This window comes from Microbacterium petrolearium (assembly GCF_054782875.1).
The window spans coordinates 222,971-336,276 of record NZ_BAAGRQ010000001.1 but is presented as its reverse complement, the minus strand read 5'-3'; the positions used below and the strand labels follow the sequence as shown (position 1 = coordinate 336,276).

At 72.6% G+C, this 113,306-nt stretch carries 103 protein-coding genes and 3 tRNA genes (1 of these 106 cut by a window edge); 27 read left to right on the top strand and 79 right to left on the bottom strand.

Annotated features, from left to right (window positions below):
* Positions 1–10: 10 nt before the first annotated feature.
* The 5 genes from ACYVJ0_RS01620 to ACYVJ0_RS01600 all read left to right on the top strand — a co-directional run bounded on the left by ACYVJ0_RS01620 (position 11) and on the right by ACYVJ0_RS01600 (position 4,915).
* Positions 11–775: an SDR family oxidoreductase gene (locus ACYVJ0_RS01620; RefSeq protein ID WP_460815552.1), complete on the top strand. Its 765-nt coding sequence runs from the start codon at positions 11–13 to the stop codon at positions 773–775.
* Between the two features lie 59 nt (positions 776–834).
* Entirely contained in the window at positions 835–2,043 is a 1,209-nt protein-coding gene (locus tag ACYVJ0_RS01615) for a sensor histidine kinase (RefSeq protein WP_460815550.1), read from the top strand.
* A complete protein-coding gene (locus ACYVJ0_RS01610; RefSeq protein WP_460815548.1) occupies positions 2,040–2,714 on the top strand; it encodes a response regulator in 675 nt (224 codons plus the stop codon). Before ACYVJ0_RS01615 ends, ACYVJ0_RS01610 begins: the two co-directional genes overlap by 4 nt.
* Before the next feature lie 110 nt (positions 2,715–2,824).
* Positions 2,825–4,216, top strand: coding sequence for an acyltransferase family protein (locus tag ACYVJ0_RS01605; protein ID WP_460815546.1), 1,392 nt, complete (start codon positions 2,825–2,827; stop codon positions 4,214–4,216).
* A 51-nt stretch (positions 4,217–4,267) separates the two neighbouring features.
* The gene (locus ACYVJ0_RS01600; RefSeq protein ID WP_460815545.1) at positions 4,268–4,915 is read left to right on the top strand and encodes a DedA family protein; all 648 of its coding nucleotides are present in this window, start codon (positions 4,268–4,270) and stop codon (positions 4,913–4,915) included.
* A 4-nt stretch (positions 4,916–4,919) separates the two neighbouring features.
* On the opposite strand, the gene ACYVJ0_RS01595 is transcribed toward ACYVJ0_RS01600, so the two are convergent.
* Positions 4,920–5,840, bottom strand: a complete 921-nt coding sequence (locus ACYVJ0_RS01595) for an AEC family transporter (RefSeq protein ID WP_460815543.1) — start codon at positions 5,838–5,840, stop codon at positions 4,920–4,922.
* Between the two features lie 107 nt (positions 5,841–5,947).
* Between ACYVJ0_RS01595 and ACYVJ0_RS01590 the strand changes: the two genes are divergently transcribed.
* From ACYVJ0_RS01590 to ACYVJ0_RS01570, 5 genes are all read left to right on the top strand, one after another.
* Entirely contained in the window at positions 5,948–6,553 is a 606-nt protein-coding gene (locus tag ACYVJ0_RS01590) for an LOG family protein (RefSeq protein ID WP_449854956.1), read from the top strand.
* A gap of 58 nt (positions 6,554–6,611) precedes the next feature.
* Positions 6,612–8,264, top strand: coding sequence for an ATP-binding cassette domain-containing protein (locus ACYVJ0_RS01585; RefSeq protein ID WP_460815541.1), 1,653 nt, complete (start codon positions 6,612–6,614; stop codon positions 8,262–8,264).
* 28 nt (positions 8,265–8,292) lie between these two features.
* Positions 8,293–8,559, top strand: coding sequence for a type II toxin-antitoxin system Phd/YefM family antitoxin (locus ACYVJ0_RS01580; protein WP_460815540.1), 267 nt, complete (start codon positions 8,293–8,295; stop codon positions 8,557–8,559).
* Entirely contained in the window at positions 8,556–8,936 is a 381-nt protein-coding gene (locus ACYVJ0_RS01575) for a type II toxin-antitoxin system VapC family toxin (RefSeq protein WP_460815538.1), read from the top strand. The genes ACYVJ0_RS01580 and ACYVJ0_RS01575 overlap by 4 nt, the downstream gene beginning before the upstream one ends.
* A 194-nt stretch (positions 8,937–9,130) precedes the next feature.
* Positions 9,131–9,457 (top strand): hypothetical protein, encoded by a 327-nt coding sequence (locus tag ACYVJ0_RS01570; protein WP_460815536.1) that lies wholly within the window; start codon positions 9,131–9,133, stop codon positions 9,455–9,457.
* 287 nt (positions 9,458–9,744) lie between these two features.
* Here ACYVJ0_RS01570 and ACYVJ0_RS01565 read toward each other — a convergent pair whose 3' ends face one another.
* On the bottom strand, positions 9,745–10,146 hold the full coding sequence (locus ACYVJ0_RS01565) for a hypothetical protein (protein WP_460815633.1): 402 nt from the start codon (positions 10,144–10,146) through the stop codon (positions 9,745–9,747).
* On the opposite strand from ACYVJ0_RS01565, the gene ACYVJ0_RS01560 reads away from it, so the two are divergent.
* On the top strand, positions 10,048–10,413 hold the full coding sequence (locus ACYVJ0_RS01560; RefSeq protein ID WP_460815534.1) for a GNAT family N-acetyltransferase: 366 nt from the start codon (positions 10,048–10,050) through the stop codon (positions 10,411–10,413). The two genes, ACYVJ0_RS01565 and ACYVJ0_RS01560, sit on opposite strands and share 99 nt — an antisense overlap.
* 20 nt (positions 10,414–10,433) lie before the next feature.
* Here the strand turns inward: ACYVJ0_RS01560 and ACYVJ0_RS01555 are convergent, their stop codons facing one another.
* Both ACYVJ0_RS01555 and ACYVJ0_RS01550 read right to left on the bottom strand, forming a co-directional pair.
* Positions 10,434–11,513, bottom strand: a complete 1,080-nt coding sequence (locus ACYVJ0_RS01555) for a DNA polymerase IV (RefSeq protein ID WP_460815533.1) — start codon at positions 11,511–11,513, stop codon at positions 10,434–10,436.
* Positions 11,514–11,609: 96 nt separating this feature from the next.
* Entirely contained in the window at positions 11,610–12,269 is a 660-nt protein-coding gene (locus tag ACYVJ0_RS01550; protein WP_460815532.1) for a transglycosylase family protein, read from the bottom strand.
* Positions 12,270–12,496: 227 nt separating this feature from the next.
* Between ACYVJ0_RS01550 and hrpB the strand changes: the two genes are divergently transcribed.
* Positions 12,497–15,043: an ATP-dependent helicase HrpB gene (gene hrpB, locus ACYVJ0_RS01545; RefSeq protein ID WP_460815530.1), complete on the top strand. Its 2,547-nt coding sequence runs from the start codon at positions 12,497–12,499 to the stop codon at positions 15,041–15,043.
* A 62-nt stretch (positions 15,044–15,105) separates the two neighbouring features.
* Here the strand turns inward: hrpB and ACYVJ0_RS01540 are convergent, their stop codons facing one another.
* The 4 genes from ACYVJ0_RS01540 to map all read right to left on the bottom strand — a co-directional run bounded on the left by ACYVJ0_RS01540 (position 15,106) and on the right by map (position 17,815).
* Positions 15,106–15,849: a formylglycine-generating enzyme family protein gene (locus ACYVJ0_RS01540; protein WP_460815529.1), complete on the bottom strand. Its 744-nt coding sequence runs from the start codon at positions 15,847–15,849 to the stop codon at positions 15,106–15,108.
* A 35-nt stretch (positions 15,850–15,884) separates the two neighbouring features.
* Complete coding sequence (locus ACYVJ0_RS01535) at positions 15,885–16,298, bottom strand: iron chaperone (RefSeq protein ID WP_449853314.1); 414 nt, start codon at positions 16,296–16,298, stop codon at positions 15,885–15,887.
* Between the two features lie 99 nt (positions 16,299–16,397).
* Complete coding sequence (locus ACYVJ0_RS01530) at positions 16,398–16,871, bottom strand: hypothetical protein (protein ID WP_449853315.1); 474 nt, start codon at positions 16,869–16,871, stop codon at positions 16,398–16,400.
* Positions 16,872–17,035: 164 nt separating this feature from the next.
* Positions 17,036–17,815 carry a type I methionyl aminopeptidase gene (map, locus tag ACYVJ0_RS01525; protein WP_449853316.1) on the bottom strand — a complete coding sequence of 260 codons (780 nt, stop codon included), beginning with the start codon at positions 17,813–17,815 and terminating at the stop codon, positions 17,036–17,038.
* A gap of 45 nt (positions 17,816–17,860) precedes the next feature.
* Between map and ACYVJ0_RS01520 the strand changes: the two genes are divergently transcribed.
* Both ACYVJ0_RS01520 and ACYVJ0_RS01515 read left to right on the top strand, forming a co-directional pair.
* The gene (locus tag ACYVJ0_RS01520; RefSeq protein WP_449853451.1) at positions 17,861–18,127 is read left to right on the top strand and encodes a helix-turn-helix domain-containing protein; all 267 of its coding nucleotides are present in this window, start codon (positions 17,861–17,863) and stop codon (positions 18,125–18,127) included.
* A gap of 69 nt (positions 18,128–18,196) precedes the next feature.
* Positions 18,197–18,889 (top strand): esterase/lipase family protein, encoded by a 693-nt coding sequence (locus tag ACYVJ0_RS01515; RefSeq protein ID WP_449853317.1) that lies wholly within the window; start codon positions 18,197–18,199, stop codon positions 18,887–18,889.
* Positions 18,890–18,913: 24 nt separating this feature from the next.
* Here ACYVJ0_RS01515 and ACYVJ0_RS01510 read toward each other — a convergent pair whose 3' ends face one another.
* Complete coding sequence (locus ACYVJ0_RS01510) at positions 18,914–20,398, bottom strand: HNH endonuclease signature motif containing protein (protein WP_460815527.1); 1,485 nt, start codon at positions 20,396–20,398, stop codon at positions 18,914–18,916.
* A gap of 119 nt (positions 20,399–20,517) precedes the next feature.
* Here ACYVJ0_RS01510 and ACYVJ0_RS01505 point away from each other — a divergent pair, with 119 nt between their 5' ends.
* Both ACYVJ0_RS01505 and ACYVJ0_RS01500 read left to right on the top strand, forming a co-directional pair.
* Entirely contained in the window at positions 20,518–21,363 is an 846-nt protein-coding gene (locus ACYVJ0_RS01505) for a DUF4440 domain-containing protein (RefSeq protein ID WP_449853135.1), read from the top strand.
* Between the two features lie 70 nt (positions 21,364–21,433).
* Entirely contained in the window at positions 21,434–22,957 is a 1,524-nt protein-coding gene (locus tag ACYVJ0_RS01500) for a deoxyguanosinetriphosphate triphosphohydrolase family protein (protein WP_449853136.1), read from the top strand.
* 35 nt (positions 22,958–22,992) lie between these two features.
* Here ACYVJ0_RS01500 and ACYVJ0_RS01495 read toward each other — a convergent pair whose 3' ends face one another.
* The 6 genes from ACYVJ0_RS01495 to polA all read right to left on the bottom strand — a co-directional run bounded on the left by ACYVJ0_RS01495 (position 22,993) and on the right by polA (position 33,294).
* Positions 22,993–24,039, bottom strand: a complete 1,047-nt coding sequence (locus tag ACYVJ0_RS01495; RefSeq protein WP_460815525.1) for an LLM class flavin-dependent oxidoreductase — start codon at positions 24,037–24,039, stop codon at positions 22,993–22,995.
* Between the two features lie 42 nt (positions 24,040–24,081).
* Positions 24,082–26,649: a helix-turn-helix transcriptional regulator gene (locus ACYVJ0_RS01490; protein WP_460815524.1), complete on the bottom strand. Its 2,568-nt coding sequence runs from the start codon at positions 26,647–26,649 to the stop codon at positions 24,082–24,084.
* Between the two features lie 48 nt (positions 26,650–26,697).
* A complete protein-coding gene (locus tag ACYVJ0_RS01485; protein ID WP_460815522.1) occupies positions 26,698–27,483 on the bottom strand; it encodes an SGNH/GDSL hydrolase family protein in 786 nt (261 codons plus the stop codon).
* Positions 27,484–27,492: 9 nt separating this feature from the next.
* Complete coding sequence (locus ACYVJ0_RS01480; protein ID WP_460815521.1) at positions 27,493–28,842, bottom strand: MFS transporter; 1,350 nt, start codon at positions 28,840–28,842, stop codon at positions 27,493–27,495.
* A 126-nt stretch (positions 28,843–28,968) separates the two neighbouring features.
* A complete protein-coding gene (locus ACYVJ0_RS01475) occupies positions 28,969–30,636 on the bottom strand; it encodes a DUF885 domain-containing protein (RefSeq protein WP_460815519.1) in 1,668 nt (555 codons plus the stop codon).
* Between the two features lie 27 nt (positions 30,637–30,663).
* Positions 30,664–33,294, bottom strand: coding sequence for a DNA polymerase I (gene polA / locus ACYVJ0_RS01470; protein WP_460815518.1), 2,631 nt, complete (start codon positions 33,292–33,294; stop codon positions 30,664–30,666).
* 47 nt (positions 33,295–33,341) lie between these two features.
* Between polA and ACYVJ0_RS01465 the strand changes: the two genes are divergently transcribed.
* Positions 33,342–33,755: a hotdog fold thioesterase gene (locus ACYVJ0_RS01465; RefSeq protein WP_449853143.1), complete on the top strand. Its 414-nt coding sequence runs from the start codon at positions 33,342–33,344 to the stop codon at positions 33,753–33,755.
* A gap of 30 nt (positions 33,756–33,785) precedes the next feature.
* On the opposite strand, the gene ACYVJ0_RS01460 is transcribed toward ACYVJ0_RS01465, so the two are convergent.
* The 6 genes from ACYVJ0_RS01460 to lgt form a co-directional block, all read right to left on the bottom strand.
* The gene (locus tag ACYVJ0_RS01460) at positions 33,786–34,397 is read right to left on the bottom strand and encodes an ANTAR domain-containing response regulator (RefSeq protein WP_460815516.1); all 612 of its coding nucleotides are present in this window, start codon (positions 34,395–34,397) and stop codon (positions 33,786–33,788) included.
* A 66-nt stretch (positions 34,398–34,463) separates the two neighbouring features.
* A tRNA-Leu gene (locus ACYVJ0_RS01455) sits at positions 34,464–34,549 on the bottom strand.
* A gap of 65 nt (positions 34,550–34,614) precedes the next feature.
* Entirely contained in the window at positions 34,615–36,063 is a 1,449-nt protein-coding gene (gene pyk, locus ACYVJ0_RS01450) for a pyruvate kinase (RefSeq protein WP_460815514.1), read from the bottom strand.
* A gap of 92 nt (positions 36,064–36,155) precedes the next feature.
* Positions 36,156–37,613 carry a glutamate synthase subunit beta gene (locus ACYVJ0_RS01445; RefSeq protein WP_460815513.1) on the bottom strand — a complete coding sequence of 486 codons (1,458 nt, stop codon included), beginning with the start codon at positions 37,611–37,613 and terminating at the stop codon, positions 36,156–36,158.
* Positions 37,606–42,186: a glutamate synthase large subunit gene (gene gltB / locus ACYVJ0_RS01440; protein ID WP_460815511.1), complete on the bottom strand. Its 4,581-nt coding sequence runs from the start codon at positions 42,184–42,186 to the stop codon at positions 37,606–37,608. Before gltB ends, ACYVJ0_RS01445 begins: the two co-directional genes overlap by 8 nt.
* A gap of 128 nt (positions 42,187–42,314) precedes the next feature.
* Positions 42,315–43,337: a prolipoprotein diacylglyceryl transferase gene (lgt, locus tag ACYVJ0_RS01435; protein WP_460815510.1), complete on the bottom strand. Its 1,023-nt coding sequence runs from the start codon at positions 43,335–43,337 to the stop codon at positions 42,315–42,317.
* 111 nt (positions 43,338–43,448) lie between these two features.
* On the opposite strand from lgt, the gene ACYVJ0_RS01430 reads away from it, so the two are divergent.
* Positions 43,449–44,135, top strand: coding sequence for an SGNH/GDSL hydrolase family protein (locus ACYVJ0_RS01430; RefSeq protein WP_460815508.1), 687 nt, complete (start codon positions 43,449–43,451; stop codon positions 44,133–44,135).
* A 13-nt stretch (positions 44,136–44,148) separates the two neighbouring features.
* On the opposite strand, the gene trpA is transcribed toward ACYVJ0_RS01430, so the two are convergent.
* The 11 genes from trpA to ACYVJ0_RS01375 all read right to left on the bottom strand — a co-directional run bounded on the left by trpA (position 44,149) and on the right by ACYVJ0_RS01375 (position 52,002).
* The gene (trpA, locus tag ACYVJ0_RS01425) at positions 44,149–44,934 is read right to left on the bottom strand and encodes a tryptophan synthase subunit alpha (protein WP_460815506.1); all 786 of its coding nucleotides are present in this window, start codon (positions 44,932–44,934) and stop codon (positions 44,149–44,151) included.
* Positions 44,931–46,139, bottom strand: a complete 1,209-nt coding sequence (gene trpB, locus ACYVJ0_RS01420; protein WP_460815504.1) for a tryptophan synthase subunit beta — start codon at positions 46,137–46,139, stop codon at positions 44,931–44,933. The genes trpA and trpB overlap by 4 nt, the downstream gene beginning before the upstream one ends.
* Complete coding sequence (trpC, locus tag ACYVJ0_RS01415) at positions 46,136–46,915, bottom strand: indole-3-glycerol phosphate synthase TrpC (RefSeq protein ID WP_449853152.1); 780 nt, start codon at positions 46,913–46,915, stop codon at positions 46,136–46,138. Before trpC ends, trpB begins: the two co-directional genes overlap by 4 nt.
* Positions 46,915–47,145, bottom strand: coding sequence for a DUF6704 family protein (locus ACYVJ0_RS01410; protein WP_460815628.1), 231 nt, complete (start codon positions 47,143–47,145; stop codon positions 46,915–46,917). Before ACYVJ0_RS01410 ends, trpC begins: the two co-directional genes overlap by 1 nt.
* A 79-nt stretch (positions 47,146–47,224) precedes the next feature.
* Complete coding sequence (locus tag ACYVJ0_RS01405) at positions 47,225–47,830, bottom strand: Trp biosynthesis-associated membrane protein (RefSeq protein WP_449853154.1); 606 nt, start codon at positions 47,828–47,830, stop codon at positions 47,225–47,227.
* Positions 47,830–48,192, bottom strand: a complete 363-nt coding sequence (hisI, locus tag ACYVJ0_RS01400; RefSeq protein WP_460815503.1) for a phosphoribosyl-AMP cyclohydrolase — start codon at positions 48,190–48,192, stop codon at positions 47,830–47,832. The genes ACYVJ0_RS01405 and hisI overlap by 1 nt, the downstream gene beginning before the upstream one ends.
* Entirely contained in the window at positions 48,189–48,950 is a 762-nt protein-coding gene (hisF, locus tag ACYVJ0_RS01395; RefSeq protein WP_460815501.1) for an imidazole glycerol phosphate synthase subunit HisF, read from the bottom strand. The genes hisI and hisF overlap by 4 nt, the downstream gene beginning before the upstream one ends.
* Entirely contained in the window at positions 48,950–49,789 is an 840-nt protein-coding gene (hisG, locus tag ACYVJ0_RS01390; RefSeq protein WP_449853157.1) for an ATP phosphoribosyltransferase, read from the bottom strand. Before hisG ends, hisF begins: the two co-directional genes overlap by 1 nt.
* Positions 49,790–49,828: 39 nt before the next feature.
* On the bottom strand, positions 49,829–50,092 hold the full coding sequence (locus ACYVJ0_RS01385) for a phosphoribosyl-ATP diphosphatase (protein ID WP_449853158.1): 264 nt from the start codon (positions 50,090–50,092) through the stop codon (positions 49,829–49,831).
* A 43-nt stretch (positions 50,093–50,135) separates the two neighbouring features.
* A complete protein-coding gene (gene rpe, locus ACYVJ0_RS01380) occupies positions 50,136–50,810 on the bottom strand; it encodes a ribulose-phosphate 3-epimerase (RefSeq protein WP_460815499.1) in 675 nt (224 codons plus the stop codon).
* 7 nt (positions 50,811–50,817) lie between these two features.
* On the bottom strand, positions 50,818–52,002 hold the full coding sequence (locus ACYVJ0_RS01375; RefSeq protein WP_460815498.1) for an MFS transporter: 1,185 nt from the start codon (positions 52,000–52,002) through the stop codon (positions 50,818–50,820).
* 72 nt (positions 52,003–52,074) lie between these two features.
* Here ACYVJ0_RS01375 and ACYVJ0_RS01370 point away from each other — a divergent pair, with 72 nt between their 5' ends.
* Positions 52,075–53,235 carry a hypothetical protein gene (locus ACYVJ0_RS01370; RefSeq protein ID WP_460815496.1) on the top strand — a complete coding sequence of 387 codons (1,161 nt, stop codon included), beginning with the start codon at positions 52,075–52,077 and terminating at the stop codon, positions 53,233–53,235.
* A 12-nt stretch (positions 53,236–53,247) separates the two neighbouring features.
* Here ACYVJ0_RS01370 and ACYVJ0_RS01365 read toward each other — a convergent pair whose 3' ends face one another.
* From ACYVJ0_RS01365 to ACYVJ0_RS01230, 28 genes are all read right to left on the bottom strand, one after another.
* Positions 53,248–54,603 (bottom strand): RsmB/NOP family class I SAM-dependent RNA methyltransferase, encoded by a 1,356-nt coding sequence (locus ACYVJ0_RS01365; RefSeq protein WP_460815626.1) that lies wholly within the window; start codon positions 54,601–54,603, stop codon positions 53,248–53,250.
* Between the two features lie 104 nt (positions 54,604–54,707).
* Positions 54,708–55,643 carry a methionyl-tRNA formyltransferase gene (fmt, locus tag ACYVJ0_RS01360; protein WP_460815494.1) on the bottom strand — a complete coding sequence of 312 codons (936 nt, stop codon included), beginning with the start codon at positions 55,641–55,643 and terminating at the stop codon, positions 54,708–54,710.
* A gap of 65 nt (positions 55,644–55,708) precedes the next feature.
* The gene (locus ACYVJ0_RS01355) at positions 55,709–57,685 is read right to left on the bottom strand and encodes a primosomal protein N' family DNA-binding protein (protein WP_460815625.1); all 1,977 of its coding nucleotides are present in this window, start codon (positions 57,683–57,685) and stop codon (positions 55,709–55,711) included.
* 112 nt (positions 57,686–57,797) lie between these two features.
* A complete protein-coding gene (gene metK / locus ACYVJ0_RS01350; protein ID WP_449853300.1) occupies positions 57,798–58,991 on the bottom strand; it encodes a methionine adenosyltransferase in 1,194 nt (397 codons plus the stop codon).
* Between the two features lie 105 nt (positions 58,992–59,096).
* A complete protein-coding gene (gene rpoZ / locus ACYVJ0_RS01345) occupies positions 59,097–59,351 on the bottom strand; it encodes a DNA-directed RNA polymerase subunit omega (RefSeq protein ID WP_449853163.1) in 255 nt (84 codons plus the stop codon).
* Positions 59,341–60,315 carry a guanylate kinase gene (gene gmk, locus ACYVJ0_RS01340; RefSeq protein WP_449853164.1) on the bottom strand — a complete coding sequence of 325 codons (975 nt, stop codon included), beginning with the start codon at positions 60,313–60,315 and terminating at the stop codon, positions 59,341–59,343. Before gmk ends, rpoZ begins: the two co-directional genes overlap by 11 nt.
* On the bottom strand, positions 60,312–61,169 hold the full coding sequence (gene pyrF, locus ACYVJ0_RS01335) for an orotidine-5'-phosphate decarboxylase (RefSeq protein WP_460815492.1): 858 nt from the start codon (positions 61,167–61,169) through the stop codon (positions 60,312–60,314). The genes gmk and pyrF overlap by 4 nt, the downstream gene beginning before the upstream one ends.
* Positions 61,169–64,462 carry a carbamoyl-phosphate synthase large subunit gene (gene carB / locus ACYVJ0_RS01330; RefSeq protein ID WP_449853166.1) on the bottom strand — a complete coding sequence of 1,098 codons (3,294 nt, stop codon included), beginning with the start codon at positions 64,460–64,462 and terminating at the stop codon, positions 61,169–61,171. The genes pyrF and carB overlap by 1 nt, the downstream gene beginning before the upstream one ends.
* Positions 64,455–65,615, bottom strand: coding sequence for a glutamine-hydrolyzing carbamoyl-phosphate synthase small subunit (gene carA, locus ACYVJ0_RS01325; RefSeq protein WP_460815624.1), 1,161 nt, complete (start codon positions 65,613–65,615; stop codon positions 64,455–64,457). Before carA ends, carB begins: the two co-directional genes overlap by 8 nt.
* 14 nt (positions 65,616–65,629) lie before the next feature.
* Positions 65,630–66,142: a PH-like domain-containing protein gene (locus tag ACYVJ0_RS01320; RefSeq protein WP_449853167.1), complete on the bottom strand. Its 513-nt coding sequence runs from the start codon at positions 66,140–66,142 to the stop codon at positions 65,630–65,632.
* Complete coding sequence (locus tag ACYVJ0_RS01315; RefSeq protein ID WP_460815490.1) at positions 66,142–67,443, bottom strand: dihydroorotase; 1,302 nt, start codon at positions 67,441–67,443, stop codon at positions 66,142–66,144. Before ACYVJ0_RS01315 ends, ACYVJ0_RS01320 begins: the two co-directional genes overlap by 1 nt.
* The gene (locus ACYVJ0_RS01310) at positions 67,440–68,399 is read right to left on the bottom strand and encodes an aspartate carbamoyltransferase catalytic subunit (RefSeq protein ID WP_449853169.1); all 960 of its coding nucleotides are present in this window, start codon (positions 68,397–68,399) and stop codon (positions 67,440–67,442) included. Before ACYVJ0_RS01310 ends, ACYVJ0_RS01315 begins: the two co-directional genes overlap by 4 nt.
* Positions 68,396–68,932 carry a bifunctional pyr operon transcriptional regulator/uracil phosphoribosyltransferase PyrR gene (pyrR, locus tag ACYVJ0_RS01305; RefSeq protein WP_460815488.1) on the bottom strand — a complete coding sequence of 179 codons (537 nt, stop codon included), beginning with the start codon at positions 68,930–68,932 and terminating at the stop codon, positions 68,396–68,398. The genes ACYVJ0_RS01310 and pyrR overlap by 4 nt, the downstream gene beginning before the upstream one ends.
* A 107-nt stretch (positions 68,933–69,039) precedes the next feature.
* Positions 69,040–69,447: a transcription antitermination factor NusB gene (gene nusB / locus ACYVJ0_RS01300; RefSeq protein ID WP_449853171.1), complete on the bottom strand. Its 408-nt coding sequence runs from the start codon at positions 69,445–69,447 to the stop codon at positions 69,040–69,042.
* Position 69,448: 1 nt separating this feature from the next.
* Entirely contained in the window at positions 69,449–70,012 is a 564-nt protein-coding gene (gene efp, locus ACYVJ0_RS01295; RefSeq protein WP_449853172.1) for an elongation factor P, read from the bottom strand.
* 107 nt (positions 70,013–70,119) lie between these two features.
* Positions 70,120–71,238 (bottom strand): 3-dehydroquinate synthase, encoded by a 1,119-nt coding sequence (aroB, locus tag ACYVJ0_RS01290; protein ID WP_460815485.1) that lies wholly within the window; start codon positions 71,236–71,238, stop codon positions 70,120–70,122.
* 1 nt (position 71,239) lies between these two features.
* The gene (locus ACYVJ0_RS01285) at positions 71,240–71,770 is read right to left on the bottom strand and encodes a shikimate kinase (protein WP_460815483.1); all 531 of its coding nucleotides are present in this window, start codon (positions 71,768–71,770) and stop codon (positions 71,240–71,242) included.
* A 10-nt stretch (positions 71,771–71,780) separates the two neighbouring features.
* Positions 71,781–73,034, bottom strand: coding sequence for a chorismate synthase (gene aroC, locus ACYVJ0_RS01280; protein WP_460815481.1), 1,254 nt, complete (start codon positions 73,032–73,034; stop codon positions 71,781–71,783).
* A gap of 5 nt (positions 73,035–73,039) precedes the next feature.
* Positions 73,040–73,861 (bottom strand): shikimate dehydrogenase family protein, encoded by an 822-nt coding sequence (locus ACYVJ0_RS01275; RefSeq protein WP_460815479.1) that lies wholly within the window; start codon positions 73,859–73,861, stop codon positions 73,040–73,042.
* Positions 73,855–75,351, bottom strand: coding sequence for an endolytic transglycosylase MltG (mltG, locus tag ACYVJ0_RS01270; RefSeq protein ID WP_460815477.1), 1,497 nt, complete (start codon positions 75,349–75,351; stop codon positions 73,855–73,857). The genes ACYVJ0_RS01275 and mltG overlap by 7 nt, the downstream gene beginning before the upstream one ends.
* 6 nt (positions 75,352–75,357) lie before the next feature.
* Complete coding sequence (gene ruvX / locus ACYVJ0_RS01265) at positions 75,358–75,825, bottom strand: Holliday junction resolvase RuvX (RefSeq protein WP_460815475.1); 468 nt, start codon at positions 75,823–75,825, stop codon at positions 75,358–75,360.
* 2 nt (positions 75,826–75,827) lie between these two features.
* Positions 75,828–78,488 (bottom strand): alanine--tRNA ligase, encoded by a 2,661-nt coding sequence (alaS, locus tag ACYVJ0_RS01260; RefSeq protein WP_460815473.1) that lies wholly within the window; start codon positions 78,486–78,488, stop codon positions 75,828–75,830.
* A 74-nt stretch (positions 78,489–78,562) separates the two neighbouring features.
* Positions 78,563–78,751, bottom strand: coding sequence for a hypothetical protein (locus tag ACYVJ0_RS01255; protein WP_449853180.1), 189 nt, complete (start codon positions 78,749–78,751; stop codon positions 78,563–78,565).
* Positions 78,752–78,839: 88 nt separating this feature from the next.
* On the bottom strand, positions 78,840–79,469 hold the full coding sequence (rpsD, locus tag ACYVJ0_RS01250; protein WP_449853181.1) for a 30S ribosomal protein S4: 630 nt from the start codon (positions 79,467–79,469) through the stop codon (positions 78,840–78,842).
* A 161-nt stretch (positions 79,470–79,630) separates the two neighbouring features.
* The gene (locus tag ACYVJ0_RS01245) at positions 79,631–80,884 is read right to left on the bottom strand and encodes an ABC transporter permease (RefSeq protein ID WP_460815470.1); all 1,254 of its coding nucleotides are present in this window, start codon (positions 80,882–80,884) and stop codon (positions 79,631–79,633) included.
* Entirely contained in the window at positions 80,881–81,612 is a 732-nt protein-coding gene (locus tag ACYVJ0_RS01240) for an ABC transporter ATP-binding protein (protein WP_460815468.1), read from the bottom strand. The genes ACYVJ0_RS01245 and ACYVJ0_RS01240 overlap by 4 nt, the downstream gene beginning before the upstream one ends.
* A gap of 1 nt (position 81,613) precedes the next feature.
* Positions 81,614–82,561 (bottom strand): hypothetical protein, encoded by a 948-nt coding sequence (locus tag ACYVJ0_RS01235; RefSeq protein ID WP_460815466.1) that lies wholly within the window; start codon positions 82,559–82,561, stop codon positions 81,614–81,616.
* A 182-nt stretch (positions 82,562–82,743) separates the two neighbouring features.
* Entirely contained in the window at positions 82,744–84,051 is a 1,308-nt protein-coding gene (locus ACYVJ0_RS01230) for a replication-associated recombination protein A (protein WP_460815622.1), read from the bottom strand.
* Positions 84,052–84,152: 101 nt separating this feature from the next.
* On the opposite strand from ACYVJ0_RS01230, the gene ACYVJ0_RS01225 reads away from it, so the two are divergent.
* The 3 genes from ACYVJ0_RS01225 to ACYVJ0_RS01215 all read left to right on the top strand — a co-directional run bounded on the left by ACYVJ0_RS01225 (position 84,153) and on the right by ACYVJ0_RS01215 (position 86,767).
* A complete protein-coding gene (locus ACYVJ0_RS01225) occupies positions 84,153–84,431 on the top strand; it encodes a dioxygenase (RefSeq protein ID WP_449853185.1) in 279 nt (92 codons plus the stop codon).
* Between the two features lie 78 nt (positions 84,432–84,509).
* Positions 84,510–86,114, top strand: coding sequence for a DUF349 domain-containing protein (locus tag ACYVJ0_RS01220; RefSeq protein WP_460815464.1), 1,605 nt, complete (start codon positions 84,510–84,512; stop codon positions 86,112–86,114).
* Positions 86,115–86,212: 98 nt separating this feature from the next.
* Positions 86,213–86,767 (top strand): type IV toxin-antitoxin system AbiEi family antitoxin, encoded by a 555-nt coding sequence (locus ACYVJ0_RS01215; RefSeq protein ID WP_460815462.1) that lies wholly within the window; start codon positions 86,213–86,215, stop codon positions 86,765–86,767.
* Here ACYVJ0_RS01215 and ACYVJ0_RS01210 read toward each other — a convergent pair.
* From ACYVJ0_RS01210 to ACYVJ0_RS01155, 12 genes are all read right to left on the bottom strand, one after another.
* Positions 86,746–88,995, bottom strand: coding sequence for a RelA/SpoT family protein (locus tag ACYVJ0_RS01210; protein WP_460815459.1), 2,250 nt, complete (start codon positions 88,993–88,995; stop codon positions 86,746–86,748). The two genes, ACYVJ0_RS01215 and ACYVJ0_RS01210, sit on opposite strands and share 22 nt — an antisense overlap.
* 55 nt (positions 88,996–89,050) lie before the next feature.
* On the bottom strand, positions 89,051–90,040 hold the full coding sequence (gene secF / locus ACYVJ0_RS01205; protein WP_460815457.1) for a protein translocase subunit SecF: 990 nt from the start codon (positions 90,038–90,040) through the stop codon (positions 89,051–89,053).
* Complete coding sequence (secD, locus tag ACYVJ0_RS01200) at positions 90,040–91,755, bottom strand: protein translocase subunit SecD (RefSeq protein ID WP_460815455.1); 1,716 nt, start codon at positions 91,753–91,755, stop codon at positions 90,040–90,042. The genes secF and secD overlap by 1 nt, the downstream gene beginning before the upstream one ends.
* A 21-nt stretch (positions 91,756–91,776) precedes the next feature.
* On the bottom strand, positions 91,777–92,187 hold the full coding sequence (locus ACYVJ0_RS01195) for a preprotein translocase subunit YajC (RefSeq protein ID WP_449853191.1): 411 nt from the start codon (positions 92,185–92,187) through the stop codon (positions 91,777–91,779).
* A gap of 97 nt (positions 92,188–92,284) precedes the next feature.
* A complete protein-coding gene (gene ruvB / locus ACYVJ0_RS01190) occupies positions 92,285–93,325 on the bottom strand; it encodes a Holliday junction branch migration DNA helicase RuvB (protein ID WP_460815453.1) in 1,041 nt (346 codons plus the stop codon).
* Positions 93,318–93,935, bottom strand: a complete 618-nt coding sequence (ruvA, locus tag ACYVJ0_RS01185; RefSeq protein WP_460815451.1) for a Holliday junction branch migration protein RuvA — start codon at positions 93,933–93,935, stop codon at positions 93,318–93,320. The genes ruvB and ruvA overlap by 8 nt, the downstream gene beginning before the upstream one ends.
* A gap of 136 nt (positions 93,936–94,071) precedes the next feature.
* The gene (ruvC, locus tag ACYVJ0_RS01180; RefSeq protein ID WP_460815621.1) at positions 94,072–94,626 is read right to left on the bottom strand and encodes a crossover junction endodeoxyribonuclease RuvC; all 555 of its coding nucleotides are present in this window, start codon (positions 94,624–94,626) and stop codon (positions 94,072–94,074) included.
* A 185-nt stretch (positions 94,627–94,811) separates the two neighbouring features.
* Positions 94,812–95,225, bottom strand: a complete 414-nt coding sequence (gene ndk, locus ACYVJ0_RS01175; protein WP_460815449.1) for a nucleoside-diphosphate kinase — start codon at positions 95,223–95,225, stop codon at positions 94,812–94,814.
* A gap of 41 nt (positions 95,226–95,266) precedes the next feature.
* Positions 95,267–95,647, bottom strand: coding sequence for a DUF4233 domain-containing protein (locus ACYVJ0_RS01170; protein ID WP_460815447.1), 381 nt, complete (start codon positions 95,645–95,647; stop codon positions 95,267–95,269).
* On the bottom strand, positions 95,644–96,996 hold the full coding sequence (locus ACYVJ0_RS01165; RefSeq protein ID WP_460815445.1) for a bifunctional folylpolyglutamate synthase/dihydrofolate synthase: 1,353 nt from the start codon (positions 96,994–96,996) through the stop codon (positions 95,644–95,646). Before ACYVJ0_RS01165 ends, ACYVJ0_RS01170 begins: the two co-directional genes overlap by 4 nt.
* Complete coding sequence (gene ileS, locus ACYVJ0_RS01160) at positions 96,993–100,331, bottom strand: isoleucine--tRNA ligase (protein ID WP_460815443.1); 3,339 nt, start codon at positions 100,329–100,331, stop codon at positions 96,993–96,995. The genes ACYVJ0_RS01165 and ileS overlap by 4 nt, the downstream gene beginning before the upstream one ends.
* A 370-nt stretch (positions 100,332–100,701) precedes the next feature.
* Positions 100,702–101,538, bottom strand: coding sequence for a DUF559 domain-containing protein (locus ACYVJ0_RS01155; RefSeq protein ID WP_449853198.1), 837 nt, complete (start codon positions 101,536–101,538; stop codon positions 100,702–100,704).
* A 234-nt stretch (positions 101,539–101,772) separates the two neighbouring features.
* Between ACYVJ0_RS01155 and ACYVJ0_RS01150 the strand changes: the two genes are divergently transcribed.
* From ACYVJ0_RS01150 to ACYVJ0_RS01135, 4 genes are all read left to right on the top strand, one after another.
* Complete coding sequence (locus ACYVJ0_RS01150) at positions 101,773–102,429, top strand: pentapeptide repeat-containing protein (protein WP_460815441.1); 657 nt, start codon at positions 101,773–101,775, stop codon at positions 102,427–102,429.
* 90 nt (positions 102,430–102,519) lie between these two features.
* Entirely contained in the window at positions 102,520–105,087 is a 2,568-nt protein-coding gene (gene valS / locus ACYVJ0_RS01145) for a valine--tRNA ligase (RefSeq protein WP_460815439.1), read from the top strand.
* Positions 105,084–105,320: a hypothetical protein gene (locus ACYVJ0_RS01140; RefSeq protein ID WP_460815437.1), complete on the top strand. Its 237-nt coding sequence runs from the start codon at positions 105,084–105,086 to the stop codon at positions 105,318–105,320. Before valS ends, ACYVJ0_RS01140 begins: the two co-directional genes overlap by 4 nt.
* Before the next feature lie 62 nt (positions 105,321–105,382).
* The gene (locus ACYVJ0_RS01135) at positions 105,383–107,425 is read left to right on the top strand and encodes a M3 family metallopeptidase (RefSeq protein WP_460815435.1); all 2,043 of its coding nucleotides are present in this window, start codon (positions 105,383–105,385) and stop codon (positions 107,423–107,425) included.
* Between the two features lie 57 nt (positions 107,426–107,482).
* Here the strand turns inward: ACYVJ0_RS01135 and clpX are convergent, their stop codons facing one another.
* The 3 genes from clpX to ACYVJ0_RS01120 all read right to left on the bottom strand — a co-directional run bounded on the left by clpX (position 107,483) and on the right by ACYVJ0_RS01120 (position 110,162).
* Positions 107,483–108,754, bottom strand: a complete 1,272-nt coding sequence (gene clpX / locus ACYVJ0_RS01130; protein WP_460815433.1) for an ATP-dependent Clp protease ATP-binding subunit ClpX — start codon at positions 108,752–108,754, stop codon at positions 107,483–107,485.
* Between the two features lie 139 nt (positions 108,755–108,893).
* The gene (locus ACYVJ0_RS01125) at positions 108,894–109,553 is read right to left on the bottom strand and encodes an ATP-dependent Clp protease proteolytic subunit (RefSeq protein ID WP_449853204.1); all 660 of its coding nucleotides are present in this window, start codon (positions 109,551–109,553) and stop codon (positions 108,894–108,896) included.
* A 21-nt stretch (positions 109,554–109,574) separates the two neighbouring features.
* On the bottom strand, positions 109,575–110,162 hold the full coding sequence (locus ACYVJ0_RS01120; protein ID WP_449853205.1) for an ATP-dependent Clp protease proteolytic subunit: 588 nt from the start codon (positions 110,160–110,162) through the stop codon (positions 109,575–109,577).
* 215 nt (positions 110,163–110,377) lie between these two features.
* Here ACYVJ0_RS01120 and ACYVJ0_RS01115 point away from each other — a divergent pair, with 215 nt between their 5' ends.
* The gene (locus ACYVJ0_RS01115) at positions 110,378–111,349 is read left to right on the top strand and encodes a TIGR03557 family F420-dependent LLM class oxidoreductase (RefSeq protein ID WP_460815431.1); all 972 of its coding nucleotides are present in this window, start codon (positions 110,378–110,380) and stop codon (positions 111,347–111,349) included.
* A gap of 61 nt (positions 111,350–111,410) precedes the next feature.
* Here the strand turns inward: ACYVJ0_RS01115 and tig are convergent, their stop codons facing one another.
* From tig to ACYVJ0_RS01095, 4 genes are all read right to left on the bottom strand, one after another.
* Positions 111,411–112,742, bottom strand: a complete 1,332-nt coding sequence (gene tig / locus ACYVJ0_RS01110; protein ID WP_460815429.1) for a trigger factor — start codon at positions 112,740–112,742, stop codon at positions 111,411–111,413.
* Positions 112,743–112,811: 69 nt separating this feature from the next.
* Positions 112,812–112,885 (bottom strand) — tRNA-Pro (locus ACYVJ0_RS01105).
* A 128-nt stretch (positions 112,886–113,013) separates the two neighbouring features.
* A tRNA-Gly gene (locus ACYVJ0_RS01100) sits at positions 113,014–113,087 on the bottom strand.
* Positions 113,088–113,150: 63 nt separating this feature from the next.
* Positions 113,151–113,306, bottom strand: partial view of a gamma carbonic anhydrase family protein gene (locus ACYVJ0_RS01095; protein WP_460815427.1) — the end only. The gene runs 384 nt beyond the window's last position; only the last 156 of its 540 coding nucleotides appear in the window; its start codon lies beyond the right edge, outside the window; the stop codon is at positions 113,151–113,153.

The following is a 113,306-nucleotide window of genomic DNA, read 5'->3' as shown; positions in this document are numbered from 1 at the left end:
GAGTTCACCCGTGTCGCAGCCCCTCGCCCCCGGATCCCTCGCCGGCAAGACCGCCATCGTCACCGGGTCTTCCCGTGGCATCGGCGCCGACACGATCCGGTACTTCGCCCAGGCGGGGGCGAACGTCGTCATCAACTTCCGCAACAAGGCACCCCGTGCCGAGAAGCTGGCCGCCGAGGTGCGCGAGCTCGGCGTGAAGGCGCTCGTGGTCGGCGCCGACCTCACGGACCCGACCTCGGTGGCCGCCATGTTCGACGCCGTGCGCGCGGAGTTCGGCGCGCTCGACATCCTCGTGCTCAATGCCTCGGGTGGCATGGAGTCGGGCATGGGGGAGGACTACGCGCTCCGCCTCAACCGCGACGCGCAGGTCGGCGCGCTCGAGGCGGCGCTGCCGCTCATGGGCGAGGGCGGGCGCGTCGTGTTCGTCACGAGCCACCAGGCCCACTTCATCCGCACGACGCCGACCATGCCCGAGTACGAGCAGGTCGCGCTGTCGAAGCGCGCGGGCGAGGACGCGCTGCGCGAGCGGATCCCCGCGCTCGAGGAGGCCGGCATCGGCTTCGTGGTGGTCTCGGGCGACATGATCGAGGGCACGATCACGGCGACGCTGCTGGAGCGCGCGAACCCGGGCGCGATCGCGTCGCGCCGCGAGGACGCCGGCAAGCTCTACAACGTCTCGGAGTTCGCCGCCGAGGTGGCCAAGGCGGCCGTCGCGCCCGTTCCCGAGCGGAACGAGCTCCTGCTCGGCGACACCTCGAGCTTCGTCGCGGAGTGACCACCCGGATCCCTCCGCGGAGGGATCCCCGCCGGAATCGTGCGTGACAGGATTGCCGGATGACCTCCCCGCAGTCCCTGTCGCGGCCGCGCACCGCTGAGGCGGCACCGCGCTGGACGCCGCGCTCGCGCCTGGTCTGGTACGCGTGCGTCGCGGCGGTGGCCGTGGTGCTCGTCTCGGTCGCGGCGCCCGTCGAGGCCACGTTCTACGCGGTGCCCGTGCCGTGGGCGCTGCTGCTGGCGGCGGTCCAGGGCGCCGCCCTCGTCGGGGCGGCGCGCTGGCCGGCGTGGTCGATCGCGGCCTTCGCCGGCTCGGGGCTCGCGCTGCGGCTGGCGCCGGCCCCGCCCGCGGCGCCCTGGCCGTGGGCGGTCACGGCGATCATCGCGTTCGCGCTGCTCGTCGGCATCGTCGCGACCGTGCACGGGTGGCGCCTGGGCACGGCCGCCTACGCCGTGCCGGCCGTCGCGGTGTCGGCGCCCGCCTTCTTCGACGACGCGCCGCAGACGCTCGCGAGCACGATCGTGGCGCTGTCGCTCGGGGCCGGCGGCCTGGCGGTGGGCTCGCTGCTCCACGAGCGCATCCGGGTCGCCGGACAGTTGGCCCGCGAGCGCGAGGTGAGCGCCACGGAGCACGAGCGTCGGCTCGTGGCCGAGGAGCGTCAGCGCATCGCGCGCGAGCTGCACGACGTCGTCGCGCACGGACTCTCGCTCATCCAGGTGCAGGCGACATCGGCGCGCTACCGGCTGCCGGGCCTGCCGGAGGCGGCCGCCGCCGAGTTCGACGATATCGCCCGCTCCGCGCGCACGTCACTGGGGGAGATGCGGCACCTGCTCGGCGCGCTGCGCGGCGAGGACGCGGCCGAGCTCGCGCCGCAGCCCACGCTCGACGACATCCCGGCGCTCGTCGCCGAGACCGAGCGGGCGGGCGCGGAGGTGCGCCTGCAGCTAAGCGTGGCCGATCCGGTCTCGCGCGGCACCGGCATCGCGGCGTACCGGATCGTGCAGGAGGCCATCAGCAACGCGGTGCGGCACGCGCCGGGCGCGGCCATCGACGTCGCCGTCTCGGGACACGACGGCGCCGTGCTCATCGAGGTGGCCAACGCGCGCGCGGACGGCGAGGCGGCCTCCCGCTCGGGCGACGGGCACGGTCTCGTCGGCATGCGCGAGCGCGCGGCGCTGCTCGGGGGCTCGCTGCACGCGGGCCCGACGGCGGCCGGCGGGTTCCGCGTGGCGGCCGCCCTTCCGATCACGCCGCAGGAGGCCTCGTGACCGACCGCATCACGGTGCTCGTCGCCGACGATCAGGCCATGGTGAGGGCCGGCTTCGCCGCGCTCCTCGACGCGCAGGACGGCATCCGCGTGATCGGGCAGGCAGGCGACGGCATCGAGGCCGAGCGCCTCGCGCGCGAGCTGCGCCCCGATGTGATCCTCATGGACGTGCGCATGCCCGAGCGCGACGGGATCGAGGCGACCAGGCGCATCCTGCAGCCGGCGCACCCGCTGCCGCACGTGCCGCGGATCCTCATGCTCACCACCTTCGACGTGGACGAGTACGTCTTCGACGCGCTGCGGGCCGGCGCCAGCGGCTTCCTGCTCAAGGACGCCCTGCCGGACGAGCTCGCGAACGCCGTGCGCGTCGTGGCGGCGGGCGAGGCGCTGCTCGCACCGAGCGTGACGCGCCGTTTCATCGAGCGCTTCGCCGCGCAGCCGGCCGCGCCCACGCGGTCCGCGCTGCGCCTGAACGGGCTCACCGAGCGCGAGCGCGAGGTGCTCGTGCTGATCGGGCGCGGGCTGTCGAACGGCGAGATCGCCGCCGAGCTCTACATCGGCGAGCAGACGGTCAAGACGCACGTGGGCAAGCTGCTGCAGAAGCTCGCGGCACGCGACCGCGTGCAGCTCGTGATCACCGCGTACGACGCGGGCCTCGTGCAGCCCGGCTGACGGCCTCACCCCGTGGTGGGGGAGCGGGCCGCGCGGATTCACCCCGCGGGGTGATCCGCGGCCCGCCGACCGGTTCGTACGTTCTCCCGGTACCCATCCGAGGAGGACCGATGACCGTCGTCGCACCCGCACCCGCACCCGCATCCGCACCGCTGCGCGCCGCGGGCATCGCCGCCACCGCGCCGGACGGGCGCGACCGCAGCCTCGACCTGCTGCGCGCGGGCTGCACCGTGCTCGTCGTGCTGCTGCACGCCATGATGGTCGGCGTCACCGTCGTGGACGGCGCGCCGGTGTTCGCCAACGCCCTCGAGACCGCCTGGTTCGCGCCCGTGAGCTGGTTCGTCCAGATGATGCCGCTGTTCTTCCTCGCGGGCGGCGCGACGGGCCTCGGCGCCTGGCGCCGCGCGAGGGCCAGGGGCACGAGCGCGGGCGCGTTCGCCGCGGGGCGGGTGCAGCGGCTGATCGGCCCCGCCCTCACGGTCATGCTCGTCATGGGCGCCGGCCTGCTGGCGCTGACGATCGCCGGCGTGCCGGCCGACATCGTCGCGACCGCGGGCTTCCGCATGTCGCAGCCGCTGTGGTTCCTCGGCGTCTTCGTGCTCGTGCAGGCGCTCGTGCCCGCCATGGCCGCCCTGCACGAGCGGCGCCCGGTCTGGGGCGTCGCCGGCCCGCTCGTCGCGGTGATCGCGATCGACGTCGCGCGCCTGGCCACAGGCATCGAGGGGATCGGGTTCCTGGGGCTCGCGGCGGTGTGGCTGCTCGTGCAGCAGCTCGGCTTCCTGCTGGCCGACGGCCGACTCGAGGCGCTCTCGCGCGATGCGCGGCTGGGGATCGCGACGGGGGTGCTCGCCCTGCTCCTGCTGCTGACCACGGTCGGGCCGTACTCGCCCGACATGTACGTGAACCTGAACCCGCCCACGCTCGCGCTGGTGCTGCTCGGCACGGTGCAGCTCGCGCTGTTCTCGCTCGCCCAGCCCGCGCTGCGCCGCATCGCGCGGGTGCGCCCGATCGCCGCGATCGCCGACGCGATCGGCGAGCGGTCGATGACGATCTACCTGTGGCACATGCCCGTGCTCATCGGCCTCGCCGGCGTCGGCGTCGCGCTGAGCCTGGCGGGCGCCCTGCCGCTGCCCGAGCTCGGCTCGCCCGAATGGTGGGCGACGCGGCCGGCGTGGCTCGTCATCGCCGGCGTGGCTGTCGCGGCCGTCGTGGCGGGGGCCGGCCGGCTCCCGCACGCGAAGACGCGCCCGGTCGCCGGCGGCGCGCGCGGCGCAGTGGCCGCCGTCTTGGGCGTGGCCGCGGTCGCGGCCGTCTTCGTCCTCGGACTGAGCTGGGTCGTCGCCGGCCTCAGCGCCGCCCTGATGGCGCTCGCGCTGCGATTCGCCGCGGCACCGGGGGAGAACCCCCGCCGCGGGCGGGGCGCAGGCCTCATTACGCATCGGCCGGCCACGCCGCACGCTGGGATCATCCCCGCGGCGGACGCGGATCCGACCAGGGGCTGACGCGCGAGCGCCGTGCCCGTCCGTAGCGTCGAACGCAAGTGAAGGAGCCCCGTGGACCTCATCCTGCAAGCCCTGCTCGACACGATCGCCTCGCCATGGATCTATGCCGTGGCATTCGCGATGGCGGCGATCGACGGCTTCTTCCCGCCCATGCCGAGCGAGACGATCGTCGTCGGCGCCGCGGCCGTGGCGGCGGCGACCGGCGAGCCGAACCTCCTGCTGCTCGGGGCGAGCGCCGCTCTCGGCGCGTTCGCGGGTGACAACGCGACGTACTGGCTGGGCCGGGCGATCGGCACCGAGCGGTTCCGCTGGATGCGCGGTCCGCGCGCGCAGCGCACGATCGGCTGGGCGCGCCGGGGGCTGAGCCGCCGCGGCGCCGCGCTCATCCTCGTCGCCCGCTACATCCCGGTCGGCCGCGTCGCCGTGAACCTCACCGCGGGCGCCACGCGGTACCCCGTGCCGCGCTTCGTCGGGCTCGCGGGGCTGGCGGCGGCGAGCTGGGCCGCCTACTCCGTGGCGATCGGCGCCGTGGCGGGCAGCTGGTTCGAGGACGACCCGCTGATCGGCGCCGCCATTGGCATCGTGTTCGCGATCGTGATGGGCCTCGTCGTGGACCGCGTCCTCGAGTGGCGCCGCGCGCGGCGCGAGCGGCGCGCGGCGGCGCAGGCCGAGCCGGAGCCCGAGCTCGTCGCGTGCTGACGCGTCAGCCGAGCAGCAGGACTACCCCGAGGATGACGGGGATGCAGCCGATCGTGGTCAGGAGCACGGTGTCGCGGGCGATCGTCTCGCCCACGTCGTACCGCTGGGCGTAGTTGAAGACGTTCTGCGCGCTCGGCAGCGCCGCCATGAGCACCACGGCGAGAAGATCGTGCCCGTCCATGCCGAATGCGAAGCGCGCCAGGACCCATGCCGCGATCGGCATGAGAAGGAGCTTCATGCCGGTCGCGACGAGCACGTCCGCGCGGGTGCCTCGGGTGGTGAGCACCCTGCTGCCGTGCAGCGACATCCCGAAGCTGATGAGCAGCACGGGGATGCCGGCACCGGCGATGAGCCGCGCCGGATCCATCACCATGGGTGGCAGCTCCACGGCCGTGAACGCGACGAGCGTGCCCAGGAGTGCGCCGAGGATCATCGGGTTGCGCGCGGTCCGGCGCAGGATGAGGCGGACCTCCGTCGTGCCCGACGAGATCGCATCGAGGATCGCGAGCACCACCGGCGTGAACAGCAGCAGCTGGACGAGGATGATCGGTGCGGAGTACGCGCCGCTGCCGAGCAGGTACGTCGCGATCGGCAGGCCGATGTTGTTGCCGTTCACGTACCCGGCGCCGAGCGATCCGATCACGGTCGCACCGAGCGATCGGCGCAGCACGAACCGGGCGACGAGCGCGTAGAGCAGGAACATCGACAGCGCGGTCAGCAGCGAGACGGGCAGCAGCGACGAGAACAGGACCGCCACGTCGGACTCCGCCAGCACGACGAAGAGCAGGAAGGGGCTCAGCACGAAGAAGGTGAGCCGGCTGAGCACATACCGGCCATGCGTGCCGAGAATGCCGAGCCGCCCGACGACGTAGCCGATGAGGATCGCGAACCCGACGACGGCGTAGCCGGTGAGAACGGCCGTCATGCTGCTGCCGGCATACTGCGATCCGCTCCCGTGCTCACCCGCTCCACGATACGCGGGGGACCAGCCGCGCCCGTTCCGCACCCGTTCGGAGAACGTAGGCTGGGCGGGTGCCCCACACGCTCGAGCGCATCACCGTCTTCACCGGATCGTCACCCGGCAGGGGAGAGGCGTACCTCGCGGCGGCGCGCGCCGTCGGGACGCGGATCGCGGAGCGCGGCCTCGGCGTCGTGTACGGCGGCGGCAACGTCGGCCTCATGGGCGCGGTGGCCTCCGCGGCCCGCGACGCCGGCGGCGAGGTCATCGGCGTCATGCCGGAGGCGCTGCTGAACAAGGAGGTCGCGCATCGCGACCTCACGGAGTTCGAGGTCGTGCCCGACATGCACGCGCGCAAGATGCGGATGGCCGATCTCGCCGACGGCTTCGTCGCCCTGCCCGGCGGCATCGGCACGCTCGAGGAGTTCTTCGAGGCGTGGACGTGGCTGCAGCTGGGCATCCACGCGAAGCCGATCGCGCTGTACGACGTGGCGGGGTTCTGGCAGCCGGCGCTCGCGCTCGTCGACCGCCTCGTGGAGGAGGGCTTCGTGGCCGACGGCTTCCGCGACCGCCTCATCGTGGCGACGGATCCCGACGAGCTGATCGACCGATTCCTCGACTGGACGCCGCCGCCGCCGAAGTGGCCGGAGGCGTCGAGCCCGACCGCCGCGCTGCGCTGAGCCCGGCCGACGCGGACTCCTGCAGCGCGTGTCTGCGGCCTCCGCTACCGTTGCGACCATGACGGTCCACCCCGCCGATTCCCACGACCTCATCCGCGTGCGCGGCGCGCGCGAGAACAACCTCAAGGGCGTCGATCTCGACCTGCCCAAGCGACGCCTCACGGTGTTCACGGGCGTGTCGGGATCGGGCAAGAGCTCGCTGGCCTTCGAGACGATCGCCGCCGAGTCGCAGCGGATGATCAACGAGACCTACAGCGCGTTCGTGCAGGGCTTCATGCCGCAGCTGGCGCGCCCCGACGTCGATTCGCTCGACGGCCTCACGACCGCGATCGTCGTGGATCAGGAGCGACTGGGCGCCAACATCCGCTCCACGGTCGGCACCGCGAGCGATGCGAATGCGATGCTGCGGGTGCTGTTCAGCCGGCTGGGCGATCCGCAGATCGGCCCGCCCAACGCGTACTCGTTCAACACGCCCTCGGTGAAGGCGTCGGGCGCGATCCTCGTCGAGCGCACGGGCGGCGCGAAGCGCGAGCGGGCCGACTTCACGATGCTCGGCGGCATGTGCGCCGGCTGCGAGGGAACCGGCCGCGTCTCGGACCTCGACGTGACGCGCATCTACGACCCGTCGCTGTCGCTCGACGACGGCGCGATCCTCGTGCCGGGCTACAAGCCGGGCGGCTGGATGGTGCGGCAGTACAGCGAGTCGGGGTTCTTCCCCGGCGACGTGCCGGTGGGGGACTTCACCCCCGAGCAGCTGCACGACTTCCTCCACCGCGAGGAGACCAAGGTCAAGCTCAACGGCATCAACATCACCTATCTGGGGCTCGTGCCGCGCATCCGGCAGTCGATGCTGTCGAAGGATCGCGACGCCATGCAGCCGCACATCACGGGCGTGGCCGGCAGCGGCAAGAGTTCCCTTGTGAACGCGCAGCTCGCGGGGCGCGAGGGCGTCGTGTTCGTCGACCAGAGCGCCATCAAGGGCTCGAGCCGCAGCAACCCCGCCACGTACACCGGCCTGCTCGAGCCGATCCGCAAGGCGTTCGCGAAGGCGAACGGCGTCAAGCCGGCGCTGTTCAGCTCGAACAGCGAGGGCGCGTGCCCCACGTGCAAGGGCAACGGCGCGATCACGACGGAGTTCGGGTTCATGCAGGGCGTCACCACGCCCTGCGAGGACTGCGGCGGCCGCCGGTTCATGGCTTCGGTGCTGGAGTACACCCTGGGCGGCAAGAGCATCGCCGACGTGCTGGACCTGCCGATCGGCGAGGCCCTTGACTTCTTCTCGACCGGAGAGGCGCGGATCCCGGCGGCCGCGAAGATCCTGCAGCGGCTGAGCGACGTCGGTCTGAGTTATGTCAGCCTGGGGCAGTCGCTCTCGACGCTGTCGGGAGGGGAGCGGCAGCGGCTGAAGCTGGCCGTGCAGATGGGCGAGGGCGCGGAGGTGTACGTGCTCGACGAGCCGACGACCGGCCTGCACCTCGCCGACGTGTCCAAGATGCTCGAGATGCTGGACCGGCTCGTCGACGGCGGCACGTCGGTGATCGTGATCGAGCATCACCAGGCCGTCATGGCGCACGCCGACTGGATCATCGACATGGGCCCGGGCGCCGGCCACGACGGCGGCCGCGTCGTCTTCGAGGGCACGCCCGCCCAGCTCGTCGCCGACCGCTCGACGCTCACGGGCCAGCACCTCGCGGAGTATGTGGGCGCCTGATCGTCGCACGCGTGCTACGGTGTCGCACATGGAGACGATCAGCCATCGGGAGATGCGCAACAACAGCGCGGAGATCCTGCGGCGGGTCGAGGCGGGCGAGGAGTTCCAGGTGACCAACAACGGTCATCCCGCCGCCTACATCACGCCCGTGCGGCGATCGACCCTCGACGAGCTGGATGCGTCGGGCGGGGCGCGTCCGCCGACTCTCCCGGCCGCCGAAGTCCTGTCGATCGTGCCCGTGACGGCGGATGTCACCACGAGCGAGATCATCGAGGACGCGCGGGGCCGCTGGTGACGATCTCGTACCTCGACACCTCGGCCGCGATGAAGCTGATCGTGCAGGAGGACGGCACCGAGTTCATGCGCCGGTGGCGGCCGACGGCGCGCGCGGTTTCCTCGTGGCTGCTTCACGCGGAGCTGCACTGCGCGGCCGGGCGCAGGCCCGGCGTCGTCTCGCTGGACGCCGTGAACATCGTGCTCGGCACGACGCACCTGATCGACGTCACGCGGGGCGATCTGCTCGCGGCGGGCACGCACGCGCCGTTGCGCTCGAACGACGCCGTGCACCTGGCGACCGCGTTGCGCGTGGGCGCCGACGAGATGGTCACCTATGACGCCGAGCTCGCGCGCGCCGCGCAGTCGGCGGGCCTGCGCGTGCTCGGCATCGGCTGACAGGCGCCTCGCTCGCCGGAACGCCTCTTAGCCGATAATGCACATTATGTCAGTTCGCGTGACGAGATCCGTCGGCACATCACCTCGGCCGCTGCAGCGATCTCGCACGCGCTCGAAGCACGACGCGCTTCCCCGCCTGCGGGAATCGCGGGTCGACGAGACAGAATGAGCGCATGCGGAGCGCTGGGAGCATCTTGATCGTCACGGTGGCGACGCTGCTCGGTCTGTATGGCGCCTTGCTGCTCGGCCTCTCCGGCTTCAGCCTGGTCGGCCCGGGACCGATCGTGATCGAGTACTCCGACGCCGACGACACGGAGAGGTCTCTCGGTATCGCAATGGGCTTCGCCGCGCTGCTGACGTGGTTGGTCGCCCTCCCGCTGGGCGGAGTCGTCGGGCTCGGTGGTGATGATCGGTCGCATGCGCGGCGAGTCAGGACCTGGATCCTCCTCGGTGCGAGTGCGCTCCTCGTCCTCGCGCTCACGATTGCTGTGCTTTCCATCTCGCCGCCCGCGGTCGTGTGACGGCGCTGTCGTGCGAATGACGTCCCGCCAGCCACTATCGACACCTCCGGCCCGGCGGTGTTGCCGCGGGCTTATCGCCCCCGGCTCGGCTGCTGCGAGTTGCGGCGGGCACGCTGACGGCGTCGACGACCCGGCAGAGCAACGCGAAGAGCATGACGGCGGACAGCGCGGCGAAGCAGGCGGCTGTGGGTGCGATGCGTCAGTGCTCCACGCTGGTCGTCATCATGACGACCAGCGTCGCACTGTGATGCTCGTCCGCAACCCCTTCTCCCCCGCTGGGCGCGGCACTACGCCGTGCGGCACGCCGCGGCGTGTTCACTCACGGCCCTCGCGATGGCATCGATGAGCTCGGGCAGTGGCTCTGCGGATGTGTCTGCCTCGGCGTCGACAAGCCCGAGTCCCCCGAGCCGGTTCACAAGCGCGCGCTTCGCGTCCTCGCGAGCGCATTCGGCGGGCAGCGCGAACGCCAGCACGTCGAAGTCGCGTTCCTCGAATCCTGGGACGGTCGCCCTCACGCGACCGAGCGACGGATCCCCACTCGTCAGGTGCATGTGCGCCCGCAGCTCGGGATCGTAGCCGGTGCCGCCGACGTGAGCGACGCTGCCGTCTGCCGTGTCCATCCACACGTACAGCCACGAGCCGGTCGGCTGGATCCGGCCCCGGCGAACGGGGATGATGCGCGGCTGCATGGATCGACCACGCTCGAGGCCGAGGGTGCCACTCCCCCACGCGACCGGCAGCTGTACGCGATCTACGTGCGTGCCGCCCACCACGGCACGGGCGCCGGCCAGGCGCTGCTCGACGCGACCCTCGGTGACGCCCTCACGATGCTCTGGGTCGCGAAGGCGAACCCGCGGGCGATCGCCTTCTACACCCGAAACGGGTTCGTCTTCGACGGCGCCGAGCAGAGCGACTCTCGCACGCCGGGACTGGCCTCCCTGCGCATGATCCGCTGACCATCCCTGGCCGGCTAGCGTCACAGGCGCCCGCGCACCGGGGTGCGCTCGGCGGGGTCGCCGCCGTCGGGCATGGCCATCTCGGCGCGGACGCCGAGCAGTCGGATCTCGCGGTCCTCGAGTCGGTCGCACAGGGCGACCGCCGCCGACACCACGTTCTCCGCACGCGTCGTCGGCGCCGGCAGCTTCCGCCCGATGGTGCGGGTCTCGAAGGGCGCGTACCGCACCTTGAGGTGCACGCGGATCACCGGGCGCCCCTCCTCGGCGCAGTCGGCTGCGGCCTGCTCGGCCAGTCGGCGCACCGCCTCGCGCACCTCCCCCGGCGTGGTGAGGTTGCGCTGGTACGTCGTCTCGCGGCTGTGGCCCCGCGCGATCCAGGGTGAGTCGTCGACGACACTCGGGCCGATGCCCCGCCCGAGCTCGTGGTACCAGACGCCCATCTTGGGCCCGAACTCCGCCACGAGCTGCGGGGGGTCCGCGTCGGCGAGCTCGCGCACGGTGCCGATCCCGAGCGCCGCGAGGCGCTTCTCTACGCGCGAGCCCACGCCCCACAGCGCGCGGGTGGGCCGCTCCCCCATCACCTCGAACCAGTTCTCGGCGGTGAGGCGGAAGACGCCGCGCGGCTTGCCGAACTCCGTCGCGATCTTCGCGCGCACCTTGTTGTCGCCGATCCCGACTGTGCAGTGCAGGCGCGTGGCCTCCCACACGGCCGCCTGGGCGCTGCGGGCCACGCCCTCGGGATCGGCGGTGCGCACGCCCAGGAAGCACTCGTCCCAGCCGAGCACCTCGAGCACCACGCCCGGCAGCGCGCGCAACGCCGCCATGACCTCGTGCGAGGCGGCGTCGTACGCCTCCCGGTCGACGGGAAGGAACACGGCATCCTCGGGCGCCTTGCGTGCCGCGATCTTCAGCGGCATGCCCGATCCGATGCCGTGGACGCGGGCCTCGTACGAGGCGGTGGAGACGACGGCGCGCTCGGTGGGATCGCCCCGGCCGCCGACGATGACCGGGCGCCCGGCGAGCTCCGGGCGGCGGAGCACCTCCACTGCCGCGATGAACTGGTCCATGTCGACGTGCAGGACCCAGGCGTCGTCGCGCATGCCACGAGTGTGGCGCGTCGCCGATCGCGATGCCAGGGGCAGAGAAACGCCCCGCGGGCGCCGCCGGTGGGGCGGGCACCCACGGGGCGCGGGGCGTCAGGACGTCGGGAGGACGAGCTCCTGGCCGACGGTGATGACGTCGGGGTTGTCGATCGTGTCCTGGTTGACGGCGAAGACGCCGAGCCAGCCGCTGTCGAGCTCGTGCTCCTGCGCGATCTCGAACAGCGTGTCGCCCGCCTCGACCGTGTAGGTCTCGTCGGACGGCTCGACGTCGGGCAGCGTGTAGGCCGGCTCGGGCGCGGCCTGCTGTGCGGGCTGCTCGGCGGGCGTCGCGGCCGGAGCCTCGGCGGGCGCCGGAGCGGGCGCGGCCTGGCTCCGCTCCGCAGAGCCCGAGGCGCCGATCTGCGCCGAGCACGACGGCCACGCACCCCAGCCCTGGGTCGCGAGCACGTTCTCCGCGACGCGGATCTGCTCCTCGCGGGAGGCGTCGGCGGGGTTGCCGCTGCCGCCGTTGGCCTGCCAGGTCGACATCGAGAACTGCAGGCCGCCGTAGTAGCCGTTGCCGGTGTTGATCGACCAGTTGCCGCCGGACTCGCACTGGGCGAGGGCGTCCCACGTGGCGCCGTCGGCCGCGTTGGCGGCCGTCGGCATCAGCACGGCGCCGGCGAACGCGGCGCCCGCGACGGCGAGGCCGCCGGTGGCGACACGCGCGGCGCGCGACAGGGACGGGCGGTTGGTGTTCTTCTTCGGGTTCACGCACACCTCCGTGGCCCCGTCTTCCCGCGTCGGACGCGGGCTCCGCCCGGCCGGAGCTGACTCGAGGTCCTGGATGCGAGGGCTCTCGGGCGGATACGACGGCGGCCCTCGCGATGGGTCCGGCCACGATACGCACGGTTACGAAGAGGTAACGAACCGATCCAGCGTCTTGTCAGGGACCTGCCCCGCGATGCTCAGGTGCATCGGCGGCCTGAGAGGATGGCGCGGTGGCACCCCGCACGCACGTCTTCGACCTCGACGCGATCGGCGCGGGCCTTCCCGTGGCCGCCGCCCGCGCGGAGATCGAGGCCGCGCTCGCCGCCGGGGCCGCGGTGATCACGGCACCGCCGGGCACGGGCAAGACGACCTTCGTGCCGCCGCTCGTCGCCGATCGCGTCGCCGGCCGGGTGCTCGTGACGCAGCCGCGTCGCGTGGCCGTCCGCGCCGCGGCACGGCGGATCGCCGAACTGGACGGCACCGCGCTGGGCGGCTCGGTGGGCTTCACCGTTCGCGGCGACCGCGCGGTCTCCGACGCGACGCGCATCGAGGTGGTCACCCCCGGCGTGCTGCTGCGGCGGCTGCTCGACGACCCGGCGCTGGACGGCGTGGGCTCCGTGATCCTCGACGAGGTGCACGAGCGCTCCCTCGACGGCGACCTGCTGCTCGGCATCCTCGCGGAGGTGCGCGCCCTGCGCGACGACCTGCTGCTCGTCGCCATGTCGGCCACCGTCGACGCCGACGCGATCGGGCGACTGCTGGGCTCCGGCTCCCCCGCTCCCGTGGCGGACGTGCCGTCCGCGCTGCACCCGCTCACGGTGGAGTATGCGCCGGGCGACGCCCCGCGCCTCGGGCCGCGGGGCGTCACGCGCGAGTTCCGCGAGCACGTCGCCGCGACGGCGGTGCGCGCGCAGGCAGAGGCCGGCCACGACGCGCTCGTCTTCGTGCCCGGCGCGCGCGAGGTGGACGACGTCGTGTCGCGCATCCGGGCGCGCGCCCCCGGCGTCGAGGTGCTTCCGCTCCACGGGCGCCTCTCCCCCTCCGCGCAGGATCGGGCGGTCGGCGGGCGGCGGTCCCCGGCGGATCCGCCCCGGATCGTCGTCAGCACGTCGCTCGCCGAGAGCTCCCTCACCGTCCCCGGCGTGCGCCTCGTCGTCGACGCCGGGCTGTCGCGGGAGGTCCGACGGGACCGGGCGCGCGACATGACCGGTCTCGTCACCGTGAGCGCCTCGCGGGCGAGCGCCGATCAGCGCGCCGGCCGCGCCGCGCGCGAGGGACCGGGGCGCGTCGTGCGCGCCTACGCCGAGGCGGAGTACGCCGCCTTCCGTGCCGCGCACGATCCCGAGATCACCTCCGCCGACCTGACGGACGCGGCGCTGCTTCTCGCCGCGTGGGGCACGCCCGAAGGCCGGGGTCTGCCGCTGCTCACGGCGCCGCCGGCGGCGGCCATGACCCGCGCCCGCGAGGCACTGGCCGCGATGGATCTCGTGGACGACGACGGGCGCATTACCGCGGAGGGCGCGCGCGTCGCGCGGCTGCCGCTCGGCGCCCGGGAGGCCCGCGCCCTCCTGGGCGCCGCGCACGAGGGGATCGCGGCCCGCACGGCCGCCGAGGTCGTGGCGGCGCTGTCGGGCGACCACCGCGACCCCGGGGCCGACCTCGGCGGCCTGCTGCGTGCGCTGCGGCGCGGTTCGGCCCCCGGCGCCGAGCGCTGGCGGGCCGAGGCGCGTCGCCTCGAGCGACTCGCCGGGGCCGCGGCGGGGCCGGATGCGCCCGCCGACCCCGCCGGCGTGATCGCGGCCCTCGCGCGCCCCGAGTGGATCGCGCGCCGCGTGGGCGAGGGCTCGCGTGCGTACCTGCTGGCGAGCGGCACGCGCGCCGCACTGCCCGAGGGCAGCCCGCTGCTGGGCAGCGACTGGATCGCCGTGCACGACGTGCAGCGGGCCGAGGGGCGCGCGGCCGACGGCACGGGCGCGGTGATCCGGCTCGCGGCCGCGATCGACGAGGCAGCGGCGCTGCGGATCGCGCACGGGCTCGTGCGCACCGAGCGCCGCTCGGAGGTCGAGGGCGGCAGGCTCCGCGTGCGCGAGGAGCGCCGCGCGGGCGCGATCCTGCTCTCCTCCACGCCGGTCGTGCCCGGCCCCGGCGACGCCGCGCGGGCGTTCACCGCGGACATCCGGCGGCGCGGCCTCGCGGCGCTGAGCTGGACGGCCGACGCCTCGGCGCTGCGCGCCCGACTCGCCCTGCTCCACCGCGAACTGGGCGGTCCGTGGCCGGACGTGTCGGACGACGCGCTGCTCGACCGCCTGGGCGACTGGCTCGGCGGCGCGCTCGACGCGCTGGCCCCGGACGCACCCCTGTCGCGCGTGGACACGGCTTCGGCGCTGCGAAACCTCCTCCCCTGGCCCGAGGCCGCCCGCCTCGATGCCCTGGCGCCCGAGCGGCTCGAGGTGCCGTCGGGGTCGCGCGTGCGCATCGAGTATCCGGATCCGTCCGACCCGCAGGGCCCGCCCGTGGTGGCGGTCAAGCTGCAGGAGGTCTTCGGCCTCGCCGAGACGCCGCGACTCGTCGACGGCCGCGTGCCCGTGCTGTTCCACCTGCTCTCCCCCGCGCGGCGCCCGTTGGCCGTCACGGGAGATCTGCGCTCCTTCTGGGCGGGCCCGTACCGCGAGGTGCGCAAGGAGATGCGCGGCCGCTACCCGAAGCATCCGTGGCCCGAGGATCCGTGGACGGCGCCGGCGACCGCCCGCACGACGCGCGCCCTGCGGAAGGACTGAGGCGCCACGGCATATGCCCGAATTGGAATACTGAGCGCTCGGGATGCTTAAGAGCAGGACCCTCAGCGCCGCAACGGGGTCCAGCCGAACGGCACCGGCCCGTCCCAGAGGGCGCGCTCCTCGTCGGCCCGCGCCGACCAGCCCTGCGCCTCGCCCTCGGCGTCGAAGCCGCCGCGGGCCACGCGGACGCCGATGTCGTCCTGCTGCAGGCGCGGCGCGCCCCCGCGCCGGGTCGAGGCGCGCACGCTCCACTCCGAGTCGGCGAACCCGCCGCCGCGGAAGACGCGGTACTCGCCGTACCGCGCCGGGTCGAGCAGGTCCCAGCACCACTCCCACACGTTGCCGAGGGTGTCGAACAGCCCGTGCAGGTTCGGCAGCTTTCCGCCGACCTCCTGCGGATGCGTCACGCCGTCGCGCTCCGTCCAGGCGATATCGGCGAGCGGGCCGTAGTGCGGGCCCACCGACCCGGCGCGGCACGCGTGCTCCCACTCCGCCTCCGTCGGCAGCCGATATCCGTCGGAGTCGACGTGCCAGGTGACGTCCTCGCCCTCGAACGTGTAGGCGGGGTCGAGCCCCTCCCATTCGCTCGCGGCGTTGCAGAACGCGATGGCCCGCTGCCAGGAGACCTCCACGGCGGGGCGGCGCGGATGCTCGGCCGTGACGCCGAGCATCTCGGCGAGCTGGCCCTCGGTGACGGCGAACACGCCGATCTCGAAGGCCTCGAGCGTCACCGCGCGGCGCGCCCGGCGCCGCGCGTCGTGCAGCGTGACCGTGCCGGCCGGGATCGAGGCGAGTTCCAGGTCCACCCGAGAACCCTACTCGCGGGCCCCAGCAGGCCGGGTCAGGAGACAGCCTTGCGGATGAGCGCGGCCAGCAGATCCTCGTCGGCGGGCGTGAGCTGCGTGACGGCGAAGCTCACCGGCCACATCGTGCCCTCGTCGATCGCGGCGGCCTCGTCGAAGCCGACGGTCGCGTAGCGGGCCTTGAACTTCGCGGCGGCCTGGAAGAAGACGACCACCTTGCCCTTGCCGTTCTTCCATGCCGGCATGCCGTACCAGGTGCTCGCCGCGAGATCCGGCGCGTGCTCGGCGACGAGGTCGCGCACGCGCTCTGCGATCGTCCGATCCGCGTCCGGCATCTCCGCGATGGCCTCGGCCTGCGCCTCCGCGTCGTTCTTCTTCGGGCGGCGCCGCTCCTTCGCGGTCGCCTTGATCGCCTCCCGCTCCTCCGCGGTCAGCCCCTCGTCCTTCGCCATCGTGACTCCTCTCGTGTGGCTCGTCCCACACGCTACGCGCGGCGCCGCCCGGCCGCTTCTTGAATCCTGATCGGTCCGCGGCGCCCCGCGCTCCCGGCGTCAGGAGGAGGGCATCCGATCGGTGAGCACGATGATGCAGTTGCCGAAGTCGCGGTAGTCGTCCGGCGTCTGCGGATCGTCGTCGCCCTCCAGGCCGGCCTCGTGGAACGCGTCGTAGATGCTCTGCTCATAGGGCGTCAGCTCGTCGTCGTTGTCGCGCAGGCGCTCGCCGCTGTCGGATGTGAAGCAGAAGTGGACCGAGCCGTCCTTGCCCATCTCGTCGTAGCGGGCGCGAGTGGTGGTCAGCAGATCGCGGACGACGCCGCCCGCGACAACCTGCGGGGTCTCGAGGTTCACGTGGATCTGCTGGCAGAGCTGCTCGCAGCTGGAGCCGGAGCCGTAGACGTCGGTCACCCGGTAGTCGCGAGGCAGCTCCGCCGAGATGGCGGCCTCGAGGTCGTCGAGGTCCTGCGCGGAGAGGCGGTTGTCCAGGTCGAACAGGCCGCGGAAGCCGAGCACGGCGAGCACGACCACCAGCGCGGTGACGAAGCAGCATGGCGCTGCAGCCGATGCCCAGGCCGAGTGCCCACCCGTTGACCTTGCGGCGCGGCCGTGGCGGCGGCGGCGCGGGCGGTCGTACGGGAAATCCGTACTGCGTCACGCCTGGCTCATCTCGGTCCGTCCTCCCCTGCGGATCATCATGCCGGGTTTCGCGGGAGGGTGAGAACCTCGCATCCTTCCTCCGTGATCGCCACAGTGTGCTCGGTGTGCGCCGTGCGGGCGCCGGTGGCGCTGCGCAGGGCCCAGCCGTCGGGATCCACGACGAGTTCATCGGTGTCGGCCATCACCCACGGCTCCAGCGCGAGCATGAGGCCGGGGCGCAGCCGGTATCCGCGGCCGGGCCGACCGAGGTTGGCCACGTGGGGGTCCTGATGCATCGTCGTCCCGATGCCGTGTCCGCCGAACTCGAGGTTCACCGGATAACCCGCGTCCGTGAGCACGCCGCCGATCACGTGCGAGAGGTCGCCCACGCGCGCTCCCGGGCGCGCGACGGCGATGGCGGCGGCGAGGGCGCGCTCGGTGGTCTCGATGAGGTGCGCGCTCTCGGGATCGCGCGCCTCGCCCACGATGAAGCTGACGGCGGCGTCGGCCGCCACGCCGCGCAGCGAGACCGCGAGGTCGAGGGAGAGGAGGTCGCCGTCGGCGAGGCGGTAGTCGTGCGGGCGGCCATGCAGGACGGCGTCGTTCACCCCGGTGCAGATGTGATGGCCGAACGGTCCGCGCCCGAACGGCGGGGCGTAGTCGAGGTAGCAGGATTCTGCTCCCGCCTCGCGGATGAGCGCGGCCGTCCATCGGTCGATGTCGAGCAGGTTCACGCCCGGCGTCACGCGACGCCTGAGGGTCTGGAGGATGTCGCCGACGAGCGCGCCGGTATCGCGGGCGCGTCGCAGCTGGTCGGGGGTGAGGATCTCGATCATCCAATAACTATACCGGTCAAAGAATCCCGCTACCCTGGAGTCATGATGGTTCGCCTGCCCCTCACCCATGAGGACCTCGCGCGCGGAGAGCGCCTCGGCGCGGTGCTGCGGCGCGCCCGGGGCTCCCGTACGATCCTGGAGCTCGCGAGGGAGGCCGATGTCTCCCCCGAGACGCTGCGCAAGATCGAATCGGGCCGCGTGGCCACGCCGGCCTTCCCGACGATCGCCGCGATCGCCGACGCGCTCGACATCTCGCTCGACCAGATCTGGGCCGAGATGCGCGCGTCGGAGCCGGAGTCGCTCGCCTCCTGACCGGGCCTGGTCCTCCGCCGAGGTGTCAAGAGGTCGCGCGCTCGGCGCGCAGCGGAGAGGATGGCCACCATGCCGATCGCACCCGTGCCCGCCCTGCGCGCGGCCGGGTGGTGGGTCCGCGACTACGCATACGCCGCCGTCTGGCAGGCCCGCGCGTTCGCGAACCGCACCGATCCACGGCGGTTCCGCGCGGGAGGGCTCGCGCCGGTGCTCGTGATCCCCGGGGTGTACGAGACGTGGACGTTCCTGCAGCCGCTCATCGTCGCGCTGCATGAGCGGGGGCATCCGGTCCATGTCGTCGATCCGCTGCGGCACAATCGGCGGCCGGTCGCGACGGGCGCGCAGCTCGTGGCGGAGTACCTGGAGGCGCACGACCTGCACGACGTCGTGCTCGTCGCGCACAGCAAGGGCGGTCTGATCGGCAAGCATGTGATGGCGCTGACGCCGGCGGCCGCGCGCGTGCGCGGCATGATCGCGGTGGCCACGCCGTTCGGCGGATCGCGGTACGCCCGCCTGATGGTCTCGCCCACCCTGCGCAGCTTCTCGCCCCGCAATGCGACGATCCTCGCCCTCGCGCGCGAGACGACGGTCAACGCGAGGATCGTCTCGCTGTACGGCCGCTTCGACCCGCACATCCCGGGCGGCAGCGAGCTTCCGGGGGCGCACAACGTGATGCTCGAGACGGGCGGGCACTTCCGGATCCTGGCGCACCCGCGCGTGATCGCCGAGGTCGCCGCGATGGCCGAGCCCGCCGCCGGCTGAGGCGGGCCGCCGAACCAGGGGCGGTCACCCGGCGACCCAGTCGGCGGCAGAGTGCCTGCCTGGTGCGGCGCTGCTCTCGGGCACGGCCGTCTCGGTGAACCGCACGCCCGATGTCGGTCGGCCGGTGTAGTGGTGGCCGAGGGGGCTGGTCCATTCGAGTTCTCCCCCGACGAGATGTCGTACCTGCCAGGGTGAATGGTGTTTGAGCATGTGATGTCGCTTGCACAGGCTCTGGAGGTTGGTCACGTCGGTGGGGCCGCCCCGCGAGTGCGGGTGGATGTGGTCGGCGTCGCACCGTCGGGCGGCTTGCCGGCAACCGGGGAAGCGGCAGTGCTCGTCGCGGGCCCGGAGGAACCGCCGCTGCGCCGCAGTGGGCGTGTAGTGATCGACGGTCAGCAGCGCCCCGGTGTTCGGGTCGAGGAACAGCCGCTCCCACGCGGTGACCTCGGCCGCGAGCCGGCGGGCCGTGGCCGGATCGATCGGCTCCCCGCCCGCCGTGGGGACGCCGCTCGGGCGCCGGGCGCCGCGGTGCAACCCGGAACTCCCGCGCCGCTCGTGCCGGTGCTCGCGCATGGAGTTGCCGGCCGTCGTGCCGGGGACCGCGTCGGCGTGGATGCGGCCGTCGGTGAGGACGTGGGCGGGGATGGTGACGTGGATCGTGCCGCGTACCTGCGCGAGCACGTCCTGCCCGGTCCCGTCCTCAACGATGTGCCCGCTGGGTGCGCCGGCGAGCAGCAGGTCACACGCCAGGTCGGCGCGCAGCTCATCGATGCGGCGCTTGTCGGGCCCAGCCGCCGCACCGGCACCTTCCGCCGTCCCCGCGTCGGTACCGGCAGTCCGTCCGAACGCATCCCGCTCGGCGATCACCGTCCGCGCCATCGTGGTCAGCCGGTCGTGGATGCCCTGCACCAGCGGCACCGGTGCGGTCAGCCGCAGCTCGGCCATCCCGTCCTCCAGCGCCATCACCCGCACACCCCGCCGGGCCCGGGCCGCCTCGTGGCGCTGCGCGAGGGACTCCTCCAGGAACGCGTCGGCGATCGCCCGGCACATCGGCTTGAGCCCCGCCACCGTCGCCTCCTCCGCGACACCGAGCGCCCGCGCCTCGTACTCCCGCCGATCCGCCGCGTCCCCGATCCGCGTGCCCTCGGCCACGAGCACCGCGGCGTGACGGCCGGGCAGCCGGCCCTCCTCCACCTGCGCCAGCGTCGCCGGGAAGTCCCGCACCAGCAGCGCGGCGTCGACCATGCGGTTCTCCACGGTCCGCGGCCCCTCCCGCAGGGCCGCGGCGACCTCCGCGGCCATCGACCGCACCGGCATGTCCCACTCCGGCGGGGCACCCGCACGCTCCACCTGCCCGACCGCGATATCCAACGCCCGGCCCAGCAGGCGCGCCTCCTCGGCCTCCAACCGCGCCCGCTCCGCCCGCACCACCTGCAGGCGCGACACGATCCGGCCCGTCTCGGCGCGCTCCGACGCCGTGGGCTCCCAGAAGACCGTGTCTCTTTCCATACCCCGATTCTCCCAGCCACCCCCGACAACCATCGAAGAAATGTACGGGGTGGGGATAAGTCGCCAGCCCGCTCCACAGGTCAGCCACGCGGGACCCGCACCCGCCCTAGGGTGGCCATATGAGCGACTCCCCCTCGGTGCGACAGCTGCGACTCGTCGTCGCGGTGGACGACTTCGACGCGACCCTCCGCCTCTACCGCGACGTGCTCGGGCTGCGCGAGCAGGCGGCGTTCCACGGGGACGGCGGCGCGCGCGTCGCCATCCTCGACGCCGGTGCCGCCACCCTCGAGATCGCCAACCGGGCACAGGTGGAGATGATCGACGGCATCGAGACCGACGGTGGCACGAGCGACCGGATGCGGGTCGGGTTCGAGGTGGATGACGCCGCGGCGACGACCGACCGGTTTGTCGACGCAGGTGCGCAGCTCGAGGCCGCGCCCCGCGAGACGCCCTGGCGCTCCCTCAACTCCCGGCTGCGCACCCCCGGCGACCTTCAGGTCACGCTGTTCCAGGAGCTCGAGACCCTCGAGCAGCGCAGCGCGCGCCCGGGATTCCGAAGCGAAGCCCCGGCAGCGGGCGACGACGGGATCGCGGAGGTCATCGAGAACGAGCGGCAGCTGCAGGACCCCGCCGTGCGGCGGGACGGCGCGCGCCTCGAGTCGCTTCTCGCGGCCGACTTCACCGAGATCGGCGCATCGGGCCGCATCTGGGACCGCGCGCAGATCGTCGACCTGCTGCGCAACGAGACCGTGCGCGACGAGGCCGGCACCGACGAGGCCGGCACCGACGCGATCGAGATGCGCGAGGTCCAGGCCCGGTCGCTCGGCACGGGCCTGGTGCTCGTGACGTGGCTCTCGCAGCGCGCGGGTCGGCACGCCCGCCGCTCGTCGCTGTGGCGGCGCGACGCGGACGGCTGGCGGCTCGTGCACCACCAGGCCACACCGCTGCCCGACGCCGCCGGCTGACCGCCGACACCGGCTGCGCGCCCGACGCGGCGCGATGAGCCACCCCCGCGCGCTCTGCGACACTGTGGTGATGGCCATCACCGCTGACGCCGGCCAGGGCATCGCTCGCCCGGCCGACCCGCGCGCCGCCCGGCGCATCCCCGAACCGCTCGACGAGTTCCAGAGCGCGGAGCAGCAGCCCGAGTACCGCGTCGACGTGGAGCGCATCCGCTTCTCGCCGTACTACTCGCGCCTGTCGGCCGTGACGCAGGTGATCTCGCAGACGGGCGCCGGCCTGGCCGTGCACAACCGGCTCACGCACTCCATCAAGGTGGCGGCGGTGGCGCGCGCGATCGCGACGCACCTGTCGAGCCTGCCGGGCGACGACGGACGGATCGTCGCCGAGCTGGGCGGCTGCCATCCCGTCGTCGTGCAGGCGGCGGCCGCGGCGCACGACCTCGGGCACCCGCCGTTCGGCCACCTCGGCGAGCAGACCCTGGACCGGCTCGCGCGCGAGCGCTTCGGGCTCTGGGAGGGCTTCGAGGGCAATGCGCAGACGTTCCGCATCATCACGCGCCTCGACGAGTTCGACGAGCCCGGCGTGGGCCTGAACCTCACGGCCGCCGTGCGGGCCGCCGTGTTGAAGTACCCGTGGCGGCGGGGCGAGGGCGGCGTCCGCCGCGGCGGGTCGGGCAAGTTCTCGTACTACGCGCTCGACATCGACGAGCAGCGCGAGGCGCTGGCCGCCTATCCCCGGATCGAACAGGGCCAGCAGACCGTCGAGTGCTCGGTCATGGACATCGCCGACGACATCGCCTACTCGCTGCACGACCTCGACGACTTCTACCGCGCCGGCCTGCTCGACCAGGCGATCATCGCGGCAGAGTTCCGCACCTGGCGCGCCGAGCTCGCGCACCTGCGCGGCGCCGACCTCGCCGAGCTGCGCGCGGACGAGCGCGTGCCCGGCCGCTCGCTCGAGCTGCTGTGGCGGCGACTGGAGCAGAAGGACCCGTGGATCGCGGACCCCGACGCGTTCGAGGCGGCGGTCGCGAAGGTGTCGGAGGAGGTCGTCGACGGCCTGCTGCTGCGGCCGTTCGACGGCTCGCTCGCCGCCGAGCGCGGGCTCGCGCGCTTCACGAGCGGATGGATCGCGCACCTGCAGGCCCGCGTGCGCGTGCACCGCTCCCCCGACACCCGATCCGGTCACGTCAGCCTCGACCGCACGGCATGGCACGAGGTCGCCGTGCTGAAGTTCCTGCACCAGCGCTTCATCCTGCACCGCCCGGACTTGGCCGTGTACCAGCGCGGGCGCGCCTCGGTCCTCGAGCGCCTCGTCGACGGCTTCGCCGCGTGGCTGGACGACGCGCACGACGCCCGCCGGGCGCCGCGCCGCCTCGTCGACGTCGTCGAGCTCGCCACCGACGACTACATGCGGCTCCGCCGCGAGGAGCCCGACCTGCTCGACACCACCGACGTGACGCAGCTGCGCCGCCTCGCGGTGGGCCGCGGCATCATCGACTACGTCGCGTCACTCACCGACGCGCAGGCGAGCTCGCTCGACGCGCTGCTCGCGGGTCAGACCGAGCGCCTGTGGGAGGCCGGCCAGGGCCTCTGAGCCGGGCAGCCACGAAGCCGCCCGGCCCGGGCGGGTCAGCGCCAGCCGAGGGCGGGCGCGACGTGGGTGAGGATCGACCCGATCACGTGGGTGTTGTACTCCACGCCGAGCTGGTTCGGCACCGTGAGCAGCAGCGAGTCGGCCTCGGCGATCGCCTCGTCCCGGCGCAGCTCGTCGATCAGCTCGTCCGGCTCGGCCGCGTACGAGCGACCGAACACGGCGCGCGTGGACTCGTCGATGTAGCCGAAGCTGTCGCTGCGCTCGCCCGATCCGAGGAAGTAGCGGCGGTCCATGTCGTTCGTGATCGCGAAGATCGAGCGCGACACCGACACGCGCGGCTCGAAGCCCCAGTCGTGCTTGGCCCACTCCTCGCGGAACTTGCGGATCTGCGTCGCCTGCTGCACGTGCAGCGGCTCGCCCGACTCGTCCCACTTCAGGGTGGAGGTCATCATGTGCATGCCGTGCTCCGCGGCCCACACGGCCGTGGCGTCCGATCCGGCGCCCCACCAGATGCGCTGGCGCAGGCCCTCCGAGTGCGGCTCGAGGCGCAGCAGCCCCGGCGGGTTCGGGAACATCGGCCGCGGGTTCGGCTGCGCGAAGCCCTGGCCCTCGAGCAGCTGCAGGAGGAGCAGGGTCTTCTGGCGCGCCGCCTCGGCCCCGTCGGCGTCGTCGTCCGACGCGGGCTGGTAGCCGAAGTACTTCCAGCCGTCGATCACCTGCTCGGGTGACCCGCGCGAGATCCCCAGCTGCAGCCGTCCGTCCGAGATGAGGTCGGCGGCGCCGGCGTCCTCGACCATGTACATCGGGTTCTCGTAGCGCATGTCGATCACGCCCGTGCCGATCTCGATGCGCTTCGTGCGCGCGCCGACCGCCGCCAGCAGCGGGAACGGCGAGGCCAGCTGCCGGGCGAAGTGGTGCACGCGGAAGTACGCGCCGTCCGCGCCCACGTCCTCGGCCGCCTGCGCGAGGTCGATCGACTGGTGCAGCACGTCGGAGGCGCTGCGCGTGCCCGACTCGGGATGCGGCGTCCAGTGCCCGAACGAGAGGAAGCCGATGCTCTTGCGACCCGGTACGGTGCTCATGGATTCATTCAACGTCATGGATCCCCCGGCATTCCCGATCCGTCATTCCGTGCCCCGCAGTGCCTCGCCGAGCGCCGCGCGCGACGTCACGTCGAGCTTCTGGAACGCGCGGTGCAGGTGGTTCTCGACCGTGCGCACGCTGAGCATGAGCGTGGAGGCGACCTCCTGGTTCGACATGCCCTGCGCCGCGAGCTCGGCGACCTCGCGCTCGCGCGCCGTGAGTGCCGATCGCGGCGGCACGGGATCGACCACGCGCGGGAAGTCGCCGCCGAGCTTCGTGGCGAGCCGCCGGGCCTGGCGCAGCACGTCGGCCGCACGATCGGGAGCGGTCGGCGCCAGGATCCGCGCGGAAGCCGCGAGCAGCGCGAGCCCGTAGCCGCGCATGCCGGCCTTGATCAGCTCCTCCCCCGTGCGAGCGACGACTGCGCCGTCCGTGGAGGTGAGGGCCTCGCTGTAACGCCCGATGAGCGTGAGGAGCCGGCTGTCGGCCTCGGCGGCCAGGTGCGCCACTGCGGCGGCGCGTTCCGCGTCGGGATGGATCTCGACGGCCCGCATGCCGGCGACGACGGCAGCGGCGATGTAGCGGCGCTCCCGCAGCTCCTCGAACTGTTCCCACAGCTCGTCGGCCACCGATTCGGGCGACTCGCCCTCGACGAGGCGCGCGTGCGCCGTCGCCTGGGCGGCGACCATGACGGGGAACGGCCCGGTCGGCAGGCCCGACGCCCTCGCCTGGTCGGCGAGGGAGCGCGCCGCGCCGGTCCGTCCCGTGCGCGCCGCGGCGCGGGCGGCCAGGACGAGCGTGCCGATCTCGTACTGCGTGTGGATGAGCGGCGTGGCGCCGACGGACAGCAGCGGTCCGAGGTGCTCCCGCATCGCGCGCTCGTCGCCGCGGAAGAGGTGGACGAGGGCCAGCACGTAGCCGTGCGGCACGAGAAGCTGCGGATCGAGGGTCGACAGCCCCTCCTGGTACGCGCGCGTGGCGTGGGCCTCGGCCCCGTCGAGATCGCCGGCGAGCAGGAGCGCCAGGCCGCGTCCGATGCGCGCGATCGCGGCCAGTGCGGTGTCGCTGACCGCGTCGAACTGCGCGAGCGACTCGCGTCCACGCCCGAGGGCAAGGAGCTCCTCGCCGCGCGTGAGCCGCAGCGCCTCCGCTCCGAAGGCATCGCGCACGTCCTCCGGCGCGGGTTCCTCGGGCACGCGATCCAGGAAGAGGCGCACGTGCCGCGCCGCCGCCGTGAGCACACCGTGCCACGACTCGGAGACCTCGCCCTCGAGCCGCGCGAGAGCCCCGGCGAGATCGTGCGCCCCGAAGGCGGCGACGAGGCCCCGCCACGCAGCCACCAGCGCCCGGTCGTGCGGCTCGCCGGGGGCGTCGTCGGAGAGGATCGCGTCGAGCTCGCGCAGATCGGCGCCACGGTACGAGAGCGCCCGCGCGTACGCGAGGGCCGAGCGGGCGTCGCGGTGCTGCTCCCACTCCGCGCGCCGGACGAGCACCTGGGAGGAGTGACGCTCAGCCACCATGCGGTTGAGCACGGCATCGGCGAGCCGACGGCGCTCGGTGTCGGAGACGGGACCCAGCTCGGTGGCGCCCGCGAGGGGGCGCCCCGTCGCGACCCGCCAGGGCGAGGCGTCCTGCTCGCGCCCGAGCGCCTCGGCGATCTCGCCCACGAGGCGCAGCCGGCGGGCACCGATCCGCTCGCGGCTGACGTGATCGGCCACGAGCGGCGGGTACACGCCGACCGAGACCGTGCCGGAGACGGAGGTGAAGGTGAGCAGCCCGCGCTCGTCCAGCTCCTCGAGCGGCGTCCAGTCCGAGAGCCGATGCGCCACCGAGATGTCCACGGCGCCCACGAGCGAGAGCTTCATGAGCGCGTCCAGCGCCTCCAGCGACAGCCCCTGCAGGAACGGCTCGACCGTGCGGGCGAGCTGCGGGGTCCACAGATCGGGGCCGGCCGTCCACATGCCGCCCACCTGGCGCAGCAGACCGTGGCGGCGCGCGTTGTCGGCGATCGCCTGCACGAGGGCGGGCAGCCCGCCGGCGCGGCCGTGGATGAGCGCGACCGTCGCGCGGTCCACGGGCCCTCGGCAGATCGTCTCGATCAGCTGTGCGGACTCGTCGTACACGAGCGGGGCCAGGCTCAGCCGCACGCCGGGCCGGACGAGCGCGGGCAGCGAGAGATCGGGCGCGCGGCGGGTCGTCGACGCCGAGGACAGCAGCGGCGTGTGCACCTGGCCGATCGCGCTCGAGATCGCGCCGATCGAGGCGGGATCGAGGTCGTCCGAGTCGTCGACGACGACGACCGTGCGGCGCGGCTCGATCGAGCGCAGCAGCGCATCGGTCGCGGCGGCGACGGCGCTGCGGGTGTGCGTGGGGTTGGCCGGCACGAGGCCGGCGATCGCGAGCGCCTCGAGCGGGCGATCGCGCAGCGCGGGATTGCCGCGCAGCTCGAGGGTCTTCCAGCCGGCCGCGTTCAGCTGCGCCGCGATGCGGCCGAGCAGCGTCGAGCGCCCGGACCCCGGCAGCCCGCGCAGGCTCACGCTCGTGCCGTCGCGCAGGTAGCCGAGGGCGGATTCGACGATGTCGTCGTGCACGGTCGTGGTGAGGCTCACGCGACCGACCCTACGTCAGGGCTACTCAGTCGTACAGAGGCTCGCCACTTAGGACTCGGCGTGGTCGTCAGCCGCGGCGGCGCCCGTGGGCGCGATGTCGACCCACTCCGGGTACTTCGCGGTGCGCCCGTCTCCCGAGGAGGTGCGCGTGATCCGGCGCCGCAGCCAGGGCAGCACGTGCGCGCGGTAGTACTCCCCCGCGCCCAGGTGTCGGTCGGCCGGTGCCGGCAGGTCCCACCACGTGGGGTCGGCCGGGACGCCGAGTGCGTGGAGCACGCGGGCCGCGACGCGGTGATGCCCGCGGGCGTTCATGTGCAGGCGATCGGGCGACCAGAACGGCGGGGTCGCGAGCTCGCGGTCGGGCCAGTTCAGCGCGCGGACGACGTCGTCGCGCCCCTCGAAGCGCGCGATGACGGCCGCGGACAGCTCGTCGCCGCGCCGCTGGATGAGTCGGCCGAGCGGCAGCCCCGACGAGGGGTTCGCGCCCGAGAGCAGAATGAAGCGCACCCCCTCCTCGTCGCAGCGGCGCAGCACGTGGGTGAAGGCGTCGGCGATGCGCGCGATCGTCGTGCGCGGTCGGAGCATGTCGTTGCCGCCGCCGTTGAACGACAGGTGCGTGGGGCGCAGCGCGAGCGCGGGCTCGAGCTGCTCCTCGACGACGGGCCACGCCAGCCGGCCGCGGATGGCGAGGTTCGCGTACTGCACCGTCTGGCCCGTGCCGTTCGCCCATCCCTGGGCGGCGAGATCGGCCCAGCCCCGCGGGCGGCCGTCCTCCAGCTCGTCCCCCACACCCTCCGTGAACGAATCGCCGATCGCGACATACCGCACCGCCATGCGCCCAGCCTATGTGCCGGTGCCGACCGGCTCCGCCTCGAGCGCCACGCCGGTGCGTTCGACGAGGGGGATCACGGCGAGGGCGGCGAGCACGAAGAAGGCCGCGAACACGCCGAACAGCAGGCCGACGCTCCCCCAGCCGAGCGCCCATGGGACGAACAGCGGAGCGAGGATCGACGCGATGCGGCCGGCGCCCGCCGCCGCTCCGGTGCCCGTGCCGCGGATCGCCGTGGGGTAGATCTCGGGACTGACGGCGTAGAGCGCGCCCCACGCGCCGAGATTGAAGAACGACAGCGCCATGCCCGCGGCGATGATCTGCCACTCCGCGGCCGCCATCCCGAAGCACAGCGCCGCCGCCGCCGACCCGACGAGGAACGTCGCGAGCGTCGCCCGCCGGCCCCACACCTCGATGAGCCACGCGGCCACGGCGTAGCCCGGCAGCTGAGCCAGCGTGATCACCAGCGTGAAGCCGAACGACTTCACGAGGTCGAACCCCTGGTCGAACAGGATCGAGGGGATCCAGATGAACGCCCCGTAGTACGAGAAGTTGACGCAGAACCACACGGCCCACAGGCCGGCCGTGCGCGCCCGCAGCGGCGCCGACCAGAGGTCCGCGAACCCGGGGCGGCGCGCGGGGCCCGCGGTCGCCGGCCCCGAGTCCGCGGCGACCGGCTGCGCCGTCGAGCCGAGCACGGCCGGCGACGCCTCGAACGCCTGCACGACGCGTTCGGCCTCGTCCGTGCGGCCGCGGGATTCGAGGAAGCGCGGCGACTCGGGCAGACCCCAGCGGACGACGAGCGCGTACACGACCGGCACGGCGCCGAGGGCGAACGCCCATCGCCAGCCGTTCTCGAGCGGCACGACGAAGTAGCCGATGAGCGCCGCCGCCGTCCAGCCGAGCGCCCAGAACGCCTCGAGGACCACGACCATGCGGCCGCGGATGCGCGCGGGCGCCAGCTCGCTCACGTAGGTGGACGCCACCGGCAGCTCGGAGCCGAGCCCGAGGCCGACGACGAAACGCAGCACGAGCAGCGCCGCCACCCCGCCGACGAGCGCGCTCCCGCCCGTCGCGATCCCGTAGACGAGCAGCGTAAGGGCGAACACCTGCCGGCGCCCGAGCCGGTCGGCCAGCAGGCCGCCGACGCTCGCCCCCACGGCCATGCCGAGGAAGCCGATCGAGGTGATCCATCCCGTCTCGGTGCGCGTGAGGTCCCACTCGACCGACAGCGCCGCGATGATGAACGAGATGAGGCCGACGTCCATGGCGTCGAGCGCCCACCCGATACCCGATCCGGTGAGGACGCGCAGGTGCTTGCGGGTGAGCGACAGTCCGTCGAGGCGCGACGAGGCGGAGGTCATGCCGCCATACTAATGGTCAGCGTGACATTTACTGCATCCGGATTCCGCGAGACAGCAATTGCGCGCCGAGACAGCGTGCAAACGACGCTGTCTCGGCGCACAGAAGCTGTTTCGCTGAGGGGTGGCTCAGCCGACCAGCGCCGTCCGCAGGGTGTCGAGGCCGACGCCGCCGAGGTCGAGCGCGCGCTTGTGGAACTCCTTCATCGAGAAGTCGGCGCCGCGCTGCGCGGCGTACGCGTCGCGCACCTGCTCCCAGATGCGCTGCCCGACCTTGTACGAGGGCGCCTGCCCCGGCCAGCCGAGGTAGCGGTTCACCTCGAAGCGCACGAAGCCGTCCTCCATGTTCACGTTGCGCCGCATGAAGTCGAGGGCGTAATCCGCGTCCCACGCGCCCTGGCCGTCCGGGCGCTGCTTGCCCAGGTGCACGCCGATGTCGAGCACGACGCGCGCGGCGCGCATGCGCTGGCCGTCGAGCATGCCGAGGCGGTCGGCCGGATCGTCGAGGTACCCGAGCTGCTCCATGAGCCGCTCGGCGTAGAGCGCCCAGCCCTCGGCGTGCCCGGACGTGCCGGCCAGCAGGCGCCGCCACGAGTTGAGCTCGGCGCGGTTGTACACCGCCTGGCCGATCTGCAGGTGGTGGCCGGGGACGCCCTCGTGGTACACCGTCGTCAGCTCACGCCACGTGTCGAACTCCGTGACGCCCTCGGGCACCGACCACCACATGCGGCCCGGGCGCGAGAAGTCGTCGGTCGGGCCCGTGTAGTAGATCCCGCCCTCCTGCGTGGGCGCGATCATGCACTCCAGCGCGCGCACGGGCTCGGGGATGTCGAAGTGCGTGCGGCCCAGCTCGGCCACGGCCGCGTCGCTCGTGCGCTGCATCCACTCGCGCAGCGCCGTCGTGCCGTGCAGCTTGCGGCTCGCGTCCTGCTCGAGGACCGCGATGGCCTCCTCGACGCTCGCGCCGGGCAGGATCCGGTCCGCGATCCGCTCCTGCTCGTCGACCATGCGGGCAAGTTCCTCGACGCCCCACTCGTAGGTCTCGTCGAGGTCGATCACGGCGCCGAGGAAGCTGCGAGAGTGCAGCGCGTAGAGCTCGCGCCCCACGCCGTCGGCCTCCCCGGCGACCGGGGCGAGCTCGTCGCGCAGGAACGCCTGCAGCGCCGCGTACGCCTCGCGCGCGGCGGCCTGGCCGCGGTCGAGCTCGGCGCGCAGCGACGCGGGCAGCTCGCCCTCGGCCGGTGCGGCGCCGCCCGCGAGCGTCGCGAAGAAGCCGTCGCCCGCCGTGTAGCGGTCGATCTGCCCCGCGACCTCGGCGACCTGGCGCACGGCGGGCACGACGCCCTCCGCGATGCCGCGGCGCAGCGTCTCGGTGTACCCGCCGAGCGCGGCGGGGATCGCCCGCAGGCGCCGCGCGATGGTGGCCCAGTCATCGGTCGTGTCGGTGGGCATGAGGTCGAAGACGTTGCGCACCTGCTGCGAGGGGCTCTCGATGACGTTGAGGTCGCGCAGCGGCCAGCGCGCCTCCTGCAGCTGCAGGTCGAGCTCGAGCTGGTCGCCCAGGTCCTGCTGCGTCACGCGGTCGACGTCGTCCGCCGGCGCGGCGGCGCGCAGCTGCGCGAGAGCGGAGCGCGCGGCGTCGGCCCACGCGTCCAGCCCGGCGGGGCTGTAGTCGCTGAAGCCGTCCTGGCCCTCGGCGCGGCCGATGTACGTGCCGAGCTCGGGGCTCAGCCGCGCGGACGTGTCGACCCACGCGTCGGCGATGCGGTCGATCTCGGTGGGGGTGCGTTCGGTCATGTCATCCGTTCTTCGTCGTGCCGCGCGTCAGTGCGCGGCCTCGTTCCAGTCGGAGCCACGGCCGACCTGCACGTCCAGCGGCACCGACAGCTCGGCCGCGCCGCCCATGCGCCGGCGCACGATGTCCTCGACGGCGTCCCACTCCCCCGGCGCGACCTCCACCACGAGCTCGTCGTGGATCTGCAGCAGCACGCGCGAGCCCATGCCGCGCAGGTCCTCGTGGATGCGCAGCAGCGCGATCTTCATGATGTCGGCCGCGCTGCCCTGGATCGGGGCGTTGAGCGCGGCGCGCTCGGCGTTCTCGCGCAGCACGCGGTTGGGGCTCTTCAGGTCGGGGAACGGGCGGCGCCGCCCGAAGATCGTCTCGGTGTAGCCGACCTCGCGCGCCGCCTCGACCGACGCGCGCAGGTAGTCGCGCACGGCGCCGAAGCGGGCGAAGTACTCCAGCATCAGCTGCTTGGCCTCGGACTGGTCGATGCGCAGCTGCTTGGACAGGCCGAAGGCCGAGAGCCCGTAGACGAGCCCGTACGACATCGCCTTCACCTTGGTGCGCATCTCGGACGTGACCTCGGCCGGGTCGACGCCGAAGACCCGGGCGCCGACGAAGCGGTGCAGGTCCTCCCCCGAGTTGAACGCCTCGATGAGCCCCGGATCGCCCGACAGGTGCGCCATGATCCGCATCTCGATCTGCGAGTAGTCGGCCGTCAGCAGCGTCTCGTACCCGGCGCCGACCTCGAAGGCGGCGCGGATGCGCTTGGACTCCTCGGTGCGGACGGGGATGTTCTGCAGGTTCGGATCGGTGCTCGACAGGCGCCCGGTCTGGCTGCCCGTCTGCACGTAGGTGGTGTGGACGCGCCCCGTGTCGTCGATCGCCGCGTCGAGGCCATCGATGATCTGCTTGAGCTTGGTCGCCTCGCGGTGCTGCAGCAGCAGCCCGAGGAACGGGTGCGGCGCCTTCTCCTGGATGTCGGCGAGGGCGCCGGCGTCGGTCGTGTACCCCGTCTTGGTCTTGCGGGTCTTCGGCAGCTGCAGCTCCTCGAACAGCACCTCCTGCAGCTGCTTCGGCGAGCCGAGGTTCACCTCGTGGCCGATGGCGGCGTACGCCTGCTGCGCGAGCGCCTCGGCCCGTGCGCCGAGCTCGCGCGAGAAGTCCGACAGCTTCGCGTGCGACACGGCCACGCCCGCGAGCTCCATGTCCGCGAGCGTCAGGGCCGTGGGCAGCTCGATGTCGACGAGGACGCGCATCAGCTGCTCGGGCAGGTCGTCGCGCAGCGCCGCGGTGACCCGCAGCACGTACCAGGAGAGCTGGCCGGGGGTGGCGCCGTCGGTCTCGGGCACAAGCTGCGACGGATCGGCTTCCGGCAGCTTCTCGCCCAGCAGCCGCTCGACGAGGTGCGCGAGCGTCTTGTCGGGGAACGAGGGCCGCAGCAGCCATCCGGCCAGCAGCGGATCGAAGGCGAGCCCCCGCACGACGACGTCCGCGCGACCGAGCGCCTTGATCTGCGCCTTCGCGTCCGAGAGCACCTTCGGCGCGTCCGAGGCGAACCACTCCCGCAGCGCCGCGGCGACCTCGTCCGACCACGTCGCCTCGACGGCCTCGTCGGCGGTCGCGAGCCCGACGCGCTCGGGCAGTCCGGCCAGCGTCGTGACGGTGACGCCGATCTCGCCCGGCGCAGCCGCCTCGACCCAGGCGGCGAGCTCCGCCGCCTCGAGCTGACGTGGCACGGGCGCGGCGGCCACGACCGCGGCGGGCTCCGGCTCATCCGTCATGCCAGCGGCCTCGAAAACGCGCGGCAGCAGTGCGCGGAACTCCAGGCGCGCGAAGATGTCGCGCACCGCCTGGCCGTCGATCGGCTGCCGGACGAGGTCCTCCACCTCCACGGGAAGCTCGACGTCGCGAAGAAGCCGGTTCAGGCGGCGGTTGCGCCGCACGTCGTCGAGGTGCTCGCGCAGGTTGCCGCCCACGACGCCCTTGATCGTGTCGGCCCCCTCGAGCAGCGCGTCGAGCGATCCGAACTGCGTCAGCCACTTCACGGCGGTCTTCTCGCCCACCTTGGGCACGCCGGGCAGGTTGTCGCTCGTCTCGCCGACGAGCGCCGCGATGTCGGGGTACATCTCGGGCTCGACGCCGTACTTCTCGCGCACGGCCTGCGGGTCGTAGCGCTTCAGCTGCGAGACGCCCTGGACCGAGGGGTACAGCAGCGTGATGTCGTCGTTCACGAGCTGGATCGTGTCGCGATCGCCCGAGCAGACGAGCACGTTCCAGCCGGCCGCCGCGCCGCGCGTCGCGAGCGTGGCGAGGATGTCGTCGGCCTCGAAGTCGGGCTTGGTGAGCACGGTCACGCCCATCGCCTGCAGGCACTCCTGCAGCAGCGGGATCTGACCCTTGAACTCCCCGGGCGTCTCGGCGCGGTTCGCCTTGTACTCCGCGTACTCGCGGGTGCGGAACGACTCCCGCGCCGTGTCGAAGGCGACCGCCAGATGCGTGGGCTTCTCGGCCTTCAGCAGGTTGACGAACATCGACAGGAAGCCGTAGATCCCGTTCGTGTGCTGACCGTCCTTCGTCGAGAAGTTCTCGACGGGGAGGGCGTAGAAGGCCCGGTAGGCGAGCGAGTGGCCGTCTACCACCAGAAGGGTAGGCTTTGCGGAGTCCGTCACCCTGCCAGCCTAACGAGGGCGGCGGACATCGCAGTGTGAGGAGCGGGATGAGCGACACCGACGAGCTGGCCTGGGCGAACGAGCGGGGCCTCGGCGCCCTCGCCGAGAAGATGGGCATCCGCTTCACGGAGTTCTCCGTCGAGCGCGCCGTGGCGACCATGCCGGTCGAGGGCAACACGCAGCCGCGCATGCTGCTGCACGGCGGCGCCTACGTCGTGCTCGGCGAGTCGCTCGGATCCATGAGCGCGAACCTCTACGCCGGCCCGGGCCGCTACGCCGTGGGCATCGACATCAACGCCACGCACACCGCCTCCGCGACGAGCGGTCTCGTCACCGGCGTGTGCACGCCCATCCACCTCGGCCGCTCCCTCACCGTGCACGAGATCGCCGTGACGGACGAGAACGGCCGCCGCTGCTCGACGATCCGGATCACCAACCTGATCCGCGACGAGCGCCCCTGACACGAGCGGTCGGCGCGGAACCGCCCGGGCTCAGCCCTTCTTGGGGGCGAGCTGCTCGATGATCGCCTTGGCGACGTCCTGCATGGTGAGGCGGCGGTCCATCGAGGCCTTCTGGATCCAGCGGAACGCCTCGGGCTCCGACAGGCCCATCTTCTCGTTCAGCAGGCCCTTGGCGCGGTCGACGAGCTTGCGGGTCTCGAAGCGCTCGACCATGTCGGCCACCTCGGCCTCGAGCGTGATGATCTGCTCGTGGCGGGCCATGGCGATCTCGATCGCGGGCAGCAGGTCGTTCGGGGTGAACGGCTTGACCACGTAGGCCAGCGCGCCCGCCTCGCTCGCGCGCTCGACGAGCTCCTTCTGGCTGAAGGCCGTGAGCAGCACGACGGGGGCGATGTGGTTCTTGCTGAGCTTCTCGGCGGCGCTGATGCCGTCGAGCCGCGGCATCTTCACGTCCATGATCACGAGGTCCGGGCGGAGCTCGGTCGCGAGCTGGACCGCCGTCTCGCCGTCGCCGGCCTCGCCGACCACGTCGTAGCCGTTGTCGCGGAGGATCTCCACGATGTCGAGGCGGATGAGGGACTCGTCCTCGGCGACGACCACGCGTCGCGGTGCCGTGGCCTGCTCGTTCTGCTCTTCGCTCACGAATCCATCCTAATCTCAGCCCGCGCCCGCACCTGGGAGCGCCCCGCGCGCGCCGGATGAGCCTGTTGGTGCCGGCGGCGGGACTCGAACCCGCACGCCCGTGAGGACAGCGCATTTTGAGTGCGCCGCGTCTGCCATTCCGCCACGCCGGCCCGGTCCCAGCCTACGGGAAAGCGGGCGGACGCCCTCGCGCCCGCCCGCTCTCACCGAAGCGCGCTCAGCCCTCGTTCTGGTACACCGGCGCGGCGCCGTGCACCGCGTCGCCGACCTTGTGGATGCGCACGTCGTTGGTCGATCCCGCGATCCCGGGAGGGGATCCGGAGATCACGACGACCTTGTCGCCGACCTTCGCGAGGTCGTTCGACAGCAGGTACTCGTCCACCTGCGGGAACATGCGGTCGGTGTGGTCCACCGGGTCGACGAGCGCCGAGCGGATGCCCCACGTCAGCGCCATGCGGCGGCGGATGGCCTCGTCGGTCGTGAACGCGATCATCGGGATGCGCGAGCGCAGGCGCGCCATGCGGCGGGCCGAGTCGCCGCCCTCCGTGAAGATGCAGAGGAACTTGGCCTCGACGAAGTCGGCCACCTCGACGGCGGCCATCGTCACGATGCCGCCCTGGGTGCGCGGTCGCGCCGTGAGGGGCTGGATGCGCTCCAGGCCGTGCTCCTCCGTCGACTCCACAATGCGGGCCATCGTCTGGACGGTGACGATCGGATACTTGCCGACGCTCGTCTCGCCGGAGAGCATGACCGCGTCGGCGCCGTCGATCACGGCGTTGGCGACGTCGCTCGTCTCGGCGCGCGTGGGCACGGGGTTCTCGATCATCGACTCGAGCATCTGCGTGGCCACGATGACGGGCTTGGCGAGGCGGCGGGCGATCTCGACGGCGCGCTTCTGCACGATCGGCACGGCCTCGAGCGGCAGCTCGACGCCCAGGTCGCCGCGCGCCACCATGATCGCGTCGAAGGCCTCGATGATCTCCTCGAGGTTGTCCACCGCCTGCGGCTTCTCGACCTTGGCGATGACCGGCACGAACCGGCCCTCCTCGGCCATGATCTCGTGTACGCGCTGCACGTCCGACGCGTCGCGCACGAACGACAGCGCGATGAGGTCGGCGCCCTTGCGCAGACCCCAGCGGAGGTCGTCCTCGTCCTTCTCGCTCAGGGCGGGCACGCTCACGGCGACGCCGGGCAGGTTGATGCCCTTGTTGTTCGACACGGGGCCGCCGACGATCACCTCGGTCGTGACGACCGTGTCGTCGGCCTCGATCACCTTGACGCGCACCTTGCCGTCGTCGATCAGCAGGAAGTCGCCGGGCTTGACGTCCCCCGGCAGGCCCTTGAAGGTCGTCGAGACGATCTCCTTCGTCCCGGGGATGTCCTCCACCGTGATCTTGAAGATGTCGCCGACGGCGAGATCGTGGGGCCCGTCCGCGAACTTGCCGAGGCGGATCTTCGGGCCCTGCAGGTCGACGAGGATCGCGACGGGCTTGCCGAGCTCCTCGGCGGCCGCCCGCACGTTCGCGTAGTTGTTGTCGTGGACGGAGTGGTCACCATGGCTCAGATTGAACCGGGTGACATCCACACCCGCCTCGATGAGCTCCTTGACTGTCTCCTTCGTCGACGTCGCCGGCCCGAGGGTGGCGACGATCTTGGCACGTCTCAACGATTCACCTTCCGCACATGTGTGCCCGACACGCCCCTCCGCACGAGGGCCGCGATGTCGGGTTGCGGCCGATGCCGGCCGCCTTCGCCATGCTACAGCCCGATGGGAGCGTCGGTGGGTCGCACCGGCGCGGGCAGCAGCGTCTCGCCCATGAGGTACTCGTCCACCTTCGACGCGACCGACCGGCCCTCGGCGATCGCCCACACGATGAGCGACTGGCCGCGGCCGGCGTCCCCCGCGACGAACACGCCGGGGACCGTCGTCTGGAAGTCGCCGTCGCGCTCGACGTTGCCGCGGTCGGTGAACTGCGTGCTCGTCTGCTCCTCGAGCAGGTCGCGCTCGGGGCCCGTGAAGCCCATCGCGATGAGCACGAGGTCGGCGGGGATCTCGCGCTCGGTGCCGCTCTTGGGAACGCGGCGGCCGTCGACGAACTCCGTCTCGGCCACGCGCAGCGCGCGCACCTCGCCCGCGTCGTTGCCCAGGAACTCGACCGTGGTGGCGAGGTACTGCCGCTCGCCGCCCTCCTCGTGCGCCGAGGAGACCTCGAACACCTGCGGGGTCATGGGCCACGGCTGGTGGTCGGGGCGGGAGTCGGCGGGGCGCGTGCCGATCGCGAGGTTGGTCACGCTCAGCGCGCCCTGGCGGTGCGCCGTGCCGATGCAGTCGGCGCCGGTGTCGCCGCCGCCGATCACCACGACGTGCTTGCCCTCCGCGGATATCTGGTTGGGCACCTGGTCGCCCGCGACGGCCTTGTTCGACTCGACGAGGTACTCCATCGCGAAGTGCACGCCGTCGAGGTCGCGACCCGGGATCGGCAGGTCGCGCGGCAGGGTCGAGCCCGTCGCGATGACGACGGCGTCGTAGCGGCTGCGCAGCTCGTCCCAGCTGATGTCGACGCCGATCGTGACGCCCGCGCGGAACTTCGTGCCCTCGTCCTGCATCTGGCGCAGGCGCGCCTCGAGGTGGCGCTTCTCCATCTTGAAATCGGGGATGCCGTAGCGCAGCAGGCCGCCGATGCGGTCGTCGCGCTCGTACACGGCCACCGTGTGCCCGGCGCGCGTGAGCTGCTGCGCCGCGGCCAGGCCCGCGGGGCCGGATCCGACGACCGCCACGGTCTTGCCGGTGAGGCGCGACGGCGCCTTCGGCTCGACCCAGCCGTTCGCGAACGCCTCGTCGATCGTCGAGACCTCGATCTGCTTGATCGTGACGGCCGGCTGGTTGATCCCCAGCACGCACGCGCTCTCGCACGGCGCGGGGCACAGCCGCCCCGTGAACTCGGGGAAGTTGTTCGTCGCGTGCAGGCGCTCGATCGCGTCGCGGCCCTCGCCGCGGTACATCAGGTCGTTCCACTCGGGGATGAGGTTCCCGAGCGGGCAACCCTGGTGGCAGAACGGGATGCCGCAGTCCATGCAGCGGCTCGCCTGGCGGCGGAGCACGGCCGAGTCGCCCGGCTCGTACACCTCCTTCCAGTCGAGGATGCGCACGGGCACGGGGCGCCGAGCGGGCAGCTCCCGCTCGGTCACCTTCAGAAAGCCCTTGGGATCAGCCACCGGTCACCTCCAGGATGCGGTTCCAGACGACGTCGCCGTCGGGGTCCAGCCCCTCCGCGACCGCCGCCTGGCGGGTCTCCATGACGGCGGCGTAGTCGCGCGGCAGCACGCGCACGAAGTTCGCCGTCTCGTTCTCGAAGTCGTCCAGCAGGCGCCGAGCCAGCGCCGAGCCGGTCTGCTCGACGTGCTGCTCCAGCAGGTCGCGCAGGATCTCGGCGTCGCCGGATCCGAGCGGGCTGAGCGTGAGCTCGCCCGTGCGCAGCGCGTCGGCGTTGACGAGCTTCTCGTCCAGCCGGTACACGTACGCCGTGCCGCCCGACATGCCGGCGCCGAGGTTGCGCCCGGTCCGGCCCAGGATGACCGCGAGGCCGCCCGTCATGTACTCGAGCGCGTGGTCGCCCACGCCCTCGACCACGGCGGTGGCGCCCGAGTTGCGCACGAAGAACCGCTCCCCCACCACGCCGCTGAAAAACATCGAGCCCCGCGTGGCGCCGTAGCCGATGACGTTGCCGGCGATCACGTTCTCGGACGCGTCGAACGCCGCACCCCGCGGCGGGCGGATCACGATCTGCCCGCCCGAGAGGCCCTTGCCCACGTAGTCGTTCGAATCGCCCTCGAGTCGCAGCGTGATGCCGCTCGGCAGGAACGCCCCGAAGGACTGCCCGGCCGAGCCGCGCAGCGACACGGTGATCGACCCGGCGGGCAGGCCCTGCTCGCCATGCGCCTTCGTGACGTGGTGGCCCAGCATCGTCCCGACCGCGCGCGCCGTGTTGCGCACCGGCAGGTCGATCTCGACCTGGCCGCCGTGCGCGATGACATCGCGAGCGCGCTCGATGAGCTGCACGTCGAAGTGCTCGTCGAGCTCGTGCGCCTGCGCCCGCCGGTGGCGGCGCGGCTCGTCCTCGGCGAACTGCGGACCGTGCAGGATCGGCGAGAGGTCGAGGCCGCTCGCCTTCCAGTGCTCGATCGCGCCGTCGACGTCGAGCAGGTCGCTGCGGCCGATCGCCTCGTCGAGCGAGCGGAAGCCCAGCTCCGCGAGATACTCGCGCACCTCCTGCGCGATGAACTCCATGAAGTTCACCACGTACTCGGCCTTGCCCGTGAAGCGGTCGCGCAGCACCGGGTTCTGCGTGGCCACGCCCACCGGGCACGTGTCGAGGTGGCACACGCGCATCATGATGCAGCCGCTCACCACGAGCGGCGCCGTGGCGAAGCCGAACTCCTCCGCGCCCAGCAGCGCGCCGATGAGCACGTCGCGGCCCGTCTTGAGCTGGCCGTCCACCTGCACGACCACGCGGTCGCGCATGGCGTTGAGCATGAGCGTCTGCTGCGTCTCGGCGAGCCCGAGCTCCCACGGCGTGCCGGCGTGCTTGAGGGAGTTCAGCGGGCTCGCCCCCGTGCCGCCGTCGTGGCCCGAGACGAGGATGACGTCGCTCAGCGCCTTGGCGACCCCGGCCGCGACCGCGCCGATGCCCGACTGGCTGACGAGCTTCGTGTGGATGCGCGCCTTCGGGTTGGCCCGCTTCAGGTCGAAGATGAGCTGCTTCAGGTCCTCGATCGAGTAGATGTCGTGGTGCGGCGGCGGCGAGATGAGGCCGACGCCGGCCGTCGCGTGGCGCGTGCGCGCGACCCACGGGTACACCTTGCCGGGCGGCAGCTGGCCGCCCTCGCCGGGCTTGGCGCCCTGGGCGAGCTTGATCTGGATGTCGTCGGCCTCGGCGAGGTACATGCTCGTCACGCCGAACCGGCCGGAGGCGACCTGCTTGATCGCGCTGCGGCGCTCCGGATCGACGAGGCGCTCGACGTCCTCGCCGCCCTCGCCCGTGTTCGACTTGCCGCCGAGGCGGTTCATCGCGATCGCGAGCGTCTCGTGCGCCTCCTTCGAGATGGAGCCGTAGCTCATCGCGCCCGTCGAGAAGCGCTTCACGATGGACGAGACGGGCTCGACCTCGTCGATCGGCACGGGCTTGCGCCCGGCGGTCCTCAGCTTGAACAGCCCGCGGAGCGTCTTCAGCTCGGCGGCCTGGTCGTCGACGAGGCGCGTGTACTCGCGGAAGATGTCGTAGCGCTTCGTGCGCGTGGAGTGCTGCAGGCGGAACACCGTCTCGGGGTTGAACAGGTGCGGCGAGCCGTCGCGGCGCCACTGGTACTCGCCGCCGGTCCACAGCCGCTCGTGCACGCGCGGGGCGCGGTCCTCCGGGTAGGCGAAGGCGTGTCGCGCGGCGTTCTCGGCCGCGATCTGCTCGAGGCCGATGCCGCCGAGCTTCGACTCGGTGCCCGTGAAGTAGGCGTCGATGAGCTCCTGCGAGAGCCCGACGGCCTCGAACACCTGCGCGCCCGTGTACGACGACACGGTCGAGATGCCCATCTTCGACATGATCTTCAGCACGCCCTTGCCGAGCGCGTAGATGAGGTTCTTCACGGCCTTCTCGGGCGTGACGCCCGTGATGGCGCCGCGGCGCACGAGGTTCTCGACGGTCTCCATCGCGAGGTACGGGTTCACCGCCGACGCGCCGTAGCCGAGCAGCGTCGCCACGTGGTGCACCTCGCGCACGTCGCCGGCCTCGACGACGAGCCCCACCCGCATGCGGGTCGAGTTGCGGATGAGGTGGTGGTGCACGGCCGCCACGAGCAGCAGCGACGGGATGGGCGCGAGGTCGCGGTTGCTGTCGCGGTCGCTCAGCACGATGAACTCCGCGCCGTCCTCGATGGCGTTGTCCACCTCGTCGCAGATCTGCTCGAGGCGCTTGCGCAGGCCCTTGTGCCCGCCCGCCACGCGATACACGCCGCGGATCGTCACCGACGTGCGCCCGGGCAGCGCGGAATGGATGTGCTGGATCTTCGCGAGCTCGTCGTTGTCGATGACGGGGAAGTCCAGACCGACCATGCGCGTGTGCTTCGGCCCCCACGACAGCAGGTTGCCCTCGGGTCCGAGCCCGAGGCGGAGGCTCGTGACGACCTCCTCGCGGATCGAGTCGAGCGGCGGGTTCGTGACCTGCGCGAACTGCTGCGTGAAGTAGTCGAACAGCAGCCGCGGCCGGTCGCTGAGCACGGCGATGGGCGTGTCCGATCCCATCGCGCCGATCGGCTCCGCGCCCGTGCGCCCCATGGGGGTGAGGAGGATGCGGACCTCCTCCTCCGTGTAGCCGAAGGTGCGCAGGCGCCGGTTGATCGAGGCGATCGGGTGCACGATGTGCTCGCGCTCGGGCAGGTCGGCCAGGCGCACGCCGCCCGCGTCGAGCCACTCGCGCCAGGGGTGCATGGTCGCCAGCTCGCGCTTGATCTCGTCGTCGCCGATGATCCGCCCCTGCGCCGTGTCGACGAGGAACATGCGGCCGGGCAGCAGCCGGCCGCGGCGCGCGATGCGCTCGGGCGCGAAGTCGAGCACGCCGGTCTCGCTGCCCACGACGACGAGGCCGTCGGTCGTGACCGTCCAGCGGCCCGGACGCAGTCCGTTGCGGTCGAGCATGCCGCCGACGACCGTGCCGTCCGTGAACAGCAGCGACGCGGGCCCGTCCCACGGCTCCATCTGCAGCGAGTGGTACTCGTAGAACGCGCGCAGATCCGGATCGATGTCGGCCTGCTTCTCGTACGCCTCCGGCACCATCATGAGCATGGCGTGCGGCAGGCTGCGGCCCGTGAGCGTGAGCAGCTCGAGCACCTCGTCGAACGACGCGGAGTCGCTCTCGGTGTCGCTCGTGATGGGCAGCAGCGGCTCGATCTCGCCGAGCAGGTCGGACGCGAGCTGCGACTGGCGCGCGCGCATCCAGTTGCGGTTGCCGCCGACGGTGTTGATCTCGCCGTTGTGCGCGAGCATGCGCAGCGGCTGCGCGAGCGGCCACGACGGGAACGTGTTGGTCGAGTAGCGGCTGTGCACCACCGCGAGCTCGGTCGCGAAGCGCTCGTCCTGCAGGTCGGGGTAGAACGGTTCGAGCTGCAGCGTCGTGACCATGCCCTTGTAGCCGAGGGTGCGGCTCGACAGCGACACGAAGTAGGCGCCGAGCTCGTGCTGCGCGCGCTTGCGCAGGCGGTAGGCGCGGCGGTCGAGCGCGATGCCCGACAGCGCGGGCTCGTCGCCGACGGCGGGGCGCGCGAGGAAGAGCTGCTCGAACGCGGGGCGCGCGTCGTCGGCGAGCTTTCCGAGGTGCTGCGGCTCCACCGGCACCTCGCGCCAGCCGAGCACCACGAGGTTCTCGGTCTGCGCGATCCGCTCGATGCCGCGCTTCAGCTCGGCCCTGGCCTCGACCTCGCGGGGCAGGAAGGCCATGCCGGCGGCGTACTCCCCCACCGGGGGCAGCTCGAAGCCCGTCACGGCGCGCAGGAACGCGTCGGGCATCTGGGTGAGGATGCCCGCACCGTCGCCCGTGCCCGCGTCCGATCCGATCGCGCCGCGGTGCTCGAGGTTGCGCAGCGCGGTGAGGGCCAGATCGACGATGTCGTGGCCGGGCTCGCCGCGGAGGGTGGCCACCATCGCCAGACCGCACGCGTCCTTCTCGAACGCGGGGTTGTACATGCCCTGCTTGGCCGGCAGGGATCCGCCGACGGGAGCGACGTTGCGCGGGCTCGATGCCATGGCTGACCGTCCTTGAGGTTGTTGCTGAGCGGGGCGGCGCTGACCCGGGAAGGGAGCCGCGGGATGCCTGCGAAGCGCGTGGCTCGGGCGGCCCGTTACTCGACGGTACGGGCGGGAGCTCGGAAGCGCTACTTCGCGGCGGCGGTGCTTGTGGCGGCGGCCTCGAGAGGGGCGTCCGTCGACGTGGGGTCGCTGGTGTCGACGTAGCCTTCCGAGGATTCTACCCCGGCCTCGGGGGCCGGTTCGCGCCCGGCCACATACGGCGAGGGCTCGATGCCGGTGTGGCGGCGCTGCAGGGCCAGGATGACGAGACCGACGACGATCGCGGCGAGCGAGGCCCACACGTTCGTGCGCAGGCCGAGGATGACCTCGCTCGGGTCGATGCGGATGGACTCCCACACGACGCGGCCGGCGCCGTACCAGAGCAGGTAGATCGCGAAGAGGCGGCCCCACTGGAAGGCGAGCTTGCGGCCCAGCCACAGCAGCACGACGACGCCCGCGACGTTCCAGATGACCTCGTAGAGGAAGGTCGGGTGGAACAGCGTGTCCGCGGGCAGCCCGGCCGGGATCGCCGGATTGTCCGCGTCGATCTCGAGGCCCCACGGCAGGTCGGTCGGCCAGCCGAACAGCTCCTGGTTGAACCAGTTGCCGAAGCGGCCCATCGCCTGCGCGAGCAGCAGGCCGGGCGCGAGGGCGTCGGCGAAGGTCCAGAACCGGATGCCCGTCCACCGGCACCCGAGCCAGGCGCCGATCGCGCCGCCGATGAGGGCGCCGTAGATGGCGATGCCGCCCTCCCAGATCGCCCACACCGAGCCGGGCTGGGTGATGTTCCACGGGTTGGAACCCTCGCCGAAGTAGTAGCCGGGGTGCGTGACCACGTGGAAGATGCGCGCGCCGATGATCGCCAGCGGCACCGCGAGCAGCGCGATGTCGATGACGATCCACCGCTCGGCGCCGCGCTTGGTGAGGCGGTGGTTCGTCAGAATCGTCGCCACGATGATCCCGGCGATGATGCACAGCGCGTAGAAGTGGATCGTGAACTGCCCGAACGTGAACGGACCGAGGGTGATGGGTCCGAACTCCCAGCTCCAGGAGCTCACCGGCGGGCTGGGGATGCTCGCGACGACGTTCGTCAGGGCAGTAGACAGCATGGTTGCGAGTCTAGTTCAGGCGGCGCGTCGCGCCGTCACGCGCGGGACGCGCACGCACCCGCCCCGCGCGCCGCTCAGCAACGGGGCAGGTGTCCGGTCCAGACTGGCCGGATGCGTCGCCGCACCCTGCTCCTCTCCCTGGCCGCCGTCGCGGCCCTTGCGGCCGCCGGGACGATCGCGATGAGTGTGACGCGTGCGGACGAGCCCGCCGGGTGCGACGACATCCGCGCCTATCAGCAGCGCTACGGCCAGATCGAGACCCTCGGCGACGGCAGCGGCCGGATCGCGGTGCTCGGCGACTCGTACGCGGCCGGCGACGCCCTGAGCGATCGCGGCACGCGCTGGAGCGACTTCCTCGCGCAGCGCGCCACCGGCGACACCGTCCTGCTCGATGCGGTGCCGCTGACGGGGTACGTCAACGAGGGCGCGTGCGGCCCGAACGCGTTCGAGGACCGCATCGACCGCCTCGTCGACACGGGGGCCGACACCCTCGTCATCCAGGGCGGACTCAACGACGTCTCCGCCGAGCCGGAGTCGTTGCGGCGGAGCGCAGCTGCCGTGCTCGACGCCGCGGAGGCCGTGCCCCGCGTCGTCGTGGTGGGGCCGATGGACGTTCCGGGGCGCGACGGCGAGGCCGCCGTCGACGTCGTGCTCGCCGAGGAGGCGGCGGCGCGCGGGATGACGTACGTGTCGGCGCTCGACTGGGACCTGCCCGTCGGCCGCGACCGCATCCACCTCACGCCCGCGGGGCACGCCGAGTACGCCGAGCGGATCCTCGGCGCGCTGCCGCGGCGGTGAGACCGGCCGCGCGTCAGCGACGGGTGCCGGCGGCGAGCTCGCGGGCGAGCTCGCTCAGCCCCGCTACTCCCCCGTCGCGCAGGGCGCGCACGAGCGCCGTGCCGACGATCGCGCCGTCGGCGTACTCCGCGACGCCCGCGACCTGGGCGGGCGTCGAGATGCCGATGCCCACGCACGCGCGGCGCACGCCGCGGTCGCGCAGCCGCCCCACGAGGGTGCGCGCGGCGCGGTCGAGCTCGGTGCGCTCGCCCGTGATGCCCATCGTCGAGACCGCGTACACGAAGCCGCGCGAGGCGTCGCGGATCATGTCGATCCGCCCATCCGTCGACGTCGGCGCCGCGAGGAACACGCGATCCAGGCCGGCGCGGTCCGAGGCCGCGATCCACTCCGCCGCGGCGTCCGGCGTGATGTCGGGCGTGATGAGGCCGGCGCCGCCCGCGGCGGCGAGGGCGTCGGCATAGCGGTCGACGCCGTACTGCACCACGAGGTTCCAGTACGACATGACGAGCACCGGGGTGCGCACGCGCTCCGTGATGGCGCGCACGAGCCGGAACAGGTCGGGCGTGCGGAAGCCCGAGGCGAGCGCGGCGTTCGTCGCCTCCTGGATGATCGGGCCGTCCATCACGGGGTCGCTGTAGGGCGGGCCCAGCTCGATGACGTCGGCGCCGTTCTCGGCGAGGGCGACCGCCGCCTCCAGCGAGGTGTCGAAGTCGGGGAAACCGGCGGGCAGGTAGCCGATGAACGCCGCGCGCCCCTCGGCGTTCGCCGCGTCGACCGCGGCCTCGACGGCCGAGGTCATTCGCCCGCTCCCTCGTCGTAGAGCTCGAAATACCGCGCCGCGGTGTCCATGTCCTTGTCGCCGCGGCCCGAGAGGCACACGGCGAGCACGGCGTCGGGGCCCAGCTCGCGGCCGATGCGCAGCGCGCCCGCGAGGGCGTGCGCCGACTCGATGGCCGGGATGACCCCCTCGGTGCGGCTGAGCAGGCGCAGCGCCTGCATCGCCTCGTCGTCGGTGGCGGGGATGTACGTGGCCCGCCCGATCGACGCGAGCCACGCGTGCTCCGGCCCGACGCCCGGGTAGTCGAGGCCGGCCGAGATGGAGTGCGACTCGACGGTCTGGCCGTCCTCGTCCTGCAGCACGAAGGTGCGCGCCCCGTGCAGCACGCCCTCGCGGCCGCGCGCGATCGACGCCGCGTGCCGCTCGGTGTCGACGCCGTCGCCCGCCGCCTCCACGCCGTAGAGCGCCACGGACTCGTCGTCGATGAACGCGTCGAACATGCCGATCGCGTTCGAGCCGCCGCCGACGCACGCGAGGACCGCATCGGGCAGGCGCCCGGTGCGCTCCAGCAGCTGCGCGCGCGCCTCCTCCGAGATCACCTTCTGGAAATCGCGCACCATGGCCGGGAACGGGTGCGGCCCCGCCGCCGTGCCGAAGATGTAGTTGGTCGTCTCGACGCTCGCGACCCAGTCGCGGTACGCCTCGTTGATCGCGTCCTTCAGCGTGCGCGAGCCGGTCGTCACCGGCACGACCTCGGCGCCGAGCAGGCGCATGCGGGCGACGTTGAGCGCCTGGCGCTCGGTGTCGACCTCGCCCATGTAGATCGTGCAGTCCAGGCCGAACAGCGCCGCCGCGGTCGCGGTCGCCACGCCGTGCTGGCCGGCGCCGGTCTCGGCGATCACGCGCGTCTTGCCCAGGCGCCGGGTGAGCAGCGCCTGACCGAGCACGTTGTTGATCTTGTGGCTGCCCGTGTGGTTGAGGTCCTCGCGCTTGAGGAAGATGCGCGCGCCGCCGGCGTGCTCGGCGAAGCGCGGCACCTCGGTGAGCGCCGACGGGCGGCCGGCGTAGTCGGCCAGCAGCGCCGCGAGCTCCGCGCGGAACGCCGGGTCCGCCATCGCCTCGCGGTGGGCGACGTCGAGCTCGTCGATGGCCGCGATGAGCGACTCCGGCATGTAGCGCCCGCCGAATTCGCCGAAGAACGGCCCCGGCTGCTCGCGGAGTGTCATGACGCCTCCAGGAAGGATCGAAGGGTGAGGACGGGATCGCCCGTCACGAGCGCCTCGCCGATGAGCACGGCGTCGGCGCCGGCCGCGCGGTAGTGCGCGACATCGGCCGGTTCGAGCACGGCGGACTCCGCGACCTTCACGGCATCGGACGGGATGCCGTCCACGAGCCGGCCGAACAGGTCGCGGTCGAGCTCGAACGTCGACAGATCTCGCGCGTTCACCCCGATGAGGCGCGCGCCGAGCTGCGCTGCGCGCGCCACCTCGTCGGCGGTGTGCGCCTCGACGAGCGGCGTCATGCCCAGCTCGACGACGAGTGCGTAGAGCCGCTCCAGCAGCGGCTGCTCGAGCGCCGCCGCGATGAGGAGCACGAGGTCGGCGCCGGCGGCCCTGGCCTCCCACACCTGGTAGGGCGTGGCGACGAAGTCCTTGCGCAGCACCGGCAGCCCGACGGCGGCCTTGACGGCCGACAGGTCGTCGAGCGAGCCCTTGAACCGGCGCTGCTCCGTCAGCACGCTGATCGCCGACGCGCCGCCCGTCTCGTAGAGCCCCGCCTGGCGTGCGGGATCGGGGATCTCGGCGAGGTCGCCGCGCGAGGGGCTCGCGCGCTTCACCTCGGCGATGACCTTGACGCGGTCGGCGGGCGCGAGGAATGCGAGCGCGTCGCGCGCCGCCGGCTGGGCCAGCGCGGCCCGCTCGACCTCGGCGAGCGGGCGGACGGCCTCGCGTGCCTCGGCATCCGCGACCGACCCGGCGGTGAGCTCCGCCAGGAGAGACATCAGTGCGCCTTGGTCGAGTACTTCGGACCGTTCGCGCCGTAGCCGGCCTTGGACAGGATCCAGCCCGCGATGGGACCGCTCACGAAGAGCACCACCGATGCCCACACGAGCCACATCTGGTCGAGGAACAGCGCCGCCGTGCCGATGGCCAGCGCCACCAGCATGATGATCACCGCCGTCCACGCGGCGGGCGAGTGTCCGTGACCGGGGTCGGTGAGGGGGTTGCTCATCTCGTGGGTGCTCCTTCGATGCATGGGACCGGTTCGAGTCTATCGGGAGGGGCCGAGCGACCGCGCCGCGGGGCGGCGCTCAGCGGGCGGTGGGGTCCTGGCCGTGGCTCAGGTCGTCCCACGAGTCGATCGCGTCGAGCGGGCCGTCGGCGGGAGCCGCGCTCGCGGTCTCGTACCGGCGGCCGGACCGCTTCCAGTGCCGCGCCGTCGAGACGACCGTTGCGCCGCCGAGCACCACGAGCGCGGCGGCGACGAGCGAGATGATCGGCCACGGCGTGACGGCGAGCGAGACCACGAGCTCGCCGACGGCCTCCTCGCCCGCGAGGCCGGTGTGCTCGGTGACGGCCGACGCCGCGGCCGACACGGGCGGGGCGAACGCGATCCGGCTCGTGGTGGCGACGAGCACGAACCCGAGGAGCACCGCGAGCACGCCGAGGATGTAGCGCAGCACGACGCCCGCGAGCGCCAGCACGAGCGCGAGGGCCAGCGCCGCCAGCGCGAGGGGCTGCAGCACGGGCGAGGCGGACGCACCCGGCACGGGCAGCGTCGCGTCGGCGAGCTGCGCGCTCAGCCACGTCTGGGTCGAGCCCACGAGCAGCACGGCGCCGCCGATGAGGACGAGCAGCACCGAGAGCGAGCGACCGCGGCGGCCCGCCCAGCCGTCGATCCGGCGCATCGCACCCATCAGCGCGCTCCCGGCAGCAGGTCGCGCTCGTCGGTGTCGAAGCACGTGTGCGTGCCGGTGTGGCAGGCCGCTCCCGTCTGGTCCACGAGCAGCAGCACGGTGTCGCCGTCGCAGTCGATGCGCACGCCGCGCACCTCCTGCACGTGACCGGACGTGTCGCCCTTGCGCCAGTACTCCCCGCGCGAGCGCGACCAGTACACGGCGCGCCCGCCGGTCAGCGTGCGCCGCAGCGCCTCGCGATCCATCCACGCGAGCATGAGCACCTCGAGGGTGTCGTGCTGCTGCACGACGACGGGCACGAGCCCGTCGGCGTTGAAGGCGACCCGGTCCAGCCGGGCCTCGACATCGATGGGCTGGCTCATCGGACCGGCACCCCCTCCGCGCGCAGCGCCGTCTTCACGTCGCCGACGGTCATCTGCCCCGAGTGGAACACGCTCGCCGCGAGCACCGCGTCCGCCCCCGCGCGCACCGCCGGGGCGAAGTGCGAGACGTCGCCGGCGCCGCCCGAGGCGATCACCGGCACGGTCGACAGCTCGCGCATGAGCCCCACGAGCTCGAGGTCGAAGCCCTGCTTCGTGCCGTCGGCGTCGATCGAGTTGACGAGCAGCTCGCCCGCGCCGCGCTCGATCGCCTCGCGCGCCCAGTCGAGCGCGTCGAGGTCGGTCTCCTGCCGCCCGCCGTGCGTCGTCACGACGAAGCCCGACGGCGTGCGCGGCGACCGCTTCACATCGAGCGAGAGCACGAGCACCTGCGCGCCGAAGCGGTCGGCGATCTCGCCGATCAGCGCCGGCCGGCGGATCGCCGCGGAGTTGACGCCGACCTTGTCGGCCCCGACCTCCTGCAGGCGGGCGACGTCGTCGACGCTGCGGATGCCGCCGCCGACCGTGAGCGGGATGAAGACCTGCTCGGCGGTGCACCGCACGACGTCGTGCATCGTCGCGCGCTCGTCGACCGTGGCGGTGACGTCGAGGAACGTGATCTCGTCGGCGCCCTGTTCGAAGTACCGCCGCGCGAGCTCGACGGGGTCGCCCATCTCGCGCAGGTTCTCGAAGTTGATGCCCTTCACCACGCGCCCGGCCGCCACGTCGAGGCACGGGATCACCCGGGTCACGACCGACATCAGAGCCTCGCGTTGTCGATCGCGGTGACGAGGATGGCGCGCGCGCCGAGCTCGTAGAGCTCGTCCATGACGCGGTTCATGCCCTTGCGGGGCACCATCACCCGCACGGCCACCCACTCCGGGTCGCGCAGCGGCGACACGGTGGGCGACTCGATGCCCTTCGCGATCGCGGTGGCCTGGTCGAGCAGGGCCACGGGCAGGTCGTAGTCGACCATCACGTAGCGGCGGGCGACCATGACGCCGCGCAGCCGGCGCAGCAGCCGGTCGGTGCCGGGCGCCTCGGTGGGCGCCCCGATGAGCACGGCCTCCGACTCCATGAGCACGTCGCCGAAGATCTCCAGGCCGGCCTGGCGCAGGGTCGTGCCGGTCTCGACCACGTCGGCGACGGCGTCGGCGACGCCCAGCTCCACCGCCGACTCGACGGCGCCGTCGAGCGGCACGATGTCGACGGCCACGCCGCGCGCGTCGAGGAGCGCGTCGACGACGCCGGGGAACGCGGTCGCCACGCGCACGCCCTCGAGGTCCTCGATGCGCGAGAAGCGTCCGGGCCGGGCAGCGAGGCGGAACGTGGAGTTGCCGAAGCCGAGCGCCTCGATCTCGCGCGCGGGCATGCGGGTGTCGAGCAGCAGGTCGCGGCCGGTGATGCCCACGTCGAGGGCGCCGGAGGCGACGTACGTGGCGATGTCGCGCGGGCGCAGGTAGAAGAACTCGACGTCGTTGGCGGCGTCGATCAGGTGCAGCTGCTTGGTGTCGCGGCGGGTGGCGTAGCCGGCCTCGGCGAGCATGGCGATGGCGGTCTCGGAGAGCGAGCCCTTGTTGGGAACGGCGATGCGGAGCATGGGGTCTTTCGGGTCGAGGATGACGGTTCCGGGCGCGCCTCAGAGATGTCGGTAGACGTCGGCCGGCGTCAGACCCTTCGCGATCATGAGCACCTGCAGGTGGTACAGCAGCTGCGAGATCTCCTCGGCCGCCTCCTCGTCCGACTGGTACTCGGCGGCCATCCAGACCTCGGCCGCCTCCTCGACGATCTTCTTGCCGATCGCATGCACGCCGGCGTCCAGCTCCCTGACGGTGCCGGATCCCTCCGGCCGCGTCTGCGCCTTCTCACTCAGCTCCGCGAACAGCTCGTCGAACGTCTTCACCCGTCTAGGCTACCGGCAGGTGCCGGGAAGCCCGCCCGCGCGGTCAGTGGCGGTGCGCCGCCGCGGCGTCGCGGAGGGCCGCGATGGCGGCGTCGATGTCGTCCGCGCCGTAGACGGCCGAGCCCGCGACGAACGTGTCGGCGCCCGCCGCGGCCGCCTGCGCGATCGTGTCGGCCGAGATGCCGCCGTCCACCTGGAGCCACACGTCCGATCCGCGGCGGCGCGCCTCGTCGGCGAGGCTGCGCAGCTTGGGCATCTGATCGGCCAGGAACGACTGCCCCCCGAAGCCGGGCTCGACGGTCATGACGAGGATCTGGTCGAAGGCGTCCAGGTGGTCGAAGAGCTGCTCGACGGGCGTGGCGGGCTTGACGGCGACGCCCGCGCGGGCGCCGATCTCGCGCAGGCGCGCCGCGAGGGCGAGCGGATCGGCCGCTGCCTCGAGGTGGAACGTCACCGACGCCGCGCCGAGCTCGGCGTAGCCCGGCGCCCAGCGGTCGGGGTCGTCGATCATGAGGTGCACGTCGAGCGGCACGGGGCTCGTGGCCTGGATGCGCTGCACCATCTGCGGCCCGAAGGTGAGATTCGGCACGAAGTGGTTGTCCATCACGTCGACGTGCACGAAGTCCGCGCCCGAGATGCGCGCGAGCTCCGACTGCATGTTGGCGAAGTCGGCCGACAGGATGCTCGGGTTGATGCGGGGGGCCTGCGGGAGGGTCACGTCGCCATTATCCCTGCACGGCCCTGCGCGGCAGCGCCACGGCCAGCGCGATGACGAGGGCGCCGGCGACGGGCACGATCGCGAGTCCGTAGCGGATCGCGGTCGCGTCGGCGATGAGCCCGACGATCGGCGGCGAGGCGAGGAACCCGATCCGCAGCAGCCACGACACGATCGTGAGCCCGGTGCCGGGCTTCAGGCCCGGGATCGCGTCGGCCTCGTGCATCGCCGTGGGGATCATCGTCGCGCAGCCGAGACCGGCCAGCGCGAAGCCGACGATCGTCCCCGGGATGCTCGGGAACAGCAGCGCCGCGCCCAGGCCGGCCGCGATCAGCAGGCCGCCGGCCTGCGTGACGAGCCTCTGGCCGAAGCGGTCGATCAGCCGGTCGCCCGCGAACCGGCCCACCGTCTGCGCGACGAGGAGCGCGATGTACCCCCATGCCGCGACGGTCGTGGCGGCACCCAGCTCTGTGGACAGGTACACCGCCGCCCACGTGCTCCCGGCGTCCTCCGTCAGGGCGCCGGCGATCGCGATGACGACGAGCGCCGTGATGACGAGCACGATGCGCATGCGCGACCAGTGACCGCCGCGCGCCGCCGCGTGCTCCCCCTCGAGGTCGGAGCCGTCGGCGCCGGGCAGCGCGAGCCGCAGCGAGAGCACGCCGCACAGCGCGATGAGCACGGCGACCGTGCCGAGGTGCCAGGCGCGCGGGATGCCGAGGGCGAGCACGCCCGCGGCGATGAGACCGCCGGTGACGGCGCCGACCGACCACATGGCGTGCAGCGAGTTGATGATCGACCGCCCCAGGCGGCGCTGCACGCGGAGGCCGTGGGCGTTCTGCCCGACGTCGGTGATCGCGTCGGTCGCCCCGAGCGCGAACAGGCCGGCCGCGAACAGCACGCCGGTGGGCGCCATGCCCGCCAGCGCCGCGGCCAGTGTGGAGAGCACCATCGCGTAGGCCGCCGTGCGCGCCGACCCGAAGCGCTGCACGAACCAGCCCGCGCTCAGCCCCACGAGGACCGAGCCGAGGGCGGTGGCCGAGATCGCGAGCCCGTACGCGGCGTTGCTCAGCCCCAGCTCGGCCTTGATCGCCGGGAAGTGGGGCACGAGGTTCGCGAGCGTCGCGCCGTTGAGGAAGAACCAGGCCGAGACGGCCCAGCGCGCGCGCCGGGCCGCGGAGTCGGAAGTCGCCATAGACATCCGAGCCTATGGCGTCGTGCGGAATCCGCCGCCCGCGGCGACCCCGGCTCGGGCATGATGTGCTTCGTGACCCTCTTCGAGGCGCCGCCCGCCGCGCCCCGCCCGCCCCGCGACGGCCGGCGATCGGGCGCGCGCCGCACCGGCGTGCTCGCGATCGTCGTCGCCGTGATCGGCGTCGCGCTGTTCGCCGGCACCCTCATCCAGGCGGCACTGTCGGGCGAGGACGGGTGGCGACCTCCGGCGCCCGGCCTGGTGGCGCCGCACGGCGGGCTGCCGCGGCACGGGGAGCCGAGCACGGCCGCCGTGGAGCTGGTCGACCGGATGCCGCTCACCGCGGAGGGGCGCGAGCTGTTCCTGTCCACGGCGCCCGAGATCGTCGACGGCGACGGCATCCGCACCCGCTGCGACAGCGCCCACCCGGCGGCCGCCGAGGGGTCGTTCCAGGTGCTCGGCTGCTACCGATCCGATCACCGCATCGCGGTGTTCCAGGCCGCCGACCCGCGGCTGCACGACACCACGGTGATCACCGCGGCGCACGAGCTGCTCCACGCCGTCTACGCGGGGCTGGACGATGCGGAGCGCGATCTCGTCGACCGTCTCATCACCGAGGAGGCCGCGCGCCTGCCGGCGGACGATCCGATCCATGCGCAGATCGATGCGTCCGTCGGCGATCACGCGGGCTCGCTCGCGAACGAGCGGTTCGCCTACCTCGGCACCCAGGTGCATGGCGCCGGAGGCTTCGCCGCCGAGCTCGAGGGCGTCTACGGCCGCTACATCAGCGACCGCGCCGCCCTGGTCGAGACGCACCGTCGCGCCGAATCGGTCATCCCGCAGGCGAACGACGCGCTGCGCGCGCGGTGGGACGAGGTGTCGGCGCTCGAGCCGGCGAACGCGCAGGAGGAGGCGCAGCTCTCGGCGGATCGCGGCGCGCACGAGGCGGCGCTCGCCTCGTACAACGCCGACGCCGACGAGTTCAACGCGACGCCTCCCGAGCTGCGCGCCCAGTACGCGAGCATCGTCACGTATCCCGACGGGCGCACCGAGCGGATGTCGTGGGAGGCCGCGCTCGCGGCGCGCTATGCCGAGCTCGAGGCGTTCCGCGCCGACATCGAGGCGCGCGGCGCGGCCCTCGAGGCCGAGAAGGCGCGGGCCGCCCAGCTGCGCGCCGACGCGGAGGCGGCGCAGGCCGACCTCGAGGCGCTCATCGACGCCGCGACGCCCGACTGACGCGTCCGGCGGTCAGCGGCGGCGGAGCAGGGCGAGGAACATCGCGTCGGTGCCGTGACGATGCGGCCACAGCTGGGCGCGGCGGGATCCGTCCCCCGGGACCGGCAGGTCCAGCGGACGGCGGGCGACCGACTGCAGCGCCGCGCGGGCGTCGAGCTCCTCGGCCGCGTCGCCCAGGCGGTCGCGGACCGCCCCGACGACGGCCATGGTCTCGGCCAGGTGCGGCGAGCACGTGACGTACGCGACGACGCCTCCCGGGCGCAGCGCGCCGAACGCCTCGAGGAGCAGCTGCTCCTGAAGCGCCGTGAGCTCCGCCACGTCGGCCGGCTGCTTGCGCCAGCGCGCCTCGGGCCGCCGCCGCAGCGCGCCCAGCCCCGTGCACGGCGCGTCGACGAGGATGCGGTCGAACTCCCCAGCGCGCTCGGCGGCGAGCTCGCGGCCGTCGCGCTCGTGCACGGTCACCTCGAGCGGCACGGCCGCGACGGCGCGGCGCACGAGCCCGGCGCGCGCGGGCACCACCTCGTTCGCCTCGAGCGACGCGCCGCCGGCCAGCGCCTCGGCCGCGAGCAGCGCGGTCTTCCCGCCGGGGCCGGCGCACAGGTCCAGCCACCGCTCCCCCGCGCGCACGGGCGACAGGCGGGTGAGCGCGAGGGCGACGAGCTGCGAGCCCTCGTCCTGCACCCGCAGCCGTCCCTCCGAGGCGCGCACGACGGGTTCGGGATCGCCGGCGTCGAGCCGGAACCCCACGGGCGAGTAGGGAGCGACCGGCTCGCGCGGCTCGGCCAGGCCGGGCAGCGCGGCCATCGACACGCGCGGCGAGGCGTTGTCGGCGGCGAGCAGGTCCTCCAGCTCGCCCTGCCTGCCCTCCGCCGCGAGAGCGCGCCGCAGGGCGCGGACGATCCAGACCGGATGGGACTGCGCCAGCCCGAGCCGCTCGTCGTCGGAGCGCGCCGCGTCGGCGATCCGGTCGAGCCATTCGCCGGGCGTCTCGCGCGCGACGCGGCGCAGCACGGCGTTCGCGAAGCCGGCGGCGCCCCGGCCGGACGACTCGGCCGCGAGCTCGACCGACTCGTTGACGGCGGCGTGCGAGGCGACGCGCGTCGACATCAGCTGGTGGATGCCGAGGCGCAGCGCGTCGCGCACGGCGGGATCGATCTGCGCCGGATCGCGGTCCGCGGCGGCGGCGAGGATGGCGTCGTAGGTCCCCTGCCGCCGCAGCGTGCCGTAGGTCAGCTCCGTCGCCAGGCCCGCGTCGGGTCCGCTCAGGCCGGCCCGCTCGAGCTCCCGCGGCAGCAGCAGGTTGGCGTAGGCGTCCGAGTCGCTCACGGCCCGCAGCACGGCGAACGCCACGCGGCGCGCCGGCTGCACCTCGTCGCGCCCGCGCGCTTCCCGCCGGCGCTGCGGCGCGCGCCGGGGCGCCCCAGCCCTGCCTCGCTCGCGGCGCGCGCCGCCGGCCGCGTCGTCCCGCTCGCTCACGCGCCCAGCCTCGGCACGGTGCGCAGCCCGCGGAACCAGTCGGCGGCGGCCTTCTCGGCGCGCGCGGCGGGCTGCAGCCGCGTCACGAGCAGCGGCGCGCTCGCCGTGCCGACGAGCACGCCGCCCTTCGCGGGGGCGATCTCGCCGGGGCGCAGCGCGGCGGCGTCGCCGAGGTGCGAGGAGGCCGGCGCCGGCGACAGCGCGCGGATCTTCAGGCGCTCCTCCCCGATCGTCGTGAAGGCGCCCGGCTCGGGCGTGACGCCGCGGAAGCGGTCGCGCACGCGCTCGGCGGGCTGCGCCCAGTCGAGCCGCCCGTCCTCGAGCGCGAGCTTGGGCGCGAACGTCGGCTCGCCCTGCTGCGCCCGCGGCACGGCGGTGCCGGCGGCGATGGCGTCGACCGTGTCGCGCAGCAGCTCGGCGCCGCTCGCGCTCAGCGTCTCGAGCAGGTCGCCGGCGGTCGCGTCCGGCCCGACCTCGTGCTCCGCCATGCCCAGGATGTCCCCCGCGTCGAGCTCCGGCACGAGCTGGAAGACCGTCGCGCCGGTCACGGCGTCGCCGGCCATGAGGGCGTGCTGCACGGGCGCCGCGCCGCGCCAGCGCGGCAGCAGCGAGAAGTGCAGATTGATCCAGCCGTGCGCGGGGCCGGAGAGCAGCGGCTCCCGCACGAGCCCGCCGTAGGCGACGATCACGCCGAGGTCGGGCTCGTGCGCGAGGATGCGCGCGGTGGCCTCGTCGTCCAGCCGGGCGGCCTTGATCACGGGCAGCCCCAGCTCCTCGGCCGTCCGGCCGACCGGCGAGGGCGTCAGCACGCGCTTGCGCCCCAGCGGGGCGTCGGGGCGCGTGACGACGGCGGCGACCTCGTGGCCGGAGGCGTGCAGCGATCGCAGCGACGGCGCCGCCGCGGACGGGGTGCCGGCGAAGATCAGCCTCATGCGGTCCTCTCGGGTGGTTCTGTGGTGCGGCGGATCGGGTGCGCGGCTCGTGCGACGAGTCGGTCTCAGAGCTCGGGATCGGCGATGTCGACCCGCACTGCGAGTGTATTGCGCGTGCCTGCGTGGCCGCCGGGGCGGCGCCCCCCGCCGCGGCGGCGTCGGCCCGCGACGGCCTCGGCGACGACGGATGCGCGCAACGAGGCCGTGACACGGGCGCCCCTCGCGTAGTCGAAGCGGATGAGCGCCCGCGCGCCGGGCGGCCCGTCGGCCCCCTCGAGCGGGACGGGCCCGAGCACCGCGTCGGGCGGCAGGTCGGGCACGTCCTCGCGCAGCGACGCGAGCGCACGGTCCACCGCCGCCGCGTCGCCGTCGAGGCGGGCGATGCGCGCGGCCGGCGGCAGGTGCAGCGGCAGACGCTCGGCGAGCTCCTGCCGCGCGTAGGCGGGCTGGGTCCACGACGCGAGCGCCCGCGCCACGGGCCCCGTGACGCCGACGAGGTGCACGGGGGCGCCCGGGGCCGCGAGCGCCGCCGCGTTCGACCACCAGCGCAGGCACGCCTCCCCCACGCGCAGATCCGGCGACTGCAGCATGCGCTCGCCGTCCAGCAGGATGACGGCGCGGTAGCCGCCGCGCGCCACCGGCTCCGCGCCGCGCGTGGCCACGACGAAGGCGGGCCGCTCGTCGACCTCGGTGACCGGGTGGGCGCCGTCCGACACGATCACGCGCGTGCCGGCGAAGGCCCGGCCCAGCTCGTCCGCGGTCCGCTCGCTGCCGGAGGAGGCCAGGCGCACGCGCACCGACGAGCACTTCGGGCACGCCCACGCGTGCGCCGACCGGCCGCACCAGCCGCACACCGGCACGGCCCCGCGGGAGCGGGCGTGCAGCGGACCGCCGCACGCCGCGCACCGGGCCGGCACGCGGCAGTCGGCGCAGACGAGGGAGGGCGCGTAGCCGGGCCGAGACACCTGCACGAGCACCGGACCGTGCGCGAGCGCCTCGCGCGCCGCCCGGAACGCCGCCGACGGCACGCGCGCGCCGCGCTCCCCCTCGTGCACGGGGCTCAGCACGACGTTCGGCACCGGCCGTCGCTGCTGCGGCGCCTCCTTCACCCAGTCGAGCTCGACGAGCCGCTGCACGTCGCTCGTGCGGGTGTGGCCGGCGAACAGCAGCGCGCAGCCGTCCAGCTCCTGCCGCACGAGGGCGGCGTCGCGCGCGTGCACGTAGGGCGCGAGCTGCTCCTCGAACAGCGTGTCGCCGTCGTCCCACAGCGCGACCAGGCCGGGATCGGCCACCGGCGCGTACACCGCCGAGCGGTTTCCCACCACGACGCACGGGGCCTCCTCGAGCGTGCGCAGGTAGCCCGCATAGCGCTCCGGCCCCGACTGCGCGGCGTCGTGGCGCACGATCGCCTCGGCGGGCACGAGGGGCGCGAGCGCGGCCTGCAGGCGGTCGAGGTCGCGGTGATCGGGTACGGCGAGGATCGCCGAGCGCCCGCGCGCGAGGGTGTCGGTCGCGGCCGCCGCGAGCAGCAGCGCCCAGGCGGGCAGCACGGCGTCACCGACCTCCACGAGGCCGGGCGGTGCGTCGACCGCCAGGCGCTCGCCCTGCGCGATCCGCTCGCCCAGCCCGGGGAACTCGCCGAGCGCGGCCGCGGCCCGCTCGCGGGCCCCGGCCGTGACCACCGGCGCGGCGGCGCGCGGCCCGGCCAGCCACGACTTCTCCGCCCGCACCATGCGCTTGGGCACCGCGAGGCGCAGGATGTCGGAGGCCGAGCCCGCGGCGCGATCGGCCACGCGGCGCGCGAGCCGGTAGAGCCGATCGGGCAGCACCGGCGCGGCCGACACGACGGCGTCGAGCTCCGACAGCGCGCGGTCGGCGTCGCTCTCGACGGCGCGCTCGACGACGAAGCCCTCGATCACCCGGCCCGCCGTGCGCAGCGGCGCCTTCACGCGCACGCCGGGCTGGGCCTGCTCCTCCAGCTCGGGCGGGATCGCGTAGTCGAACAGCCGGTCCAGCTGCGGCAGCGGCGAGTCGATGAGCACCCGCGCGACGGATCGCGGACCCCGCGCGGCGCGGCCGCCATCCGCGTCCGGCCGCGCGCCATCGGCGCCCCGGTCGGTGACCGGCTCCTGGTCGGGCGGCGCGGTCACGCCCTCAGAGCCCGGCGGCCCGGCGCAGCTCGTCGACGCGGTCGACGCGCTCCCACGTGAACTCGGGCAGCTCGCGCCCGAAGTGGCCGTAGGCCGCCGTCTGCGCGTAGATGGGCCGCAGCAGGTCGAGGTCGCGGATGATGGCCGCGGGGCGCAGGTCGAACACCTCGCGGATCGCCGAGATGATGGCCTCATCCGACACCGCGCCCGTGCCGAACGACTCCACGTAGAGGCCCACGGGGTTCGCCTTGCCGATGGCGTACGCCACCTGCACCTCGAGGCGCTCGGCGAGCCCCGCCGCGACGGCGTTCTTCGCCACCCAGCGCATGGCGTAGGCCGCCGAGCGGTCGACCTTCGAGGGGTCCTTGCCGCTGAACGCGCCGCCGCCGTGCCGCGCCGCGCCGCCGTAGGTGTCGATGATGATCTTGCGCCCCGTCAGGCCCGCATCGGCCTTCGGGCCGCCGAGCACGAAGCTGCCGGAGGGGTTGATGTGCAGCTGCACACCCGAGGCGTCGAGGCCGGTCTCCTCGAGCACGGGCCGGATCACGACGCGCTCGACGGCGTCGGCGAGGTCGGCCTGCGAGATGTCCGGGTGGTGCTGCGTCGACAGGACCACCGTCTCGACCGTCTTCGGCGTCTGCCCGTCGTAGCCGAGCGTCACCTGCGTCTTGCCGTCCGGGCGCAGGAAGGCGAGCTCCCCCGACTTGCGCACCTTCGTGAGCCGCTCCGACATGCGGTGCGCGGCCCAGATCGCCATCGGCATGTACTCGGGCGTCTCGTTCGTGGCGTAGCCGAACATGATGCCCTGGTCGCCGGCTCCCTGGCGGTCGAGCTCGTCGCCCGACAGGCCACCGCGCTGCTCCTCCGACGAGGTCACGCCGTCGCCGATCTCGCGCGACTGCTCGCCCACCGACACCGTGACGCCGCACGAGTCGGCGTCGAAGCCCATCTCGCTCGAGGTGTAGCCGATGCCGCGGATGACGTCGCGGACGATCGACGAGATGTCGGCGTATCCCTCGGTGCGGATCTCACCGGCGACGTGGACGAGGCCCGTCGTCACGAGCGTCTCGACGGCGACGCGCGCCCGCGGATCCTGCGCCAGCAGCGCGTCGAGCACGCTGTCGGAGATCTGATCGCAGATCTTGTCGGGGTGGCCCTCGGTGACGGACTCCGAGGTGAACAGGCGCAGGGTCATGATGCTCCGAGGGGAATGCGGCGGGATCGCGCCCGGTCGGGGGCGCGGCTCAGAAACAGGAACGGTGGTCGCCGTCCATGATGACAGCGACCACCGACTCCGATGGGATCACTCCACAGGACGAAGGCGCAGCTTGTCCTCGTGGATCTCGCGCAGCGCGATCGTGAGCGGCTTGTCCTGGATCTCCGAGTCGACGAGCGGGCCGACGTTGTCGAACAGGTTCCCCTCGTGCAGATCGGTGTAGTAGTCGTTGATCTGACGGGCGCGCTTGGCGCCGTAGATCACGAGCTGGTACTTCGAGTCGACTCGATCGAGCAGCTCGTCGATGGGCGGGTCGATGATGCCCTTGTTCTCAGCGGCCATGCGCGTCCTCCTGAATTCGCGATCCGAGCGGATCGAAAGCCTGTCCCCCGGCGCCGGGGCGCGCGGGTCCATCCGTCAATTCTACGACCTGGCGCGCGGCGTCGGCGACGACGTCGTTGACGACGAAGAAGTCGAACTCGCGCTGCGCCGCCAGCTCGACCTTCGCGGTGCGCAGGCGGCGCGCCCGCTCCTCCGCGTCCTCGGTGCCGCGGCCCACGAGCCGGTGCACCAGCTCGTCCCAGCTCGGCGGCAGCAGGAACACGAGCGTCGCGCTCGGATCGGTCGCCCTCACCTGGCGCGCGCCCTGCAGATCGATCTCGAGCAGCACGGTGTGGCCGGCCTCCAGCGCCTGCTGCACCGGTCCGCGCGGCGTGCCGTAGCGGTAGGCGTTGTGCACGGTGGCGTACTCGAGCAGCTCGCCGTCGGCGATCATCCGGTCGAACTCCGCGTCGTCGACGAAGTAGTAGTGCTCGCCGTGCACCTCCCCCGGCCGGGGCTTGCGCGTCGTGGCGCTCACGGAGAGGCGCACCTCGGGATAGTGGTCGCGGATGTACGTCGACACCGTGCCCTTGCCCACCGCCGTCGGGCCCGCGAGCACGATGAGCCGACTGCGACCGGGCCGGGGGCGCGGCTCGGGCATGCGGCGGTCGAGCCACGCGGCGAGGTCGGTGCGCTGGCGCGGCCCGAGGCCCCCGAGTCGCTTCACGGGCGAGATGCGCAGCTCGGCCAGGATGCGGTCGCGCTTGCCCTCGCCGATGGCGGGAAGGGCGGTCAGGAACTCCGTGACGCGCAGGGTGCCGGCGGGCGAGGCGGGATCGGCCACGGCGCGGCGCAGCACCTCCTGGGGCGTGACCACGCGCATGGCGATGTCGCGCTTCAGGCTCGCGCGGGCGCGCCGCGCGGCGACCGCCTTGCGCGAGGCGGCGGCGCGGTCGACCTCGGGGGGACGGCGTGCGTCGGTCATGTGTCTGCTCCCCTGTCCGGTAGCGCTGTCCGGTACGCGGCGGCCGCGCCGCGGACCGCGTCGGCGACGCCCGCGGGCCCCGCCGACAGGATCGACCGGCTCTCCGCGGCCAGCACGCACGGGGCCATCGCCCCGAATCGGGCGGCCAGATCACTCGGCACGGCGCCCTGGTGGCCGAACCCGGGCGCGAGGATCGGCGAGGGCGGGGCGAACGGCTCCAGTCCGACCTCGGCCCAGTCCACCGTCGCGCCGACGACGAGGCCGAGCGAGCCCCACTCGTCGCCGCTCACGGATGCCGCGTTGCGCGCGGCGACCTCCGCGACCACGCGCGCCGCGACCGTGCCGCCGTCCACGGCGGCGGACTGCAGCGCGCGCGCCTCCGGGTTGCTCGTGGCGGCGAGAACGAACACGCCCTTGCCCTCGCGGTAGGCGAGGTCGAACGTGCCCGTCAGCGCGCCGACACCCAGGTACGGGCTCGCCGTCAGCGCGTCGGCCTCGAGCGCGGCGCCCGGCCGCAGCCACGCCTCGGCGTAGGCGTCCATGGTGGAGCCGATGTCGCCCCGCTTGGCGTCGGCGATGACGATCAGCCCCGCCGCGCGCGCGGCCGCGATCACCTGCTCGAGGGCGGCGAGGCCGGCCGACCCGTGCCGCTCGAAGAACGACACCTGCGGCTTGACGACGCCGGTGCGGCCGGCGGCGGCCTCGACCACACGCAAGCCGAAGTCGCGCACGCCCTCGGCCGAGTCGTCCAGCCCCCACTCGCCCAGCAGGCCCGCGTGCGGGTCGATCCCCACGCACAGGCGTCCGCGCGACGCGATCGTCTCGCGCACGCGGGCGCCGAAGGACTGCACCATCAGGCGCCCACCCGGGCCGCGCGGTCGGCGGCGTACTCCTGCAGGCTCTTCACCTCGTAGCCCGCGCGCGTGGCGTCCATCGCGCTCACCGCGGCGCCGAGGGTGACGATCGTCGTGAACAGCGCCTTGTCGGCCGCCACGGCGGCGGCGCGGATCTCGTAGCCGTCGGCGCGTGCCGACATGCCGCTCGGCGTGTTCACCACGATGTCGATGGCGCCCTCGTTGATGAGGTCGACGACGTTCTTCTGACCCGAGTCCTGCGTCTCGCTGTACTTCGCGACCACCTCGGCGGGGATGCCGTTGCGCACGAGGATCTCGGCCGTGCCCTCGGTCGCGTACAGGCGGAAGCCCAGCTGGTGCAGGCGGTGCGCCGGCAGGATGACGTCGCGCTTGTCGTCGTCGGCCACCGAGATGAACACGGATCCCTCGGACGGCACGCCGCCGTAGGCCGCCGACTGGCTCTTGGCGAACGCGATCGGGAAGTTCCGGTCGATGCCCATCGCCTCGCCCGTGGAGCGCATCTCGGGGCCGAGCACGGAGTCGACGACCTTGCCGTCCTTCGTCCGGAAGCGCTTGAACGGCAGCACGGCCTCCTTGACGGAGACCGGCGAATCGGCGGGCACGACCGACCCGTCCCGTGCCGGCAGCAGGCCCTCGGCCTTCAGCTGCGCGATCGTCGCGCCGGCCATGATGCGGCTGGCCGCCTGCGCCATCGGCAGGCCGAGCGCCTTCGACACGAACGGCACCGTGCGGCTGGCGCGCGGGTTGGCCTCGATGACGTAGAGCACGCCGGCGCTGATCGCGAACTGCACGTTGAGCAGCCCGCGCACGCCCACGCCCTCGGCGATGGCGCGGGTCGCCTCGCGCACGCGGTCGATCTCGCCCTTGCCGAGCGACATCGGCGGCAGCGCGCAGCTCGAGTCGCCGGAGTGGATGCCGGCCTCCTCGAGGTGCTCCATCACGCCGCCCACGTAGAGGTCGTCGCCGTCGAACAGCGCGTCGACGTCGATCTCCACCGCGTCGTCGAGGAAGCGGTCCACGAGCAGCGGCGCGTCCGGTCCGATGATCGCGTGCTCCGCGATCCGCGCGAAGTAGTCGCGCAGGTTCGCCGTGTCGTAGACGATCTCCATGCCGCGGCCGCCGAGCACGAACGACGGGCGCACGAGCACGGGGTAGCCGATCTCCTCGGCGATGCGCACGGCCTCGGCCTCGTCGGTGGCCGTGCCGTTGCGGGGCGCCATGAGGCCGCCGCGCTCCAGGATCTCGCCGAACAGCTTGCGGTCCTCGGCCAGGTCGATGGCCGCGGGGCTCGTGCCGAGGATGCGGTAGCCGGCCTCCTCGATGCCCTTGGCCAGGCCGAGCGGGGTCTGGCCGCCGAGCTGGCAGATGACGCCGTAGATCTCGCCCGAGGCCGCCTCGGCGTGCAGCACCTCGAGCACGTCCTCGAGCGTGAGCGGCTCGAAGTAGAGGCGGTCGGACGTGTCGTAGTCGGTCGAGACCGTCTCGGGGTTGCAGTTGATCATCACGGTCTCGAAGCCCGCGGCGCCGAGCGCGAACGACGCCTGCACGCACGAGTAGTCGAACTCGACACCCTGGCCGATGCGGTTGGGGCCCGAGCCGATGATGACGACCTTGCGCCGATCGGACGGCGTGACCTCGGTCTCGAGGTCGTACGACGAGTAGTGGTACGGCGTGAGGGCAGGGAACTCGCCGGCGCACGTGTCGACCGTCTTGAACACCGGGCGCAGCCCGAGGCCGTGGCGGACGCCGCGCACCTCGGCCTCGCCGACGCCGCGCAGCTGCGCGATCTGGGCGTCCGAGAAGCCGTGCTCCTTCGCCAGGCGCAGCACGCGCTCGTCGAGCTCGGGCGCCTCCGCGACGAGGCTCGCGACCTCGTTGATCAGCACGATCTGGTCGAGGAACCAGGGGTCGATCTTCGTGGACTCGAACACCTGCTCCACCGTCGCGCCGAGGCGCAGCGCCTGCTGCACGTCGACGATGCGGCCGTCGGTGGGCGTGCGGATCGACTCGAGCAGCTCGTCGACCGAGCGCGTCTGCTCGCCCCAGTGGAACGACGAGCCGCGCTTCTCGACCGAGCGCAGGGCCTTCTGCAGCGCCGTGGCGTAGTTGCGGCCGATGGCCATGGCCTCGCCGACCGACTTCATGGCCGTCGTGAGCGTGGGGTCGGCGGCCGGGAACTTCTCGAACGCGAAGCGCGGCACCTTGACGACGACGTAGTCGAGGGTCGGCTCGAACGACGCCGGCGTGACCTTCGTGATGTCGTTGGGCACCTCGTCGAGGCGGTAGCCGAGCGCGAGCTTGGCCGCCAGCTTGGCGATGGGGAAGCCCGTCGCCTTCGACGCGAGCGCCGACGAGCGCGAGACGCGCGGGTTCATCTCGATGACGATGATCCGCCCGTTCTCGGGGTTCACGGCGAACTGGATGTTGCAGCCGCCGGTGTCCACGCCCACGGCGCGGATGATGTCGATGCCGATGTCGCGCAGCTTCTGGTACTCGCGGTCGGTCAGCGTCAGCGCCGGGGCGACCGTGATCGAGTCGCCCGTGTGCACGCCGACCGGGTCGACGTTCTCGATCGAGCAGACGACGACCGTGTTGTCGGCCGTGTCGCGCATGAGCTCGAGCTCGTACTCCTTCCAGCCGAGGATCGACTCCTCCAGGAGCACCTCGGTCGTGGTCGACTCGCGCAGGCCCTGTCCGGCCATGCGGCGCAGCTCCTCCTCGTCGTGCGCGAAGCCCGAGCCGAGCCCGCCCATCGTGAACGAGGGCCGCACGACGAGCGGGTAGCCCAGCTCGTCGGCCGCCGCGAGCACCTCGTCCATCGTGTGCGCGATGGCGCTGCGGGCCACGTCGGCGCCCGCGTCGAGCACGAGCTGCTTGAAGACCTGGCGGTCCTCGCCCTTGCGGATGGCCTCGACCTTCGCGCCGATCAGCTCGACGTCGTACTTCTCGAGGATGCCGCGCTCGTGCAGCGCCATGGCGGCGTTGAGCGCCGTCTGGCCGCCGAGGGTCGGCAGGATCGCGTCGGGGCGCTCCTTGGCGATGATCGTCTCGATGACCTCCGGGGTGATCGGCTCGACGTAGGTCGCGTCCGCGAAGTCCGGGTCGGTCATGATCGTGGCCGGGTTGGAGTTCACGAGGATGACGCGCACGCCCTCCTCGCGCAGCACGCGGCACGCCTGGGTGCCCGAGTAGTCGAACTCGCAGGCCTGGCCGATGACGATCGGGCCCGATCCGATGACGAGGACGGAGTGGATGTCGTCGCGCTTAGGCATTGGCGTCCTTCTTGCCGAGGTGGTCGACCACCATGGCCTGGAAACGGTCGAAGAGGTAGTTGGCGTCGTGCGGGCCGCCGGCCGCCTCGGGGTGGTACTGCACCGAGAAGGCCGGGATGTCGAGAGCGCGCAGGCCCTCCACGACGTCGTCGTTGAGGTCGACGTGGCTCACCTCGACGCGGCCGAAGCCGGCCGGGCTGTCGAAGGGCCCGTCGAGGGGCGCGTCCACCGCGAAGCCGTGGTTGTGCGCGGTGATCTCGACCTTGCCCGTGGTGCGGTCGAGCACGGGCTGGTTGATGCCGCGGTGCCCGTACGGCAGCTTGTAGGTGCCCAGGCCCAGGGCGCGCCCGAGCAGCTGGTTGCCGAAGCAGATGCCGAAGAACGGCAGCCCGTCGCGCAGCGCGTCCTGCAGCAGCGCGACGTGCGCATCGGAGGCGGCGGGATCGCCCGGCCCGTTCGAGTAGAAGACGGCGACGGGATCGATCGCCTTGAGCTCGGCGAACGTCACGGACTGCGGCAGCACGTGCACCTCGAACCCGCGGCGCGCGAGGTTCTCGACCGTGGCCTGCTTGATGCCGAGGTCGATGACGGCGAGGTTGCCGATCTTCTCCCCCACCGCGGGTGTCACCGTCGCGGCGTCCACCGACACCTCGGCCGACAGGTTCTGGCCGCTCATCTGCGGCGCCTCCGAGACGATCCGCAGCTGCTCCTGCGGGTCGAGCGCCGCGGCCTCGCCCGAGAAGATCGCGCCGCGCATGGATCCGTCGGAGCGGATGTGGCGGGTCACGGCTCGGGTGTCGATGCCGGCGATGCCGACGATCCCGTCGCGCGTGAGGGCGTCGTCGAGCGACTCCTCGGCGCGCCAGCTCGACACGACGCGGGACGGGTCGCGCACGATGTAGCCGGCGACCCAGACGCGACGCGACTCGGGGTCCTCGGTGTTCACGCCGGTGTTGCCGATGTGCGGGGCGGTCTGGAGGACGATCTGGCCGGCGTAGGACGGGTCGGTCAGGGTCTCCTGGTACCCCGTCATGCCGGTGGTGAAGACGACCTCGCCCACGGTGGTGCCGCGCGCGCCGTACGCGGTGCCGGGGAAGCGGGACCCGTCCTCGAGGACGAGCACGGCCGGCTCGCGGTCGAGCAGCGAGCGGATGGCGGTGTTGGCGGTCACAGGGATGCTCCTGTCGTGGTGGTGCGCAGGTCCTCGATCGCCGCGACGAGCGCGTCGGGGTCGGAGGACTGCAGGCGGAGATAGCTGTCGACGACCGTGCCGTCGTCGGTGGTCCACGCGATCAGCACGAGGCCGTCGCGCTCCACGACGCGGTCGATCGTCCAGGTGGCGCGGCCGGCGCCGACGAGGCGGGAGGCCGCGAGGAAGACCGTCGGGGCGCCGGGCATGTCGAGCGCGAGCCCCTCGGTGGTGACGGTGGCGGTGACCTTCGCACGGAAGCCGAGGTGCGGCAGCGCCAGGCGCTGCAGCGGCTCGTCGTGCGCCGTGGTGGCCACGTACAGGCCGCCGAAGGCGGCGACCTCGGTGCCGGAGGCCGGGCCGAACGGCACGCCCAGGGCGGCCGCGGCGCGGGATCGTCGTCGCCAGCTGCGCCACATGCCGAACAGCGCGAGGGCGATGAGGGCCGCGAGGAGCGCGAGCCCCGGCACGTACGCCATGACGTCGTCCATCAGCGGGCCACCTCCACGAGCTCTCCGTCGGCGAGCGTCGGCGCGCCGCGGTGGATCGTCCACACGACGCGGCCGGGCAACTCGCGGCCGAGGTAGGGCGAGTTCACGCTGCGGCCGCGCAGGTCGGCCTCGGTGAACGCGCCGCCGGCGGACGGGTCGTACAGCGTCAGCTCGGCGGGCGCCCCGGCGACCAGGTCGGTGCCGTGGCCCTCGAGGCCGCCGATGCGCGCGGGCGCCTTCGACAGCACGCGCGCGACGCCGTCCCAGTCGAGCAGCCCGGTGCGCACCATCGTCTCGTCGACCACGCGCAGCGCGCTCTCCAGCCCCACCATGCCATGGGCCGCCGCCTGCCACTCGCAGGCCTTCGCCTCGTGCGGGTGCGGCGCGTGGTCGGTGGCGACGATGTCGATCGTGCCGTCGGCGAGGCCCTCGCGGACCGCCTGCACGTCCTCCTCGCGGCGCAGCGGCGGGTTGACCTTGTACCGGGCGTCGTAGCCGCGCACGAGCTCGTCGGTGAGCAGCAGGTGGTGGGGCGTGACCTCGGCGGTGACGGCGATGCCACGCCTCTTGGCCCAGCGGATGATGTCGACGGAGCCCGCGGTCGACAGGTGGCACACGTGCAGCCGCGAGCCGACGTGCTCGGCCAGCAGCACGTCGCGGGCGATGATCGACTCCTCGGCGACGGCGGGCCAGCCGGCGAGCCCGAGCTCGGCCGACACGACGCCCTCGTTCATCTGGGCGCCCTCCGTGAGGCGCGGGTCCTGCGCGTGCTGCGCGACGACGCCGCCGAACGCCTTCACGTACTCGAGCGCGCGGCGCATGATGAGCGGGTCCCACACGCAGAAGCCGTCGTCGCTGAACACGCGCACGCGGGCGCGGGACGAGGCCATCGCGCCGAGCTCGGCGAGCCGCTCGCCCTTCTGCCCGACCGTGACGGCGCCGATGGGCTGCACGGTCGCGTAGCCGGCGGCCTCGCCGAGGGCGAGCACCTGCTCGACGACGCCCGCCGTGTCGGCCACGGGGCTCGTGTTGGGCATGGCGAAGACGGCGGTGAAGCCGCCCGCGGCGGCGGCGCGCGTGCCCGTGAGCACGGTCTCGCTCGCCTCGGCGCCCGGCTCGCGCAGGTGCGTGTGCAGGTCGGCGAGGCCGGGCAGCGCCACGAGCCCCTCCGCATCGATGACCGTCGCCCCGGCGCGCGACAGACCCGTGCCGACCTCCGCGATCCGGCCGTCCTCGATGATCAGGTCGGCGCGTGCGCCGCCCTCGATCGCCGCTCCGGTGATGAGGAGCACCTCGCTCATCGCTCCTCCTCCGTCGTCCGCTCGCCCGTCAGCAGCAGGTAGAGCACCGCCATGCGCACCGAGACGCCGTTCGCCACCTGCTCGAGCACGGTCGAGCGCGGCGAGTCGGCAGCGGCTGCGCTGATCTCCATGCCCCGGTTCATGGGACCCGGGTGCATCACAATCGTATCCGCCGGCAGCTGTGCCAGGCGCACGGGGTCGAGCCCCCACCTGCGCGAATACTCCCGTTCAGACGGGAAATAGGCCGCGTTCATGCGCTCCAGCTGGATCCGGAGCAGCATGACCGAGTCCGGCCCCTCGGCGATCGCCTCGTCGAGGTCGTACCGCACGGTCGCCGGCCAGGCCGACAGGTCCTGCGGCAGCAGCGTGGGCGGCGCGACGAGCGTGACGTGCGCGCCGAGCGTCGTGAGCAGCCAGACGTTGGATCGCGCGACGCGCGAGTGCAGGATGTCGCCGACGATCGCGACGCGCACGCCCTCGAGGTCGCGACCGCGGCTGGCGGCGCCGTGGACGCGGCGGCGCAGCGTGAACGCGTCGAGCAGGGCCTGCGTGGGGTGCTCGTGCGTGCCGTCGCCGGCGTTGACGACGCCCGCGGTGATCCAGCCGCTCGTCGCGAGGGTGTGCGGCGCGCCGGACGCCCCGTGGCGGATCACGACGGCGTCGGCGCCCATCGCCTGCAGCGTCTGCGCCGTGTCCTGCAGGCTCTCGCCCTTCGAGACGCTCGAGCCCTTCGCGGCGAAGTTGATGACGTCGGCCGAGAGCCGCTTCGCGGCCGCCTCGAACGAGATGCGCGTGCGCGTGGAGTCCTCGAAGAAGAGGTTCACGACGGTGCGGCCGCGCAGGGTCGGCAGCTTCTTGACCTCGCGCCCCTGGGTGGCGGCCATGTCCTCGGCCACGTCGAGGATCCGGATCGCCTCGTCGCGCGCGAGTGTCTGGGTGTCGAGCAGGTGCCTCATCGTGCCTCCTCGATCGTGACCTCGTCGGCGCCGTCGATCTCCGCCAGGCGCACGTTCACCCGCTCGGCGCGTGCCGATGGCAGGTTCTTGCCGACGAAGTCGGGCCGGATCGGCAGCTCGCGGTGACCCCGGTCCACGAGGATCGCGAGGCGCACGGCGGCGGGCCGGCCGATGTCCTTGAGCGCGTCGAGCGCCGCGCCGATGCTGCGGCCCGAGAAGAGCACGTCGTCGACGAGCACGACGACGCGGCCGTCGATCCCGCCGTCGGGGATCTCGGTGGGGCGCGGGGCGCGCGTCGGCTGGTGCGCCAGGTCGTCGCGGTACATCGTCACGTCGAGGGCGCCGGTCGGGACGGGCGCACCTCCGAAGCGCTCGATGAGCGCGGCGAGCCGTCGGGCCAGGAACACGCCGCGGGTGGGGATGCCCAGCAGGACGAGATCGTCGGGGCCGCGATCCGCCTCGAGGATCTCATGGGCGATCCGGGTGAGAGCCCGGCTGATATCGGCTTCTGCAAGCACGGCACGCGTACTCATCCGCCGCTCCCTTCTCCGCCTCACGGGACGGTGTTAAAGGTGCACGTTCTGTCGAGTCTAGCGGGGTCCGCCTGGTCGCTTGCGGCCCCGCAGTGTGCGAGACGAGATCAAGAACGCGCGATGCGCGCGAGCACGCCGTGCACGAAGGCGGGCGAGTCGTCCGTCGACAGCTCCTTCGCGAGCTCCACGGCCTCGTCGATCGCGACGGCCGTCGGGACCTCGTCGTTGTAGAGGATCTCCCACGCCGCGATCCGCAGCAGGGCGCGGTCGACCGCCGGCATGCGCTCGAGCTTCCAGTCGCGGCTGTGCGTGGCGATCTGCTCGTCGATCTCGTCGCGGTGGTCGATCACCCCGTCCACGATCTCGCGGGCGTACAGCCACGACGCCTGCCGAGCCGGCTCGCTCGCGGCGCGCTTGGCCTCGGCGGCCAGGGCGACGGGGATCGCGTCGCCGCGCACGTCCGCGGCGAAGAGGATGTCGAGGGCGCGCTTGCGCGCCTTGGTGCGTGCCGACAACTCAGTCGTTCACGCGGCCGAGGTAGTCGCCCGTGCGGGTGTCGACCTTGACCTTGGTGCCGGCGTCCACGAAGAGCGGGACCTGGATCTCGGCGCCGGTCTCGACCGTCGCGGGCTTCGTGCCGGCGTTCGAGCGGTCGCCCTGCAGGCCGGGCTCGGTGTACGTGATCTCGAGCACGACCGACGGCGGCATGTCGATGTACAGCGGCGTGCCGTCGTGCATCGCGATGGTGACGTTCATGTTCTCGAGGAGGAACCGCGAGGCGTCGCCGACGACGGTGGCGGGGACGTTGATCTGGTCGTAGTCCTTCACGTCCATGAAGACGAACGACTCGCCGTCGGTGTACAGGTACTGGTAGTCGCTGCGGTCGACGTTCTGGATGTCGACCTTGGCGCCCGCGTTGAAGGTCTTGTCGACGACCTTGCCGCTGACGACGTTCTTCAGCTTGGTGCGCACGAAGGCGCCGCCCTTGCCGGGCTTGACGTGCTGGAACTCGATGACGCTCCAGAGCTGCCCGTCGATGGACAGCACGACGCCGTTCTTGATGTCTGCGGTGGATGCCATGGAATGAGTTCCGTTTCGTGTGATGTGAAGCTGCGGGGGCGCGGCGGCCCGACGGACGATTCTATCGGGTCGCCGGCGCCGCTTGCTGAGGGCGGCCCGACGGACGCCTACAGGCGGACGGTGGTCGCCTTCCGGATGCCCGGCTGCTGCTCCTCGCCGATCTCCTGGTACGCCGCGAACAGCAGGGACTCGTCGGGCGCCTGCAGCACGGTCGGCTTCGCGATGTCGTCCAGCACGATGAAGCGCAGCATGTCGCCGCGGGTCTTCTTGTCGCGCTTCATGGTGGCCAGCAGCTGCGCCCAGGCGCCCATCCGGTAGGTCGTGGGCAGCCCGAGCGACGTGAGGATCGCGCGGTGCCGGTCGACCGCCTCGTCCGAGAGCCGCCCGGCCAGGCGCGACACCTCGGCGGCGAACATCATGCCGATCGAGATCGCGGCGCCGTGCCGCCACTGGTAGCGCTCGGCGTGCTCGATCGCGTGCCCGAGCGTGTGGCCGTAGTTCAGGATCTCGCGCAGGCCGGCCTCGCGGAAGTCCTCGCCCACGACGTCGGCCTTCATGCGGATGGCCAGCTCGATGCACCGCCGGAACTCGGCGCTCGCCACGTCGACGGCGCGCTCGGGATCGGCCTCGACGATCTCGAGGATCTCGGGGTAGCGGATGAAGCCGGCCTTGACGACCTCGGCGAAGCCGGCGACGACCTCGTTGCGGGGCAGGGTGGCGAGCAGCTCGAGGTCGCAGAGCACGGCGTGCGGGGCCCAGAACGCGCCGACGAGGTTCTTGCCCTCGGCCGTGTTGACGCCCGTCTTCCCGCCCACGGCCGCGTCGACCATGCCCAGCACCGTCGTCGGCACCTGCACGACCGCGACGCCGCGCAGCCAGGTCGCGGCGACGAAGCCCGCGACGTCGGTGACCGCGCCGCCGCCGAGGCCGATCACGGCGTCGGAGCGCGTGAAGTCGGCCTGCCCCATGATCTGCCAGCAGAACGCCGCGACCTCGATCCGCTTGCCGCTCTCGGCGTCGGGGATCTCGGCCAGCAGCACCTCCCGCTCGCCCAGCAGGCTCTCGCGCAGCGCCTCGGCCTCGCGCTGCAGCGTGGGCGCGTGGATCACGAGCACCTTGCGCGCGGCGGGCGGCAGCGCCGCGCCGAGCCGGTCGCGCACCCCGTGCCCGATCGTGATCTCGTACCCCGGCGTGCCACTCACGGCGATCGTGGTGATGTCGGTCATCTCACTCCTCCCGGGCGCCGGGGACGATCCCCTCGGCGCGCGCCCATGCGACGATCTCGTCGACCACCGCCTGCATCGGCCGCCCGGAGGTGTCCAGGCGCACCGTCGCGACGGCGTCGTACACCGGCCGGCGCTCGTCGCGGATGCGGGTCCACTCCGCGACCGGATCGCGGTCCTCCCCGTTCAGCAGCGGGCGCTTCTGCCCGCGGATCCGCCCCGCCACGGCGTCATCGGCCACGTCGAGCAGCACGACGGGGAGCCCCGTCAGCGCCTCGCGCGTGCCGGGGTGCAGCGGCGCTCCCCCGCCCAGCGCGACGATCCCGCCGGCGCCCAGCGCGCGCAGCACCGTGTCGTGCTCGATCGCGCGGAACGCGCTCTCGCCGCGGCGCTCGAAGATCTGCGTGATCGGCCCGTGCTCCTGCACGATCACCGAGTCGGTGTCGGTGAAGCCGAGGCCGAGGGCCTTCGCCACGCGCCGGCCCACGCTCGACTTGCCGGCTCCCATCGGACCGACGAGCACGACGACGGGCACGGCCCGCGGCTCAGGAGAGCCCATCGCCCGCGGTGCCCTCGTCGACCAGGGGATCGTCGTGCCCCAGGGCGTCGTCCTCGCTCGTCCGGAGGTTTGCGGGGATGGCGGCGACGTACGCGTCGAGGTTGCGGCGCGTCTCGGCCACGGAGTCTCCCCCGAACTTCTCGAGCACCGCCTCGGCCAGCACGAGGGCGACCATGGCCTCGGCGACGACGCCGGCGGCGGGCACGGCGCACACATCGGAGCGCTGGTGATGCGCGGAGGCCTCCTCGCCGGAGGCGACGTCGACCGTGCGCAGCGCGCGCGGCACGGTCGCGATCGGCTTCATCCCGGCCCGCACGCGCAGCGGCGTGCCCGTCGACATGCCGCCCTCGGTGCCGCCGGCTCGTCCCGAGGCGCGCCCGATGGCGTCGCCGCCGGCGATGAGCTCGTCGTGCGCCCGCGAGCCGCGGCGCGTTGTCGTGAGGAATCCGTCGCCCACCTCCACGCCCTTGATCGCCTGGATGCTCATGAGCGCCTGCGCGAGGCGGCCGTCGAGGCGGCGGTCCCAGTGCACGTGCGATCCGAGCCCGGGCGGCAGGCCGTACGCGAGCACCTCGACGATCCCGCCGAGGGTGTCGCCGGCCTTGCGCGCGTCGTCGACCTCGGCGACCATCGCCGCGCTCGTGGCGGCGTCGAAGCAGCGCAGCGGATCGGCATCGAGACGGTCGACGTCGTCCGGCACGGGCAGCGGCGACCCCTCGGGCACGCGCACCGGCCCGATCGAGAGGGTGTGGCTCACGAGCCGGATGCCGAGCTCCCCCAGGAACGCGCGGGCAACCGCGCCGAGGGCGACGCGGGCGGCCGTCTCGCGGGCGCTGGCGCGCTCCAGCACGGGGCGCGCCTCGTCGAAGCCGTACTTCTGCATGCCCACGAGATCCGCGTGCCCCGGGCGGGGCCGCGTGAGCGCGGCGCCGCGGCCGCGCGACTTCTCCGTGAGCTCCACCGGCGCGGGGCTCATCACCTCGGTCCACTTGGGCCACTCGGTGTTGCCGATCCGCAGCGCGATCGGGCTGCCGAGCGTGAGGCCGTGGCGCACGCCGCCCGAGATCGTCAGCTCGTCCTGCTCGAACTTCATGCGCGAGCCGCGGCCGTAGCCCAGCTTGCGGCGCTGCAGATCGGCCTGGATCTGCTCGGCCAGGATCGGGACGCCGGCGGGCATTCCCTCCATGACGGCGATGAGTTCGGGGCCGTGCGATTCGCCGGCCGTGAGCACGCGGAGCATGCTCCCTAGTCTCCCATGGCGGCGCGCATCGCCTCGACGACCGCGTCCTCGCGCGGCAGGGGCTCGTCCACGTCGCCCGAGGTGAACACGCGCACCTGCAGCACGGCCTGGTGCAGGAGCATGCCGAGGCCGGAGACGGCGCGCGCCTCCCAGCGCGTCGCGAGCGGCGACGGCCACGGGCTGTACGCCACGTCGAACAGCGCACCGCCCGAGCCGGCGATCCGGTCGAGCTGCGCGGCCGGGAGGGAGGCGCCGCCGGGCAGCGTCGAGATCGTGAGCTCGGCCGAGCCCGAGACCTCGCCGAACGACGTCGCCGCGACCGAGAGGCCGAGCCGCTCCCCCAGCGCGACGAGCGCCGCGGCGCGCTCGGGCCGACGGGCGACGATCGTCGCCCGCTCCGCGCCCCGCTCCGCGACGGCGACGAGGGCCGACGCGCCCGTGGCCCCGGCGCCGAGGATCCGCACGGCGCGCGCCGCGCCGAGGCCGGCCTCGTCGAGGGCGCGGACGATGCCGCCGACGTCGGTGTTCCAGCCGCGCGGCCCGCCGTCGCCGAGCAGCAGCGTGTTCACGGCGCCCGTGAGCTCGGCGCGCCGGTCGCGACGGGCGGTGGCCGCGAAGGCGCGCTCCTTGCCGGGCATCGTCACGGCGAGCCCGCGGAACGACGCGTCGAGCGACGCGAGCTGCGCGTCGAACGAGGCCGCATCGACCCGTCGCCGCTCGAAGCTCCAGTCCAGACCCAGCGCGCGGTACGCCGCGAGGTGCAGCTGCGGCGAGCGGCTGTGCGCGATCGGGTCGCCCCAGACCTCGAGGCGCGTGCCGGTCAGCATCCGTAGTCGGGGTTCTCGGCGCACCACTGCCGCAGCTGCGCGACGCCCTCCTCGTGCTCGGCGAGCGTCACGCTGAACGTCGACTCGCCGGGATCGAGGTTGACGGCGGTGAAGTAGAGCCAGGGGCCGTCCGCCGGGTGCATCGCCGCGTCGATCGCGAGGTCGCCGGGGTTCGCGATGGGGCCGATCGGCAGACCCGGGTGGACATAGGTGTTCCACGGGTTGTCGTCGGTGAGCGCCTCCTCCGAGCTCCACACCTCGCCGGCGTGGATCTCGCCGACGCCGTACTGCGCCGTGGAGTCCATCTCGAGCTTGCCGCCCGTCTCCTGGTTGCTCGGATCCAGGCGGTTCTGGATGACGCGCGAGACGCGGTAGTAGTCCTCCTCGAAGCGCCCCTCGCGCTCGATGATCGACGCGATCGTGAGGATGCGCTGTCGATCCTGCTCCGGGACGCCGGCCGCGTCGAGCGACTGGACGGTGCGGTCGACGAGCGTGCGGATCACGTCCTGCGCCGTGACGTCGGGGCCGAACGTGTAGGTCGCCGGGAAGAGCCAGCCCTCGAGGCTGTCGGCCTCGACGCCGTACGCACGGGGATCCGCGACGGCGGCCTGGAGCTCCTCGATCGGCATCTCGAGCCCGTCGGCGAGGATCGGCAGGGTCGCCTCGACCGTGAGGCCCTCACGCAGCTGGGCGGTGTCCGCGAGCTTGCTCTCGGGGTCCTCGAGCGCCGCCAGCACCGCCTCGGATGTCATCCGCTCCTGCAGCCGATAGGTGCCAGGGTAGAACGTGGGCGACTGGCTCTCCCGGATCAGGTAGTCGTAGAAGGAGCCCGCCTTCAGCGTGACGCCCGCCTCGTGCAGCTTCGGCGAGATGGACGATCCCGTGTCGCCCTCCTCGATCGTGAAGAGGACCTCGCCCGTCGCCTCCCCCGGCTCGTAGTCGTCGGGGCCGTCGAGCCCGAGCTGCTCCGCGATCCGGTCGCCGTACTGGTTCCACACCCACCAGCCACCGGCGGCGATGCCGCCGAGGATGACCGCGACGATGAGGAACGCGATGAGGCAGCCGAGCCCGCGGCGGCGGCGCCTGGGCGGCTCCGGGTCGCCGAAGAGGTCGTCGAGCGAGCCGTCCGCGCCCGCCTGCTCGTGCGTGTCGCCGCTCGCGGCCTCGGCCAGCTTGGTGCGCGACGCCGGACGGGCGTCGTGCGCCTCCGTGTCGGCGTCCACGTCGGTCGGCCGCGCGCCGTCCCCGTCCTCGGCCGGCCGCGGCGCGCTTCGTGCCGCGGCGGGGTGCGCCTCCGCCGCGGCGCCGGTCTGCGCGTCCGCGGCGGCGGTGTGTTCCTCCGGGCGCGCCGACGCCGTGCGCCCCGCGGCGTCCTCCGTCGTCTCGGCGTCGGCCGGCACGCCCATGGCCCCCGTCCCGGCGCGGCGTGCCTCTCGGAGCGCGCGACGCGACAGGGGGCGCGGCGCGTCCGATTCGGGGGTCTCGGGCATGCGGATCTACTCCTGGATCGACGGGACCGGCTCACCGGCGGGTAACCCGGTGCGCTTCTCGCTGTCGACGGCATGCTGCAGCAGCACCACGGCGGCGACCTGATCCACCATGCTACGAGAACCCTTCTGGCTTCGCCCGGACTGGCGCAGTGCCGCGTGGGCCGTCACCGTGCTGAGGCGCTCGTCCACCAGGCGCACGGGGCGCTCGTCGCGGGCGGCGAGCTCGGCCGCGAAGGCGCGGGCGTCGGCGGTCGACGGCGTGTCCTCGCCCCGCAGGTTCAGCGGCAGGCCCACGACGTACTCGAGGGGATCGTGCTCGCGCGCGAGCTCGAGGATCCGCGCGATCGAGGCCTCCGAGCGGGGCACCGTCTCGACGGGGACGGCGAGCATGCCGTCGGCGTCGCAGCGCGCCACGCCGACGCGGGCGCGGCCCACGTCGATGCCGAGCCGCACCCCGCGACGGAACTCCGCCACGCCTACAGCGCCTCCACCGCGGCGCGCACGGCGTCGAGGGCTGCCGGGATCGCCGCGGCGTCCTGCCCGCCACCCTGGGCGAGCTCGTCCTTGCCGCCGCCGCCCCCGCCGAGCGTCGTCGACGCGGTGCGCACGAGCGCCCCGGCCTTCGCGCCCGCGCCGCGGGCGGCGTCGTTCGTCGCGACGACGACCACGGGGCGGCCGTTCGCCGTGCCGGCCAGCGCCACGATGGCCGGCTCCGAGCCCAGGCGCTCGCGCACCTGCGTGACGAGCGAGCGCACGTCGTCCGCCGATCCGACCGCACCGAGGTCCTGCGCCACGAGCGTCACGCGCCCGGCGCGCTTCGCCCCGGCGACGAGCTCGGGCACTCGCTGCTGCAGCGCCTGCGCCTCGTACTGGGCGATCCGCTTCTCGGCCGCCTTGAGGCTCGCCGACAGCTCCGCCACGCGCGTGGCGAGCTGGTCCTTCGGGGTCTTCAGCGCGTTCGTCAGCTCGGCCACGAGCGCCCGCTCGCGCGTGAGCTCGCGGAACGCGTCGAGCCCGACGAGCGCCTCCACGCGGCGGTTGGACGCACCGACCGACGACTCGCCGATGAGCGAGATGAGGCCGATCTCGGCGCTCGAGCCCACGTGCGTGCCGCCGCAGAGCTCGCGCGACCAGGGGCCGCCGATGTCGACCATGCGCACCGTCTCGCCGTACTTCTCGCCGAACAGCGCCATGGCGCCCGCGGCCTTCGCCTCGTCCAGCGACATGACGCGCGTGGTGACCTCGAGGTTGTCGCGCACGGCGTTGTTGGCGATCTCCTCGACCTCGCTCTTCGTGGCGTCCGAGAGCGCCTGACCCCACGAGAAGTCGAAGCGCAGGTAGCCGGCGCGGTTGAGCGATCCGGCCTGCGTCGCGCCCTTGCCGAGCGTGTCGCGCAGCGCGGCGTGCACGAGGTGCGTGGCCGAGTGCGCCTGCTGTGCGGCGCGCCGGTTGACGGCGTCGACGACGGTCGTGGCCGCGGCTCCCACGCCCACCTCGCCGCGCGTGACCTCGACCGTGTGGCTGATGAGACCCGCCACGGGGCGCTGCACGTCGAGCACCTCGAGCTCGAAGCCGGGGCCGACGATGGTGCCCTTGTCGGCCACCTGGCCGCCCGACTCGGCGTACAGCGCCGTCTCGGCGAGGATGACCTCGGCGATCTCGCCCTGCGTGGCGCGCGGCACGGGCGCGCCGTTCACGATGACGCCCAGCACGCTCGACTCGGTCTCGAGGTCGGTGTAGCCGGTGAAGACGGTCTCGCCCTGCGCCCGGAACTCGCGGTACACGCTCACGTCGGCGATCGCGCGCTTGCGCGCCTTGGCGTCGTCCTTTGCGCGGCGCTTCTGCTCCTGCATGAGCGCGTCGAAGGCGGCGCGGTCGACGCCGAGGCCGGCCTCCTCCGCGATCTCCATCGTCAGGTCGATCGGGAAGCCGTAGGTGTCGTGCAGCAGGAAGGCCTGGTCGCCCGCGAGGGCCGGCGTGCCGGCCTGCTTCGCCTTCGTGACGGCGGTGTCGAGGATCGTCGATCCGCTCGACAGCGTGCGCAGGAACGTCTCCTCCTCGGCGAACGCGTAGGCCGACAGGCGATCCCACTCGGTCTCGAGCTCGGGGTAGCCGGCCTTCATGGCGTCGCGCGACGCGGCGAACAGCTCGGGGAAGGTGGCCTCCTCCACGCCCAGCAGGCGCATGGAGCGCACGGCGCGGCGCATGAGGCGACGCAGGATGTAGCCGCGGCCCTCGTTCGACGGCGTCACGCCGTCGGAGAGCAGCATGAGCGACGAGCGCACGTGGTCGGCGATCACTCGGAAGCGCACGTCGTCGGCGGCGTCGGCGCCGTAGCGGCGCCCGCTCAGCTCGCTCGCGCGGTCGAGCACCGGCCGCACCTGGTCGGTCTCGTACATGTTCTCGACGCCCTGCTTGAGGAACCCGACGCGCTCGAGGCCCATGCCCGTGTCGATGTTCTTCTGCGGCAGCTCGCCGACGATGTCGAACTCGGTCTTCGAGCGGACGTTGTCGATGGCGTACTGCATGAAGACGAGGTTCCAGATCTCGAGGAACCGGTTGTCGTCGACGGCGGGACCGCCGTCGGCGCCGTACTTCGGGCCGCGGTCGAAGTAGATCTCGGAGCAGGGCCCCGCCGGTCCCGGCTGGCCCGTCGTCCAGTAGTTGTCCTCGCGGCCCAGCCGCTGGATGCGGCTCTTCGGCAGCCCCGCGACCTTCTGCCACAGCTGCTCGGCCTCGTCGTCGTCCTCGTAGACGGTGACCCACAGGTCCTTCTCGTCGAAGCCGAGGCCGCCGTCGGCCTCGCTGGTCGTCAGCAGCTCCCAGGCGTACGCGATCGCGCCCTCCTTGAAGTAGTCGCCGAACGACCAGTTGCCCATCATCTGGAAGAACGTGCCGTGGCGGGCGGTCTTGCCGACCTCCTCGATGTCGTTCGTCCTGATGACCTTCTGCAGGTCGGCGGCGGACGGGTACGGCGCGGGCACGACCCCCGTGAGGTAGGGGATGAACGGCACCATGCCGGCGATCGTGAACATGATCGACGGGTCGTCGCTCACGAGCGATGCGGACGGGACGATGGTGTGGCCGTTCTTCTCGAAGTAGTCGAGGTAGCGCTTCGCGATGTCCGCGGTCTTCATGGGGGTGTGCTTCGTCCTTGCTGGTGCGTGCGGGGATCGCCGCTCGGGCTGCGGCGTCCGTCTCGAGGGGAGGATTACTCGGCGGCGTCGGCGCCCAGTCGCGCCTCCTGCGCGCGGTACGCGTCGGTCAGGCGGTCGGTGAACTCCGTGACGCGCGCGTCGATCTCGCCGAGCAGCTCGTGCCCGCGCGGGTCCTTGTTCATGAGGTGCGCGGCGACGAATCCGCCGATGATGCCGAGCAGGAACCACACCACGTTCTTCATGTCACCCGTCCTCACGTGATCGTTGTCGTCCATCGTATAGACACGAAGGGCGCCGGATCTCTCCGGCGCCCTTCGATGACAGCGCGCTTTAGCGCGCCGCGTAGTACTCGACGACGAGCTGCACGTCACACGTGACGGGCACCTCGGCACGCTTGGGGCGACGCACGAGCTTGGCCTGGAGCTTGTCGAGCTCCACCTCGAGGTAGCCCGGAACCGGGGGCAGGACCTCGGCGTGGCCACCGGCGGCGGCGACCTGGAAGGGCTCGGTGCCCTCCGAGCGCTCCTTGACGTGGATCGTCTGGCCCGGCTTCACGCGGAACGACGGGCGGTCCACGATCTGGCCGTCGACCTTGATGTGGCGGTGCACGACGAACTGGCGGGCCTGCGCCGTGGTGCGGGCGAAGCCCGCGCGCAGCACGAGCGCGTCGAGGCGCATCTCGAGCAGCTCGACGAGGTTCTCACCCGTCAGGCCGTCGGTGCGGCGCGCCTCGTTGAAGACGATGCGCAGCTGCTTCTCGCGGATGCCGTACTGCTCGCGCAGACGCTGCTTCTCCTTGAGGCGCACGGCGTAGTCGCTGTCGGCCTTGCGCTTGGTGCGGCCGTGGGGGCCGGGCCCGTAGGGGCGCTTCTCCATGTAGCGGGCGGCTTTGGGCGTGAGCGCGACGCCGAGCGCGCGCGACAGGCGGACCTTGCGGCGGTCCTGGGACTTGGTGGTCATGACTCCCTTTCACGTGGCCGCGACTCTCGCGGACCGACGGACGTACAAACCCCTCTCCCCCGTATGCGCGGCGTACGCCGGACTGCCGCTGGGGACTGCGAGATGGGATGTGCTCGGATTTCGAGCCGATCCAGGTTACCAGACCCGCCTGCGGAGCCCGCTCAGAAGCGGATCGCGTCGATCGGGCGCACGCGCATCGCGATGAGCGCGGGCACGAGTCCCGTGAGCGCTCCCACCCCGGCCGAGACGAGCAGGCCCGTCACGGCGGCGCTCATCGGGAAGGCGACGGCATCCTGCAGCCCCGCGAACATGTTCTCCTGCACGACCGGCAGGCGCAGCGCGAAGATCGCCAGCACGATGCCGACCACGCCCGCGACCACCGTGCCGACGACGCTCTCGAGCATGACCGAGAAGAACACCCGCCCGCCGGTCGCGCCGAACGACCGGCGCACGCCGATCTCGCGGATGCGGAAGCGCGTGGTCACGAGCGTGATGTTGAGCAGGCTGAGCGCGCCCAGCGCGAGCACGAGGATCGAGATGCCGCCGAGCACGAGGAGCATGGGGCCGAACGGGTCGTACCCGTCCTGCATCTGCGCCTCGTAGTCCATGCGGTACGCGTCGACCTGGAAGCCCTCGCCCAGGTGCAGGCCGAAGGACGCGCGCAGCGACTCCATCAGCTCGTCGGCCGTCTCCGGGGGGATCCACGCCTCATACGACGTGTTCGCGCCCAGCACCTCGGGCGACAGGACCGATCCGGCCTGGTCGTAGAGGATGTAGCCGGACTGCGCGTACTGCCCTCCCGTGTTCTGATCGGGCATCACGCCGACGACGATCGCCTCGAACGAGCCCGCGGCGGTCGGCATGCCGTCCTCGCTCCACGTCTGCAGCTCGATGTCCACGCGCGGCGAGCCGGTCAGCGCGGGGGCGCCCAGGCGCTGCCACCAGCTCTCGTTGATGACCGCGGTCGGCACCAGCCGTGCCTCGTCGCGCTCGCCGAACCACGCGCCCTCCACGAGCGGCACGCGGTGCATGACCCCGAAGTCCGCGTCCACCGCGCGCACGTCCGCCCAGCCGTCGGCCGGCGGCACCACCTCGAGCCACGCCACGCGGCTGGACCACTCGATGCCGTGCCGCTCCACGCTCTCGTCGAACGCCCGCTGCAGCACGCCCGCCTCCGGCATCGCGCCCGTGTCCGGGTTGTACGCCGACAGGCGGACGAGCGCCGGGCGGCCGGAGCTGCGCTCCATCGACTCCTGGAAGCCCTGGTTCAGCATCTGGCCCAGCGCGACCACCGCTGTGAAGGCCGCCACCGAGATCGCCACGACGATGAGGCTCAGCAGCACGCGCATGCGGTGCACGCGCAGCTCCTGCCACGCCTCGGCCAGCGAGGAGACGAGGCCCGTCGCCCACCTCATGCGCTCACGCTTCCCTCGCGCGCGGCCGCCACCGTCTCGAGCGTCGGCTCGTCGGCCCGCAGCACGCCCTCCTGCAGCCGGTACACGCGCTGGGCCCGCGCGGCGACATGCGGGTCGTGGGTGATGGTGATGAGCGCCGCGCCGGCCTGCGTGGCGATCTCGTCGAGCAGCGTCATGATCACGGCGCCGGTCTCGACGTCGAGGGCTCCCGTGGGCTCGTCCGCGAGGATGAGGCGGGGCGCGCGCACGAGGGCGCGCGCGATCGCGACGCGCTGCTGCTCGCCGCCCGAGAGGCGCTCGGGCATCTGGTCCATGCGCCCGCCGAGCCCGACGCGCTCCAGCATCTCGGCCGCGAGGGCGCGGCGGCGCCAGAAGGCGCGGCCACCGTCGTAGAGCAGCGGCATCTCGACGTTCTCGAGCGCCGTGCGGCGCGGCAGCAGGTTGAACTGCTGGAACACGAAGCCCACGCTGCGCCCGCGCGTGCGGTCGCGGCGCCCCGCCGACATCCGGTCCAGCGGCACGCCGTCGAACTCCAGCGTGCCGGAGGTGGGGGCATCGAGCAGACCGAGGATGTTCAGCAGGGTGGACTTGCCCGAGCCCGAGCGGCCCATGATGCTCACGTGGTCGCCGACCTCGACGTCGAGGTCGACGCCGCGCAGGATGTGCAGCGGCTCCGCATCGGGCAGCGACACCGTGCGCGTGATGCCGCGTGCGTGCAGGAAGACCACGTCAGACCCCCGACTCGTCGCCGGCGAGCAGGACCGAGGTCGGCACGTACTCGTAGACCATCTCGCCCTCGGCCACGCCCTCGACGATCTCGATCTTCTCGGCGTCGGCGATGCCCAGCGTCACCTCGCGCTCCTCGGGCAGGCCGTCGTCGCCCACCACGAAGACGGTCCCGGTGCCCGCCGCACCGAGCACGGCCGTGACCGGCAGCACGACGACGTCCTCCGCGAGCCCGCCCGCGATCGTCATCGTCGCGGCCAGTCCGGGGAACACGCGCACACCGTCGGGCACGGGGCACCGCACGGTCGTGGTCACCTCCGCGGGGGCCTCGCCGTCGTCGGCGCCGGGCAGCGGCGTCTCGAGCACGAGCCCCGTGCACGTGAACGGGGCCGGCCCGTTCGTGATCTGGATCGACGCCTCGGTCGGCTCCGACAGCAGGCGGTACCGATCGGCGGGCGAGATCGATCCCTGCACGCGGAAGGTCGAGGGCGCGACCGCGCCGACGGTGTCGCCCGGCGCGACGGTCGCGCCGCTCACGAGCGTCAGCGACGAGAGCGTGCCGCCGGCCGGTGCGACGACCTCGCTCCAGATCGCGAAGGTGCTGCCGTCCTCGAGCGGCACGTCCTCGCGCACGCTCGCGACGACATCCCCGATCGCGACGGCGTCGCCGACCGCGTGGAAGACGTCCACGACGACGCCCGCCTTGTGCACCGTGAGGCTCACGGCGGGGTCGTTCTGCACCGTCGCGGCCACCTCCAGGTCGTTGCGCACGGTGTCGCGCCAGGCGGCCACCTGCGGCTCGGAGATCTCCCCCGTCGGCATCTCGCCGCCGCCGAGGCCCTGCACGCTCTCGCCGTCCGGGAAGAACGCGAGCTTGATCAGGCCCGCGGCGATCACCGCGAACACGAGCAGCCAGGCGACGGGCAGGATCACGCGGCGGAACACCATCATCGGCGTCGTCCCTTCGGGGGATGATGCGGGGGCATCGGGGCGGGATCGCGGACGATCGCCGCGGGTTCTCATCCTGTCGGATCGGATGTGTGCTCGGCAATCAATTCAGGGTGAGAGGCGCGCAGTACCCGGGGATCCCCCGATTCCACCCCTGACATCCCGCCCCGAACGGGCGCGGCCCGTCAGCCGTCGATGATGCGGCGCAGCTTGTCGAGACGCTCGCCGATCTCCCGCTCGCCGCCGAGCGGCCGCGGCTCGTAGTACCGGCGCCCCTGCAGCGCGTCGGGCAGGTACTGCTGCGCGACGACGCCGATCTCGCTGTCGTGCGGGTAGCGGTAGCCCTTGCCGTGGCCCAGGCGCTTGGCGCCGGCGTAGTGCGCGTCGCGCAGGTGCTTCGGCACCGGCCCCATGCGCCCGGCGCGCACGTCGGCGAGGGCGGAGTCGATCGCGTTGATGGTCGCCGGCGACTTCGGGGCGGTCGCGAGATAGAGCGCCGCCTCCGCCAGCGGGATCCGCCCCTCGGGCATGCCGATGAAGGCGACCGCGTCGGCCGCGGCCACCGCGATCTGCAGCGCGCGCGGATCGGCCAGCCCGATGTCCTCCGCGGCGTGCACGACGAGCCGGCGGGCGATGAAGCGCGGGTCCTCCCCCGCCTCGATCATGCGCGCGAGGTAGTGCATCGTCGCGTCGGGGTCGGATCCGCGGATCGACTTGATGAACGCGCTGATGACGTCGTAGTGCTCATCGCCCTGGCGGTCGTAGCGCAGCAGCGCGCGGTCGACCGCCTGTGCCACCTGCTCGGCCGTCACCGTGGGGATGGCGTCGTCGGCCGCGGGATCCTCGGCGTCGGGCCGCTCCGCGGCCTCCGACAGGGCGACGCCCGCGGCGGCCTCGAGCGCCGTCAGGGCGCGGCGCGCGTCGCCCGAGGCGAGCTGGATGAGCGCCCGCCGGGCCTCGGGATCGAGCGCGACGGCGCCCGCGAGGCCGCGCGCGTCGGTGAGGGCGCGATCCACGAGCGTTCCGAGGTCGTCGTCGGTGAGCGGCTGCAGCGTGAGCAGGAGCGAGCGCGACAGCAGCGGCGAGATGACCGAGAACGACGGGTTCTCGGTGGTGGCGGCGATGAGGATGACCCAGCCGTTCTCCACGCCGGGCAGCAGGGCGTCCTGCTGCGCCTTCGTGAACCGGTGGATCTCGTCGAGGAACAGGATCGTCGACTGGCCGTACAGATCGCGCTGGTTCAGCGCCTCCTGCATCACCTCGCGCACGTCCTTGACGCCCGCGGTGATCGCCGACAGCTCGACGAAGCGGCGCCCCGACGAGCGCGCGATCGCCTGCGCCAGCGTCGTCTTGCCGGTGCCGGGCGGCCCCCACAGGATCACCGAGACGGTGCCGGGCTTCGTCGCCTCCGGATCGGCGAGCGCCACGAGCGGCGAGCCGGGCCTGAGCAGGTGCGCCTGGCCCGCCACCTCGTCGAGGGAGATGGGGCGCATCCGCACGGCCAGCGGCGTCTGCCCCTGGAACAGCGCGGATCGACTCACCCCGCCAGCCTACGCGCGAGGTCCGACACCCGTCTCTCGCGTAGGCTCTTCCCGTGGCAGTGAAGACGAAGTCGCCCTCACGCGAGGAACGCGAGCGCGCCCGCATCTACGAGGCGCGCAAGAGACTGCGCGATGCGCAGCTGCGCCGCCGGACGCGCGACAACGCGATCGTGTCGATCGTCGCGGGCCTCGTCATCCTCGGCGCGGTCGGCGCGCAGGCGCTGTACTACACGAGCGGTCCCGGCGCGCCCGCGCCCGCCCCCTCGGAGACGCCCGGTGCCGGCACCCCGGCGGTGGAGCCGACGCCGCCGCCCGTCACCCCCGCGTCCTGACCCTCTGCCCCGATCCGTTCATCCCGTAGGCTGGGCGGCGTCCCTCCCTTCCCGCGGCCAGCCGCCAAGGAGTCTCCCGTGAGCACGTCCGATCACACCCCCGAATCCGCACCGCCCGTCGACGCCGAGTTCCCCGTCGCCGAGCCCGCAGAGCCCGCCGCCGACGAGGTCGTCGCGCCGGCCGAGCCCGCGTCCGCCGACACGCCCGAGGATCCCGCGCCCGAGGATCCCGCGCCCGAGGGCCCGGCGCCGGAACCGGCCGACGAGCCGCAGACGGAGACGCCCGAGGCGTCGGAGTCCGCCGAGGCACCTCAGCCGCAGGCCGAGCCGGCCGCCGCCGCGCCCGCGTCGCCGCGACCCACGCCCGCGCCGCGACCGATGCCCCGCCCCGTGCCGTCGCCGGCCGCCGTCGCGCGCCCGAAGGCCCCGGCCGCCGCGGCGCCCGTCGTGACCCGCAAGGACTACAGCGAGTGGGGTCGCATCGAGGACAACGGCGCGGTCGCCGTGCGCGAGGGCGACGAGTGGCGCGTGGTCGGCGAGTACCCCGACGGCACGCCCGAGGAGGCGCTGCAGTACTTCGGCCGCAAGTTCGACGACCTCGAGGTGCGCGTCGTCACGCTCGAGCAGCGTCACGCCCGCGGCGGCGCCTCGGCGTCGGATCTGCGCAAGCAGGCGGCGGCGCTGAAGGACGAGGTGGTCGGCGCGGCCGCCGTCGGCGACCTGCAGGGCCTCGCCGCCCGCCTCGACGCGCTCACCACCGAGCTCGCCGCCGCGAGCGAGGAGGAGGCCGCCGCCAACCGCGCGGCCCTCGAGGCCGCTATCGCGGAGCGCACCGCCATCGTCGAGCAGGTCGAGGCCCTCGCGGCGCGCGACCCCCAGTCGGTGCAGTGGAAGCAGGCCTCGAGCGAGCTCGACGCGCTCTTCGCCTCGTGGCAGCAGCACCAGAAGACCGGCCCGCGGCTGCCGAAGGGCACGGCGCAGTCGCTCTGGAAGCGCTTCCGCGATGCCCGCGCCACGTTCGAGCGGCACCGCAGGGCGTTCTTCGCCGAGCTGGACGAGGCACACAAGGAGGCGCGCGACCGCAAGACGCGCATCGTCGAGCGTGCCGAGGCCCTCGCCCCGCAGAGCGAGGACGGCATTCCCGCCTACCGCGCGCTGCTCGACGAGTGGAAGGCCGCCGGACGCGCCGGCCGCAAGGTCGACGACGCGCTGTGGACCCGGTTCAAGGCCGCCGGCGACGTGCTGTACGGCGCGCGCGCCGAACGTGACCAGGCCGAGCAGGCCGAGTCCGCTCCGCGCATCGCCGCCCGCGAGGAGCTGCTCGTCGAGGCGCAGGCCGTCACCGCCGAACGGGATCTCGTCGCGGCGCGCCGGCTGCTCACCGACATCCAGCGCCGCTGGGACGAGGTCGGCCGCATCTTCCCGCGCGAGACCGAGCGCGCGCTCGACGACCGCCTGCGCAAGATCGAGCAGGAGCTCAAGGGCCGCGAGGACGTCGACTGGAAGAAGAACAACCCTGAGACCAAGGCGCGCGCCAACGACATGGCCCAGCAGCTGCAGGACTCGATCGACAAGCTCGAGGCCGAGCTCGCCGCGGCCGAGGCCGCCGGCGACAAGCGGGCCGCGGCCGAGGCCAAGGAGGCCCTCGACGTGCGTCGCGCCTGGCTCAACGCCATCGGCTGAGCCTCGCACGCCCCGAACGGCCGGTCCCGCACGCGGGGCCGGCCGTTCGTCATCCACAGGGCTACCGCCCGCGGGCCGCCGCGGTCGACACTCGGTGCATGCGGATCTACTTCCCGGCGCCCGGCGAGCTCTCGGCCCCCGAGCTGCGCGCGGCGGGCCTGGACGGCGAGCTCGTGCCGCTCGGGCTCGGCTGGGTCCCGGCCGACGCGGTCCAGACGCCCGCCCTGCGGGCCGCGTCGCTCGCGCCGCTGGTCACGCCGGGCCTGGCCGCCGTGGGGCTCACCGCGGCGTGGGTCCACGGTGCGCTCGACCAGCTGCCGCTGCCGTGCCAGGCGCAGCGCGCGACGGCGGGCGGGGCGCGCCGGGCCGGCGGCGGCGCGCTGCACGTGCGCGACGCGCTGCTGCCCGCCGACGACCAGGAGGCCACGGTCGGCGTGCGGGTCAGCACGCCTGCCCGCACCCTCGTCGACCTCACGGGCGACGAGATCGCGGGCGCCGCCGCGGCGCGCCCTCGGGCGGAGGCGATCCGCCGGCTCGCCGCCGATCCGGGCATCCTCGCCGCCGCGATCGCCGTCGCGCGGCGCCGCGCGCGCATGCCGCGCCGACCCGAGATCCTGGCGCGGCTGCGCGCTCAGGAGGACGTGACGCGGTAGACGTCGTACACGCCGTCGATGCGGCGCACGGAGCTCAGCACGCGGTCGAGGTGCACCGAGTCGCCCATCTCGAACACGTAGCGGCTGATCGCCAGCCGCTCCTTCGTCGTCGACACGTTCGCCGAGAGGATGTTGACGTGGTTCTCGCTGAGCACGCGCGTGATGTCGGAGAGCAGCCCGGAGCGGTCGAGGGCCTCGACCTGGATCTGCACGAGGAACACGCTCTTGGTCGTCGTGCCCCAGGTCACGTCGATGAGGCGCTCGGCGTCCTCCTTCAGCGACTTCACGTTGGTGCAGTCCGCGCGATGCACCGAGACGCCGGAGCCGCGCGTGATGAATCCGACGATCTCGTCGCCCGGCACGGGCGTGCAGCACTTCGCGAGCTTGACGAGGATGTCGTCGGCCCCCCGCACGAGCACGCCGGATTCGCCGCCCCGGCCGCGCCGCTGCGCGGGCGGGGCCGGCAGCTCGATGGGCCCGGTGACCGGCTCGCTCGTCTCGAGCAGGCCCTGCACCTTCTCGAGCACGGACTGGCTCGACACGTGGCCCTCGCCGACGGCGGCGTACAGCGCCGAGACGTCGTCGTAGTGCAGCTCGTGCGCGACGTCGCCGAGCGAATCCTTGAGCTGCTGCAGCGGCAGGTGGTGCCGGCGCATCGCGCGCAGCAGCGAGTCCTTGCCCTGCTCGATCGCCTCCTCGCGGCGCTCCTTCGTGAACCAGCCGCGGATCTTGTTGCGCGCGCGCGTGCTCTTGACGAACGTGAGCCAGTCCTGGCTGGGCCCGGCGTCGGGGTTCTTGGAGGTCAGCACCTCGACGGCGTCGCCCGAGCGCAGCTGCGACTCGAGCGGCACGAGCCGGCCGTTCACCTTCGCGCCCATCGTGCGGTGGCCGATCTCGGTGTGCACCGCGTATGCGAAGTCCACGGGCGTCGCGCCCGCCGGGAGCCCGATCACGCGGCCCTTCGGGGTGAAGACGTACACCTCCTTGGCGCCGATCTCGAACCGCAGCGAGTCGAGGAACTCCCCCGGGTCCTTCGTCTCGGCCTGCCAGTCCGAGATGCGCGCGAGCCATGCCATGTCCTGGCTCGAGGCGCGCTCGTCCTGCTTGCCGCTCGTGGCGGACATCCGCTCCTTGTACTTCCAGTGCGCCGCGACGCCGAACTCGGCCTGCTGGTGCATCTCCTGCGTGCGGATCTGGATCTCGACGGTGCGGCCGCCGGGACCGATCACCGTGGTGTGCAGCGAACGGTACAGGTTGAACTTGGGGGTGGCGATGTAGTCCTTGAAGCGGCCGGGCAGCGGCGTCCAGCGCGCGTGGATGGCGCCGAGCACCGCGTAGCAGTCGCGCACCGTGCTCACGATGACGCGGATTCCGATGAGATCGTAGATGTCGTCGAAGTCGCGGCCGCGCACGACCATCTTCTGGTAGACCGAGTACAGCTGCTTGGGCCGGCCCGACACAGTGCCCTTCACCCGCAGGGACTGCAGGTCGCTGCCGACATCGTCGATCACGTGCTGCACGTACTGCTCGCGCTGCGGCGTGCGCTGCTTCACGAGGCTGTCGATCTCGTTGTAGATCTTCGGGTGCAGCACGGCGAACGAGAGGTCCTCGAGCTCGGACTTGATGGCCTGGATGCCGAGGCGATGCGCGAGCGGCGCGTAGATCTCGAGGGTCTCGGTGGCCTTCTTCTTCGCCTTCTCGGGCGGCACGAAGCCCCACGTGCGGGCGTTGTGCAGGCGGTCGGCGAGCTTGATGACGAGCACGCGGATGTCCTTCGACATCGCGACGATCATCTTGCGGACGGTCTCGGCCTGCGCGCTCTCGCCGTACTTGACCTTGTCGAGCTTGGTGACGCCGTCGACGAGCAGCGCGACCTCGTCGCCGAACTCCGCGCGCAGCTCGTCGAGGGGGTAGCCCGTGTCCTCGACCGTGTCGTGCAGCAGCGCCGCCGCGATCGCGCGCGGGCCGAGCCCGAGATCGGCGAGGATCTGCGACACCGCGAGCGGATGCGTGATGTACGGCTCGCCGCTCTGGCGCTTCTGGCCGCGGTGCTTCTCGTCGGCCACGCGGTACGCGCGCTCGATGATGGCGAGGTCGCCGCGCGGGTGGTTCGCCTTGACCGTCGTGATGAGCTTCGTCAGGTCGGCGTGGCGGGGGGCGCGCGAGAAGATGCGCGGCACCAGACGTCGCAGGGACGACGTCGACGCCGGCTGCACGGTATCGACCATCGCTCGCCTCCCCCAGCCCGCGGACTCGTTAATCCTACGCCCGCGGGCGAAGGGCTCAGGCGGTCCGAGCCGCACGCTCGCGTGCGTCGCGCACTCGCGCGTCGCGCTGCCGGACGGCGGGCTCCCGCTCGCGCAGCAGCGAGTACAGCGGGGCGGCCACGAACAGCGTCGAGTACGTCGCGACGATGATGCCGACGAAGATCGACAGCGAGATGTCCGAGAGCGTGTCGGCCCCCAGCCACAGCGCGCCGATGAAGAGGATCGCGGCCACGGGCAGCGCGGCGACGATCGACGTGTTGATCGAGCGCACGAGGGTCTGGTTCACCGCGAGGTTCACGGATTCGCCGAACGTGCGATCGGAGATCTCCCCGTCGTCGCGCGTGTTCTCCCTGATCTTGTCGAACACGACGGTCGTGTCATACAGCGAGTACGCCAGGATCGTGAGGAAGCCGATGACCGCCGCCGGCGAGACCTCGAAGCCGGCGAGGGCGTAGATGCCGATCGTCACGACGAGCACGTCCACGACGCCGACGATGGCCGCGACCGACATCTTCCAGGTGCGGAAGTAGATCGCGAGGATCAGGAACGTCAGCGCCAGGAAGATGCCGAGCCCCCACAGCGACTGCCGCGTGACGTCCGCACCCCAGGTGGGGCCGATGAACGACGACGTGATCTCGTCGGCGGAGACGCCGTACGCCTCGGCCAGTGCGTCGCTGAGCTCGCGCGCGTCGTCGTCGCCCAGCTGCGCGGTCTGGACGCGGATGTCCTGGCCGCCGATCGTGGTGACCCGAGCCGCCGACTCCGGCACGATCTCGTCGACCACGTCGGTGGCGATGAGCTGGTCCGTCGTCTCGGGGGCGGAGATCGTGAACTGCGATCCGCCCGTGAACTCGATCGACGGCGAGATGCCGCGCACGAAGGGCACGAGCGCCGAGAGCAGCACGAGTGCGATGGCGATGAGGAACCACAGGTTGCGCCGTCCCACGAAGGGGAACGAGGTCTTGCCGGTGTAGAGGTCGTTGCCGAGCTCGTTGAATGAGCGCATCAGGCGTCTCCCTCCCCCGTCTTGCCGGGTTTCTCGGCGGCCGCGAGCTCGGCGGCCCGCTTGCGCTCTGCGATGGTCTGGCGGCGCTCGGCCTCGGCGACGGAGCGCTTGGCCCTGGCCACGGGCGCGACCGACCGCTTGAACTCCGCGCGGCCGCGGTAGACCGCGCCCAGCGCGGCGGGGTCGAGGCCCGAGAGGCGGTGCCCGCCGCCGAAGAAGCGCGTGCGGGCGATGAGCTGCATGACCGGGTGCGTGAAGATCACGAAGATGAGCACGTCGAGCGCGGTCGTGACGCCGAGGGTGAAGGCGAAGCCCTTCACCGTCGCGTCGGCGAGGATGTACAGCACGACCGCCGCGAGCACGTTGATCGACTTCGAGATGTAGATCGTGCGCTTGGCGCGATCCCATCCGTCCTCGACGGCCGACGTGATCGACTTTCCGTCGCGTAGCTCGTCGCGGATGCGCTCGAAGTACACGATGAACGAGTCGGCCGTGAAGCCGATCGTCACGATGAGGCCCGCGACGCCCGCGAGCGACAGGCGGTAGCCGAGACGCCACGAGAGCAGGCAGAGCAGGATGTACGTGAGCACGCCCATCACCACGAGCGACGCGATGATGACCGAGCCGAGCGCGCGGTACGACAGCAGCGAGTAGAGCGCCACGAGCGCGAGGCCGATGAGGCCGGCGAGGAGGCCGATCTGCAGCTGCTGCTCGCCGAGGGTGGCCGAGATGGTGTCGGAGCTGACCACCGTGAAGCTCAGCGGCAGCGCGCCGAACTTGAGCTGATCGGCGAGCTCCGAGGCGCTCTCCTGGTTGAACGATCCCGAGATGCTCGGGCGGCCGTCCATGATGACCGCGTTCATCTGCGGGGCCGAGATGACGTCGCCGTCCAGGACGAACGCGAACATGCTGCGCGGGTCGGACGGGTTCTGCTGCCCGAGCGCGTAGAGGCGCTGGCTGACCTGACCGAACACGGTGGTGCCGTGGTCGTCGAGGTCGAGCTGCACGGCCCACTGGCCGCTCGTCTGGTCCACGGTCGCGGCGGCGTCGTCGATGGAATCGCCCGTGATCTCCACCGGGCCGAGCACGTACTTCGAGCCCGCGCCGTCACATGCGATGACGGGCTCGCCGGCCGCCGCCGACGCGGGGTCGACGTCCGGATCGGCGCAGTCGAACGCGAGGTAGCGGGACCACAGGTAGTCCGACACCCAGTTCGGATCGGACCCGTCGGTCGGCTCGATGGAGGGCGTCGCGGGCAGCGCGGTGTCCGGCGCCGGGTATGGCGTCTCCTCGCCGTCCTCGCCCACGAAGCTCGTGGCCGCATCGCCCGCGTAGATGACCGAGCGCAGCTCGAGCTGCGCGCTCGCCTCGATCCGGTCGCGCGTCTCGTCGTCGATGCGCCCGGGCATCTGCACGACGATGTTGCGCGCGCCCTGGGTCGTGACCTCGGCCTCGGCGACGCCCGACGCGTCGACGCGCTGGCGGATGATCGACACCGCCTGCTGCATCTGCTCGCCCGACGGGTCCGCGCCCTCGGTCTGCGCCTCGAGCACGATCTGCGTGCCGCCCTGCAGGTCGAGCGCGAGCTCGGGCAGCCAGGACGACTGCTTGAACACGTACACGCCGAGCGCGTTGGCGCCCGCGAGCACGGCGGTCAGGATGAGGAGTCCCGTCAGGGCGCGCCACGCGCGCCGCACAGGGGTCGGTGTCGCCACGTCTCAGCTTCCGTGCGGGGGTTACTTGGCGTCGTCGTCGCCGCGGAGCTTCTCGATGCGCTCCCCGTTGAGCGTGTAGCCGTCGGCGTCCGTGGTCTCCTGCTCGGTGACGTCGTCGTCGGTCGCGACGTCCTCCGCCTCGTCCGCGGCGGTCTCGGCGGCCACCGTCTCGGGCACCAGATCCACCGCCTGCGCGTGCACCTCGGCGATCACGCCGGGGGCGATCTCCACCTTGGCCGGCTGCGTGAGGTCCTCGGCGTCGAACTCGACGAGCGTGCCGAACAGGCCCGAACGCGTCATGACGCGCGCGCCCGGCACCATCTGCGTGCGGCGCTGCTCCTCCAGCTCCTGGCGCTTCTTGGCGTTGCGGCGCGAGCTGATGAACATGAACACGACCATCACGGCCAAGACGACGAGGAGGAGCAGATTCATGTCCATACGGATGCAGCGACCTTTCGGGGGTGGACGCCCGCCGTCGGCGGCGAGAGCGTGAGAGACGCCGAGTCGGGCCGGCGCAAGTCTTCAGCGATTATAGGTCATCGAGGGGAACGGGCCCCGACGCCCCGAGCGGGTGCGCGACGCCCAGATGCGCGTACGCCTCCGGCGTCGCGACCCGCCCGCGCGGCGTGCGGCCCATGAAGCCGATGCGCACGAGGTACGGCTCCACGACGCTCTCGACGGTGTCGGCCTCCTCGCCGACGGCCACGGCGAGCGTGCTCAGCCCGACGGGTCCGCCGCGGAAGCGGCGCACGAGCGCGTCGAGCACGGCGCGGTCGAGCCGGTCGAGGCCGATCGCGTCGACGTCGTACAGCTCCAGGGCGGCGCGCACGTCGCTCAGCTCGGGCGCCGCGCCGTGCGCGTGCACGAGTGCGTAGTCGCGCACGCGGCGCAGCAGGCGGTTGGCGATGCGCGGCGTGCCGCGCGAGCGCATGGCGATCTCGGCCCGCTGTTCCGGGCCGAGCCGTACCCCGAGCATGGCCGCCGAGCGCTCGACGACGCGCTCCAGCTCCTCGGGCTCGTAGAACTCCAGGTGCGCCGTGAAGCCGAAGCGATCCCGCAGCGGGTTGGGAAGCAGGCCCGAGCGCGTCGTGGCGCCCACGAGCGTGAACGGCGCGAGGTCGAGCGGGATGCTCGTCGCGCCAGCGCCCTTGCCCACCATGATGTCGATCCGGAAGTCCTCCATGGCCAGATAGAGCATCTCCTCGGCGGAGCGCGCCATGCGGTGGATCTCGTCGATGAAGAGCACCTCGCCGGGCGTGAGGCTTGACAGGAGCGCGGCCAGATCGCCCGCGTGCTGGATCGCCGGGCCGCTCGACATGCGCAGCGGGCGGGCGCTCTCGTGCGCGACGATCATCGCGAGCGTCGTCTTGCCGAGGCCCGGAGGGCCCGCGAGCAGGATGTGGTCGGCGGGGCGATCCTGGATCCGCGCCGCGTCGAGCAGCAGCTGCAGCTGGCCGCGCACCTTGTGCTGGCCGACGAAGTCCGCCAGGCTGGCCGGCCGCAGCGCGCCCTCGATCGCCAGCTCGGTCTCGTCCTGCGGCTGGGGCGAGGCGGCGTCGCGCTCAGACACGGGCACCGCCGTTCGCCGGCCCGAGTGCCGCGAGTGTGAGGCGCAGCAGGGCCTGGACGGAGGCGCGGTCGGCCTCCGAGGCCCCCTCGGCGGCGGCCGCGACGGCCTCGCCGGCCACGCGCTCGGGCCAGCCGAGTCCCGCGAGGGCCTGCGTCACCTGGGCCAGGACGTCTCCGGCCACGCCCTGCGGGGCGGCGGCGGGGGCCGACGGCGGCGCGAGCTTGCCCTGCAGCTGCACGGCGATCAGCTTGGCCGTCTTGGGCCCGATGCCCGACACCTTCCGGAACGGTCGGTCGTCTTCGGCCTGCACGGCCTCCGCGATCCGGTCGATGCTCATGGCCCCCAGCACGCCGAGCGCCGACTTCGGTCCGACGCCGCTCACGCCGAGCAGCGTGCCGAACACGTCGAGCTCGGCACGGGTGGCGAAGCCGAAGAGCGACAGCGCGTCCTCGCGCACGATCAGGTGGGTGTGCAGCGCCAGCTCCTCCCCCGGCCGCGCGCCGCGGGCGACCTCGGGCACCACGGCCACGGAGAAGCCGACCCCGCCGACGTCGAGCACCACCGAGTCGAGGCCGGCGTGCAGGACGTCGCCGCGCAGGAACGAGATCATGCCTCCACCCTACGCATCCGTTCGCACATCCGTTCGAGCCACGCGGATTCCCCGTCCCCCTGCCGCGAGACAGCAACTGCGCGCCGAGACCGCGTCGTTACGCCGCTGTCTCGGCTCCCGATGCTGTCTCGCCGATTCAGCGGCGCGCCGGGGCGCGGCGGGAGCGCTTCTCGGCCTCGGCCCACGCGCGCTGCGCCGGGGTGAGCGCGCCCTCGGGTGCGGCCGCGGGGGCGCCCCGCCACGCGTGGCAGAGCGCGAGCGCGAGGGCATCGGCCGCGTCGGCCGGTTTGGGCAGCTCGTCGAGCCGCAGCACGCGCGCCACCATGTGCTGCACCTGCGCCTTGTCCGCCGACCCGTAGCCCGTGATGGCGGCCTTGACCTCGCTCGGCGTGTGCGTCGCGGCGGGGATGCCGTGCTCCGCCGCGAGCATGAGCGCCACGCCCGAGGCCTGCGCCGTGCCCATGACGGTCTGCAGGTTGTGCTGCGCGAACACGCGCTCGACCGCGAGCACCTCGGGTCGGTGCGCGGCGAGGGCCTCGCGGATGCCGCGCGCGATCGCGGCAAGCCGCTCCGCCACCGGTGCGTCCGGCGCCGAGCGGATCACGCCGACGTGCACGAGCGTGGCCGAGCGGTCGCGCGCGACGTCGACGATCCCGACGCCGCAGCGCGTCAGCCCCGGATCGATGCCCATGATGCGCCGCGTGCTCACCCCGCCACGCTAAGCGCCCCCTCCCGCGGGCCGGTGAGGCGCGCGGAAGGGGGCGCTGACGCAGTGGCGCACGATGCTCGCACTTCGACTCCGGTCGCTTCGCGCCCTCCGCTCAGTGTTGACCCGTCACGCATCAACGCCGCTGCGCGGCATTGATCCGCGCCGCGTCAAAACCAGATCTCGAGCTCGCGCGCGGCCGACTCGGGCGAGTCCGAGCCGTGCACGAGGTTCTGCTGCACGGCCACGCCCCAGTCGCGGCCGTAGTCGCCGCGGATCGTGCCGGGTGCGGCGGTGGTGGGATCCGTCGTGCCGGCGAGCGAGCGGAAGCCCTCGATGACGCGGTTGCCGGCGACCCGGATCGCGACGACGGGCCCCGACATCATGAACTCCAGGAGCGGCTCGTAGAACGGCTTGCCCTCGTGCTCGGCGTAGTGCTTCGCGAGGAGCTCGCGGCTGGGCTCGACCAGCCGGATGTCGACGAGGGAGTAGCCCTTCGCCTCGATGCGAGCCAGGATCGCGCCCGTCAGGCCGCGCGCGACGCCGTCGGGCTTGACGAGGACGAGGGTCTCTTCGGTGGCCATGGATGGTCCCTTCGTGTGTTGCGGATCTCGAGCCGGCGACGTCAGCCGTCGGCTCCGGCGCGCTGCGCGCTCACGCGGCGCTCGATGCGCGCCCCACCGATCGTCGCATACGCCCACATCCCGCCGAAGATCAGCGCGATGAGCAGGATCGCCGGCACGAGCAGCGCGCCGAGGGCGACGACCGCCTGCAGCGCCCAGCCGAGGGCGAATCCCCAGTCCCAGCGCAGCAGACCGGAGACGGCGAACATGAGGACCGCGACCACCGATCCGGCGACGATCCCCCACCAGGAGGGCATGCCGTCCGGCATCGCCTGGAGCCCGTGCACGGTGAGGCCGCCGAGGAAGACGACGATCGCCTCGAACACGAGCACGACCTGGCCCAGCTTCTCGGGCAGCGGGCGGTAGCGGAGCGGGCGGCTCATGCGCTCCACCCCGACTTCCAGTCCTCGCCCTCGGCCAGCACGAGCGCCTCGCCCGCGAGCACGACGGATCCGGCGACCACGACGCCGCGCTTCGGTGCCGATGCGGCCCACTCGCGCGCCGCGTCGGCGGCGTCGGCCAGACTCGGGTGGACCGTCACGCGCAGTCCGGCGGCCTCGGCCGTGTCGGCGAGGTCGTCCGGTGAGGCCGACCGGTCGGACTCGGGGTTCGTCGCGAACACGTGCGCCGCGACGGGCGCGAGCTGCGCCACGATGCCGGCCGCGTCCTTGTCGGCGAGCACACCGAGCACGACGCCCCACTCCTCGAAGTCGAAGGACTCGCGCAGCGCCTGCGCCAGCGCGGCGGCGCCGTGCGGGTTGTGCGCCGCGTCGACGACGACCGTCGGATCGATGCCCACCAGCTGCAGGCGCCCGGGAGAGGTGGCCTCCTGCAGCCCCTCCGTGAGCACCTCGTCCGTGATCGCCTGCGAGGCGTCGCCGATCAGCGCCTCCACGGCCGCGATCGCGAGCGCCGCGTTCTCGCCCTGATGGCGACCGAGGATCGGCAGGTACTGCTCGGCGTACTCGCCGGCGAGCCCGCGCACCGTGATGAGCTGGCCGCCCACGGCGAGCTTCTGCTCGGCGAGCGCGAACTCGCGGCCTTCGAGCGCCAGGTTCGCCTCGCGCTCCCCCGCCACCCGGCGCAGCACGGCCTCGGCGGCCGGCACCTGACGCGCCGAGACGACGCGCGCGCCCTGCTTGATGATGCCGGCCTTCACCTCGGCGATCTTCTCGATCGTGCCGCCCAGGCGATCCGCGTGATCCATGTCGATGGGTGTGAACACCGCGACGTCGCCGTCGGCCGTGTTGGTCGAGTCCCACGATCCGCCCATGCCCACCTCGAGCACGAGCACGTCCACGGGCGCGTCGGCGCAGGCGACGAACGCGAGCACGGTGAGCAGCTCGAAGAACGTCAGCGGCTCGTCCCCCGCCTCACGCAGTTCGGCGTCGACCATGCCGACGAAGGGCTCGATCTCGTCCCACGCGTCGGCCACGGCCGCGTCCGCGATCGGCTCGCCGTCGACCTGGATGCGCTCCGTGAAGCGCTCCAGGTGCGGGCTCGTGAACAGGCCCGTGCGCAGCCCGTGCGCGCGCACGAGACTCTCGATCATCCGCGCCGTCGAGGTCTTGCCGTTCGTGCCCGTGATGTGCACGACGCGGTACGTGCGCTGCGGGTCGTCCAGCAGCTCGAGCACGCGCGCGGTGCGCTCCTTGCGCGGCTGCACCCAGCGCTCGCCCGCCCGCGCGAGCAGCGCCTCGTAGACGGCGTCGGCGCGTTCCCGGTCGTTCATCGCTCTCCGATCTCGGCGGCTTCAATGACCACGCGGGTCACGGCCACCTGGAAGTCGCCGGCGTTGGCATACGTGCCGGCCGGCACGGTCGCGACGTGCTCGGCGTCGCCGCCGAACGCGCCGTCGCGCACCTCCGCCTCGACGGCCAGCGTCTCGCCCGCCACGTCCGCGGCGTCGAACGCCTGCCGCACGGCGGCGGCGTCGTCGGCCGACGCGAACGCCAGCTCGAGGCGGATCCGGTCGCTCACGTCGAAGCCCGCGGCCTTGCGGGTGTCCTGCACGGCGCGGATGATGTCGCGGGCCAGGCCCTCGGCGGCCAGCTCGGGCGTCACCACCGTGTCGAGCAGCACGAGGCCGCCGCCCGGCAGCAGCGCGAGCGCCTCGCCCTCGGGTCGGCCCGTGGTCTCGAGCACGAGCTCGTACTCCCCGTCCTGCAGCTCGATGCCGCCGGCCGTGACCACGCCGTCGCGCTCGGACCAGTCGCCCGACTTCGACGCCGCGATCACCTGCTGCACCTGCTTGCCGATGCGCGGGCCGAGCGCGCGCGCGTTGACCGTGAGGCGGTGCGAGATGCCGTAGGCCGCCGCGGTGTCCTCGCCGAACTCGACGAGCGAGACGCTCTTGACGTTCAGCTCGTCGCGCAGGATGTCCTCGAACTGCGTGAGCTCGGCGGCGCCGGGCACGACGACGGTGAGCCGCGCGAGCGGCAGCCGCACGCGCAGCCCCTCCTTCTTGCGCAGCGCGTTGGCGACGCTCGAGACCTCGCGCACGGCGTCCATCGCGCGGCGGATGTCCGCGGCCGGCGCGAACTCGGCCGCGTCGGGCCAGTCGGTCAGGTGCACGCTGCGCCCGCCCGTGAGGCCCTGCCACACGCGCTCGGACACGAGCGGGATGAGCGGCGCGGCGACCCGGCACAGGGTCTCGAGCACCGTGTAGAGCGTGTCGAACGCCTCCGTGCTCTTCGGATCGTCGGTCACGCCCGTCCAGAACCGGTCGCGCGAGCGGCGGATGTACCAGTTGGTCAGCACCTCGGCGAAGTCGCGGAGGCGGGCGGACGCCGTCGTCGAGTCGAGCTTCTCGAGGTCGTCGGCGACGTCGCGCACGAGGTCGCCGAGCAGCGCGAGGATGTGCCGATCCAGCACGTCCGTCGAGTCGGTGCGGCGCGTCGCCTCGTAGCCGGCGGCGTTCGCGTAGGTCGAGAAGAAGTACCACGAGTTCCACAGCGGCAGCAGGAACTCGCGCACGCCGGCGCGGATCCCCTCCTCCGTGACGATGAGGTTGCCGCCGCGCAGCACGCTCGACGACATGAGGAACCAGCGCATGGCGTCGGAGCCGTCGCGATCGAACACCTCCGACACGTCGGGGTAGTTGCGCAGCGACTTCGACATCTTCTGCCCGTCGTTGCCGAGCACGATGCCGTGGCACGAGACGCCGGTGAACGCGGGGCGGTCGAACAGGGCCGTGGAGAGCACGTGCATGACGTAGAACCAGCCGCGCGTCTGGCCGATGTACTCGACGATGAAGTCGGCCGGCGCGTGCGCGTCGAACCAGTCCTTGTTCTCGAACGGGTAGTGCACCTGCGCGAAGGGCATCGATCCGGAGTCGAACCAGACGTCGAAGACGTCCTCGATCCGGCGCATCGTGCTCCGCCCCGTCGGGTCGTCGGGGTTCGGGCGCGTCAGCTCGTCGATGTACGGGCGGTGCAGGTCGACCTCTCCGCGCTCGTTGCGCGGCAGCCGGCCGAAATCGCGCTCGATCTCCTCGAGCGAGCCGTACACGTCCACGCGCGGGTGGTTCGGGTCGTCCGACTTCCACACCGGGATGGGCGAGCCCCAGAACCGGTTGCGGCTGATCGACCAGTCGCGCGCGCCCTCGAGCCACTTGCCGAACTGGCCGTGCTTGACGTTCTCGGGCGCCCACGTGATCTGCTCGTTGTTCGCGAGCAGGCGGTCCTTGATGTCGGTGACGCGCACGAACCAGCTCGAGACGGCCTTGTAGATGAGGGGGTTCCGGCAGCGCCAGCAGTGCGGGTAGCTGTGCTCGTAGGACTGCAGGCGCAGCAGCCGGCCCTCGCCGCGCAGCTTGCGCACGATGTCCATGTTGGCGTCGAGCCACAGCTGACCGGCGAAGTCCGGGACGAACGGCAGGAAGCGGCCGTCGTCGCCGAGCGAGACGATCGTCGGGATGCCGGCGGCGTCATTCAGGCGCTTGTCGTCCTCACCGTAGGCGGGCGCCTGGTGCACGAGGCCGGTGCCGTCGGACGTCGTGACGTAGTCGTCGACGAGGATCTGCCACGCGTTCTGCATGCCCCACGTCTCGACGTCGGCGAAGTAGTCGAACAGCGGCTCGAAGCGCACGCCGCCCAGCTCCGTGCCCGGCACGCGGATGCGGATCGCGGCGCGGGCGTCGTCGGCGGACTCGTAGCCCAGGTCCTTCGCGTAGCCGGCGAGCAGATCCTCGGCGAGCAGGAACTCGGCGCCCTCGGCGCCTTCCTTCGCGCCGTTCGGCCCGACGGGCACGACCGCGTACGAGATGGCGGGCCCCACCGCGAGCGACGCGTTCGTCGGCAGGGTCCATGGCGTCGTCGTCCACGCGAGCGCGCGCACGCCCTCGAGGCCCAGCGCGTGCGCCTTCTCGCCCGTGAGCGGGAACGACACCGTCACCGACGGGTCCTGCCGCATCTGGTAGACGTCGTCGTCCATGCGCAGCTCGTGGTTGGACAGCGGCGTCTGGTCGCGCCAGCAGTACGGCAGCACGCGGTACCCCTCGTACGCGAGGCCCTTGTCGTGCAGCGTCTTGAACGCCCACAGCACGCTCTCCATGAACGTGGGATTGAGCGTCTTGTAGCCGTTTTCGAAGTCCACCCAGCGGGCCTGGCGCGTGACGTACGCCTCCCACTCGTCCATGTAGCGCAGCACCGACGCGCGGGCCTTGCCGTTGAACGCCGCGATGCCCATGTCGACGATCTCGCTCTTCTCGGTGATCCCGAGCTGCTTCATCGCCTCGAGCTCGGCCGGCAGGCCGTGCGTGTCCCAGCCGAAGACGCGGTCGACCTTCCGTCCGCGCATGGTCTGGAAGCGCGGGAAGAGGTCCTTGGCGTACCCGGTGAGCAGGTGGCCGTAGTGCGGCAGGCCGTTGGCGAACGGCGGGCCGTCGTAGAACACCCACTCGTCGGCGCCCTCGCGCTGCGCGATCGAGGCGCGGAACGTGTCGTCCGCCTCCCAGAAGCCGAGGATGTCGCGCTCGATGTCCGGGAAGCGCGGGCTCGCCGCGACGCTCGACGGGGCGGCGGCCTGCTCGGCCGCGGGTCCGAACGGGGACTTCGGGTAGGTCATCTCACTCCAGCAGTTCCAAGGGGACTGCGAGGACGACCCGTGCTGTGCAGCCCCGGCCGCGGTACCACCCCGCGTTGCGACGCGTCCCGGAGGACACGCCACCACTCTCACTGCGGCTGTGACGGGCCTGCCCCGCGCGGTTCTACTGAGGGCCGAGGCCCCGTTCTTCCGCGTGCTCCCCGGTGATGGCCGGATCGATGCGTTTCGTCGATTCTACGCGCCCGGCGCTCGCGTTTCTGCACGTTCACGAGCGGATTCCGCGCCCACCCCTCGCGTGCCGCGCGTAAACTCACAGAACGCGACGTCGTCCACACGGATATCGAGTCACGCCTGTGCGGGATGACGACATCTGTGCGCGAAGGCGCGGACGTCACCGTCCGCTCGGCGCCAGATGAAGACCTCGCGCGATCGCTCCGGTGATCATCGCCTGCACGGCGGGCCACTCGTGCAGCACCTGGCGGTAGCCGATCCGGATGACGTGATAGCCGGCGAGGCGCAGCTGCGCGTCGTGGGCGTTGTCCTGCAGGCGCTGGGCGTCGACGTGATGGCCGCCGTCGATCTGCACCACGAGGCGCTCGCCGATCAGGAGGTCGACGCGGTGTCCGAGGATCCACGCCTGCTGCTGCATCGGGAGTCCGAGCCACCGCAGTCGCGACACGACGAGGCTCTCCGTCCCGGCATCCGAGTACGGACTCGCCTCCGCGAGGATCCGCCGCGCATTGGGCCCGAGCGGCAGCGTCGCCAGCTGGTCGATCACGACCAGCCTCTGTCGGATCGCCGACTCCCAGACCGCGAGCGCCTGCTCATGGGGTTGGCAGTCCGACACCAGCGCGAGGGCGTTCTCCACCGGATCCTCGAGCGCCCCGGGATCACGCGGCACGATCGGCTTCGCCCAGTGCACATGCGCCGTCGTGGGTCGGCGGAGGGCGCGCCCGGGCGTCGCGGCGACGTGCATCGCACTCGCGCCGACGTCCCACAGCCCCCTGCGCGCCGCCAGCGTCACGCATGTGACCACGACCCCGACCGCCGCCGCCGCGGTCAGGACCGGATCCGCATCGGTCGTGGCGACCCACCCCCGCGCCGGCCGGACGAGCTCTCCCCGCGCGACAGCCCGGTCGATCGCATGCCGGCTTCCGCCCACGGCGTCGCGCAGCACCGTCGTCCGCATCACCCCGCCGTGCCGACGCACGACCGACCTGTAGCTCATGTCGTCACTGTCTCACCCGCTGTCCCCCGAGCACCCGATGCCCGCCCTCTCTGTGGAGAGATCCCGGCACTCCGGCACCCTGTGAGCGAGCGCTGCCTCCGCGCGCAACCTCCCAGGCCTGGCCTTCGTCAACACCTGCAGCGCATATCTCGTGTGCGTGAGGACGAAACCTGTGCGGGAAGGCGCGGATGCCACCAACCGGCGCGATGAACCCGATCCGCATAGGCTCGGCCCATGGCTCGCACGAAGGATCGTCCGATCGCGCCGCGCGTCGGCGCGCCCGACCTGCCGCGCGAGTTCACGGACGCCGTGGCCGCCCCGCGTCGGGAGCTGCGGCAGGCCCGGCTGGGCGGGCTGACCGGCGAGGTCGATCTGTCGCATGCGTCGCTCGAGGAATGCGTGCTGCCCGCGCCCGCTGTCGACACGCTCGCCCTGCGGGGTGCGACGCTCATCGACGTCGACGTGTCCGACATCCGCGCCGTCTCGGTCGGCGCGCGCGATGCCACCCTGCGCCGTGTGCGCATCGCCGGCGGCCGGATCGGCACCCTCGACCTCGCGGAGGCGCGGGCCGCGGAGCTCGAGCTGGTGGACGTGCGGATCGACTACCTCTCTCTGGCCGGAGCCCGCGTCGAGGACCTGCGCGTCGAGGGGTGCGACATCCGGGCACTCGATCTGCCGCAGGCACAGCTCACCCGCGTGGCGTTCACCCGGTCGCGCGTCGACGAGCTCGACCCGCGCGGCATGCGGGCGACGGACGTGGACCTGCGCGGGCTCGACATGCTCGCCTCCCTCGACGTGCTCGCGCTGCGCGGAGCGACGCTCACCTCGGATCAGGTGCAGCTGCTCGCCCCGGCGTTCGCCGCAGCGGCCGGGATCGACGTGCGCGACTGATCCGAGAGCGCGCCGCCCCGCCCGGTAGACTCGGCGCACCAGCACACTCAGGCACGCACACACCGTGCCGCACATAGCGAGGAGCGTCACATGACCGCGATTCCCGACAAGCCCGCCCTCGAGGGCCTCGAGGCGAAGTGGGGTGAGCGCTGGGAGCAGGACGGCACGTTCCTCTTCGACCGCGACGCCGCCCGCGCCTCCGGTCGCGCCGGGGTCTACTCGGTCGACACGCCCCCGCCCACGGCCTCGGGGTCGCTGCACATCGGCCACGTGTTCTCGTACACGCACACCGACGTCAAGACGCGCTTCGAGCGCATGCGCGGCAAGACGGTGTTCTACCCGATCGGCTGGGACGACAACGGCCTGCCCACCGAGCGCCGCGTGCAGAACTACTACGGCGTGCGCTGCGACCCGTCGCTGCCGTACGACCCCGACTTCACGCCGCCGTTCGAGGGCAACGCGAAGAGCCTCAAGCCCGCGGATCAGGTGCCCATCAGCCGCCGCAACTTCATCGAGCTGTGCGAGACGCTCACGGTCGAGGACGAGAAGACCTTCGAGTCGCTGTGGCGCCAGCTCGGCCTGTCGGTGGACTGGACGCAGACCTACCGCACCATCTCGGACGACACGATCCGCACGAGCCAGCTCGCGTTCCTGCGCAACTACGAGCGCGGCGAGGCGTACCAGGCGCTCGCGCCCACGCTCTGGGACGTGGACTTCCGCTCCGCGATCGCGCAGGCCGAGCTCGAGGACCGCGACCAGCCGGCCGCCTACCACCGGCTCGCGTTCCACAAGACCGATGGATCGGGCGACATCCTCATCGAGACCACCCGGCCCGAGCTGCTGGCCGCGTGCGTGGCGCTCGTGGCGCACCCGGACGACGAGCGGTACCAGCCGCACTTCGGCACGACCGTGACCACGCCGGTGTTCGGCGTCGAGGTGCCGGTGCTCCCCCACCCCCTCGCGCAGCCGGACAAGGGATCGGGCATCGCGATGATCTGCACGTTCGGCGACATGACCGACATCGTGTGGTGGCGCGAGCTGGATCTGCCCAACCGCACGATCATCGGCCGCGACGGCCGCGTCGTGGCCGAGGCCCCCGAGGCGATCACCTCGGAGGCCGGGCGCGCCGCCTTCGCCGAGCTGGCAGGCAAGACCGTCTTCAGCGCCAAGAAGCGCATGGTCGAGCTGCTCGAGGAGTCGGGCGAGCTGATCGAGGTCGGCAAGACCTTCCAGCACCCCGTGAAGTTCTTCGAGAAGGGCGACCGTCCCCTCGAGATCGTCTCGACCCGCCAGTGGTACCTGCGCAACGGCGCCCGCTCCGAGCAGCTGCGCGAGCGCCTGCTCGAGCTGGGCCGGCAGATCGAGTGGCACCCCGAGTTCATGCGCGTGCGCTACGAGAACTGGGTGAACGGTCTCACGGGCGACTGGCTCGTCTCGCGCCAGCGCTTCTTCGGCGTGCCGATCCCCGTCTGGTACGGCCTCGACGAGAACGGCGAGCGGGACTACGCGCGGGTGCTCGTGCCCGATCTCGCGTCGCTGCCCGTCGACCCCTCGACCGACGTGCCGCCCGGCTACACCGAGGAGCAGCGCGGCGTGCCCGGCGGCTTCGAGGCCGAGACCGACGTGTTCGACACGTGGGCCACGTCGTCGCTGACCCCGCAGCTGGCGGCCGGCTGGGAGCGCGACGCGGAGCTGTGGGATCTCGTGGCGCCGTTCGACGTGCGCCCGCAGGGCCAGGACATCATCCGCACCTGGCTGTTCTCCACCCTGCTGCGCAGCGCGCTCGAGGACGACAGGGCGCCCTGGGCGCACGCGTCGATCTCGGGCTTCATCGTCGACCCCGACCGCAAGAAGATGTCGAAGTCGAAGGGCAACGTGGTCACCCCGGCCGACATCCTCGCGCAGCACGGATCGGACGCCGTGCGCTACTGGGCGGCCTCCAGCCGCCTGGGCGCCGACGCGGCCTTCGACCCGCAGAACCCGACGCAGATCAAGATCGGTCGCCGCCTGGCGATCAAGGTGCTCAACGCGGCGAAGTTCGTCCTCGGCTTCGAGGCGCCCGCCGGCGCCGCCGTCACCGAGGCGCTCGACCTGTCGATGCTCGCGGCGCTCGACGAGGTCGTGACGCAGGCGACCGCGGCGCTCGAGAACTACGACCACGCGCGCGCCCTCGAGCTCACCGAGGCGTTCTTCTGGACGTTCTGCGACGACTACCTCGAGCTCGTGAAGGAGCGCGCGTACACGGGCGGGGACGCCGGCGCCTCGGCGGCCGTCGCGCTGCGCACGGCCCTGTCGACGCTGCTGCGCCTGCTCGCGCCGGTCATCTCGTTCGCGACCGAGGAGGTGTGGTCGTGGTTCCAGGACGGTTCCGTGCACCGCGCCCCGTGGCCGGAGCCGTCGGGCCTCGGTGGCGACCCCGCCGTGCTCGCGGCCGCGAGCGAGGCGCTCATCGGCATCCGCCGCGCCAAGACCGAGGCCAAGGCGTCGCAGAAGACCCCCGTCGCCGTCGCGACGATCGCCGCGCCCGCCGCGCGGACCGAACTGCTGCGCGCCGCCGAGGCCGACCTGCGTGCGGTCGGGCGGATCGCGCAGCTCGAGTTCGTCGAGGGCGAGCAGCTCGCCGTCACCCGGATCGACCTGGCCCCCGAGGAGGCATGATGCAGCTGGGAACGCGCTGGTCCGCGGGCGATGAGCCGCCCCGCTCGGTGCCGCAGGAGCTGCGGGAGGAGATCGCCCGCGTCGAGGCGACGCTCCCGCCCGGGCAGCCTGCGCCCTCGTGGACGCTCACGTGGCTCGAGGGCCGGCCGATCGCCGAGCTCGCCACCGGCATCGAGGTGCGACTGGACGAGGACGGCCGCGCCGTCGCCAGCCGCTTCGATCCGATGGAGTGACGCGCGTCGCGACCCGGCCGGATCACGCGATCGGCCGGGTCGCGCGCACGTAGGCTGACGGGGTGCCTGATCTGGACTTCAACCCCCTTCTCGCCCCCTCGCCGCTGCCGTACGGCGTGCCGGACTACGCCGCGATCCGGCCCGAGCACTATCTGCCCGCCTTCGAGCGCGCGTTCGCCGAGCACCGCGACGAGGTCGCCGCGATCACGGCGCAGGCGGACGAGCCGACGTTCGAGAACACGATCGAGGCGCTCGAGCGCTCGGGCCGCCTGCTCGATCGCGTGAGCCCCGCCTTCTACACGGTCAACTCGGCCCACGCGACGCCCGAGATCCAGCAGATCGGCGAGACGCTCGCGCCGCTGCGCGCCGCGCACGACGACGCGATCCAGCTCGACGCCGCGCTGTTCGCCCGCATCGCGGCCGTGCACGACCGCCTCGACGAGCTCGCCCTCGACGCCGAGCAGCGCTACCTCGTCGAGCGGCGCTTCCGCGAAATGCAGCACGCCGGAGCCGGCCTCGACGAGGCGGCCAAGGCCCGGCTCACCGAGCTGAACACGCGCCTGTCGACGCTCACGACGCAGTTCGAGAAGAACCTGCTCGCCGACACGAACGAGCTCGCGCTGGTCGTCGACGACGCCGCCGAGCTGGACGGGCTGACCGAGGGCGAGATCTCGGCCGCGCGACAGGCGGCCGCCGATCGCGGAATCGATGGCCACCTCATCTCGCTCACGCTGTACACGGGCCACCCGTACCTCTCGTCGCTCACGAACCGCGGCGTCCGCGAGCGACTGCTGAACGCGTCGCGCTCGCGCGCCTCGCGCGGCAACGAGAACGACAACGCGCAGGTGCTGCTCGAGATCGTGCGCCTGCGCGCCGAGCGCGCCCGCCTGCTGGGATACGCGAGCCATGCGGAGTACATCACGTCCGACCAGACCGCCGGCTCCCCCGCCGCCGTCGAGGAGCGGCTGCGCCGTCTCGCCGGCCCCGCGGCGCGCAACGCGCAGCGCGAGCGCTTGGCGCTCGAGCAGATCGCGGGCCACGCGATCGAGGCGCACGACTGGGCGTTCTACACCGAGAAGGTGCGCCAGGCCGAGTACGACCTCGACACCGCCGCCCTGCGCCCCTGGTTCGAGGCCGAGCGCGTGCTCCAGCAGGGCGTGTTCCACGCCGCACACGTGCTGTACGGGCTGACGTTCCGCGAGCGGGCCGACATCCCCTCGTACCACCCCGGCGTGCGCACGTTCGAGGTGTTCAACGAGGACGGCTCGCCCCTGGGCCTGTACCTGCTCGACCTCTACACCCGCGACACGAAGCGCGGCGGCGCGTGGATGAACTCGATCGTCGTGCAGTCGCGACTGCTGGGCGACGAGCGCCCCGTCGTCGTGAACAACCTCAACGTGCCGCAGCCGGCCGAGGGCTCCCCCACGCTGCTGACGCTCGACGAGGTCAACACGCTGTTCCACGAGTTCGGGCACGCCCTGCACGGCCTGTTCGCCACCGTCACCTACCCGCACTTCGGCGGCACCCAGGTGTACCGCGACTTCGTGGAGTTCCCGAGCCAGGTGAACGAGATGTGGATCCTGTGGCCCGAGATCGTCCGCAACTACGCCGTGCACCATGAGACCGGCGAGCCGCTGCCGGACGACGTGATCGAGCGACTGCAGGCGTCGGGCACGTTCAACGAGGGCTTCGCGACGAGCGAGTACCTCGCGGCCGCGTGGCTCGACCAGGCCTGGCACACCCTCACCGTCGAGCAGGCGGCCGAGGTGCGCGACGTCGCGGCGTTCGAGGCGGCGGCCCTCGCCGACATCGGGCTGGACGACCCGGCCGTCCCGACCCGCTACTCGTCGACGTACTTCCAGCACGTGTTCGCCGGCGGCTACAGCGCCGGGTACTACTCGTACATCTGGAGCGAGGTGCTCGACGCCGACACGGTCGAGTGGTTCCACGAGAACGGCGGCCTCACGCGGGCGAACGGCGACCGGTTCCGCGAGCGCCTGCTGGGCGTGGGCGGATCGAAGGACCCACTCGAGGCGTACCGCGACTTCCGCGGCCGCGACGCCGAGATCGAGCCGCTCCTGAAGCGCCGCGGCCTCACGGCCTGACGCACGAAGGAGGCCCCCGGATCCGCGGATCCAGGGGCCTCCTTCACGTCCTGACGCCTACGCGCTCTTCTTCCTCTGGGCGAAGACGAACGTCGGCTCGCCGCCGTCCTCCACCGCCGCACGCGTGACGATGACCTTGACGATGTCGTCGTTCGACGGGATGTCGAACATGATCGGGCCGAGCACGTCCTCGAGGATCGCGCGCAGGCCGCGGGCGCCGGTCTTGCGCGCCACCGCGAGGTCGGCGATCGCCCGAAGCGCGTCCTCCTCGAACTCCAGCTGCACGCCGTCGAGCGCGAACATGTGCTGGTACTGCTTCACCAGGGCGTTGCGCGGCGTCGTGAGGATCTCCATGAGCGCGTCCTGATCGAGCGGGTTCACCGACGCGATCACGGGCAGGCGCCCGATGAACTCGGGGATGAGACCGAACTTGTGCAGGTCCTCGGGCAGCACCTCGCCGAAGAGCGTGTTCTCCTGGCTCTTGTCGTGCAGCGGTGCGCCGAAGCCCACGCCGTGCTTGCCGACGCGCGCGGAGACGATATCCTCCAGGCCCGCGAAGGCGCCCGCCACGATGAACAGCACGTTCGTCGTGTCGATCTGGATGAACTCCTGGTGCGGGTGCTTGCGGCCGCCCTGCGGCGGCACGGAGGCGACCGTGCCCTCGAGGATCTTCAGCAGCGCCTGCTGCACGCCCTCGCCCGACACGTCGCGCGTGATCGAGGGGTTCTCGGCCTTGCGCGCGATCTTGTCGACCTCGTCGATGTAGATGATGCCGGTCTCGGCGCGCTTGACGTCGTAGTCGGCGGCCTGCAGCAGCTTGAGCAGGATGTTCTCGACGTCCTCGCCCACGTAGCCGGCCTCGGTCAGCGCCGTCGCGTCGGCCACCGCGAACGGCACGTTGAGCCGCTTCGCGAGCGTCTGCGCGAGATACGTCTTGCCGCAGCCGGTCGGCCCGAGCATGAGGATGTTGCTCTTGGCGACCTCGACGTCCTCGGCCTTCTGCTCGGCGGGGCGCAGCTCGCTGCGCGCGCGGACGCGCTTGTAGTGGTTGTAGACGGCCACGGACAGGGCGCGCTTGGCGTCCTCCTGGCCGATGACGTACTCCTCGAGGAAGTGGAAGATCTCGCGGGGCTTGGGCAGATCGAACTCGGCGGCCTCGCCGTCGGACGACGACTCCGCCATCCGCTCCTCGATGATCTCATTGCACAGCTCGACGCACTCGTCGCAGATGTACACGCCCGGTCCCGCGATCAGCTGCTGGACCTGCTTCTGACTCTTGCCGCAGAAGGAGCACTTGAACAGGTCGGCGCTCTCACCGATGCGTGCCATGGGTCCTCCTGAGCTGATCCTGTCGGGTCATGGTCCCGAGCCTAGCCGCTGCCACCGACACGGGCGTGTTGCCGCGCGCCCGGCGCGTATCCGGTCCACAACGAAGGCCCCGGCGTCTCCGCCGGGGCCTTCGCCATCGTCACTTCGAGACCGGGCCTCGCTTGCGGGTGCTGAGCACCTGGTCCACCAGGCCGTACTCGACGGCCTCGGCGGCGCCGAGGATCTTGTCGCGGTCGATGTCCTTGTTCACCTGCTCGATCGAGCGGTTGGAGTGCTTCGCGAGTGTCTCCTCGAGCCACGTGCGCATGCGCAGGATCTCGGCCGCCTGGATCTCGATGTCCGACGCCTGCCCGTGACCGGCCTCGCCGACGGCGGGCTGGTGGATGAGCACGCGCGCGTTCGGCAGCGCGAGGCGCTTGCCCGGCGCGCCGGCGGCGAGCAGCACGGCCGCGGCCGAGGCGGCCTGGCCGAGCACGACGGTCTGGATCTGCGGCGAGATGTACTGCATCGTGTCGTAGATCGCCGTCATCGCCGTGAACGATCCGCCCGGCGAGTTGATGTACATGATGATGTCGCGGTCGGGGTCCTGGCTCTCGAGCACCAGCAGCTGGGCCATCACGTCGTCGGCGGACGCGTCGTCCACCTGCACGCCGAGGAAGATGACGCGGTCCTCGAACAGCTTGTTGTAGGGGTCCTGGCGCTTGTAGCCGTAGGCCGTGCGCTCCTCGAACTGCGGCAGGATGTAGCGGCTCGACGGAACCTGGAAGCCCTGCGGCGTGGAGGTGTGGGGGGTGTGCATCTCTCCTGTTGTCCTTGTCCCTCAGTTGCGATCCGTGCCGCCGGCGCCGACGACGTCCTGCGCATGCTCGCGGATGTGGTCGACGAAGCCGTACTCCAGGGCCTCCTCGGCCGTGAACCAGCGGTCGCGGTCGCCGTCCTCGTTGATCTGCTCGACGGTCTTGCCCGTCTGCGCGGCCGTGATCTCGGCCAGGCGGCGCTTCATGTCGAGGATCAGCTGGGCCTGCGTCTGGATGTCGCTCGCCGTGCCGCCGAAGCCGCCGTGCGGCTGGTGCAGCAGCACGCGCGCGTTCGGCGTGATGTAGCGCTTCCCCTTGGTGCCGCTCGTCAGCAGCAGCTGGCCCATCGACGCGGCCATGCCGATGCCGACCGTGACGATGTCGTTCGGCACGAACTGCATCGTGTCGTAGATCGCCATGCCGGCCGTGATCGAGCCGCCGGGCGAGTTGATGTAGAGATAGATGTCCTTGTCGGGGTCCTCGGCGGCGAGCAGAAGGATCTTCGCGCAGATCTCGTTCGCGTTCTCGTCGCGCACCTCCGAGCCAAGCCAGATGATGCGGTCCTTCAGCAGCCGGTCGAAGGCACTCTGTGCCATCAGCGGTTCGGGCATTCTCACTCCATTCGATGGTGCGTCGATACGACACTACCGGCGGGCCCCCGCACCCCCGGCCTTGTTCGCCGTCGGCATAGGAGCGTGTCAGCGCCGGCGCCCGTAGCACTCCCCGCGCCCGCGTCCAAGCCCTCGCGGCATCGCGCGCGGGCGTCCTAGCGTGGGCGGCGTCGGCCGTCGCGCCGCGGCCGATCCCCCGAACGAGAGAGGTGACCATGACGCGATTCGGATACACCCTGATGACCGAGCAGAGCGGACCGAAGGAGCTCGTCGGCTACGCCGTCGACGCGGAGCGCGCGGGCTTCGACTTCGAGGTCATGAGCGACCACTACTCCCCCTGGCTGGCCTCGCAGGGGCACTCCCCCTACGCGTGGTCGGTGCTGGGCGCCGTCGCGCACGCCACCGAGCGCGTCGGCCTCGCCACCTACGTGACGTGCCCCACCATGCGCTACCACCCGGCGGTCGTCGCGCAGAAGGCGGCGACCGTGCAGCTGCTCGCCGACGGGCGGTTCACGCTGGGCCTCGGCGCGGGCGAGAACCTCAACGAGCACGTCGTGGGCGAGCGCTGGCCGGGCGTCGACGAGCGCCACGACATGCTCGAGGAGGCCGCGCTCATCATCCGCGAGCTGCTGACGGGCGAGCTGGTCACGTGGGAGGGCGAGCACTTCCGCGTGGAGTCGGCCCGGCTCTGGGACGCGCCCGACGGCGGCGTGCCGATCGGCATCGCCGTGTCGGGCGAGAAGTCGCTCGAGCGCTTCGCGCCGATCGGCGATCACCTCATCACGACGATGCCGGACGCGACGCTCGTCGAAGGCTGGGGCGCGCGCACGCGGGGCGCGGACCCGCGCGCCATCGGCCAGGTTCCGATCTGCTGGGCACCCGACGCGGAGGAGGCCGTGGCGCTCGCGCACGATCAGTTCCGGTGGTTCGGCGGCGCGTGGCGCGTGAACTCCGATCTGCCCACGCCCGCGGGCTTCACGCAGGCGACGCAGTACGTCCGGCCGGAGGACGTCGCGCAGTCGATCGCGTGCGGTCCCGACCTCGACGCGCTCGCCGAGAGCGTGCGGCCGTTCCTCGACGCCGGCTTCACCGACATCGCCCTCGTGCAGGTGGGCGACCGGCACCAGCAGCGCTTCCTGGACGAGGTGGCCGAGCCGCTGCTCGAACGCCTGCGCGCGCTCGGCTGAGCGGGCGGGAACGCCGAAGGGGCGGGCGCATCGCGCGCCCGCCCCTTCGTGTGAGAGGTGCTTACTCGGCTTTCTCGGCCTCGGCCTCGTCGCCCTCGTCCTCGGATGCGGCGTCCTCGACGAGCGCGAAGTCCGACACGTCGACCGGCTTGCCGTTGGTGTCGACGACCTCCGCCTTGCCGAGCAGGATCGACAGCGCCTTGTTGCGCGCGACGTCGCCCATGAGCGCGGGCAGCTGGCCGCCCTGCTGGATGGCCTGGATGAACTCCTGCGGCGCCATGCCGTATTGACCGGCCGACTGGATGAGGTACTGCGTGAACTCGTCCTGCGACACCTGCACGTCGAGCTGCTCGGCGTAGGCGTCGAGCAGCATCTGCGTGCGGAACTGCTTCTCGCTCGCCTCGGCCACCTCGGCGCGGTGCTCGTCGTCCTCGAGACGGTTCTCGGCCTCGAGGTGGCGGTGCACCTCGTCCTCGACGAGCTGCGCGGGCACGGGGATCTCGACCTGCTCGAGCAGCGTCTCGATGAGCTTGTCGCGGGCCGCCGACGCCTGCGCGAACGCGCCGCGCGACTGCGTCTGCTCCGCGAGGCTCTCGCGCAGCTCGGCGAGCGTGTCGAACTCGCTGGCCATCTGGGCGAAGTCGTCGTCGGCCTCGGGCAGCTCGCGCTCCTTGACGGCCTTGACGGTGACGGAGACCTCGGCCTCCTCGCCCGCGTGGTCGCCGCCGACGAGCGTCGACTTGAAGGTGGTGTCCTCGCCGGCCGTGAGCGACTCGATCGCCTCGTCCGTGCCCTCGAGCAGCTGGCCGGAGCCCAGCTCGTACGACACGCCCTCGGCGCGGTCGATCTCGGTGCCGCCGATCGTGGCGACGAGGTCGAGCTCGACGAAGTCGCCCTTGGCGGCCGGGCGGTCCACGGTGACGAGCGTGCCGAAGCGGGCGCGCAGGTCGTTGAGCGCCTCCTCGACCTTGGCCTCGTCGACCTCGATCGCGTCGACCTCGACCTTCAGGCCCTCGATCGAGGGAGCCTCGAACTCGGGACGCACGTCGGTCTCGATGTCGACGACGAGGTCGCCCGAGAAGTCCTTCTCGTTCGGCCACTCGACGATCTCGGCCGACGGGCGGCCGAGGACCTTGAGGTCGTTCGCGGCGACCGCCTCGCGGTAGAAGCCGTCCAGCCCCTCATTCGCCGCGTGCTCGAGGACGGCGACGCGGCCGACACGCTGGTCGATGATCGGCGCCGGCACCTTGCCCTTGCGGAAGCCGGGGATCTGCACGTCCTGCGCGATGTGCTCGTAGGCGTGCTGGATGCTCGGCTTGAGCTCCTCGGGGCTGACCGTGATGTGCAGCTTCACCCGGGTCGGGCTGAGCTTCTCGACGGTGCTGTTGACCATGCTGGTTGCTTCTCCTCGTGACGGACCCGCACGCGATCCGCACGGGGGTTCAGGTCTTCGGGCCGTTCGTCGGGGCGACAGGATTTGAACCTGCGACTTCCCGCTCCCAAAGCGGGCGCTCTACCAAGCTGAGCTACGCCCCGGGGCTTCCCGCGGAGCGGGAGTGCGAAACGGCCCCGTCGAGTCTAGCCGACTCGGCGATCGGGCACCTGATGGCCGGATCGCGGGCGCGCCGCGGTGGACCGCAGACCCGCGGGACGGGAGACGCATGTGGAGGGGATGACGGGAATCGAACCCGCGTGACCAGTTTGGAAGACTGGGGCTCTACCATTGAGCTACATCCCCGGACTGCCGGGCAGCGCGTACGAGTCTAGCCGACGCGCGAACCGGGTCGGAAACAGCGCCGGGTCACGGCGCGCCGCCGATTGCCGCGTGGATGCGCGCGTTCTCGACGTAGCGATCGGCGTTGTCGCGCAGGCCGGCGACCTCCTCGTCCGTCAGCTCGCGGCGGACCTTGGCGGGCACGCCGGCGACGAGCGAGCGCGGCGGGATGACGCTGCCCTC

Excerpts from the sequence above, each read along its gene's own strand:
- ACYVJ0_RS01615 (WP_460815550.1), top strand. The coding sequence starts at position 835 with ATGACCTCCCCGCAGTCCCTGTCGCGGCCGCGCACCGCTGAGGCGGCA.
- ACYVJ0_RS01605 (WP_460815546.1), top strand. The coding sequence starts at position 2,825 with ATGACCGTCGTCGCACCCGCACCCGCACCCGCATCCGCACCGCTGCGC.
- ACYVJ0_RS01595 (WP_460815543.1), bottom strand. The coding sequence starts at position 5,840 with ATGACGGCCGTTCTCACCGGCTACGCCGTCGTCGGGTTCGCGATCCTC.
- ACYVJ0_RS01585 (WP_460815541.1), top strand. The coding sequence starts at position 6,612 with ATGACGGTCCACCCCGCCGATTCCCACGACCTCATCCGCGTGCGCGGC.
- ACYVJ0_RS01580 (WP_460815540.1), top strand. The coding sequence starts at position 8,293 with ATGGAGACGATCAGCCATCGGGAGATGCGCAACAACAGCGCGGAGATC.
- ACYVJ0_RS01565 (WP_460815633.1), bottom strand. The coding sequence starts at position 10,146 with ATGCAGCCGCGCATCATCCCCGTTCGCCGGGGCCGGATCCAGCCGACC.
- ACYVJ0_RS01555 (WP_460815533.1), bottom strand. The coding sequence starts at position 11,513 with ATGCGCGACGACGCCTGGGTCCTGCACGTCGACATGGACCAGTTCATC.
- ACYVJ0_RS01535 (WP_449853314.1), bottom strand. The coding sequence starts at position 16,298 with ATGGCGAAGGACGAGGGGCTGACCGCGGAGGAGCGGGAGGCGATCAAG.
- map (WP_449853316.1), bottom strand. The coding sequence starts at position 17,815 with ATGATCGAGATCCTCACCCCCGACCAGCTGCGACGCGCCCGCGATACC.
- ACYVJ0_RS01520 (WP_449853451.1), top strand. The coding sequence starts at position 17,861 with ATGGTTCGCCTGCCCCTCACCCATGAGGACCTCGCGCGCGGAGAGCGC.
- ACYVJ0_RS01515 (WP_449853317.1), top strand. The coding sequence starts at position 18,197 with ATGCCGATCGCACCCGTGCCCGCCCTGCGCGCGGCCGGGTGGTGGGTC.
- ACYVJ0_RS01510 (WP_460815527.1), bottom strand. The coding sequence starts at position 20,398 with ATGGAAAGAGACACGGTCTTCTGGGAGCCCACGGCGTCGGAGCGCGCC.
- ACYVJ0_RS01505 (WP_449853135.1), top strand. The coding sequence starts at position 20,518 with ATGAGCGACTCCCCCTCGGTGCGACAGCTGCGACTCGTCGTCGCGGTG.
- ACYVJ0_RS01500 (WP_449853136.1), top strand. The coding sequence starts at position 21,434 with ATGGCCATCACCGCTGACGCCGGCCAGGGCATCGCTCGCCCGGCCGAC.
- ACYVJ0_RS01495 (WP_460815525.1), bottom strand. The coding sequence starts at position 24,039 with ATGAGCACCGTACCGGGTCGCAAGAGCATCGGCTTCCTCTCGTTCGGG.
- ACYVJ0_RS01485 (WP_460815522.1), bottom strand. The coding sequence starts at position 27,483 with ATGGCGGTGCGGTATGTCGCGATCGGCGATTCGTTCACGGAGGGTGTG.
- ACYVJ0_RS01480 (WP_460815521.1), bottom strand. The coding sequence starts at position 28,842 with ATGACCTCCGCCTCGTCGCGCCTCGACGGACTGTCGCTCACCCGCAAG.
- ACYVJ0_RS01475 (WP_460815519.1), bottom strand. The coding sequence starts at position 30,636 with ATGACCGAACGCACCCCCACCGAGATCGACCGCATCGCCGACGCGTGG.
- ACYVJ0_RS01465 (WP_449853143.1), top strand. The coding sequence starts at position 33,342 with ATGAGCGACACCGACGAGCTGGCCTGGGCGAACGAGCGGGGCCTCGGC.
- gltB (WP_460815511.1), bottom strand. The coding sequence starts at position 42,186 with ATGGCATCGAGCCCGCGCAACGTCGCTCCCGTCGGCGGATCCCTGCCG.
- lgt (WP_460815510.1), bottom strand. The coding sequence starts at position 43,337 with ATGCTGTCTACTGCCCTGACGAACGTCGTCGCGAGCATCCCCAGCCCG.
- ACYVJ0_RS01430 (WP_460815508.1), top strand. The coding sequence starts at position 43,449 with ATGCGTCGCCGCACCCTGCTCCTCTCCCTGGCCGCCGTCGCGGCCCTT.
- trpA (WP_460815506.1), bottom strand. The coding sequence starts at position 44,934 with ATGACCTCGGCCGTCGAGGCCGCGGTCGACGCGGCGAACGCCGAGGGG.
- trpB (WP_460815504.1), bottom strand. The coding sequence starts at position 46,139 with ATGACACTCCGCGAGCAGCCGGGGCCGTTCTTCGGCGAATTCGGCGGG.
- trpC (WP_449853152.1), bottom strand. The coding sequence starts at position 46,915 with ATGTCTCTCCTGGCGGAGCTCACCGCCGGGTCGGTCGCGGATGCCGAG.
- ACYVJ0_RS01410 (WP_460815628.1), bottom strand. The coding sequence starts at position 47,145 with ATGAGCAACCCCCTCACCGACCCCGGTCACGGACACTCGCCCGCCGCG.
- ACYVJ0_RS01405 (WP_449853154.1), bottom strand. The coding sequence starts at position 47,830 with ATGGGTGCGATGCGCCGGATCGACGGCTGGGCGGGCCGCCGCGGTCGC.
- hisI (WP_460815503.1), bottom strand. The coding sequence starts at position 48,192 with ATGAGCCAGCCCATCGATGTCGAGGCCCGGCTGGACCGGGTCGCCTTC.
- hisF (WP_460815501.1), bottom strand. The coding sequence starts at position 48,950 with ATGTCGGTCGTGACCCGGGTGATCCCGTGCCTCGACGTGGCGGCCGGG.
- hisG (WP_449853157.1), bottom strand. The coding sequence starts at position 49,789 with ATGCTCCGCATCGCCGTTCCCAACAAGGGCTCGCTCTCCGAGACCGCC.
- ACYVJ0_RS01375 (WP_460815498.1), bottom strand. The coding sequence starts at position 52,002 with ATGGCGACTTCCGACTCCGCGGCCCGGCGCGCGCGCTGGGCCGTCTCG.
- fmt (WP_460815494.1), bottom strand. The coding sequence starts at position 55,643 with ATGAGGCTGATCTTCGCCGGCACCCCGTCCGCGGCGGCGCCGTCGCTG.
- rpoZ (WP_449853163.1), bottom strand. The coding sequence starts at position 59,351 with ATGGCCGCTGAGAACAAGGGCATCATCGACCCGCCCATCGACGAGCTG.
- gmk (WP_449853164.1), bottom strand. The coding sequence starts at position 60,315 with ATGACCGACGCACGCCGTCCCCCCGAGGTCGACCGCGCCGCCGCCTCG.
- pyrF (WP_460815492.1), bottom strand. The coding sequence starts at position 61,169 with ATGGTGCAGTCCTTCGGCGCCCGCGTGCGCGAGACGATCGCGTCGCGC.
- carB (WP_449853166.1), bottom strand. The coding sequence starts at position 64,462 with ATGCCTAAGCGCGACGACATCCACTCCGTCCTCGTCATCGGATCGGGC.
- ACYVJ0_RS01320 (WP_449853167.1), bottom strand. The coding sequence starts at position 66,142 with ATGGACGACGTCATGGCGTACGTGCCGGGGCTCGCGCTCCTCGCGGCC.
- ACYVJ0_RS01315 (WP_460815490.1), bottom strand. The coding sequence starts at position 67,443 with ATGAGCGAGGTGCTCCTCATCACCGGAGCGGCGATCGAGGGCGGCGCA.
- ACYVJ0_RS01310 (WP_449853169.1), bottom strand. The coding sequence starts at position 68,399 with ATGAGGCACCTGCTCGACACCCAGACACTCGCGCGCGACGAGGCGATC.
- pyrR (WP_460815488.1), bottom strand. The coding sequence starts at position 68,932 with ATGAGTACGCGTGCCGTGCTTGCAGAAGCCGATATCAGCCGGGCTCTC.
- efp (WP_449853172.1), bottom strand. The coding sequence starts at position 70,012 with ATGGCATCCACCGCAGACATCAAGAACGGCGTCGTGCTGTCCATCGAC.
- aroB (WP_460815485.1), bottom strand. The coding sequence starts at position 71,238 with ATGACCGACATCACCACGATCGCCGTGAGTGGCACGCCGGGGTACGAG.
- aroC (WP_460815481.1), bottom strand. The coding sequence starts at position 73,034 with ATGCTCCGCGTGCTCACGGCCGGCGAATCGCACGGCCCCGAACTCATC.
- ACYVJ0_RS01275 (WP_460815479.1), bottom strand. The coding sequence starts at position 73,861 with ATGCTGACCGGCACGCGCCTCGAGGTCTGGGGCGACCCGATCGCGCAC.
- mltG (WP_460815477.1), bottom strand. The coding sequence starts at position 75,351 with ATGCCCGAGACCCCCGAATCGGACGCGCCGCGCCCCCTGTCGCGTCGC.
- alaS (WP_460815473.1), bottom strand. The coding sequence starts at position 78,488 with ATGAAGACCGCGGACATCGCGAAGCGCTACCTCGACTACTTCGAGAAG.
- ACYVJ0_RS01255 (WP_449853180.1), bottom strand. The coding sequence starts at position 78,751 with ATGAAGAACGTGGTGTGGTTCCTGCTCGGCATCATCGGCGGATTCGTC.
- rpsD (WP_449853181.1), bottom strand. The coding sequence starts at position 79,469 with ATGACCACCAAGTCCCAGGACCGCCGCAAGGTCCGCCTGTCGCGCGCG.
- ACYVJ0_RS01245 (WP_460815470.1), bottom strand. The coding sequence starts at position 80,884 with ATGAGGTGGGCGACGGGCCTCGTCTCCTCGCTGGCCGAGGCGTGGCAG.
- ACYVJ0_RS01235 (WP_460815466.1), bottom strand. The coding sequence starts at position 82,561 with ATGATGGTGTTCCGCCGCGTGATCCTGCCCGTCGCCTGGCTGCTCGTG.
- ACYVJ0_RS01230 (WP_460815622.1), bottom strand. The coding sequence starts at position 84,051 with ATGCGCCCCATCTCCCTCGACGAGGTGGCGGGCCAGGCGCACCTGCTC.
- ACYVJ0_RS01215 (WP_460815462.1), top strand. The coding sequence starts at position 86,213 with ATGCGGATCTACTTCCCGGCGCCCGGCGAGCTCTCGGCCCCCGAGCTG.
- ACYVJ0_RS01210 (WP_460815459.1), bottom strand. The coding sequence starts at position 88,995 with ATGGTCGATACCGTGCAGCCGGCGTCGACGTCGTCCCTGCGACGTCTG.
- secF (WP_460815457.1), bottom strand. The coding sequence starts at position 90,040 with ATGCGCTCATTCAACGAGCTCGGCAACGACCTCTACACCGGCAAGACC.
- ACYVJ0_RS01195 (WP_449853191.1), bottom strand. The coding sequence starts at position 92,187 with ATGAATCTGCTCCTCCTCGTCGTCTTGGCCGTGATGGTCGTGTTCATG.
- ruvA (WP_460815451.1), bottom strand. The coding sequence starts at position 93,935 with ATGATCTCGTTCCTGCGCGGCGACGTCCTGCACGCCGGCCTCGACTCG.
- ruvC (WP_460815621.1), bottom strand. The coding sequence starts at position 94,626 with ATGGGCATCGATCCGGGGCTGACGCGCTGCGGCGTCGGGATCGTCGAC.
- ndk (WP_460815449.1), bottom strand. The coding sequence starts at position 95,225 with ATGGCCACCGAAGAGACCCTCGTCCTCGTCAAGCCCGACGGCGTCGCG.
- ACYVJ0_RS01170 (WP_460815447.1), bottom strand. The coding sequence starts at position 95,647 with ATGAGCCGCCCGCTCCGCTACCGCCCGCTGCCCGAGAAGCTGGGCCAG.
- ACYVJ0_RS01165 (WP_460815445.1), bottom strand. The coding sequence starts at position 96,996 with ATGAACGACCGGGAACGCGCCGACGCCGTCTACGAGGCGCTGCTCGCG.
- ileS (WP_460815443.1), bottom strand. The coding sequence starts at position 100,331 with ATGACCTACCCGAAGTCCCCGTTCGGACCCGCGGCCGAGCAGGCCGCC.
- ACYVJ0_RS01155 (WP_449853198.1), bottom strand. The coding sequence starts at position 101,538 with ATGAGCTACAGGTCGGTCGTGCGTCGGCACGGCGGGGTGATGCGGACG.
- ACYVJ0_RS01150 (WP_460815441.1), top strand. The coding sequence starts at position 101,773 with ATGGCTCGCACGAAGGATCGTCCGATCGCGCCGCGCGTCGGCGCGCCC.
- valS (WP_460815439.1), top strand. The coding sequence starts at position 102,520 with ATGACCGCGATTCCCGACAAGCCCGCCCTCGAGGGCCTCGAGGCGAAG.
- ACYVJ0_RS01140 (WP_460815437.1), top strand. The coding sequence starts at position 105,084 with ATGATGCAGCTGGGAACGCGCTGGTCCGCGGGCGATGAGCCGCCCCGC.
- clpX (WP_460815433.1), bottom strand. The coding sequence starts at position 108,754 with ATGGCACGCATCGGTGAGAGCGCCGACCTGTTCAAGTGCTCCTTCTGC.
- ACYVJ0_RS01125 (WP_449853204.1), bottom strand. The coding sequence starts at position 109,553 with ATGCACACCCCCCACACCTCCACGCCGCAGGGCTTCCAGGTTCCGTCG.
- ACYVJ0_RS01120 (WP_449853205.1), bottom strand. The coding sequence starts at position 110,162 with ATGCCCGAACCGCTGATGGCACAGAGTGCCTTCGACCGGCTGCTGAAG.
- ACYVJ0_RS01115 (WP_460815431.1), top strand. The coding sequence starts at position 110,378 with ATGACGCGATTCGGATACACCCTGATGACCGAGCAGAGCGGACCGAAG.
- tig (WP_460815429.1), bottom strand. The coding sequence starts at position 112,742 with ATGGTCAACAGCACCGTCGAGAAGCTCAGCCCGACCCGGGTGAAGCTG.